This is a genomic window from Kribbella sp. NPDC020701 (assembly GCF_055562215.1).
Window position 1 is genome coordinate 1 of the sequence record NZ_JBVHFT010000006.1, and the last position, 111192, is coordinate 111192.

General features: G+C 67.8%; 113 protein-coding genes. 39 read left to right on the forward strand and 74 right to left on the reverse strand.

Annotated elements, in window-relative coordinates:
* Positions 1–187: 187 nt before the first annotated feature.
* The 3 genes from ACZ3HV_RS15530 (at position 188) to ACZ3HV_RS15540 (ending at position 3867) form a co-directional block, all read left to right on the forward strand.
* Positions 188–784: an HdeD family acid-resistance protein gene (locus tag ACZ3HV_RS15530; protein ID WP_465684779.1), complete on the forward strand. Its 597-nt coding sequence runs from the start codon at positions 188–190 to the stop codon at positions 782–784.
* 100 nt (positions 785–884) lie between these two features.
* Positions 885–1313, forward strand: a complete 429-nt coding sequence (locus tag ACZ3HV_RS15535) for a DUF1003 domain-containing protein (RefSeq protein ID WP_465684781.1) — start codon at positions 885–887, stop codon at positions 1311–1313.
* 1267 nt (positions 1314–2580) lie between these two features.
* Positions 2581–3867: a tyrosine-type recombinase/integrase gene (locus ACZ3HV_RS15540; protein WP_465684783.1), complete on the forward strand. Its 1287-nt coding sequence runs from the start codon at positions 2581–2583 to the stop codon at positions 3865–3867.
* Between the two features lie 211 nt (positions 3868–4078).
* Here the strand turns inward: ACZ3HV_RS15540 and ACZ3HV_RS15545 are convergent, their stop codons facing one another.
* From ACZ3HV_RS15545 to ACZ3HV_RS15555, 3 genes are all read right to left on the reverse strand, one after another.
* A complete protein-coding gene (locus ACZ3HV_RS15545; protein WP_465684785.1) occupies positions 4079–6991 on the reverse strand; it encodes a vitamin B12-dependent ribonucleotide reductase in 2913 nt (970 codons plus the stop codon).
* 129 nt (positions 6992–7120) lie between these two features.
* Positions 7121–7615: a transcriptional regulator NrdR gene (gene nrdR, locus ACZ3HV_RS15550; protein ID WP_465684787.1), complete on the reverse strand. Its 495-nt coding sequence runs from the start codon at positions 7613–7615 to the stop codon at positions 7121–7123.
* A gap of 258 nt (positions 7616–7873) precedes the next feature.
* Positions 7874–8680 (reverse strand): glycerophosphodiester phosphodiesterase, encoded by an 807-nt coding sequence (locus tag ACZ3HV_RS15555; RefSeq protein ID WP_465684789.1) that lies wholly within the window; start codon positions 8678–8680, stop codon positions 7874–7876.
* 92 nt (positions 8681–8772) lie between these two features.
* On the opposite strand from ACZ3HV_RS15555, the gene ACZ3HV_RS15560 reads away from it, so the two are divergent.
* Positions 8773–9723, forward strand: coding sequence for a nucleoside hydrolase (locus ACZ3HV_RS15560; RefSeq protein WP_465684791.1), 951 nt, complete (start codon positions 8773–8775; stop codon positions 9721–9723).
* On the opposite strand, the gene ACZ3HV_RS15565 is transcribed toward ACZ3HV_RS15560, so the two are convergent.
* The gene (locus ACZ3HV_RS15565; RefSeq protein ID WP_465684792.1) at positions 9716–10306 is read right to left on the reverse strand and encodes a TetR/AcrR family transcriptional regulator; all 591 of its coding nucleotides are present in this window, start codon (positions 10304–10306) and stop codon (positions 9716–9718) included. The two genes, ACZ3HV_RS15560 and ACZ3HV_RS15565, sit on opposite strands and share 8 nt — an antisense overlap.
* Positions 10307–10380: 74 nt before the next feature.
* Between ACZ3HV_RS15565 and ACZ3HV_RS15570 the strand changes: the two genes are divergently transcribed.
* Entirely contained in the window at positions 10381–10950 is a 570-nt protein-coding gene (locus ACZ3HV_RS15570) for a GNAT family N-acetyltransferase (protein ID WP_465684794.1), read from the forward strand.
* A 39-nt stretch (positions 10951–10989) separates the two neighbouring features.
* Positions 10990–11766: a bifunctional 2-polyprenyl-6-hydroxyphenol methylase/3-demethylubiquinol 3-O-methyltransferase UbiG gene (gene ubiG, locus ACZ3HV_RS15575; protein WP_465684796.1), complete on the forward strand. Its 777-nt coding sequence runs from the start codon at positions 10990–10992 to the stop codon at positions 11764–11766.
* On the opposite strand, the gene ACZ3HV_RS15580 is transcribed toward ubiG, so the two are convergent.
* Positions 11767–12276 carry a LysM peptidoglycan-binding domain-containing protein gene (locus tag ACZ3HV_RS15580; RefSeq protein WP_465684798.1) on the reverse strand — a complete coding sequence of 170 codons (510 nt, stop codon included), beginning with the start codon at positions 12274–12276 and terminating at the stop codon, positions 11767–11769. It lies immediately after the preceding gene.
* Positions 12277–12643: 367 nt separating this feature from the next.
* Here ACZ3HV_RS15580 and lexA point away from each other — a divergent pair, with 367 nt between their 5' ends.
* Complete coding sequence (lexA, locus tag ACZ3HV_RS15585) at positions 12644–13426, forward strand: transcriptional repressor LexA (RefSeq protein WP_465684800.1); 783 nt, start codon at positions 12644–12646, stop codon at positions 13424–13426.
* Between the two features lie 48 nt (positions 13427–13474).
* On the forward strand, positions 13475–13984 hold the full coding sequence (locus ACZ3HV_RS15590) for a glutathione peroxidase (protein WP_360378057.1): 510 nt from the start codon (positions 13475–13477) through the stop codon (positions 13982–13984).
* Between the two features lie 228 nt (positions 13985–14212).
* On the opposite strand, the gene ligD is transcribed toward ACZ3HV_RS15590, so the two are convergent.
* The 5 genes from ligD to macS form a co-directional block, all read right to left on the reverse strand.
* Positions 14213–15193: a non-homologous end-joining DNA ligase gene (ligD, locus tag ACZ3HV_RS15595; protein WP_360378060.1), complete on the reverse strand. Its 981-nt coding sequence runs from the start codon at positions 15191–15193 to the stop codon at positions 14213–14215.
* Positions 15190–17187: an ATP-dependent DNA helicase gene (locus ACZ3HV_RS15600; protein ID WP_465684802.1), complete on the reverse strand. Its 1998-nt coding sequence runs from the start codon at positions 17185–17187 to the stop codon at positions 15190–15192. Before ACZ3HV_RS15600 ends, ligD begins: the two co-directional genes overlap by 4 nt.
* Positions 17188–17251: 64 nt before the next feature.
* On the reverse strand, positions 17252–19552 hold the full coding sequence (secD, locus tag ACZ3HV_RS15605; protein ID WP_465684804.1) for a protein translocase subunit SecD: 2301 nt from the start codon (positions 19550–19552) through the stop codon (positions 17252–17254).
* A 318-nt stretch (positions 19553–19870) separates the two neighbouring features.
* Positions 19871–20509 (reverse strand): response regulator, encoded by a 639-nt coding sequence (locus tag ACZ3HV_RS15610; protein WP_465684806.1) that lies wholly within the window; start codon positions 20507–20509, stop codon positions 19871–19873.
* A 109-nt stretch (positions 20510–20618) separates the two neighbouring features.
* On the reverse strand, positions 20619–21743 hold the full coding sequence (gene macS, locus ACZ3HV_RS15615) for a MacS family sensor histidine kinase (protein WP_465684808.1): 1125 nt from the start codon (positions 21741–21743) through the stop codon (positions 20619–20621).
* Positions 21744–21972: 229 nt separating this feature from the next.
* Here macS and ACZ3HV_RS15620 point away from each other — a divergent pair, with 229 nt between their 5' ends.
* Complete coding sequence (locus ACZ3HV_RS15620; RefSeq protein ID WP_465684810.1) at positions 21973–24345, forward strand: immune inhibitor A domain-containing protein; 2373 nt, start codon at positions 21973–21975, stop codon at positions 24343–24345.
* A 61-nt stretch (positions 24346–24406) separates the two neighbouring features.
* On the opposite strand, the gene ACZ3HV_RS15625 is transcribed toward ACZ3HV_RS15620, so the two are convergent.
* From ACZ3HV_RS15625 to dapF, 5 genes are all read right to left on the reverse strand, one after another.
* On the reverse strand, positions 24407–24706 hold the full coding sequence (locus tag ACZ3HV_RS15625; protein ID WP_465684811.1) for a hypothetical protein: 300 nt from the start codon (positions 24704–24706) through the stop codon (positions 24407–24409).
* A 24-nt stretch (positions 24707–24730) separates the two neighbouring features.
* Positions 24731–25450, reverse strand: a complete 720-nt coding sequence (locus ACZ3HV_RS15630; protein WP_465684813.1) for a hypothetical protein — start codon at positions 25448–25450, stop codon at positions 24731–24733.
* A gap of 1 nt (position 25451) precedes the next feature.
* On the reverse strand, positions 25452–26144 hold the full coding sequence (locus ACZ3HV_RS15635) for a DUF6345 domain-containing protein (protein WP_465684815.1): 693 nt from the start codon (positions 26142–26144) through the stop codon (positions 25452–25454).
* A 78-nt stretch (positions 26145–26222) separates the two neighbouring features.
* The gene (hflX, locus tag ACZ3HV_RS15640; RefSeq protein WP_465684817.1) at positions 26223–27710 is read right to left on the reverse strand and encodes a GTPase HflX; all 1488 of its coding nucleotides are present in this window, start codon (positions 27708–27710) and stop codon (positions 26223–26225) included.
* Positions 27711–27793: 83 nt separating this feature from the next.
* Positions 27794–28636, reverse strand: coding sequence for a diaminopimelate epimerase (gene dapF / locus ACZ3HV_RS15645; RefSeq protein WP_465684819.1), 843 nt, complete (start codon positions 28634–28636; stop codon positions 27794–27796).
* Positions 28637–28660: 24 nt separating this feature from the next.
* Here dapF and ACZ3HV_RS15650 point away from each other — a divergent pair, with 24 nt between their 5' ends.
* On the forward strand, positions 28661–28921 hold the full coding sequence (locus ACZ3HV_RS15650) for a hypothetical protein (protein WP_360365229.1): 261 nt from the start codon (positions 28661–28663) through the stop codon (positions 28919–28921).
* Positions 28922–28971: 50 nt separating this feature from the next.
* Here the strand turns inward: ACZ3HV_RS15650 and ACZ3HV_RS15655 are convergent, their stop codons facing one another.
* From ACZ3HV_RS15655 to ACZ3HV_RS15670, 4 genes are read right to left on the reverse strand one after another with little or no spacing between them, the layout of a single operon-like run.
* Positions 28972–29403: an amidohydrolase family protein gene (locus ACZ3HV_RS15655; RefSeq protein WP_465684821.1), complete on the reverse strand. Its 432-nt coding sequence runs from the start codon at positions 29401–29403 to the stop codon at positions 28972–28974.
* A 19-nt stretch (positions 29404–29422) separates the two neighbouring features.
* A complete protein-coding gene (gene menC / locus ACZ3HV_RS15660; protein WP_465684823.1) occupies positions 29423–30538 on the reverse strand; it encodes an o-succinylbenzoate synthase in 1116 nt (371 codons plus the stop codon).
* Positions 30528–31172: a MurR/RpiR family transcriptional regulator gene (locus ACZ3HV_RS15665; protein WP_360365223.1), complete on the reverse strand. Its 645-nt coding sequence runs from the start codon at positions 31170–31172 to the stop codon at positions 30528–30530. The genes menC and ACZ3HV_RS15665 overlap by 11 nt, the downstream gene beginning before the upstream one ends.
* Positions 31165–31833 carry a hypothetical protein gene (locus ACZ3HV_RS15670; RefSeq protein WP_465684825.1) on the reverse strand — a complete coding sequence of 223 codons (669 nt, stop codon included), beginning with the start codon at positions 31831–31833 and terminating at the stop codon, positions 31165–31167. The genes ACZ3HV_RS15665 and ACZ3HV_RS15670 overlap by 8 nt, the downstream gene beginning before the upstream one ends.
* A gap of 68 nt (positions 31834–31901) precedes the next feature.
* Here ACZ3HV_RS15670 and ACZ3HV_RS15675 point away from each other — a divergent pair, with 68 nt between their 5' ends.
* Positions 31902–32996, forward strand: coding sequence for a M20/M25/M40 family metallo-hydrolase (locus ACZ3HV_RS15675; protein WP_465684827.1), 1095 nt, complete (start codon positions 31902–31904; stop codon positions 32994–32996).
* Here ACZ3HV_RS15675 and ggt read toward each other — a convergent pair whose 3' ends face one another.
* The 4 genes from ggt to miaA form a co-directional block, all read right to left on the reverse strand.
* Positions 32997–34820, reverse strand: a complete 1824-nt coding sequence (ggt, locus tag ACZ3HV_RS15680; protein ID WP_465684829.1) for a gamma-glutamyltransferase — start codon at positions 34818–34820, stop codon at positions 32997–32999. It lies immediately after the preceding gene.
* 92 nt (positions 34821–34912) lie between these two features.
* On the reverse strand, positions 34913–35602 hold the full coding sequence (locus ACZ3HV_RS15685) for a hypothetical protein (RefSeq protein WP_465684831.1): 690 nt from the start codon (positions 35600–35602) through the stop codon (positions 34913–34915).
* Between the two features lie 39 nt (positions 35603–35641).
* A complete protein-coding gene (locus ACZ3HV_RS15690; protein ID WP_465684833.1) occupies positions 35642–36157 on the reverse strand; it encodes a SigE family RNA polymerase sigma factor in 516 nt (171 codons plus the stop codon).
* The gene (gene miaA, locus ACZ3HV_RS15695; RefSeq protein WP_465684835.1) at positions 36144–37121 is read right to left on the reverse strand and encodes a tRNA (adenosine(37)-N6)-dimethylallyltransferase MiaA; all 978 of its coding nucleotides are present in this window, start codon (positions 37119–37121) and stop codon (positions 36144–36146) included. Before miaA ends, ACZ3HV_RS15690 begins: the two co-directional genes overlap by 14 nt.
* A gap of 121 nt (positions 37122–37242) precedes the next feature.
* On the opposite strand from miaA, the gene ACZ3HV_RS15700 reads away from it, so the two are divergent.
* Both ACZ3HV_RS15700 and ACZ3HV_RS15705 read left to right on the forward strand, forming a co-directional pair.
* Positions 37243–37605: a hypothetical protein gene (locus tag ACZ3HV_RS15700; RefSeq protein ID WP_465684837.1), complete on the forward strand. Its 363-nt coding sequence runs from the start codon at positions 37243–37245 to the stop codon at positions 37603–37605.
* Positions 37606–37726: 121 nt separating this feature from the next.
* The gene (locus tag ACZ3HV_RS15705; protein WP_465684839.1) at positions 37727–37972 is read left to right on the forward strand and encodes an antitoxin; all 246 of its coding nucleotides are present in this window, start codon (positions 37727–37729) and stop codon (positions 37970–37972) included.
* A 291-nt stretch (positions 37973–38263) separates the two neighbouring features.
* On the opposite strand, the gene ACZ3HV_RS15710 is transcribed toward ACZ3HV_RS15705, so the two are convergent.
* Positions 38264–38998, reverse strand: a complete 735-nt coding sequence (locus ACZ3HV_RS15710; protein ID WP_465684841.1) for a Type 1 glutamine amidotransferase-like domain-containing protein — start codon at positions 38996–38998, stop codon at positions 38264–38266.
* A 149-nt stretch (positions 38999–39147) separates the two neighbouring features.
* Between ACZ3HV_RS15710 and ACZ3HV_RS15715 the strand changes: the two genes are divergently transcribed.
* From ACZ3HV_RS15715 to ACZ3HV_RS15725, 3 genes are all read left to right on the forward strand, one after another.
* Positions 39148–39747, forward strand: coding sequence for a GNAT family N-acetyltransferase (locus tag ACZ3HV_RS15715; protein ID WP_465684843.1), 600 nt, complete (start codon positions 39148–39150; stop codon positions 39745–39747).
* 81 nt (positions 39748–39828) lie between these two features.
* Positions 39829–40158: a carboxymuconolactone decarboxylase family protein gene (locus tag ACZ3HV_RS15720; protein ID WP_465684845.1), complete on the forward strand. Its 330-nt coding sequence runs from the start codon at positions 39829–39831 to the stop codon at positions 40156–40158.
* The gene (locus ACZ3HV_RS15725) at positions 40148–40729 is read left to right on the forward strand and encodes a carboxymuconolactone decarboxylase family protein (RefSeq protein WP_465684847.1); all 582 of its coding nucleotides are present in this window, start codon (positions 40148–40150) and stop codon (positions 40727–40729) included. The genes ACZ3HV_RS15720 and ACZ3HV_RS15725 overlap by 11 nt, the downstream gene beginning before the upstream one ends.
* A gap of 122 nt (positions 40730–40851) precedes the next feature.
* Here ACZ3HV_RS15725 and ACZ3HV_RS15730 read toward each other — a convergent pair whose 3' ends face one another.
* The 4 genes from ACZ3HV_RS15730 to ACZ3HV_RS15745 form a co-directional block, all read right to left on the reverse strand.
* Positions 40852–42039: an IS110 family RNA-guided transposase gene (locus ACZ3HV_RS15730; protein ID WP_465684849.1), complete on the reverse strand. Its 1188-nt coding sequence runs from the start codon at positions 42037–42039 to the stop codon at positions 40852–40854.
* Positions 42040–42393: 354 nt separating this feature from the next.
* A complete protein-coding gene (locus ACZ3HV_RS15735; protein WP_465684851.1) occupies positions 42394–43071 on the reverse strand; it encodes a cytidylate kinase family protein in 678 nt (225 codons plus the stop codon).
* Between the two features lie 455 nt (positions 43072–43526).
* Positions 43527–43769: a hypothetical protein gene (locus tag ACZ3HV_RS15740; protein ID WP_465684853.1), complete on the reverse strand. Its 243-nt coding sequence runs from the start codon at positions 43767–43769 to the stop codon at positions 43527–43529.
* A gap of 50 nt (positions 43770–43819) precedes the next feature.
* A complete protein-coding gene (locus tag ACZ3HV_RS15745; RefSeq protein WP_465684855.1) occupies positions 43820–44083 on the reverse strand; it encodes a hypothetical protein in 264 nt (87 codons plus the stop codon).
* A 696-nt stretch (positions 44084–44779) separates the two neighbouring features.
* Here ACZ3HV_RS15745 and ACZ3HV_RS15750 point away from each other — a divergent pair.
* Both ACZ3HV_RS15750 and ACZ3HV_RS15755 read left to right on the forward strand, forming a co-directional pair.
* Positions 44780–45229 carry an NUDIX hydrolase gene (locus ACZ3HV_RS15750; RefSeq protein WP_360365198.1) on the forward strand — a complete coding sequence of 150 codons (450 nt, stop codon included), beginning with the start codon at positions 44780–44782 and terminating at the stop codon, positions 45227–45229.
* 92 nt (positions 45230–45321) lie between these two features.
* Positions 45322–47184, forward strand: a complete 1863-nt coding sequence (locus ACZ3HV_RS15755) for a LamG-like jellyroll fold domain-containing protein (protein WP_465684857.1) — start codon at positions 45322–45324, stop codon at positions 47182–47184.
* Positions 47185–47405: 221 nt separating this feature from the next.
* On the opposite strand, the gene ACZ3HV_RS15760 is transcribed toward ACZ3HV_RS15755, so the two are convergent.
* Complete coding sequence (locus ACZ3HV_RS15760) at positions 47406–48095, reverse strand: phosphotransferase (protein ID WP_465684859.1); 690 nt, start codon at positions 48093–48095, stop codon at positions 47406–47408.
* The gene (gene miaB, locus ACZ3HV_RS15765) at positions 48092–49564 is read right to left on the reverse strand and encodes a tRNA (N6-isopentenyl adenosine(37)-C2)-methylthiotransferase MiaB (RefSeq protein WP_465684860.1); all 1473 of its coding nucleotides are present in this window, start codon (positions 49562–49564) and stop codon (positions 48092–48094) included. The genes ACZ3HV_RS15760 and miaB overlap by 4 nt, the downstream gene beginning before the upstream one ends.
* Before the next feature lie 101 nt (positions 49565–49665).
* Between miaB and ACZ3HV_RS15770 the strand changes: the two genes are divergently transcribed.
* The gene (locus ACZ3HV_RS15770; RefSeq protein ID WP_465684862.1) at positions 49666–51210 is read left to right on the forward strand and encodes an amidohydrolase family protein; all 1545 of its coding nucleotides are present in this window, start codon (positions 49666–49668) and stop codon (positions 51208–51210) included.
* Positions 51211–51262: 52 nt separating this feature from the next.
* On the opposite strand, the gene ACZ3HV_RS15775 is transcribed toward ACZ3HV_RS15770, so the two are convergent.
* From ACZ3HV_RS15775 to ACZ3HV_RS15820, 10 genes are all read right to left on the reverse strand, one after another.
* Positions 51263–51676: an ArsR/SmtB family transcription factor gene (locus ACZ3HV_RS15775; RefSeq protein WP_465684864.1), complete on the reverse strand. Its 414-nt coding sequence runs from the start codon at positions 51674–51676 to the stop codon at positions 51263–51265.
* On the reverse strand, positions 51673–51876 hold the full coding sequence (locus tag ACZ3HV_RS15780; RefSeq protein WP_360365186.1) for an iron dependent repressor, metal binding and dimerization domain protein: 204 nt from the start codon (positions 51874–51876) through the stop codon (positions 51673–51675). The genes ACZ3HV_RS15775 and ACZ3HV_RS15780 overlap by 4 nt, the downstream gene beginning before the upstream one ends.
* A gap of 15 nt (positions 51877–51891) precedes the next feature.
* A complete protein-coding gene (groL, locus tag ACZ3HV_RS15785) occupies positions 51892–53541 on the reverse strand; it encodes a chaperonin GroEL (RefSeq protein WP_465684867.1) in 1650 nt (549 codons plus the stop codon).
* A gap of 19 nt (positions 53542–53560) precedes the next feature.
* On the reverse strand, positions 53561–54586 hold the full coding sequence (locus ACZ3HV_RS15790) for an NAD(P)-dependent alcohol dehydrogenase (protein WP_465684869.1): 1026 nt from the start codon (positions 54584–54586) through the stop codon (positions 53561–53563).
* Positions 54583–55335 carry a metal-sulfur cluster assembly factor gene (locus ACZ3HV_RS15795; protein ID WP_465684871.1) on the reverse strand — a complete coding sequence of 251 codons (753 nt, stop codon included), beginning with the start codon at positions 55333–55335 and terminating at the stop codon, positions 54583–54585. The genes ACZ3HV_RS15790 and ACZ3HV_RS15795 overlap by 4 nt, the downstream gene beginning before the upstream one ends.
* A complete protein-coding gene (locus ACZ3HV_RS15800; RefSeq protein ID WP_465684873.1) occupies positions 55332–56351 on the reverse strand; it encodes an amidohydrolase family protein in 1020 nt (339 codons plus the stop codon). The genes ACZ3HV_RS15795 and ACZ3HV_RS15800 overlap by 4 nt, the downstream gene beginning before the upstream one ends.
* Positions 56352–56357: 6 nt before the next feature.
* The gene (gene mimD / locus ACZ3HV_RS15805) at positions 56358–56699 is read right to left on the reverse strand and encodes a propane 2-monooxygenase effector subunit MimD (RefSeq protein WP_465684875.1); all 342 of its coding nucleotides are present in this window, start codon (positions 56697–56699) and stop codon (positions 56358–56360) included.
* Positions 56696–57802 carry an aromatic/alkene monooxygenase hydroxylase subunit beta gene (locus tag ACZ3HV_RS15810; RefSeq protein WP_465684877.1) on the reverse strand — a complete coding sequence of 369 codons (1107 nt, stop codon included), beginning with the start codon at positions 57800–57802 and terminating at the stop codon, positions 56696–56698. The genes mimD and ACZ3HV_RS15810 overlap by 4 nt, the downstream gene beginning before the upstream one ends.
* Before the next feature lies 1 nt (position 57803).
* Positions 57804–58844: a 2Fe-2S iron-sulfur cluster-binding protein gene (locus ACZ3HV_RS15815; protein ID WP_465684879.1), complete on the reverse strand. Its 1041-nt coding sequence runs from the start codon at positions 58842–58844 to the stop codon at positions 57804–57806.
* Positions 58845–58922: 78 nt separating this feature from the next.
* Positions 58923–60557 (reverse strand): ferritin family protein, encoded by a 1635-nt coding sequence (locus tag ACZ3HV_RS15820; protein WP_360365170.1) that lies wholly within the window; start codon positions 60555–60557, stop codon positions 58923–58925.
* 182 nt (positions 60558–60739) lie between these two features.
* Here ACZ3HV_RS15820 and ACZ3HV_RS15825 point away from each other — a divergent pair, with 182 nt between their 5' ends.
* The 5 genes from ACZ3HV_RS15825 to ACZ3HV_RS15845 all read left to right on the forward strand — a co-directional run bounded on the left by ACZ3HV_RS15825 (position 60740) and on the right by ACZ3HV_RS15845 (position 65882).
* A complete protein-coding gene (locus ACZ3HV_RS15825) occupies positions 60740–62425 on the forward strand; it encodes a sigma-54-dependent Fis family transcriptional regulator (RefSeq protein WP_465684881.1) in 1686 nt (561 codons plus the stop codon).
* A gap of 141 nt (positions 62426–62566) precedes the next feature.
* The gene (locus ACZ3HV_RS15830; RefSeq protein WP_465684883.1) at positions 62567–63328 is read left to right on the forward strand and encodes an amino acid ABC transporter ATP-binding protein; all 762 of its coding nucleotides are present in this window, start codon (positions 62567–62569) and stop codon (positions 63326–63328) included.
* 51 nt (positions 63329–63379) lie between these two features.
* On the forward strand, positions 63380–64216 hold the full coding sequence (locus ACZ3HV_RS15835) for a glutamate ABC transporter substrate-binding protein (protein ID WP_465684884.1): 837 nt from the start codon (positions 63380–63382) through the stop codon (positions 64214–64216).
* Positions 64217–64296: 80 nt separating this feature from the next.
* Positions 64297–64986: an amino acid ABC transporter permease gene (locus tag ACZ3HV_RS15840; RefSeq protein ID WP_465684886.1), complete on the forward strand. Its 690-nt coding sequence runs from the start codon at positions 64297–64299 to the stop codon at positions 64984–64986.
* On the forward strand, positions 64983–65882 hold the full coding sequence (locus ACZ3HV_RS15845; protein ID WP_465684888.1) for an amino acid ABC transporter permease: 900 nt from the start codon (positions 64983–64985) through the stop codon (positions 65880–65882). Before ACZ3HV_RS15840 ends, ACZ3HV_RS15845 begins: the two co-directional genes overlap by 4 nt.
* A 40-nt stretch (positions 65883–65922) precedes the next feature.
* Here ACZ3HV_RS15845 and ACZ3HV_RS15850 read toward each other — a convergent pair whose 3' ends face one another.
* Complete coding sequence (locus ACZ3HV_RS15850; RefSeq protein ID WP_465684889.1) at positions 65923–67212, reverse strand: aspartate aminotransferase family protein; 1290 nt, start codon at positions 67210–67212, stop codon at positions 65923–65925.
* 237 nt (positions 67213–67449) lie between these two features.
* Here ACZ3HV_RS15850 and ACZ3HV_RS15855 point away from each other — a divergent pair, with 237 nt between their 5' ends.
* Together ACZ3HV_RS15855 and ACZ3HV_RS15860 are read left to right on the forward strand one after the other, a co-directional pair.
* Positions 67450–68538, forward strand: coding sequence for an LOG family protein (locus tag ACZ3HV_RS15855; RefSeq protein WP_465685513.1), 1089 nt, complete (start codon positions 67450–67452; stop codon positions 68536–68538).
* A 33-nt stretch (positions 68539–68571) separates the two neighbouring features.
* The gene (locus ACZ3HV_RS15860) at positions 68572–69267 is read left to right on the forward strand and encodes an alpha/beta fold hydrolase (RefSeq protein ID WP_465684891.1); all 696 of its coding nucleotides are present in this window, start codon (positions 68572–68574) and stop codon (positions 69265–69267) included.
* A 70-nt stretch (positions 69268–69337) separates the two neighbouring features.
* Here the strand turns inward: ACZ3HV_RS15860 and rlmN are convergent, their stop codons facing one another.
* The 4 genes from rlmN to ACZ3HV_RS15880 form a co-directional block, all read right to left on the reverse strand.
* Complete coding sequence (gene rlmN / locus ACZ3HV_RS15865) at positions 69338–70456, reverse strand: dual-specificity RNA methyltransferase RlmN (RefSeq protein ID WP_465684893.1); 1119 nt, start codon at positions 70454–70456, stop codon at positions 69338–69340.
* Between the two features lie 65 nt (positions 70457–70521).
* Positions 70522–70824 (reverse strand): Rdx family protein, encoded by a 303-nt coding sequence (locus ACZ3HV_RS15870; RefSeq protein ID WP_360365251.1) that lies wholly within the window; start codon positions 70822–70824, stop codon positions 70522–70524.
* A 51-nt stretch (positions 70825–70875) separates the two neighbouring features.
* Positions 70876–71568: a C39 family peptidase gene (locus tag ACZ3HV_RS15875; protein WP_465684895.1), complete on the reverse strand. Its 693-nt coding sequence runs from the start codon at positions 71566–71568 to the stop codon at positions 70876–70878.
* Between the two features lie 117 nt (positions 71569–71685).
* Positions 71686–72594, reverse strand: a complete 909-nt coding sequence (locus ACZ3HV_RS15880; RefSeq protein ID WP_465684897.1) for an LLM class flavin-dependent oxidoreductase — start codon at positions 72592–72594, stop codon at positions 71686–71688.
* A 62-nt stretch (positions 72595–72656) separates the two neighbouring features.
* On the opposite strand from ACZ3HV_RS15880, the gene ACZ3HV_RS15885 reads away from it, so the two are divergent.
* Positions 72657–73061 (forward strand): MarR family winged helix-turn-helix transcriptional regulator, encoded by a 405-nt coding sequence (locus ACZ3HV_RS15885; RefSeq protein WP_360365148.1) that lies wholly within the window; start codon positions 72657–72659, stop codon positions 73059–73061.
* Between the two features lie 31 nt (positions 73062–73092).
* Positions 73093–74091 (forward strand): LLM class flavin-dependent oxidoreductase, encoded by a 999-nt coding sequence (locus ACZ3HV_RS15890; protein WP_465684899.1) that lies wholly within the window; start codon positions 73093–73095, stop codon positions 74089–74091.
* Here ACZ3HV_RS15890 and ACZ3HV_RS15895 read toward each other — a convergent pair.
* The 6 genes from ACZ3HV_RS15895 to rpsB form a co-directional block, all read right to left on the reverse strand.
* Positions 74068–74658 carry a GNAT family N-acetyltransferase gene (locus ACZ3HV_RS15895; protein ID WP_465684901.1) on the reverse strand — a complete coding sequence of 197 codons (591 nt, stop codon included), beginning with the start codon at positions 74656–74658 and terminating at the stop codon, positions 74068–74070. The two genes, ACZ3HV_RS15890 and ACZ3HV_RS15895, sit on opposite strands and share 24 nt — an antisense overlap.
* Complete coding sequence (locus ACZ3HV_RS15900; protein WP_465684903.1) at positions 74655–75497, reverse strand: phosphatidate cytidylyltransferase; 843 nt, start codon at positions 75495–75497, stop codon at positions 74655–74657. Before ACZ3HV_RS15900 ends, ACZ3HV_RS15895 begins: the two co-directional genes overlap by 4 nt.
* Positions 75497–76051 (reverse strand): ribosome recycling factor, encoded by a 555-nt coding sequence (gene frr, locus ACZ3HV_RS15905; protein ID WP_465685515.1) that lies wholly within the window; start codon positions 76049–76051, stop codon positions 75497–75499. Before frr ends, ACZ3HV_RS15900 begins: the two co-directional genes overlap by 1 nt.
* Positions 76052–76228: 177 nt before the next feature.
* Positions 76229–76990: a UMP kinase gene (pyrH, locus tag ACZ3HV_RS15910; protein ID WP_360365140.1), complete on the reverse strand. Its 762-nt coding sequence runs from the start codon at positions 76988–76990 to the stop codon at positions 76229–76231.
* A gap of 44 nt (positions 76991–77034) precedes the next feature.
* A complete protein-coding gene (tsf, locus tag ACZ3HV_RS15915) occupies positions 77035–77853 on the reverse strand; it encodes a translation elongation factor Ts (RefSeq protein WP_465684905.1) in 819 nt (272 codons plus the stop codon).
* A gap of 84 nt (positions 77854–77937) precedes the next feature.
* Positions 77938–78933, reverse strand: coding sequence for a 30S ribosomal protein S2 (rpsB, locus tag ACZ3HV_RS15920; RefSeq protein ID WP_465684907.1), 996 nt, complete (start codon positions 78931–78933; stop codon positions 77938–77940).
* Positions 78934–79217: 284 nt separating this feature from the next.
* Between rpsB and ACZ3HV_RS15925 the strand changes: the two genes are divergently transcribed.
* Positions 79218–79901, forward strand: coding sequence for a M23 family metallopeptidase (locus tag ACZ3HV_RS15925; RefSeq protein WP_465684909.1), 684 nt, complete (start codon positions 79218–79220; stop codon positions 79899–79901).
* Here the strand turns inward: ACZ3HV_RS15925 and ACZ3HV_RS15930 are convergent.
* The 3 genes from ACZ3HV_RS15930 to ACZ3HV_RS15940 form a co-directional block, all read right to left on the reverse strand.
* The gene (locus ACZ3HV_RS15930) at positions 79898–80299 is read right to left on the reverse strand and encodes a VOC family protein (protein WP_465684911.1); all 402 of its coding nucleotides are present in this window, start codon (positions 80297–80299) and stop codon (positions 79898–79900) included. The two genes, ACZ3HV_RS15925 and ACZ3HV_RS15930, sit on opposite strands and share 4 nt — an antisense overlap.
* A gap of 69 nt (positions 80300–80368) precedes the next feature.
* Positions 80369–80848, reverse strand: coding sequence for an RrF2 family transcriptional regulator (locus ACZ3HV_RS15935; RefSeq protein WP_360365130.1), 480 nt, complete (start codon positions 80846–80848; stop codon positions 80369–80371).
* A gap of 63 nt (positions 80849–80911) precedes the next feature.
* The gene (locus tag ACZ3HV_RS15940; protein ID WP_465684913.1) at positions 80912–81853 is read right to left on the reverse strand and encodes a tyrosine recombinase XerC; all 942 of its coding nucleotides are present in this window, start codon (positions 81851–81853) and stop codon (positions 80912–80914) included.
* A 136-nt stretch (positions 81854–81989) separates the two neighbouring features.
* Here ACZ3HV_RS15940 and ACZ3HV_RS15945 point away from each other — a divergent pair, with 136 nt between their 5' ends.
* The 4 genes from ACZ3HV_RS15945 (at position 81990) to dprA (ending at position 87160) form a co-directional block, all read left to right on the forward strand.
* Positions 81990–83624 (forward strand): APC family permease, encoded by a 1635-nt coding sequence (locus tag ACZ3HV_RS15945; RefSeq protein WP_465684915.1) that lies wholly within the window; start codon positions 81990–81992, stop codon positions 83622–83624.
* Between the two features lie 115 nt (positions 83625–83739).
* Entirely contained in the window at positions 83740–84096 is a 357-nt protein-coding gene (locus ACZ3HV_RS15950) for a YraN family protein (protein ID WP_360365124.1), read from the forward strand.
* Positions 84096–85673: a YifB family Mg chelatase-like AAA ATPase gene (locus tag ACZ3HV_RS15955; RefSeq protein WP_465684917.1), complete on the forward strand. Its 1578-nt coding sequence runs from the start codon at positions 84096–84098 to the stop codon at positions 85671–85673. The genes ACZ3HV_RS15950 and ACZ3HV_RS15955 overlap by 1 nt, the downstream gene beginning before the upstream one ends.
* 389 nt (positions 85674–86062) lie before the next feature.
* A complete protein-coding gene (gene dprA, locus ACZ3HV_RS15960) occupies positions 86063–87160 on the forward strand; it encodes a DNA-processing protein DprA (protein ID WP_465684919.1) in 1098 nt (365 codons plus the stop codon).
* Positions 87161–87246: 86 nt separating this feature from the next.
* On the opposite strand, the gene ACZ3HV_RS15965 is transcribed toward dprA, so the two are convergent.
* From ACZ3HV_RS15965 to ACZ3HV_RS16015, 11 genes are all read right to left on the reverse strand, one after another.
* Complete coding sequence (locus tag ACZ3HV_RS15965; RefSeq protein ID WP_012922325.1) at positions 87247–87570, reverse strand: DUF2469 domain-containing protein; 324 nt, start codon at positions 87568–87570, stop codon at positions 87247–87249.
* Between the two features lie 76 nt (positions 87571–87646).
* A complete protein-coding gene (locus tag ACZ3HV_RS15970; protein ID WP_360365118.1) occupies positions 87647–88345 on the reverse strand; it encodes a ribonuclease HII in 699 nt (232 codons plus the stop codon).
* Between the two features lie 162 nt (positions 88346–88507).
* Positions 88508–89272 carry a signal peptidase I gene (gene lepB / locus ACZ3HV_RS15975; RefSeq protein WP_360365116.1) on the reverse strand — a complete coding sequence of 255 codons (765 nt, stop codon included), beginning with the start codon at positions 89270–89272 and terminating at the stop codon, positions 88508–88510.
* Positions 89269–89898: a signal peptidase I gene (lepB, locus tag ACZ3HV_RS15980; protein ID WP_465684921.1), complete on the reverse strand. Its 630-nt coding sequence runs from the start codon at positions 89896–89898 to the stop codon at positions 89269–89271. Before lepB (ACZ3HV_RS15980) ends, lepB (ACZ3HV_RS15975) begins: the two co-directional genes overlap by 4 nt.
* A gap of 142 nt (positions 89899–90040) precedes the next feature.
* On the reverse strand, positions 90041–90400 hold the full coding sequence (gene rplS / locus ACZ3HV_RS15985; protein ID WP_465684923.1) for a 50S ribosomal protein L19: 360 nt from the start codon (positions 90398–90400) through the stop codon (positions 90041–90043).
* 156 nt (positions 90401–90556) lie between these two features.
* Positions 90557–91756 (reverse strand): tRNA (guanosine(37)-N1)-methyltransferase TrmD, encoded by a 1200-nt coding sequence (trmD, locus tag ACZ3HV_RS15990; RefSeq protein WP_465684925.1) that lies wholly within the window; start codon positions 91754–91756, stop codon positions 90557–90559.
* Positions 91746–92288, reverse strand: coding sequence for a ribosome maturation factor RimM (rimM, locus tag ACZ3HV_RS15995; RefSeq protein ID WP_465684927.1), 543 nt, complete (start codon positions 92286–92288; stop codon positions 91746–91748). Before rimM ends, trmD begins: the two co-directional genes overlap by 11 nt.
* 91 nt (positions 92289–92379) lie before the next feature.
* Positions 92380–92631: an RNA-binding protein gene (locus tag ACZ3HV_RS16000; RefSeq protein WP_328526964.1), complete on the reverse strand. Its 252-nt coding sequence runs from the start codon at positions 92629–92631 to the stop codon at positions 92380–92382.
* A 5-nt stretch (positions 92632–92636) separates the two neighbouring features.
* Positions 92637–93170: a 30S ribosomal protein S16 gene (gene rpsP, locus ACZ3HV_RS16005; RefSeq protein ID WP_465684929.1), complete on the reverse strand. Its 534-nt coding sequence runs from the start codon at positions 93168–93170 to the stop codon at positions 92637–92639.
* 185 nt (positions 93171–93355) lie between these two features.
* Entirely contained in the window at positions 93356–94699 is a 1344-nt protein-coding gene (locus tag ACZ3HV_RS16010) for a 6-phospho-beta-glucosidase (RefSeq protein WP_465684931.1), read from the reverse strand.
* The gene (locus ACZ3HV_RS16015) at positions 94696–95448 is read right to left on the reverse strand and encodes a DeoR/GlpR family DNA-binding transcription regulator (protein WP_465684933.1); all 753 of its coding nucleotides are present in this window, start codon (positions 95446–95448) and stop codon (positions 94696–94698) included. Before ACZ3HV_RS16015 ends, ACZ3HV_RS16010 begins: the two co-directional genes overlap by 4 nt.
* Positions 95449–95655: 207 nt before the next feature.
* On the opposite strand from ACZ3HV_RS16015, the gene ACZ3HV_RS16020 reads away from it, so the two are divergent.
* From ACZ3HV_RS16020 to ACZ3HV_RS16035, 4 genes are all read left to right on the forward strand, one after another.
* Positions 95656–96603, forward strand: coding sequence for a carbohydrate kinase family protein (locus ACZ3HV_RS16020; RefSeq protein WP_465684934.1), 948 nt, complete (start codon positions 95656–95658; stop codon positions 96601–96603).
* 5 nt (positions 96604–96608) lie between these two features.
* Positions 96609–97895: an ABC transporter substrate-binding protein gene (locus ACZ3HV_RS16025; RefSeq protein ID WP_465684936.1), complete on the forward strand. Its 1287-nt coding sequence runs from the start codon at positions 96609–96611 to the stop codon at positions 97893–97895.
* 115 nt (positions 97896–98010) lie between these two features.
* Entirely contained in the window at positions 98011–98958 is a 948-nt protein-coding gene (locus ACZ3HV_RS16030) for a carbohydrate ABC transporter permease (protein ID WP_465684938.1), read from the forward strand.
* The gene (locus tag ACZ3HV_RS16035; protein WP_360365094.1) at positions 98955–99782 is read left to right on the forward strand and encodes a carbohydrate ABC transporter permease; all 828 of its coding nucleotides are present in this window, start codon (positions 98955–98957) and stop codon (positions 99780–99782) included. Before ACZ3HV_RS16030 ends, ACZ3HV_RS16035 begins: the two co-directional genes overlap by 4 nt.
* Here the strand turns inward: ACZ3HV_RS16035 and ACZ3HV_RS16040 are convergent.
* Positions 99748–101955, reverse strand: a complete 2208-nt coding sequence (locus ACZ3HV_RS16040; protein WP_465684941.1) for a caspase family protein — start codon at positions 101953–101955, stop codon at positions 99748–99750. The two genes, ACZ3HV_RS16035 and ACZ3HV_RS16040, sit on opposite strands and share 35 nt — an antisense overlap.
* 1 nt (position 101956) lies before the next feature.
* Positions 101957–102340: a hypothetical protein gene (locus ACZ3HV_RS16045; protein WP_465684943.1), complete on the reverse strand. Its 384-nt coding sequence runs from the start codon at positions 102338–102340 to the stop codon at positions 101957–101959.
* A 119-nt stretch (positions 102341–102459) separates the two neighbouring features.
* Here ACZ3HV_RS16045 and ACZ3HV_RS16050 point away from each other — a divergent pair, with 119 nt between their 5' ends.
* Complete coding sequence (locus ACZ3HV_RS16050; RefSeq protein ID WP_184830799.1) at positions 102460–102654, forward strand: hypothetical protein; 195 nt, start codon at positions 102460–102462, stop codon at positions 102652–102654.
* A gap of 21 nt (positions 102655–102675) precedes the next feature.
* Entirely contained in the window at positions 102676–104025 is a 1350-nt protein-coding gene (locus ACZ3HV_RS16055; protein ID WP_465684945.1) for an SPFH domain-containing protein, read from the forward strand.
* Positions 104026–104077: 52 nt separating this feature from the next.
* Here the strand turns inward: ACZ3HV_RS16055 and ACZ3HV_RS16060 are convergent, their stop codons facing one another.
* The 7 genes from ACZ3HV_RS16060 to ACZ3HV_RS16090 form a co-directional block, all read right to left on the reverse strand.
* The gene (locus ACZ3HV_RS16060; RefSeq protein WP_465684947.1) at positions 104078–105196 is read right to left on the reverse strand and encodes a S1 family peptidase; all 1119 of its coding nucleotides are present in this window, start codon (positions 105194–105196) and stop codon (positions 104078–104080) included.
* A gap of 88 nt (positions 105197–105284) precedes the next feature.
* Positions 105285–105923 carry a LuxR C-terminal-related transcriptional regulator gene (locus ACZ3HV_RS16065; RefSeq protein WP_465684949.1) on the reverse strand — a complete coding sequence of 213 codons (639 nt, stop codon included), beginning with the start codon at positions 105921–105923 and terminating at the stop codon, positions 105285–105287.
* Positions 105914–107146: a sensor histidine kinase gene (locus ACZ3HV_RS16070; protein WP_465684951.1), complete on the reverse strand. Its 1233-nt coding sequence runs from the start codon at positions 107144–107146 to the stop codon at positions 105914–105916. Before ACZ3HV_RS16070 ends, ACZ3HV_RS16065 begins: the two co-directional genes overlap by 10 nt.
* 61 nt (positions 107147–107207) lie before the next feature.
* Positions 107208–108062 carry an N-acetylmuramoyl-L-alanine amidase gene (locus ACZ3HV_RS16075; RefSeq protein WP_465684953.1) on the reverse strand — a complete coding sequence of 285 codons (855 nt, stop codon included), beginning with the start codon at positions 108060–108062 and terminating at the stop codon, positions 107208–107210.
* Positions 108059–108505: a transglycosylase SLT domain-containing protein gene (locus tag ACZ3HV_RS16080; protein WP_465684955.1), complete on the reverse strand. Its 447-nt coding sequence runs from the start codon at positions 108503–108505 to the stop codon at positions 108059–108061. The genes ACZ3HV_RS16075 and ACZ3HV_RS16080 overlap by 4 nt, the downstream gene beginning before the upstream one ends.
* Positions 108506–108556: 51 nt before the next feature.
* Complete coding sequence (locus ACZ3HV_RS16085; protein ID WP_465684957.1) at positions 108557–109651, reverse strand: amidohydrolase family protein; 1095 nt, start codon at positions 109649–109651, stop codon at positions 108557–108559.
* A 100-nt stretch (positions 109652–109751) separates the two neighbouring features.
* The gene (locus ACZ3HV_RS16090) at positions 109752–110912 is read right to left on the reverse strand and encodes a lytic transglycosylase domain-containing protein (protein ID WP_465684959.1); all 1161 of its coding nucleotides are present in this window, start codon (positions 110910–110912) and stop codon (positions 109752–109754) included.
* Positions 110913–111192 lie beyond the last annotated feature (280 nt).

The following is a 111192-nucleotide window of genomic DNA, read 5'->3' on the forward strand; positions in this document are numbered from 1 at the left end:
CTGGCGATGCTCGGCGCCATCGACGCCCGCGCCTACGCCGACAACCTCGCCACCGCCGCAACCAACTCGTAGTCCCCATGAGAACTGGTGGCCACCAAGCCCCAGTTCTCCGCACCCGCACCCGTGCCGCGGCGGGCAGGAACGGATGACGCCCCGCCCGCGCGGCAACACCCAAAGGAGACTTGCAATGACCAGTGATCTGAACACCCCGCACCCGCTACGCCACACAATCCCGAACGCCACCCGGGACGCGTCGGCGGGCCAGTGGTGGCTCTTGGCCCTTGGGGCGCTATGGATCTGGTTCGGCATGTTCGTGCTGTCGTACAAGGTGGGCAGTCTGGCCGCGGTGGCGGCGTTCGTCGGCGTGGCTTTCCTGTTCGGCGGCATCACGCAGCTCGTGGTGGCCAGCCGTGTGCCCACGGTGCGCTGGCTGTCCATCGTGGGCGGGACCCTGGGGATAGCCGCCGGCATCGTCACCTTCGTGTGGCCAGACATCACCCTCTACGTCGTGTCGATCCTGGTGGCCTGGTACCTGATCGTCTATGGCACCATCCACATCGTCAGCGCGCTGGCCGGCCCCAAGCCGTCGTGGTGGTGGACCGGGCTGCTGCTCGGCATCTCCGAGCTGGTGCTGGGGGTGTGGGCCGCCCGCTCCTCGGAGCGCTCGCTGGCAACGCTGGTCAGCCTGGTCGGAGTATGGGCCATCTGCCGTGGGGTGAGCGAGATCTTCGCCGGCTTCAGCCTGCGCCAAGTTGGCAAGCAGGCCGACCGGCTGGTCGCATGACCGCCGCCCGACCGGCCAGCTCTGCCGACGCTCTCCACGGCGCCGCCGTCCTCAAACAGCTAGCGCCGGCACGCGCCGGGCACGTGGCAAAGGAACAGAGGTGAGAGCGCCCCAGCCGGCACCGATCAACCCGGCGCTGCTGCGACATCTCCAAGAACGCAGCAAGCGCCGGGAGAACCGGGTTGCCGACCAGATCACGCGGTTCTCCGGTTCGATGAAGTTCGTCTACATCCATGCCATCTGGTTCAGCTTGTGGATCGGCCTTGGAGTCGAGGATTATCCGTTCGGCCTTCTGACCATGATCGTGTCGCTCGAGGCCATCTTCCTGTCGACATTTGTGATGATCAGCCAGAACCGCGCCGACGAGAAACGCCAAGTGATCGCGGACCAGCAGTGGCGGACAGTCCAGGAGGAGGAGCAACAGAACGAGACGCTGCTCCGGCTGTCCAACGAGATCCTCGATCTCACCAAGCAGATTCACGCTGCGAGCGCCACGGCCACGCCGGCGAGTCGGCCCGGAGCCCAGTGAAGAGCGGCATGAGGCCCGCTGACGAGGGCCTGCAGTTCATCCGCCCGGTGACGTTCCTTCTCGGCGGGCAACGGTTCCGATGAGTCGACCTTGGTCGAGGCGATCGCGGAGGACTTCAAGCTGGACTCGCGTGGCGGTCGCGCCAGCACCAAGACCCGCCGGCCGAACCCCACGAAGACCACCCACGGCGAGGTGCTGCGGCTGGACACCTCGGCCCGAAGAACAAGCCGGGGCCTGCCGCCCACGACTTGGAGCACTCCCACCTATGGCTCACATGCGCTTCCTTTTACGCACCTCAATCAACGCATACCAATGCACAACCACGAGAAGAGGTGCGCGACTCGTACTGGCAAACCTGCAGGCCACGCTGCATTTCGCCAGTCAGCGGCAACCAATGACCAGTCTGAGCTGGAAATCAGCGGCTTCGAGGTTCGAGTTGGCACCCTGCCCCGTCTCAGACATCGAGGTTGAGGCGTGTGGTTCGGGTGCGTGTCTCCCCCTTGGACACGCGCCTTAGCTACACGGTCAGCCGGGGTCAGTCTCCACATCGACAGTCTGCTCAGTGTGGTGATACGTCAGCGACAAGTGCAGCGCGCCGTACGGCGCCGCGAGGCCACCAGCTTCGGCCAGGTCGAGCCCTGCGCCATGTCGCCCAAGTCGTTTAATGACTGCAAGAAGTTGGCTGCGGCTGACAGTCGCCCCCTCCCGTGCGGGCACCTGCTCGCCGGTCCGGCACCAGCACCCTCACCAACTCCTCACGGCGGAGCCGCGGATCCCTCGACCGACCACCGTCCCATCACCGCTCCGCCATACCCACTCAACGCCCGGCCCAACCCACACTGCGCACCACTGCGACCTGCAAGACGACCTGGGCCCGGCCCGCCACCAGACTGCTTCCGGTGGTCAGCGAGGCGCGGCGAGCATGAACTATCCGCCACTCGTCCTGGCGGTATCTGCGGGTCGACATTCGCAGGTCTGATCGGCCGGAACGGCCGAGTCAGGATGCACCCCAACAGTCCCAAGAGCGCGAGCCCAGCCCAGCCCGGGTTCTAACGCACGGCGCTTCGGCACGCTGCCGCCCTCTGCGGCAGGAGGCCGCGGACGGCGGCGATCAAGTCTGGTCTCTCAATTGCGCAGGTTCGGCGCTCTGCTTGCTGCGTCCACGGCATCGCGAGAATCCTAACGAAGTTATCCACAGGCGAGTTTTTGCTGGCGCCCTCACCCGTTGATCCCCGAAGCATCGGACGTGGCGAGAGAGGGAGTATCGATGGCATTCGTGAAGGATCAGTGGACTCGGGCCGTCAAGCTACCGGATGGCACGGTCGAAAGGGTGCGGAACGAGAAGAGGTGGGGTCGCGGCAAGCGGTGGCTGGCGGTTTGGACAGACCCGAACGACGACGAGAGATCAAAGGCATTCGCCACGAAGCCCGAGGCGACACGCTACGGCGCGCGAATGGAGACCGATCGGGAGCGAGGCGACTATCTCGATCCGAACGCGGGCAAGGTGCGTTTGGACGAGCTGGGACCGCGGTGGCTCGGCTCTCGCTCGGTCGATCCCGCGACGATGGTCACCTACGAGGGCAAGTGGCGGGTCCATGTTCAACCAGCCTTCGGTGGCCGGCAGGTGAAGAGCATCCGCCCGTCGGAGATTGCCCAGTGGGTGACCGAGCTGGGCAACACCTCCAGCCCGGCCCTCGCACACTTGGCGTTCCAGGTTCTGTCCGGGTGCCTGGAGCTCGCGGTCGCCGACGGACTCATCAAGCACAACCCTGCGAAGTCGAAGATCGTCAGACTGCCCACCATCGTCCGGCCCAACATCGTGGTCTGGACGGACGAAACTGTCGGCCGGGTGATCCAGGGGCACCCGGACCAGTTCAGGCTCATTCCCGTCATCGGGGTCGCCTGTGGCCTCCGGCAGGGCGAAATCTTCGGCCTATCGTTCGACGATTTCGATTTCGAAACAGGACTCATCAGGGTTCGGCGTCAACTGAAGGCCGTCCGCACGACTTACATTTTCGCCCTACCCAAGAACGACAGGGAACGTTTCGTGCCGATTCCTCCTTTCATCAAGGGAGAAGTTCGGAAGCATGTCGAGCGTTTCGGAACGCTGAAATGCGCCTTGCCGTGGGAGCGTGTGGACGGCCCATCCACAGTAGTGAATCTATTGTTCCAACGGCGAAGGGGCGGGTATATTCGCGCCAAGGACTATCACTCGATGATTTGGCGTCCGAGTCTGGCTGCCGCCGGCGTTATTCCTCCACCGGTCAAAGATGACCGCAGCCAACTGCGCTACAAGGGCGGCAGTAACCATGTGACCGGAATGCACACACTCCGCCACTACTACGCGAGCGTCACGCTCGCCGACGGCGTCAACATCAAGGAACTGGCCGAGTACCTCGGTCACCACGATCCGGCCTTCACACTTCGCATGTATGCGCACATGTTGCCGTCGTCGCACGCCCGTGCCAGCCAGGCCGTCCAGAAGCGGCTGATGAGGCTCGTTCCGCCGCTGGCGGAGCAGTCACGGAGCAGCGCCGATACGGAGGTTGCTTGAGTGCCAGCATCAATGCTCACGCCCGGGCTCATCCGCGGGTCGTGCCGATCCCGGGAAGTGCCATGAAACAAGGGGTTTGAGCTTACTGACACCTGACTCAGACGATCCCGCGCCGCAGGAATTAGGCCCCGGACGCGCTGCGGCCCCCGGGGGAAGTGGGAAGTTCCCGGGGGCCGTGGCGCTTTCAGCCGATGGTCAGCGGCACATCAGGTCAGCTGCAGCCGGAGGTGCTGCCGCAGCCTTCGCAGACGTAGCAGGAGCCGCTCGGGCGCATCTTGGTACCGCAGGTGAAGCAGAGCGGCGCGTCGACCGAGGTGCCGGTGATGAGTTCGAGCATCTCGGCGGTGGTGTGGGCCTCGCCCTTGATCGGCCTGGCCGCGGCCGCCTCGACCGACTTGTCGGCGATCTCGGTGACCTCGGCGACCGGCTCGATCGACTTCAGGGACTCGGCCTCGGAGATCTCGACCGGCGCCGGCTCGTACGAACCGGTGTCGAGCTGCCGGGACCGCTCCTCCGCGGAGTAGATGCCCAGCGCGGCCCGCTCGTCGAACGGCAGGTAGTCCAGGGCCAGGCGGCGGAAGATGTAGTCCATGATCGACTGCGCCATCCGGACGTCCGGGTCGTCGGTCAGACCGGCCGGCTCGAACTTCAGGTTGGTGAACTTCTGGACGTAGGTCTCCAGCGGTACGCCGTGCTGCAGCGCGATCGAGATCGCGATCGAGAAGGCGTCCATCACCCCGGCCAGGGTCGACCCCTGCTTGCCCATCTTCAGGAAGACCTCGCCCAGACCGTCGTCCGGGTAGGAGCCGGCGGTCATGTACCCCTCGGCGCCACCGACCGCGAACGACGTGGTCCGCGACGGCCGCGACTTCGGCAGGCGCTTGCGGGTCGGCCGGTACTCGATCACCTTCTCGACGATCTTCTCCGCGAGTGCGCCAGTCTCGGCCGCGGCAGAAGAAGCAGTGTCGGCCGCCTTCTTCGCCTTCGCGTCCGCGAGCGGCTGGCCGACCTTGCAGTTGTCGCGGTAGACCGCGAGCGCCTTCAGGCCGAGCTTCCAGCCCTGGAAGTAGACGTCGGCGATCTCCTCGACCGTCGCGGTCTCCGGCAGGTTCACCGTCTTCGAGATCGCGCCGGACAGGAACGGCTGCGCCGCGGCCATCATCCGCACGTGGCCCATCGGCTTGATGGCCCGCTCACCCATCGCGGTGTCGAAGATCTCGTAGTGCTCCGGCTTCAGGCCCGGCGCGTCCACCACGTGACCGTTCTCGGAGATGTACTCGACGATCGCCTCGATCGTCTCCTCGGTGTAGTTGTACTGACGCAGCGCCCGCGGGACCGTCTGGTTGACGATCTGCATCGAGCCGCCGCCGACCAGCTTCTTGAACTTGACCAGCGAGAAGTCCGGCTCGATACCGGTGGTGTCGCAGTCCATCATGAAGCCGATGGTGCCGGTCGGCGCGAGCACCGAGGCCTGCGCGTTGCGCCAGCCGTTCTTGACACCGACCTTCAGTACGCCGTCCCACGCGGCCGTCGCGTGCTTGTGCACGTCCTTGTCGATCTCGTGGATCGTCCGGATCGCGTCGTTGGCCGCGGCGTGCTTGCGCATCACCCGGGTGTGCGCGTCCTTGTTCCGCTCGAAGCCGTCGTACGGGCCGACGACGCCGGCCAGCTCGGCCGAGCGCTTGTACGACGTTCCGGTCATCAGCGAGGTGATAGCGCCCGCCAGTGCGCGACCACCGTCGGAGTCGTACGCGTGACCCGTTGCCATCAGCAACGCACCGAGGTTGGCGTAGCCGATGCCGAGCTGCCGGTACGCGCGGGTGGTGTCACCGATCGCCTCGGTCGGGAAGTCGGCGAAGCAGATCGAGATGTCCATCGCGGTGATGATCAGCTCGACGGCCTTCACGAACTTCTCGGAGTCGAACAGGTCGTCGTCACGCAGGAACTTCAGCAGGTTCAGCGACGCCAGGTTGCAGGAGGAGTTGTCCAGGTGCATGTACTCCGAGCACGGGTTGGACGCGGTGATCCGGCCCGTCTCCGGCGTGGTGTGCCAGTCGTTGATGGTGTCGTCGTACTGCAGGCCCGGGTCGGCGCAGGCCCACGCCGCCTGGGAGATCTTGTCGAACAGGCCGCGCGCGTCGACGGTCTCGATGACCGAGTTGTCCAGCCGCGCCCGCAGCCCGAACTCGCCCTTGTCCTCGACCGCGCGCATGAACTCGTCGGTGACCCGGACGGAGTTGTTGGCGTTCTGGTACTGCACCGAGGTGATGTCGCGACCGCCGAGGTCCATGTCGAAGCCCGCGTCACGCAGCACGCGGATCTTCTCCTCCTCGCGCATCTTGGTGTCGACGAACTCCTCGATGTCGGGGTGGTCGACGTCGAGCACGACCATCTTGGCCGCGCGCCGGGTGGCGCCGCCGGACTTGATCGTCCCGGCGCTCGCGTCCGCGCCGCGCATGAAGCTGACCGGGCCGGAGGCCGTCCCGCCGCTGGACTGCAGCAGCTCCTTCGACGAACGGATCCGGGACAGGTTCAGGCCGGCACCGGAGCCGCCCTTGAAGATCAGGCCCTCTTCCTTGTACCAGTTCAGGATCGAGTCCATCGAGTCGTCGACGGCGAGGATGAAGCAGGCCGACACCTGCTGCGGCGAGGACGTCCCGACGTTGAACCAGACCGGCGAGTTGAAGCTGAAGTACTGGTGCAGCAGCATCCAGGTGACCTCGTGCTCGAACACCTCGGCGTCGGCCGGGGTCGCGAAGTACCCGTGCTCCTCGCCGGCCTTGCGGTAGGTCTTCACGACCCGGTCGAGCAGCTGGCGCAGGCTCCACTCCCGGTTGTCGTGGCCGACCGCACCGCGGAAGTACTTCGTGGTGACGATGGTGGACGCGTTCACGCTCCAGAAGTCGGGGAACTCGACCCCGCGCTGCTCGAAGACGGTCTCACCCGTCTTCCAGTTCTGCTGGACGACGTCGCGCCGCTCCCAGGTCACCTCGTCGTACGGGTGCACCCCGTCGGTGCTGAAGACGCGCTCGATGGTGAGTCCCGCGGGCACGTTCTTCCGCCCACGGAACCCGGCCGCCGACCTCTTGGTCGACCCCGAGTGGCCGGTCACCGTCTCTGTCATGATTGCTCCTCGCCCTGTGTCTGTACTACCGCGGTCTGTCGGGACCGCCCCGTTGTGTGGCGCCAGGTGTTGCAGATAGTGCTGTGCCGTTGCGATCCCCGCCCCACCGCCCCGGTCATATCCCCCGATTTATGTCTGTGAGGTCGGCTTCAGCGGGCTGGGCTCGGTGCCCTCAGGCTCCTTCTCGGCCCGCAGCAGCGCGATCTCGGTCTCGAAGTCGTCGGCGGACTCGAACTGCCGGTAGACGCTCGCGAACCGCAGGTAGGCGACCTCGTCCAGCTCCCGCAGCGGACCGAGGATCGCGAGTCCGACCTCGTGCGCGGGGACCTCCGGCGAGCCGCTCGCCTTGAGCGCGTCCTCCACCTTCTGGCCCAGCCGGGCCAGTGCGTCCACGTCCACCGGCCGGCCCTTGCAGGCCTTGCCGACGCCGTTGATGACCTTCTCCCGGCTGAACGGCTCGGTCGCGCCGGAGCGCTTCACGACCGTCAACTGCATCTGCTCGACGGTGGTGAACCGCTTCTCGCAGACCGGGCACTGCCGCCGGCGGCGGATCGCTCCGCCGTCCTCGGCCACCCTGCTGTCGACCACCCGGGAGTCCACGTGCCGGCAATACGGACAGTGCACGAATCACTCCTCCCGTGAGCCGCCTGAGGGGCAGCTTGTGGATCAACCTGGGGACAACTTGTGTATGACCTGTGTGCAACTGACCACTACCTGTGGAAAATTACACCCGTGTAACCACTACATCTAGGGATCCTAGATCGCTGCTCCGACAGTTTGCAAGAACGGTCGAATCTCGCGCGCGTCTCTCAGGTTCCAACACTCGCGCGGCCCCGTGTACTCCCGCGTGGCGCCGCCGAAACGGCCCTCCGAAGGCGCAAACTACGGTGCTCGCGGCAGCCCGAGGGCGGCGTTCCAGCCCATCAGCTCGGCCGGGCGGTTGGTGATGATGCCGTCGACACCAGCCTGCTCCAGGGCGGCCCAGCTCGTCGGATTGTCGACAGTCCAGATGTTGACCGCGACGCCGGCCGCATGCAGGTCAGTGACGATACCCGGGCGGATCCGGAACGCCTGCTCCGACGGGTTGTAGGCCGTCAGTTCCAGGTCCTTCGCGATCGCGACCGGATCCGGGTCGAGCGTGGATCGCAACAGACCGAGCGGCAGTTCGGGAGCGAGTTCGCGGACCCAGCGGAGATGCTGGGGATCGAAGCTCTGCACGAAGACGCGGCTGCTCATCCCCCGGCCGTGGATCTCGTCGACAATCCGCGCGACCGACTCCAGCGGGTGCTCATTCTTGATCTCGAGCAGCAGGTTGCCGCCGCGGGCCAGCAACCCGCCGAGCTGGGACGCCAGCGTCGGTACCCGCTGACCCGCGAACGCGGGCGCGAACCACGATCCCGCATCCAGCGTCGCCACCTGCGCCGCCGTCAGCGACCGGATCGCGCCGGTCCCGTTCGTGGTCCGGTCGACGGTCTCGTCATGCAGAACCACGGGTACGCCGTCCTTCGTCGGCTGCACGTCGGTCTCGATCCACTCGACCCCGGCCCGGCGGGCGACCTCGTCGGACGCGGCCGTGTTCTCCGGCGCCGACGAGGAACCGCCTCGGTGCGCCCAGACCAGCAGTGGCGCACCTGGTTCACGGAGGAACGACTCCTGCACAGGCGGCGCAGCGATCAGGGTCACAGACATCGACCGTAGGAAAGCGACACGAACGCCCGCCGAGGCGGTGATGAACCGGCAGCCAACGCCGAATGTCACCAGGTATGCAGCAGGATGTCGGCATGAAACCGGTGATTCTTGATGTCGACACAGGGCTGGACGACGCTTGTGCTCTGCTGCTGGCCGCGCGGCACCCCGAGCTCGACCTCAAGGCCGTGACCTGTGTCGGCGGGAACGTCGGCCTGGACGACGTGGTGATCAACACGCTGACCGTGCTCGAGGCTGCGGGGCGGTCCGACGTTCCCGTCGCCCGCGGGGCCGCACTACCACTGCTCCAGCCGGTGCGGGCTGCCCCACATGTGCACGGCATCGACGGGCTCGGCGACCTCGACTGGCCGCGATCCGGTCGTACGACGGACTCCCGGCACGCGGTCGAACTGCTTCGCGACGTACTGAGGGACGCCGCGGCGACCGGTGAGCCGGCGACCCTCATCCCACTCGCACCGATGACCAACATCGCGCTGCTGCTGCGCACGTACCCCGAGGCGGCCGCGGGACTGCGCGAGATCGTGTTCATGGGCGGCGCCGCGGGGATCGGGAACGCGACCGCGTCGGCGGAGTTCAACATCTGGACCGACCCGGAGGCGGCCGCGGTGGTGCTCAGTGCCGCCGGGGAGCTCGGCGTCCCCTTGACGATGTACGGGCTGGACGTCTTCTACGACGTGGTGGTCACGCTGGACCAGGCGCGTGGGCTGGGCGGATCGCCGTCGGCGGAGCTGGCGCGGAAGCTGATCGAGAAGCGGAGCGAGCTCTACAAGTCCGACGGCGCGAGCATCGGCGACGGCGGCGCGGTCTGTGCGGTGATCGATCCGTCCGGGCTGACGACCCAGCGCTTCCCGCTGCGCGTGGAGCTGTCGGGGAGCTGGTCTCGAGGTCGCACGATCGTCGACACGCGGGACTGGTCCGGCGATCTGACCAGCGATCCGCACGGTCCATCGTCGACCGTGGTCGAAGTCGCGACCGCGGTCGACGGCGATCGCTATGCCCAGATGTGGCTCGACACGGTCAAGTAGCCAGGTCCAGGAGGCGGGCGCGTACGCCGTACAGGAAGAGGTCGATGCCGTCGCTGAAGAGATCCGCGGTGCCGGCGGTCTCCGCGACAACGGCGGCCAAGGTCCAGCGGGCGCTCACCTCGAAGATGTGGCGCGCCCGCGACTCGGGTACGCCGAGGTGGACGAGGGACTGGATCTGCGCACGCACCAACTCGGCCCGTGAGCCCTCACCTCGATCGCGGTCCGGAGTGGCCTTCGACTGGATGAGGCCGGCCAGGCCCGGGTGGTCGGCGTAGAACGCTCGCAGCTCCAGCGCACCGGATTTCGTGAGGGCGATCCACTCGTCCACGCTGCGAACCTCGTCGTACGCCGTCTTGTCCGCAGCGAATCGGTCGAAGGCGTTCCGGGCGACGAGGTCGAGCAGGTCGGCCTTGTTGTGGACGTGGTGATAGAGCGATGGAGCGCGGACGTGCAGGCGCTCAGCCACAGCGCGCATCGTGAGGCCCTCGACGCCGCCGGCGCGGATGACAGCGAGGGCAGCATCGGTGATCGCGGCGACAGTGATCCCGGCTGCCGCGTGGGAGGACGGATTGCGTCTGGCCACGAAACCTCGTTGTGGGTGATTGGGTGAGGGGTTACTGTCTAATGACATTAGACAGCCTAGCCGAGGACGGCGCCGTGCCTGGACTGCACCCGACCTATCCGCTCCGGACCGAGCGACTCGACCTGCGACCGCACCGGATGGACGACCTGGACGACCTGTTCGCGTTCCACTCGCGGCCTGAGGTGGTTCGCTACACGCCTTGGCCGGTCCGGAATCGCGAGGAGACCCGCGCGGCTCTCGAGAAGAAGCTGAGCCAGGGCGAACTGACCGAGCCGGGCCAGTGGCTGGTCCTCGCGATCGAGCTCCGCGAGACCGGGACCGTGATCGGCGAGGTGCTGCTGAAGTGGGCCAGCGAGGCCGACCGCCAGGGCGAGATCGGCTTCGCGCTGCACACCGACTACCACGGGAAGGGCCTTGCCGCCGAGGCTGCTCGGGAGATGCTGCGAGTCGGGTTCGAGGATCTTGGTCTGCATCGGATCGTCGCGATCCTGGACGACCGCAACACCGCCTCGGCCCGCCTGCTGGAGCGCCTCGGGATGCGGCGGGAGGCTCACCACCTCCACGCACTCCACTTCAAGGGCGAGTGGACCAACGACTACGTCTACGCACTCCTCGAGGACGAGTGGCGGGCAACCCAGGGCTGAGCCTGGCGAGGTTGTCTACTGGGATCGGGGGTGGTTGCGATGGGGATCGACAACCAGATCTACGACCGGTTGGGCGACGGTTGGTGGGATGAGACCAACCCACTCAACACGCTGAACGGCAGCTTCACGCCGGGCCGCTTCAAGTACTTCCGCGATGTCCTCCGCCGCCTCGAACTCGATCCCGCCGGCCTGCTAGCCGCCGACATCGGATGCGGGGGCGGATTCCTGGCTGAAGAGTTCGCCCGGCTGGGGTGCCGGGTCGTCGGCCTCGATCCCTCGGAGGTCTCGGTCAGGACCGCGCGAGAACATGCGGAGTCCTCTGGACTGAGAGTCGGGTACGCCGTGGCCATGGGCGAACGGCTGCCCTTGGCCGACGGGAGTGTCGACATCGCGTACTGCTGTGACGTACTCGAACACGTGTCAGACCTGGATCGGGTCATCGATGAAACCGCGCGCGTCCTGAAACCCGGCGGGCTCTACCTGTTCGACACCATCAATCGAACCCGCCTGTCGAAGCTGCTGGTCGTCAAACTGCTGCAGGACTGGCAGCTGACGCGAGTCGTCGACTCCGAACTGCATTCCTGGGCCTTGTTCATCACGCCGACGGAACTCGCGGAATGCCTTTGCCGGCACGGATTGCGTCTCGACGAGATCACCGGCCTCGGGCCGCGTGCGAACAAGGCTTCACTGCTGTGGAACTTCACCCGCGCTCGCCGCGGTCGGATCTCCTTCGGCGAACTCAGCAGGCTGATGGACGTCGGCCAGGTGGACAGCACCGCTGTCTCCTACCTCGGCTACGCCCTCAAGACCGCCTGATCAGCGGGCGATGGGGATCTGGAGGGTCTGACCGGGGACGATGTCGGCGGGGCTGGACAGCTTGTTCAGGTCGGCGATCTTCTCGACGACGGTGCCCGGGTCCTGAGCCGGGTTGGTGTCCTGGGCGATGGACCACAGGGTCTGACCAGGGGCGACCTGCACGGGGACCGTACGGGAGAAGTCCGGGCCGGGCTCGAGGACACCGGCGACGCGGAGACCGAGGACGACGATGGCCGAGCCGAAGACGATCACGGACAGGGCGGTCAGGAGCATACGGCCGCGGCGGGTGAGCCGGAGAGCCGGCGCTTCGGACCCGGCGATCGCCAGCCGCCGAACGCGGCCGGAGTCGGACCTGCCCAAGACGTCGCCGGAGCAGGCGCGGACCGGGAGCGGCTCGGTGGTGGTGCCGGCGATCCTGGGGCGGCGGCGCGGGGTCCCGCCCGGGGACGGCGCAGCCTCGGGCGCATGGCGGCCCACCAGTGCATTCGCCGAGAGAGCCGTTGTGCTCATCGGATCCTCCAGACCTCGGTCAGTCCACGTCCTGCGGTGTCGATCTCTGTCTACCGGCCGCCTCCGACAGTTTCCGGAGACAACCCGTTCAACCTGCTCCCGAACACTTGTTCGATCGAACGTCTGTACGAATGATTAACCGACAGGCACCCGTCGCGCAACCACTTCCAACCACGACACGCCCGGGAAATTCCCACCACCCGACCGGCTCGCCCGCGACTTATAACCCGACACACGAACAGACGTGCGAACCGACACGCCTTCGAACAGATGTTTGAAGAATCTCAGGATTCGGTCTACGGTCAAGTCAGTCGAGCAAGCTTTGGCCGGTGCACGACCGCCGGCCCGACCTGAGGAGCAACCACCGATGGCCAGGACGCCGAGCGGTTCCAGTAAGGACGAGCGCCGCGCCGCGGAGGCCGCCGCGCCGGCGGACCGGACCGTGAGCGAGCTGCCCGACGGCCCGGCCGACGCGACCGGCCTGACGCCGCGCCAGCGTCGCGTGCTGGACGTCATCCGCGATTCGGTGGACAGCCGTGGGTATCCGCCGTCGATGCGGGAGATCGGTGAGCGGGTCGGCCTGACCAGCTCCTCGTCGGTGTCCCACCAGCTCCGCGTGCTGGAGCAGAAGGGCCTGCTCCGCCGCGACCCGAACCGCCCACGGGCGATCGAGGTCCGCTACCCGGGCGAGGTCGACGCCGCGGCCCGGCGGTCGGCGCTCGGTTCGGTGCGCCAGACGACGTACGACGAGACCGGGGCCGGTGACGCGCATCCCGACGCGGTCTACGTGCCGGTGGTCGGCCAGATCGCCGCCGGTAACCCCATCCTGGCCGAGCAGGAGATCGAAGAGGTCTTCCCGTTGCCCAAGGCAATGGTCGGGGAGGGCACGCTGTTCATGCTGAAGGTCAAGGGTGAGTCGATGATCGACGCGGCGATCTGCGACGGCGACTGGGTGGTCGTCCGGCAGGAGCAGACCGCGGAGAACGGCGACATCGTGGCCGCGATGATCGACGGCGAGGCGACGGTGAAGACGTTCAAGAAGACCAAGACCGAGATCCTGCTGCTACCACACAACGACGCGTTCGAGCCGATCGACGGCAAGGACGCCGTCATTCTCGGAAAGGTCGTAACAGTTCTGCGCCGAGTCTGACATCAGAGACGGCGCGCGAAGTCGGGCGTGTCGTGTCAGCATTGAACCATGACGACTGTCTATGACTTCAGCGCGCGCCGGATCGAAGGCAATGAACAGTCTCTTGCCGATTTCCGCGACCAGGTCCTCCTGGTGGTCAATACGGCGTCGCAGTGTGCCCAGACCCCGCAGTACGCGGGATTGCAGAAGCTCTACAAGGTCTACCGCAGACAGGGCTTCTCAGTGCTTGGCTTCCCCTGCGACCAGTTCGGCCACCAGGAGCCCGGTGACGAGAACGAGATCGCGAACTACTGTTCGACGATCTACCACGTCACGTTCCCCATGTTCGCCAAGATCGAGGTGAACGGGTCGAAGACGCTTCCGCTGTACAACTGGCTGAAGCGTGAGCAAGGCGGCCTGCTCGGCGGACGGATCAAGTGGAACTTCACCAAGTTCCTCGTCGGTCGCGACGGCGGGGTGATCGCGCGCTACGCGCCGACTCACTCACCGGACAAGCTGACCGACAAGATCGAGGCTGCGCTGGCGGTGCCCGCGCCGTCCCGGGAAGCGAACGACTGAACTACTGAGCGCGGTTTCGGGGCCGCGCGCAACGGTTGTTCACGTGAAGCACCGAGGTTCCTGCCGGCGTTGGCCGAAATCCCTTGTTTTCTGAGACAGCTGGACACCAACCGTCTCAGCGCCGCAGCTTTCTCGCCGCATTCCGAACAATTCGTGGCCACCGGCATGTTTCGTGCCTTTCCCCCGTGCACGTGAACATTCCCGCGCATTGGCACAGTCGTCGTTTGATCAGCCTCGGTCGACCAGGACAGCATCGGGGTTGATGTCCAGGCGAAGGCCGCGCCAGACCGGGTGGCGGAGGCGGGCGTCGGCAGCCCAGCCGGAGTAGGTGACCTCGGCGACGAGGACGGGGTCGAGCCAGTGGGCGCGGCGGCGGTCCGAGGTGGGGATGGTGGCCGGATCGAACGCGGGCCGATCGATCTCCAGGCCTGTCAGTTCGGCAGAGAGCATGTCCAGGGTGGCGAAGTCTAGACCGGAACCGACCTTGCCGATCAGGACCAGATCCCCGCCCGGCTCGGTGTACGCGCCGCAGTAGAACGAACCGATCCTGCCCTCGCGATTGCCCTCCCCCGGATGCCAGCCGCAGAGGATGACGTCGCGGGTCTGCACCGGCTTGATCTTGATCCAGTCGCTGCTCCGCCGTCCCGGCAGGTAGCGCGACTTCCGGCGCTTCGCGACCACGCCCTCGAGTCCGGTCGACGCGGACAGGTCCAGCGCCTGCTCGCCATCGGAGTAGGCCGGCGGCGTCTCCCAGAACGGGTCGCCGATCTCCAGGGAGTCGAGCAGCCCGCGGCGATCGTCGTACGTTGCCTCCAGCAACCACTTGCCGTCGAAGCGCAGTACGTCGAACAGCCGCACCGACACCGGGACCTCGGTGATCAGGTGGCGCAGGTGCCGCGGATCCCGAACGTGCATCCGCCGCTGCAGCAACCCGAACGACGGCGCACCGTTCTCGTCCAGCGTGACGATCTCACCATCCAGGACGGCGGGCAGCCGCAGCCCCGGCGCCTCGAACAAGCCAATCAGCTCCGGGTACCCGCCGGAGACGTCCCGGCTGTTGCGCGACCACAGCCGGCAGACACCGTCATCCACCTCGGCGATGACACGGATGCCGTCCCACTTCATCTCGTACGACCAGCCCGCACCCGAGGGCATCTCCCCCAGCGCCGCCATCATCGGCAGCACGGGTGGACTGGTCGCCGGACTCATGTCGCTTGCAATCGCTTGAGGGCGCCGAGCACCTTCTCACGATCGGCGGTCGGCCACATCGGGGGCAAGGAGGCGCGCAGGAAGGCGCCGTACCGCTGGGTGACGATGCGGGGGTCCAGGATCGCGACCACTCCGCGGTCGGAGCTGCGGCGGATCAGCCGGCCGGTCCCCTGCGCCAGCAGCAGCGCCACGTGGGTCGCCGCGACGGCCATGAACCCGTTCCCACCGGCTTCGTCGACGGCCCGCTGGCGGGCAGCCATCAGCGGCTCGTCCGGACGCGGGAACGGGACGCGGTCGATGATCACCAGGTTGCAGGTCGAGCCCGGTACGTCGATGCCCTGCCAGAGCGACAGGGTCCCGAACAGGGACGTCTCGGGATCGTCGACGAACTCGCGGGCCAGCTCCCCCAGCTGCGCGTCACCCTGGCAGAGCACCTTCAGGTCGGTCGCCTCGCGGACCGCGGCGGTCGCTGCCTCGGCCGCGCGACGGGACGAGAACAGCCCGAGCGTGCGACCACCCGCGGCGGTGACCAGATCGATGATCTCGTCGAACTGCTTCTGGCCCAGACCGTCGCGATGCGGCGGCGGGAGGTGCTTGGCGACGTACAGGATCGCCTGCTTCTCGTACTCGAACGGCGAGCCCACGTCGAGACCACGCCACGGCAGCGGACCGGTCTCGGAGTCGGAATCGAGCTCCGGCATCTCGTCGTCGTCCTCGAGCTTGTCGGCCGGGCGGAGGCCGACCTGCCGGGCGATCGAGTCGAAGTCGCCGCCGAGGCTCAGCGTCGCGGAGGTGAGGATGGCGGTCCGGTCCTTGAGCACGAGCTCGCGGAGCAGGCCGGCGACGGTGAGCGGCGCGATCCGGAGCTCGCGGCCGAAGCGGTCACGGTCGATCATCCAGACGACGTCGGCATCGCTCAGCGCGGCGACGCGTTCGGAGACGTCGAAGATCTCCTTGACCGCGCCCTTGGACTGCCGCTTCGCACCGTCGGGGTCGTCGTCCTTGTCGTCGGACTTCTTGTTGAGGTCGGAGTAGAGCGAACGGGCAGCGTCGCGGACCAGCGCGGCGGCCTCCAGGACCGGTCCGTTCGACGCCTCGATCCGGCCTTCGCGGCTGGCGTCGAGGGCGGCGCGGAGCGCGTCGGAGGCGTCGATCAGGTCGTCGGCCTTGTCGTCGTCGACGAACCGGCGGGACCGCTTGGCGGCGCGCTCGACCATCTGCGGCGAGAGCTCGTCACCCGCTGCGCCGGTGACGCGGGCCGGCAACTCGTGGGCCTCGTCGACGATGACGACGTCGTGCTCGGGCAGCACTGTGCGGTTCTCGAAGGCGTCGATCGAGAGCAGCGCGTGGTTCGTGATGACGATGTCGGCCTTGCGGGCCTGGTCCTTGGCCTTCTCGGCGAAGCATTCCTCGCCGTACGGACATTTCTGGGCGCCGAGGCACTCGCGAGCGGCGATGGCGACCTGCTGCCAGGCCTGGTACTGGTGCGAGGGCGCGTGGTCGCGATCGCCCGCCTTGCCGTCGAGCAACTGCTGCTCGGCCCAGTCGCGGAGCTCGAGCACCTGCTGGCCGATCTGGCCGGGCGGTGGGACGTCGATGAGCATGCCGTCGTCATCCGGCGCGCCCTCGCGGATCCGGTGCAGGCAGGCGTAGTTGTTGCGGCCCTTCTGGATCGCGTACGCCGGTCTGCGCGGCAGGAGCTTCTCCGTCGCGTCGAGGAGCGCCGGCACGTCACGGTCGACGAGCTGGGACTGGAGCGCGAGGGTCGCGGTGGAGACGACGACGCGGCGGTCCTCGATCGCGTGCAGGAGCGCGGGGACGAGATACCCGAGCGACTTGCCGGTGCCGGTGCCGGCTTGCACCAGCAGATGGGACCCGTCATGCATCGAGGAGTCGACAGCTTGCGCCATCTCCACCTGACCGGGCCGAGTCTGCCCGTCGATCCCAGAGACAGCAGCTTCCAGCAGTTCGCGTACGTCGACACCCACCGCCACACCCTAGCCCGCACCACGGACAGATTTCTGGTCCGCCGGGCGAGGGTGTGGATAACCCAGGCGGCTAGACCACGGCCCCGCGGTCCGGCTGGGCGTCGCGGTCGACCTGCGGACGCTTCGGCCGCGGTGGCGGCGCCGGGTAGCGGCGTTCCAGCTCCAGCAGCAGCGGGGCTGCGGTGAGGTTGGAGGAGTACGTGCCGACGAGGATGCCCAGCAGGAGCGCGAGGGCGAAGTCGGCCAGCGAGTCGCCGCCGAGGAAGAGCAACGCCGACAGGATGAACAGCGTCGAGATCCCGGTGTTGATCGTGCGTGGGAGAACGTTGACGATCGCCGTGTCGATGACGGTGCCGAGGTTGTCGGTGGAGCGGGCGTTGCGGGTTTCGCGGATGCGGTCGAAGACGACAACGGAGTCGTTCACGGTGTAGCCGATGATCGTGAGGATCGCGGCCAGGAAGATCCCGTCGATCGACTTACCGGTCCACGCGAACACACCGACCACGACGGCGACGTTCTGCACCAACGCCAGTACGGCGCCGGCACCGAAGGTCCATCGGAATCGGGCCGCCAGATAGAGCAACTGTGCGAGCAGCGCGATGCCGAGCGCTATCAGACCCTTGTTTCGCAGCTCGTCACCGAGCGACGGACCGATGCTCTCGTTGCGGACCAATTCAGTGCCGCCGCCGATCCGGGAGATGGACTCACGGATCTTCTCGGCCTCGTCGTCACTAATCGTCCCGGTCCGCACGGTGATGTCGTCCGTGCCCGACGCCTGCACCACCGCGTTCGGATAGCCGGCCTCAGCCACCGCGGACCGCGCCTGGTCCGGCGTGATCCGCTGCGCCGTGCTCACCTCGAGCAACCGCCCACCGGTGAACTCGATGCCGAGATTCAGCCCGCGCACGAAGACCCCCGCGAGGGCCACGACGATCGCCACCGCGGTGATCACCAGCCACCGGCGGCTGTGCTTCATCAGCGACGGACGCTTCGCCTCCAGCCAGGTCCGGACCCGCCCGTGGCCCGCGATCCCGCTCAGCGCCGGGTGACGCAGTACGAAGCCGCGCGACACTGCGAACTCGGCCAGCACGCGGGTCACGACCAGCGCGGACAGCACGGAGGCGATCACACCGATCGACAGCGTCACACCGAAGCCGCGGACCGGGCCGGCGGCGAGGAAGAACAGCAGGCCGGCGGCGAGCAAGGTGGTGATGTTCGAGTCGGCGATCGCGGATAGCGCGTTCTGGAAGCCGCTGCGCAGCGATCGGCGCAGGCCGTCGGTCCGGCCGGAGGTGTAGTCCTCGCGGGCGCGCTCGAAGACAAGGACGTTCGCATCGACCGCCATACCGATCGCCAGCACGAAGCCGGCCAGGCCGGGCAAGGTGAGCGTGGCTCCGAGCGCGGTCAGGGCCGCGTACGACATTCCGGCGTACCCGATCAGGCCGAGGACCGCCATCAGGCCGACCAGGCGGTACACGATCACGATGAACAACGCGGTGAGCGCGAGCCCGATGATCGCGGCCAGCGCGCTGGCCTGGATCGCGTCCTGACCCAGCGACGGGCCGACCGTGCGCTGATCGATGACCTCGACCGGCACCGGCAGCGCCCCACCGGAGATCAGCGCGGCCAGGTCCTTGGCCTCCATCTCGGTGAAGCTGCCCGAGATCGTCGTGGTGCCGCCGCCGATCCCGACGTTGCAGAGCTGGTTCCCGCCGTTCGGATCGACCTGCGGGGCGCTGATGATCTCGTTGTCGAGCACGATCGCGATCAGCCGCGGCGCGGTGTTGACCGGGTTGCAGGCGGCCTTGCCGGTGATGCCGGCCCAGATCTTGCCGCCGTCGCCCTTGAAGTTCATCTCGACGAACCAGCCCTGGGCGACCTGCTGCGGGTCGAGCCGCCCCTCGGCGCCGCTGACCAGCTCGCCGGTCATCGCCGGCTTGGCCAGCTTCAGGAAGCCTTGCCCGTTCTCGCTGGGCAGGTACAGGTCGCCGGCGGCGGGTTTGGCCGGTTTGGCGGCGACCTGCTCGAGCACCTCGTGGAAGGTGAGCTGCGCGGTCTTGCCGATCACCTTGGCCGCCTCGCGCGGGTCCTGCACACCGGGCAGCTCGACGATGATCCGGTTGTCACCCTGGCGCGTCACATTCGGCTCGCTGACGCCGAGGGCGTCGATCCTCCGGTGCAGCACCTGGGTGGCCTTGTCGGTGGTCTCCTTGGTCGCCTTGACCGTCGGCGAGTCCTTCGCCTCCAGGACGATCTGCGTCCCGCCGCGCAGGTCGAGGCCGAGCTGCGGCCGGGCCGTCAGCACGACGTACGTCGACGCCGCCAGCACGAGGAACGCGAGCAGCGCACGGATGAGGGACGACCGGTTCACTACAGCCTCCGGAGATGGGCACCCGCCGTACGGGTGTCGTGACAGAGAGCATTCACGCGAGCGTGAGCGCACAGTGTACGAAGCCCATTCAAGCCACACGAAGAACAACCGCACAAGCGACCGCGTCGCACCCGATTCCCCCACCCCGCGTTCAACCGCCACCCGCTGAGTCGTGGGATCGGGCGATCGACACGCCGCAACCACCCACCCGAATCCACGACTCGAACAAGTCCACACCAACCACCCACCACGACTCGGTGACGGTCGTGCGGCGCAGACGCTTGAGGCGGTCCCCGTCCCCCTAAGTGCAGTTGTCCGCTACTCCGGCGTGTCTATGCCGTGTTCTATTGCGTAGCGGACTAGTTCGGCTCGGTTGTGGAGTTGGAGCTTGCGCAATGTGTTCTGGACGTGGTTCTCCACGGTGCGGTGGGACAGGACGAGCCGTGTGGCGATCTGGCGGGCGGTTAGGCCGCGGGCGACCAGGCGGAGGACGTCTGTCTCGCGGTCGGTCAGCTGCGGCACCTCCGGTCCAGAAGCCCCGAGTCGCCGGTACTCCCCCAGTAACAGCCCAGCCAGTCCGGCGCTGAAGATCGCATCGCCTTCGGCAGTACGCCGTACTGCGTCGTCGAACTCGTCCAGCGACGCCGACTTCACCAGATACCCCGACGCACCGTTCTTCACCGCCGCCAGTACGTCGCCCTGCTCGGCGCTGGCCGACAACACCAGTACTCGCGTGTCCGGCAGCGCCGTGGTGATCTGCCGGGTGGCGTCGACACCGGAGCCGTCGCCGAGCTGCAGGTCCATCACCACCACGTCTGGCCGGGTCGCCAGCGCGATCTTCACCGCCCCGGCGACATCCGAGGCCGTCGCACACACGTCGTACCCACGGCTGCCCAGATCGCGCGCCACACCCTCGCGCCACATCGGATGGTCGTCGACGATCATTACGCGGGTCATGGGGCCTCCCGGCCTGCACTGAGGAGCGCAGCGACCGGACCGACGAGGGAAGGCCGGGAGCCAAGGCCCCATGACCACGCCGGTGCCGAAGGCCCGGCCAAAAGCACAGTCATGCGGTCTCCACTTTCAGCTCCCACTCGGTTCCCTCGTCAGGTCCAGTCCGGACTGTGACCGTGCCGCCTAGGTCGATGATGCGGCCGCGGATCGACTGGCTCACACCCAGGTGCCCGTCGACGCGGGCCTGCTCGAGCCGGGCCGGCGTTGTACCGATCCCATCGTCGCGGATCGACACCACCACCGCGTCGCCGAGGTCCTCGACCACCACCCAGGACCGGGCGTCAGGCCCGGCGTGCTTGACAACGTTGGTCAGCGCTTCCTTGACCGCGGCAACCAGTTCGGTCGCCGTTGCGGCTGGCAACAACACCTGACCGGCCGGTACGACGACGTCTACGCGGGTCGTGGCCAGCGGCAACAACAATCCGCACAGGTCGACCCGGTCGCCCTCGGCAACGGTCGGCCGGGACGACATCAGGGTGCGCAGGGCAACCTCCTGCTCGGCGGCGAGCTCGGCGAGCTCGAGTGCTTCGCCGCCGATCGCCGTACCCCGGCGCTGCACCTGAGCCAGCACCTGCAGCACGCCGTCGTGGATGGACCGGCTGAGCCGGAGCCGTTCGGCGGTGGCACTCTCGGCCGCGATCGCCTCCCGCAGCCGGTTTCCCGCCTGCCGCAGGGTCGAGGCGGCGTACCCGACGACCAGGCCCGCGACCAGCAGGAGCTGGACGTTGCTGAGGACCGCCGACGCATTGTCGACACCGCGCAGCGAGAGCAGCGCGAGGCTGATCGTCGCGGCGCCGAGCAGGCCGCCGTCCCGGCCGCGGGAGATGGCCAGCGCGAGTACCGGCCCGGCCACCCAGACCGAGGTCAGCACGGGGGCTCCGGCACGGATGTCTGTCAGTGGCTGGGCCCACAAGGTGGCGTACATGCAGCCGACGGTGACGATCAGGTCGGCGAACGCGAGCCTGGTGTTCCGGCGGCCCCAGCGCCGGCTGTAGCCGATCGACGAGATCACCGTCCAGACGCCCATCACCGCCAACTGGAGGACCGCCCCGGTCGGGTTGACGATCCCGTCCCAGCGGGTCCAGACCCCGAAGACGGCGAACGCCCAGGTGATCACGCGGAACACGACCAGCGCACGCCACAGTGGCTGCAGCAGGTCGACGGTCTCGCGCTCCACACCAGACAGTCTGCCAACCGCGGGGGCTGCTGTGGTTGAGGCGTCGTACCCAGGCGGTTGAGTAGTTCCACCCATGACGCAGGTTTCCCCGCACCTTTGCCGGAATTTTCCGCTTCTACTTCAGCTCTGCGGATTTTCCCCGTACTCTCGCGCAAAACACGCTCGGGGGAGCAACGAACACGCCGCGTCACCACGCCCGGCGTGCATCGACCAAGCATGGAGGGGAATCGTGCGCAAGCTACCCGCCGGGCTGTTCAGCCTGGCATTGGCGGCAACGGCCGGGCTCGGGTGGGCCTCGGCGAGCGATGCCGCCACACCGCCCAAACAGGGTTCGGCGCCGATCGCCAGTGAGGCCGCGCCCGCACCGGACGAACTGTCCAGCCCGCAGGAGGACAAGCGCCGTGAGCTGCGTCAGGAAGCCCTGACGAAGGTCCTGAACGGAACGGCCAAGACCGAGAAGCGCGGTGCCAGCACCGTGGTCAACCTCGGCAGCAAGCAGGTCGGCGCCACGGGCGTGAAGAACGCCGCGGGCCGGGTCGACCAGTACGTCGAGCTGAGCCGGGAGAAGACCGACAAGATCTTCGTCGTGCTGGCCGAGTTCGGCAACGAACGGCACCCGAGCTACCCGGACAAGGACCAGAACGCCGGCATTCCCGGCCCGGCCACCTTCGAGGGCCCGCTGAACAACGCGATCCCGGCGCCGGACCGCTCGGTGGACAACTCGACCGTCTGGCAGCCGAACTACGACCAGCAGCACTTCCAGGACCTGTACTTCGGCAACGGCAACTCGGTGAAGAAGTACTACGAGAAGCAGTCGTCGGGCCGGTACAGCGTCGACGGCGAGGTCACCGACTGGGTCAAGGTCAAGTACAACGAGGCCCGCTACGGCCGGTCCAACGGGTTCCCGTGCGCCGGCAACGTCTGCAACAACACCTGGTTCCTGATCCAGGACGCGGTGAACCAGTGGGTCGCCGATCAGAAGACGGCCGGCCGGACCACCGCGCAGATCACCGCGGACCTGAAGACGTTCGACCAGTGGGACCGCTACGACTACGACGGTGACGGCAACTTCAACGAGCCGGACGGCTACATCGACCACTTCCAGATCGTGCACGCCGGCGGCGACCAGGCCGACGGCGACCCGCAGCAGGGTGAGGACGCGATCTGGTCGCACCGTTGGTACGCCAACTTCCCCGGCGGTCCGGTGAACCAGCCGAACCGCGGTGGCGCCCAGATCGGCGACACCGGCCTGTACGTCGGCGACTACACGATCCAGCCGGAGAACGGCGGCATCAGTGTCTTCGCGCACGAGTACGGCCACGACCTCGGTCTGCCGGACCATTACGACACCTCCGGCGCACCGGTCGAGAACGGCGTCAACTGGTGGACGATCATGGCGCAGAGCCGGGTCAGCAAGGCCACCGACGGCGGCCTCGGCGAGCAGGCGGCCGACTTCGGCATCTGGGACAAGCTGCAGCTCGGCTGGCTGGACTACGAGATCGTCGCGGCCGGGCAGAACCGGACCGTCGAGCTCGGCCCGCACGAGTACAACTCGAACAAGGCCCAGGGGCTGGTGGTGACACTGCCGAAGAAGCCGCTGGTGCACGACTTGGTGCCACCGGCGGCCGGCACCAAGTCATGGTGGAGTGGTGAAGGCAACAACTTCACCCACACGATGAACCGTCAGGTCACGCTGCCGGCCGGCCAGGCCGCGAGCCTCACCTTCCAGGCCAACTGGGACATCGAGGATTGTGGCCCAGAGGCCTGTGACTACGCCTACGTGGAGGTGAACGACGGCACCGGCTACAAGCCGATCGCCGGCACCATCACCAACGCCGCCGAGGGCAACGGCATCGACGGCACCAGCAGCGGCTGGCAGCCGGCCACCTTCGACCTGTCGGCGTACGCCGGCAAGACGATCGGCCTGCAGTTCCGCTACACCACCGACCCCGCGGCCGGCGGCAAGGGCTTCTTCGCCGACGAGATCACGGTGACCTCGGGTGCGACCACAGTGGTCACGTCCGGTGCCGAGACCTCGCCCGACGGCTGGACGCTGAACGGCTTCAGCGCGGCCGGCGCCAGCTTCACCACCCTCCACGACAACTACTACCTGGCGTCGAACATCAACTACGTCGACCACGACCAGTACCTGCAGACCGGCCCGTACAACTTCGGTTGGGCGAGCACGCTGCCGGACAAGGTCGAGCACTTCCCGTACCAGGACGGCCTGCTGATCTGGTACTGGGACACCTCGCAGGAGGACAACAACACCAACGAGCACCCCGGTCAGGGTCTGGTGCTGCCGATCGACAGCCACCCGGTCCCGATCAACCGCCTCGACGGTCAGATCTGGCGGCCGCGGGTCGGCGGGTACGACGCTCCGTTCGGTGCGGACAAGGCTGACTCGTTCACGCTGCACATCAACGGTCAGGCCAGCTACGTCCGTGGCCAGAACGGCGTGACCACCTTCAACGACAGCAAGCAGTACTGGTACCCGGAGCAGCCCCAGGCCGGCGTCAAGGTCCCGAACAACGGAGTGAACATCAAGGTTCTCTCCAAGAACGGCACCTCGGTCACGGTCCAGGTCTCCAAGCGCAAGTGATGCCTTGAGCAACAAGTAGGACCGATGGCCCGGGAGTTCGACTCCCGGGCCATCGGTGCGTCTAGGCGGTCAACGGTTTGGCGAAGACCTTCTCCACGATGGACTCGTAGCCGAAGCCCATCACCAGAGCGACCCAGAAACTGATCTCGGCGTCGGGCTTCGCCGCTTTGAAGACGGCGAGCACGATCAGTGCGCTCGCCAGGCAGAACGCGAACAACGCGGCGTACTTCTTCGCCCAGGGCGGCAGGCCCGGCGCGGCGGTCGCCCCGAACTGCTTCTGGACGAACCCCTTCAGCACCGGAAAGACCACCGCGATCAGCACGCCCAGGGCAATCCCGAGGAACGCGCCCACATCGCCCATCTCAACCAACTCCCCCCACTCGAGTCACACGCACCAATCCGAGTCCTGCCCGCGTCCGGCGGCCCCACCGTCGCCGTCATCGTCCCGGGATGCCGGTACGGCGATGCTGACGCGCCAATGCGGAGCCCCTTCCATCGGCGGACCGTCCAGGACGAAGACGAACGACGGCCGGCACAGGCCGGCGACCTCGTAGCCGGACGGCTCGCTGTAGCCGAAGGCCGCACGCAACCGGAAGCCGCGGGCGTCCCCGACCATGGCGGCGACGGCCGCCTCGACCTCCCGCGGACTGCGCCACCCCACCGCGCGGACGCGCTCGGCCCGCTGCCGGAGGCTGATGTCGACGAAGTCCCCGGATGGCAGGTCGAACCAGGTCATCCGGCCGCCTGGTCCCAGGGACGCAGTGCCTTCGATTCTCGTCAGCACCTGCCGGCGAACGAACTTCGGTGGCTGCTCGTCGGTCCTCAGCTCGACGTCATGGTCGAGGTCTCGATGGAAACTCGCGGTGTTGACGAAGAAGTCCAGAATCTCGTCCAGCGGAAGGCCGTCGACGGGTCCGGCGATGCGGACGGTGCCGGTGCGCGGCGAGATCTCGACGTGCCGGTCGAAGGCAAACCTGATGCGCTCGGCCGCCTCCGCCTGCTCCGGTGGTGGAGCGAACACGAGGTTCGGCGGCGGTTGCGGACTGCGCATCTGAGCGGCAGCCCAGTCGGCCGTCTCGGTCGGCATCAAGTCGTCCCAGAACATCTCACACCCTCCACGCCATGCCAGGGACCTGGCTGGTCCGCGGTCCCGGAAGTGAGCCCGCCGACGTGAAGTCGAGGATCTGCTGGGCGGCCACATCGTCGTCACCGAAGGCGATCGCGATCGGCTTGTCGGTACCGACGTAGCTGCCGGCCTGGATCGACGTGAACCAGGCATCGGTCACCGGCTTGGTGTCCAGCTCCTGCGCGAACGCCGTACCGCGGATCGACGCCTGCCGGGAGACCGAGGCGGGCGAGGCGAAGCCGAGGACGAGCCGGAGTTGCGGGCCGATCTTGCCGGTTCGCCACGCCTGATCCCAACCGGTGACGGTCGGGTCGGCCAGGTCACAGCAGTCGAAGATCACGATCGCCGGGCCCTGGTCGCCGAATCCGCCCGACAGCACCGGCCAGTCGTCCGCGTGCAGAGCGAGCTCGTAACCGGACGCGCCGCTCATCCCGTGCGTGGCGACGTACAGGATGTCGACCTGCTGTGCGTCACCGCCTTGGTCGAGATCCTGGTCGACCAGGTTCTCGTCGAAGGTGACGAACTTGACGTTCGCCCCGGCCGCGAGCATGCCCTCGAGAAAGAGCGACGGCGCCCGATAGGCGTAGCGCAGCCGCCGGTACCACAGCTTGTTGAGACCTTGCCGCTGGAAATGCGTCGACCAGGCGACACCGATGTTGATGTTGATTGTCATCCCCCCACCCCTGAGCGGAGGATGACACAGCGTGAGCGCGCCGCCAAGAGGTTGGGGGCGCGCTCACGCTCTGTGTTATTAAGCCGTTGCGACCTGGTACGGCGTGAGGTCGCCGGCCAGGGCCGGGTGGACTCGCGCGGTGAGGCGGGTGCCGTCGGCGGTGTGTTCGAGTTGGTCTACGGCCCCTTCGGAGTGGATCCGGGAGACCAGGTCGCCGCGTTCGTACGGGAGCAGCAGGTCGACCTCGATGTCCGGCTGCGGCAGGGACGCCTCGACCAGGGAGCGCAGCTTGTCGATACCCTCGCCGGTGTGGGCCGAGACCACCAGCGCCCGCGGCTCGCGGTGCAGGATCGGGGCCAGCGCCATCGGGTCGGCGATGTCGCCCTTGTTGATGACGATGATCTCCTGGACGTCCGCGGCACCGATCTCGCCGAGCACCTCACGGACCGCCTGGATCTGGGCCAGCGGGTCGGGGTGCGAACCGTCGACCACGTGCAGCAGCAGATCCGCATCCGCGACCTCTTCCAGCGTCGAGCGGAACGCCTCGACGATGTCGTGCGGCAGGTGCCGGACGAACCCGACCGTGTCGGTGAACGTGTACACGCGCCCGTCGGAGGTCGTCGTACGCCGGGTCGTCGGATCCAGCGTCGCGAACAGCGCGTTCTCGACCAGGACACCGGCTCCGGTGATCTTGTTCAGCAGCGAGGACTTGCCCGCGTTCGTGTAGCCCGCGATCGCGACCGAGGGGATCGAGTGCCGGCGGCGCTCCTGGCGCATCGTCGACCGCGTGCCCTTCATGTCCTTCAGCTCACGCCGCAGCTTCGAGATCTTGGTGTTGATCCGGCGCCGGTCGGTCTCGATCTTGGTTTCACCGGGACCACGGCCACCGATACCGCCACCGGCCGCACCGACGCGTCCACCGGCCTGGCGGGACAGGTTGCCACCCCAACCACGCAGGCGCTGCTTCATGTACTGCAGCTGGGCCAGCTCGACCTGGGCCTTGCCTTCCTTGCTCTTCGCGTGCTGCGCGAAGATGTCCAGGATCAGCGCGGTCCGGTCGACCACCTTGACCTTGAGCTTGTCCTCCAGGTTGCGCAGCTGCGCGGGGGCCAGCTCGCCGTCGGCGATCACCGTGTCGGCGCCGAGCGACGCGACCAGGTTGCGCAGGTCGGCCACCTTGCCGGAACCGATGAAGGTCGCCGGGTCCGGCTTTTTCCGCCGCTGGATCACGCCGTCCAGAACCTCGGAACCGGCGGTCTCGGCGAGCAGCTTCAGCTCGGCCAGCGAGTTCTCCGCGTCCTCGGCGCTGCCCTCGGTCCAGACGCCGACCAGCAGCACCCGCTCGAGCAGCAGCTTGCGGTACTCGACCTCGCTGATGTCGGTCAGCTCGGTCGACATGCCGACGATGCGGCGCAGTGCCTGGCGTTCCTCGAGCTCGAGGCCTTCGGTCCCGAGCTCGGAGTCGTACGAGTCGTGACCCGTCAACGAATCGCCGGAGTCATCGCCCTCGATGAGGTCAAGTTCGACGTCGGTGGTCTCGTCGTAAAAGTTCGAATGGGTCGTCATATACCTTCCATCGTGGCACGGGCCACCAGTACAAGCGACCCGATTAACTCCGTCAACGCCCCACGCGTTACCTGAATTCCCGTTCAGGCAGGTAGCCAGGCCCGGTCGAACTCGCCGCGAGCGTGAATGACGGCCGGTCCGGTCAGCTCCAGATGGTTGTCCGCGCGCCACGTCACGCTGACCTGACCACCCGGTACGCCGACCCGGTACGTGACCGGAAGCTCGTCCCGGGCCGCCCGAGCAGCCGCCACGGTGACGGCACACGTCCCGGTCCCGCAGGACCGCGTCTCCCCCGCGCCGCGCTCGTGCACCCGCATCTCGACGTCGTGCGGACCCCGCCGTACGACGAACTCGAGGTTCACGCCCTCGGGAAACGCTTCCTGGGGCGACCAGGTGGGCTGCTCACAAAGGTCTCCGGGCTCCCGCAGGTCGTCGACGAAAGCCACCGCGTGCGGGTTGCCCATGTCCACGTGCACGGCCGGCCACTGGTGCCTGTTCGCCTCGACCACGATGCCGGCCGCCGCGGGGAGCACTGGCTCACCCAGGTCCGCGGTCAGCGTGCCGTCGTCGTTCAGTACGACGTCCTTGACCCCCGCGCGGGTGCCGATCCGGACCGGCTTGTCACCGGTCAGCCCGGCCTCGGCCAGGTACCGGACGAACACCCGGATGCCGTTCCCGCACATCTCCGCGATCGAGCCGTCCGCATTGCGGTAGTCCATGAACCAGTCGCCGCCGTCGTCGACGTACGACTGCTGGTCGCCCTGGATCACCCGGAGGACGCCGTCCGCCCCGAGCCCGGCGTGCCGGTCGCAGAGGAACCGCACCAGGCCGGCGTCCAGGTCCCCGTGGATCGTTCCATCGGGGTCAGGCAGGATCACGAAGTCGTTCTCCGTGCCATGCCCCTTCAACCAGGGAAAGGTGCTCATACCGGAGATCGTACGGTGTTCCCCATGGAGCTCATCGCCTACTTCTGGGAGCAGGACGACGCCGAGGCAGTCGCCGCCCGGTTCGACGGTGACGTACGGCGCGGGCGGTTCCACGGCGAGGACGACGACGAGGACCACCCGTGGGTCGTCGTCCTGCGCGATGTGGACCCGGCCGCCGCGGACGAGTTGGTGCATGAGCACGACGGGTGGCTCGAGACGACCGAGGACACTGCCGCCGCTCCTCCCCCGTTGCCGAGTGAGCCCAAGCGCTTCAAGAAGGCGTGAGAACGCGTCCGGGCCTGCGTCCTGTCGGCACTCCGTCAGTCAAGACCGGCTCACCGGCGACCAGGACGTGGTTGATGCCGACGGACAGCCGCGGGTTCCAACGGTGCGGCGAAGCCGCCGAGATCCCGCCACGACCAGTCGTGCCGCGGGTCCAGGAACGCCGTACCCGCTCGCATCGAGTCCAGGTCGGTGATCGGAAAAGGCGACCAGCCACAGTTCCCGGCGACCAGCGTGGTGACGCCCTGAGAGAGCTGGGTCGGCGCGTCCGGAGTCGATCGAAGACTGAAATCCGCATGGGAGTGCAAGTCGATGAACCCGGGTGCCACAATGTTGCCCGTGGCATCGATTACCTCGGCACCGGAGGGCACGTCGCCGGGTGGCAGCACACCGATGATCCGCCCGCTGTCCACCAGCACGGTCGCGGCCACCGGCTCCGCACCGGTCCCGTCCACGACGAGACCACCGGCCAGGGCGATGGTCATGGACCCGCTCCTGTTCTGGTCAGAGGCTGAACGTGGCGATGGTGTTCGCCGCAATCAGCTCGGTGTCGACCGTATGCCCCAAGCCAGTTGCCTTGGGCACCTGGACGACGCCCTGGACAGCGACGACGGCGGGTTCGACGATGTCCCGGGCGTAGTACTTCTCCGAGGCGGACACATCCGATGGGAGGGTGAACCCGGGGAGGCTGGAGACGGCGACGTTGGCGAGCCGGCCGATGCCGAACTCGTGCATGCCGCCACACCAGACAGCGATCCCGGCGTGCTGCGCCCGATCGTGCGCGGCGCGGGCTGCGGTCAGACCACCCATCCGCGACACCTTGATATTCAGTACCTGTAGCGCTCCGACGGACAGCGCGGTCTCCAGGTCGTCCAGCGTCTCGATGCTCTCGTCCAGACAGATCGGGGTCGAGATCGTCCGCTGCAGCCGTGCGTGCGCGAGCAGGTCCCGCGGCGCGAACGGCTGCTCGATCATCGTCAGCCCGAACCCGTCCAGCGCCCGCAACTGCGGCAGGTGGTCCTCGGTGTAGATGCCGTTGGCATCGACATGCAGATCGAGCTCCGGGTACGCCGCCCGCACCGCGCGGACCGGTTCGACGTCCCAGCCCGGAGCGATCTTCAGCTTCACCCGCGGATAACCCGCCGCCGTCTGCCGCTCGATCTCGGCGAGCAGGTCGTCGATCGTCGGCTCGATCCCCAGCGACACACCAGCAACGACCTCGGTTCTGGTCCCGCCGAGCGCCTCGGCGAGCGGAACGCCGTGCACCGAACACCACAGCACCCAGGCAGCAACATCCACACCGGCCTTGGCGAACTGATTCCCCCGGACCTTGGACCACAACTGTGGCACCTGCTCGGGCCGTTCCCACGACTGACCGATCACCGCCGGAAGCAGGTAGTGCGAGGCGATCTGCCAGCAGGTGTCGACCGTCTCCGGTGCGTAGTACGGATCCGAGGGCGAAGCGATCTCGCCCCAGCCGACGGCACCAGAGGCGTCTTCAAGCTCGACCAGGATGTGTTCGAGGTACGTCTTGCGGTGCGAGCTGGTCTGGAACTCGTGCACCAGCGGCATTCGGACCCGATGCAGCCGCGCCGCAGCGATCTTCAGCTCAGTTGACATACAACCCCAGCTCCGTGTTCAGCCGATCGCGTTCGACGAGTCGCCGGCGCGCACCCTTGGCGCTGGCAGTGGTCACGGTCGCGAGCACGTGCAACACGGACGCGACGACTGTCGGAGAGTCGACGTACGACGCACTGCCGGTGGCGACGTAGATGCACTGGTCCGCGAGCTTGGCCAGCGGCGCGTCTTCGAAGTCCGTCACGGCCACCAGTTCGCCGCCGGCCTCGGTGAAGCGGCGCGCGATTTCGACGGTGTCGCGGCGATAGCGACGGAACGAGAACGCGACCATCAGGTCACTCGACCGGACATCCGAGAGTACGTCGACCCCGCGTACGACCGTGCCGTCGATCAGCGTGACCTGGGACAGGCCGACACCGAGGTCGAAGGCCAGCAGGGAGGCGTAGGAGTACGACTTCGCCGAGCCGATGATGAAGCGCCGGCGGGCGGCCACGATCCGGGCCGCCGCCTGGGCGATCGCGTCGTCGGCGAGGATCTGGTCGAGGGCCTCCTCGATCGAGGCGCGCTCCTGCTCGACCACGCGGCGCTGCAACTGCGCGGACGATCGCCTTTGCAGGCGGGCGTCGTACCGCTCGTGGGGACTGGAGAGCTCACGGTTGCGCGGATCGTCAGGCATCGTCCACCGACCCGAAGTAGTAGGCGGCCGTGCCGTCGGGCAGCCGGCGGCAGGACACGGCGACGAGGCCCTTGCCGAGCAGCTCCTCGAACGACCTGCGGAGCTCGCTCTTCTCAGCCGGCACCACGAGCCGGGTCAGGGCGGCATCATCCAGGTCGATGCGGCGCTCCCTCGTCAGGTCCCACTCGACGATCACCCGGTCGGCGCCGGGACCGTACATGTCGGGAGCGAACCACCGGCCGCGGGCACCGAGCACGTCGAGGTTGAAGTGCGCGTTGCGGATCTGGGCCGGGTCGTAGGTCCACCGCATCCTCGAAAGACCGTGGCTCAGGGCAACTTCCCGCTGGGCGAGCTTGAGCATCCGGCCGAGTCCGTGGCCCTGCTGCTCGGTCGCGACCACGGCCGACTGCGAGTAGTGGTAGAAGCCACGCCGGTCGGTGCCGCAGAACCCGTACGCGAAGGCGACCAGCCGGTCACTCGGGTCGAGGATGCCGACCACCGCCCCGCCGTTGCTCGCCAGCGCACCGAGCAGTCGCGGGTTCAGCCCGTACTCCGGGTCCTGGTAGCCGAAGACCGCGCGATACAGCGCCGAGGCCTCGGCGAACCGCGCCCCAGTGGTGAGCGAGACGGGCCGATAGCTGCCCTCGGGCATACGATTCATATCCTGAGTAGATCCCGCCTGTGTACAGCTAGTCAATCGTCGCCCGCATCGTGATACGTTTCCTATCCATGATGACTGATCGCCTCCGCGAGTACGTCGGACACGAGACACCGACCGGTGACGCCAAGGCGCTGAACGCGTTCGCCGACCGGCTCCTCGCGAGGTACGGCGAGCTCGGCGGCACCGCCCGCCGCGTGCCGATGCCGACCGGCGATCACGTGGTCGCGGACTTCCCCGGACGGGGTCCACGGGCCGGCGAGGCACCGCTGCTCTTCCTCGCGCACCACGACACGGTCTGGCCGCTCGGCCAACTGCAGGACGCGATGCCCTGGCGTGAACAGGACGGCATCATCCACGGGCCTGGCGTCTTCGACATGAAGGGCGGACTCGTCGTTCTGGAGACCGCGCTCGAGCAGGTCGCGGACGCCGATCACCGTCCGGTGCGGATTGTCGTGGTGGCGGACGAGGAGATCGGGTCGCCTTCGGCTCGCGATCTCGTCACCGCGGAATCGGCCGGGGTGTTCGCCGCGTTCGGCCTCGAGCCACCGCACCCGAACGGCGACCTCAAGACGTCCCGCTGGGGTAGCACCCGGGTCCGGATCGAGGTCACCGGCCGGGAGGCGCATGCCGCTCTCGACCCCGACAGCGGTGTCTCCGCGATCGACGAGCTCGTTGACCAGCTGACCTTCGTCCGCGCGGTCGTCAGCAGGTACGACGACGTGTTGTGCAACGTCGGCACGATCACGGGCGGCGGGCGGACGAACGTCGTACCGGGAGCTGCCGCGGCCGATATCGGGTTCAGGTTCGTCGATCCGCAGACCGAGAAGGCAGTCCTCGACGCGGTGACCGGGTTCGAACCGGTACGGGCGAACGCCGGGCTGCAAGTGCGGGTGATGTCGAGCCGCCCGGCCTGGGAGCCGTCGCCGGCGACCGTGCATCTGTTGGACCAGGTCGTCGCGGCTGGGCGGTCCGTCGGTCAGGAGATCGGTGGCGCGGCGGCGTCAGGTGCCGCCGACACAAACCTGACCGGCTGGCTGGGCGTCCCGACCCTGGACGGCCTCGGGCCGGTGGGTCAGGGCGCCCACGCCGTCCATGAACAGGTGATCGCGGCGAGCCTGGCCGAGCGAGCCGACCTGGTCGCCGCGATCATTACCTCACTCTGATCAGGGCCAGAGCTGTTTGACCGTTCCGGCCGCTCCGCCGCCACGTCGGACAGGCTCCGCGGCCGCCAGGATCGCGCCGCTCGGCAGGAACTCCAGCGCCTCGAGCGCCCCGATCTCGGCCGCCGACGTTCCAGGTGCACCTGGAACGGCGAAGGTGTGGCCGTACGGCGTGAGCGCCGCACCATAGGCGTCGATGAAGGACTGTTCGGCGGTGACCGCCGCGGTGTTGCGCTGCGCTGCGCGCGGTGCCGCGATCGCCTCGGGCAAGGTCATACCGCGGTCGAGCCGGTTCGTCAGCGTCTGCAGGACCGTGGTGATGATGGTCGAACCGCCCGGCGAACCGAGCGCGATGAACGGCTTGCCGCTGCGCAGCACGATCGTCGGCGACATCGAGGACCGCGGCCGCTTGCCGGCCGCCACGATGTTCGGGTCCTTGGGGTCAGGGATCGCGGAGAAGTCGGTCAGCTCGTTGTTCAGCAGGAATCCGCGTCCGGGGACCGTGATGCCACTGCCACCGGTCTGCTCGATCGTCAGCGTGTAGGAGACGACGTTGCCCCACTTGTCCGCGGCGACCAGGTGCGTGGTCGAACGGCCTTCGGTGTCCGGCCGCTGCTCGACGGCCGTACCCTTCGCGCACGGCGAGTACTTGCCGTCCGGCGAGCCCGCCGGCACCGGCTTGGTCGCGGCCTTGTCCGGGTCGATCAGGCAGGACCGCTCGGCGCCGAAGCCCCGCGACAGCAGTTCCTTCTGCGGTACGTCGACGTACGCCGGATCACCGACGTACGCACCGCGGTCCGCGAAGGCCAGTGCGGAGGCCTCGAGGTAGGTGTGCAGCGCCTGCGTGGTGCTCTGCTGCGCCAGGTGCTGCGGTTGCAGGATGTTGAGCGCCTCGCCGACGGTGGTGCCACCGGATGACGACGGCGGCATGCCGTACACGTCCAGGCCGTCGTACCGGACCTTGGTCGGTTGGCGGTCGATCGCCTGGTACTTCGCCAGGTCGCCCGTGGCCAGATACCCGGAGAAGAACGGCAGCGTGGCGTCGGCGGTCTTCGGTGGGTTCTGGGCCACGGCCGCCATCTCGCCGGCCAGCGGACCGCGGTAGAACACCGACGGGCCTTGCTTGGCGATCAGGCGGTAGGTGTCGGCGAGCTCCGGGTTCTTGAACACCGATCCGACCTGCGGCGCGTCGCCGTTCGGCAGGAACAGCTTCGCGGTCGGCACGACCTGCGCGAACCTGGCCTTGTTCTCGAGCGTCTGGAGCCGGAACGTCGGGTCGACCACGAAGCCGCGATCGGCCAGGTCGGCGGCCGGCGTCAGCGCCTTGCCCAGCGACAGCGAACCCCACTGCTTCAGCGCGCTGTCCCAGGTTGCCAGCGTTCCCGGTACGCCGATCGACACACCAGAGGTCACCAGCTGCGCGAAGGGGTACGGCTGGCCCGTCGCCTTGTTCATGAACGCGTCGGACGGCATGGTCGCGGGGGCGGTCTCGCGGCCGTCGAGCGTGAAGACCTGGTGTTTCTTGGCGTTGTAGTAGACGAAGTACCCGCCACCGCCGACACCAGCGGAGTACGGCTCGGTGACGCCGAGGGCCGCGGCCGTGGCGACGGCGGCGTCGACCGCGTTGCCGCCGCGCCGAAGCACGCCGAGCCCGACGCTCGTCGCGTCGGCGTCGACCGAGGACACCGCGCCACCGAATCCGATCGCGGTCGGTTGCTTGACGGGAGTCTGGGTCGCCGGCGTCGGCGGACTGGCCGCGGCTCCGCTCGTACTCAGACCAGTCAGAACAAGGGCACCTGCAGACAGGGCTGCGACGAGCTTCTTCACCGATTCTCCCGCGGGGCATAGGCGGACAGGGACATGCCCTTGCCTATCCCACGGTGACGTTGAGCGCCAGTTGTGGCGCGCCTGGTTACGACCTATTTGACGGTGCAGGAGTCCATGAAGCGGCGGATGACGTCGTCGGTCCAGTCCGCGGTGCCGATCGGGAGCTGGACCAGGAGCCACTGGTCGGCGAGCTTCACCTGACCGGCGAGGCGACCATCCAGGGTGCCGATGTGGAAAGTCTTGCCGGCGCCTTCGGTGACCCGGACCGACATCAGGCTCTTCGCCTCCGGAGCCGCCTGCAGCACCACCTTGGCGGCAGTCTCCGCGGTCCGCATCTCCGGCTGCGAGAGTACGACGCGATTGGCGGCGATCGGCGTCTCCGCGCTCCAGCCCTTCGGCGTGAGTGAACAGTCGATCGTGCGCCAGGCCTGCTTGTTCGCGACCAGCTCCACAACCTGCGCGCCGAACATCGACATCGTCTCGCCCTCGGCCGGGGCGGGCGAGGACGACGCGGGTGCGCCGGCGGTTGCGGCGGTCCCGGTTTCCCCCGCACTGCCGGCGATCTCGGAGTTGCCCGTCCCCCACCACTTCACCTGGTTGCCGATCGCGAGAACGGCGGCCGACACGGCGGCCACGCACAGCACACCGGTGACCCGGCGCCGGCGCTTGATCCGGCGCAACGCCCGTCGCCCACGGGCGACGTCCGCCTCGATATCCGCGTCCGGCAGCCCATCGACCGCATTGTCCGCGAATCCCTGTAGCAGCTTCTTGACCTCGTCCACTACTTCAGTGCCTCCCCGTCCCGCTGCCCCGTTGGTTCATCAACCGCTCCCCGTCGTCCGATCCGTTTCCTCGCTCATCAGTTCCTTCAGACGCTTCAGCGCCTTCGCCGTCTGGCTCTTCACCGTGCCCTCGGTGCACTCCAGGATCCGAGCGCAGCTGGCCACATCGAGGTCCTGGAAGTACCGCAGCACCAGCACGGCCCGCTGCCGCGGCGCGAGATCCAGCAACGCGCCACGGACGGCCAGCGTGTCCGCCGGGTCCGCCTCGTCGGTCAGCCGCGGTTCCAGCGTCTCCGCCGTCACCACCTCGGGGCGGCGACCGGCGCGGCGGCGCTCGTCCAGGAACGCGTTGACCAGGATGCGGTGCGCATACGGGCCGGCGCCTTCGTGCTTGATCCGGTGCCAGTGCACGTAGACGCGCGTACAGGCGGTCTGGACCAGATCCTCGGCGGTGTGGACGTCTCCCGCGGTGAGCAGCAACGCCGTCCGCATCAGTCGGGTGCGGTCCGCGAGCAGGTACTCGCGGAACTCGGCCTCACGGTCACCCCCTCGCATCGACGATCCCCGGGCCCTCTTCCACCCCGACTACGCCGCTGCTCGCCTTCCGGTTGCCTTCGGCTATCACTTCTAGAGCCTTCTCCAGCAGATCGGGGTCGTCGTACGGCAGCCAACTGATCCGTCGGTCCTTACGGAACCACGAGTCCTGCCGGCGCGCGAACCGGCGCGTGGCCTGCGCGGTCCGCTCCCGCGCCTCCACCTCGTCGATCTCACCGTTCAGCAACGCGATCACCTGTGAGTACCCGAGCGCCCGGTTGGCGGTCTTCCCCTCAATCAAACCCTTGTTCAGCAGACCTCGCACCTCGTCGACGAATCCGGCGTCGAACATCCGGTCCACCCGCCGCCCGATCCGCTCGTCCAGCTCCGGGCGCGGTACGTCGAGTCCGAGCTGGACCGCACCCGGGTAGACGTAGCGATGCTCGGGCAGGGTCGCGATGTATGGACCGCCGGTGATCTCGACGACCTCGAGCGCCCGGACGATGCGCCGGCCGTTGCTCGGCAGGATCTGCTCGGCGGCCTTCGGGTCGATCTCGGCCAGCTTCTTGTGCAGCGCCCCGGATCCCTCGCGCTCGAGCTCGGCTTCCAGCCTGGCGCGGACTTCCGCGTCGGTGCCGGGGAAGGTGAAGTCGTCGAGGATCGCGCGGATGTACAGCGCCGATCCGCCGGCCAGCACGGGTACGACGATGCGCGTGACGCAGTCGTCGATCGCCGCCCGGGCGAGTTGCTGGAACTCGGCCACGGTCGCGGTCTCGGTGACGTCGAGGATGTCGAGCAGGTGATGCGGTACGCCGTCGCGTTCCGCCGTACTGATCTTCGCCGTACCGATGTCCATGCCGCGGTACACCTGCATGGCGTCCGCGTTCACCACCTCGCCACCCAGGCGTTTGCACAAGGCAACGGACAGGTCGGACTTGCCGGCCGCGGTGGGACCGACGACCGCGACGACGAGAGGTTCGGCCATCGCTCCAGTCTGTCAGGGTCCTGATGAAGACTCGGCCAAGAGGGTCGTACTGGCCTTGTGGATGACCCGGAAAGTTCGGTAGACACACAGCAGTTCGCAACATAACTACGGGAGGAAACCAGTGACGAATCCGTTCGACGAAGAATCCGACGCAGCCAAGGACGCCGCGGACCTCGGGGGCGAGGAGCTCGAGGCCAAGAGCGGCGGTGACGTCGAGTTCAAGCGCAGCGGTGGGGATGTCGAGTCGCGCAGCGGTGGGGACGTTGAGTCCCTCAGCGGTGGGGATGTCGAGTCCCTCAGCGGTGGGGACGTTGAGTCCCTCAGCGGTGGGGATGTCGAGTTCAAGCGCAGTGGTGGCGACGTCGAGTCGCGCAGCGGTGGCGATGTGGAGTCGCGCAGCGGCGGCGACGTCGAGTCCGCCGGCGACGGGAGTCAGGACAGCGGCGGCGACGTAGAGTCGGAACCGTCGGGCGACGGAGTCTGAACCTGGGTCCAGGCCCGTCCGCATGGCACTCGCGGAGATCCCACAGTTCCGGCGTTGTAGGTGCGAAGATCGCCGCTAGCTGTCTGTAAGCATTCAACTACGCAGGAATGGGAGCCCCGGGATGGGCATCTTCGACAAGTTCAAGGGCAAGGCCGAGAACCTGAAGGAAAAGGCCGGCGACCTGGTCGACCAGCACGGCGACAAGGTTGGGGAAGGCCTGGACAAGGCCGGAGACTTCGTCGACGAGAAGACGGGCGGCAAGTACGGGGACAAGATCGACCAGGGTGTCGAGAAGGCCAAGGAGGGCCTGGACGGCCTCGACGGCCAGCGGGACGACATCCCCGACACCCGGAACAACCCCGCCTGAGCACCACCGAGGGGCCGCGAGAATCCACTTCTCGCGGCCCTTCGCCATGCCTGGATGAGTTAGTCGAAAAGGGCACGCCTCCGGCGCGGCAGGCTTTCTGGCCGGCTCCGCCGGGGCGCCCTCCCGTGCCACGGACCGGCGCACTCGGCGAAGGAACTGCCGACACGACTCATGGTGGCGACGGACGAGCTCGGGCTCGAAGTGACCGGCCAGCGCCCGACGCCGGATCGCGCGGCCGGCCCGTCGGGCCCGATATGGGCCGCGCCGGGCTTCAGGAGGTGCGCGATGAAGTCAAGGCTGGAAGAGTTTCCACTGGCCTTCTGAGACGACGTCGACGGTGCCGTCGACGACTTTGATAGCAGTGTCGTCGTCGATCGCGTACGTCGGTGCGGAGATCCGCGCCGCCCACCGCTCGGCATTGGCCAAGGACGCATCCGGGTGGTACTCGTGCTCCAGGTGTGGGATCACGGCGAAGTCGACGAGTCCCGCTCCCTGGGCCGTGACCAGGATTCTGTTGATGTCGCCCTGGGGCGTGGCGAAGACGATGTCCTCCGACTTCAGCGGTCCGTCGTTCCCGCGGGGCGGCTCGGTGTAGGTCTCGACGAAGGTGGAGGTAGCAGCCATGCTCCCCGCGCTCACCCCCACGTAGACCGCCTCGGAGCGCAGCGTCGGCAGTAGATCGGTCAAACCGGAGCGCCGCATCCAGTTGGCGAGAAAGACGGGGTCCCCGCCCCATGCCAGCAGTGCGTCGGCGTCCCGGACCGCTGGCACCCAAGCAGCCTCTTCGATGCTGGGCAGCACCGACAGCTCCAGGATCCCCAACGATTTCCAGCCCAGTTCGGCCAACCGTGACGGACTCTTACCGCTGATCGCCCGCCACGCCGCGGCGGACCCGCCGGGGAAGGGGTAGAGGGCGGTGGGGATGAACAGGGCATTGGACTCGGCGATCGGTTTGCCGAGCAGATCGACCAGCGCATCTTCGATGCTGCTGTTCTTGATCCCGCCCGACGTGAGCAGAGCTCTCATGTTCCTACCTTCCCTACTGCGAGGCACGCGCCCGAAACCTGCTCCGACGCGACCCTACTGCGGATGCGGTCCGGCGCTTTCGGTCTCCGTTGACGAAGAAGGGAGATTTCCGGACGGAGATCGTCCGGATGGCGTTCTACGCTCAGCTCATGGCCAAGATCAGTGCGACCGTCAGCGAGCTTGTGGTTCGGCCGCTCACGCCTGAGACCTGGGACGCGTTCGCGGATCTCGCGGAGCGGCACAACGGGGTGTGGGGCGGCTGTTGGTGCACGTTCTTCCACACGCTTCATGAGGACAAGACCTTCGACGCGGTCGACAACCGAACCCTCAAACAACGGCTGGTCGCGGAGGGCCGAGCCCACGCGGCACTGGTGTTCGACGGTGAGGTCGCGGTCGGTTGGTGCGAGTACGGCTCACCGAACGAACTGCCGAACATCAATCACCGCAAGGAGTACGAGCAGGGCATGGATCGCCCGCCCGACTACCGCCTGACCTGCTTCTTCATCGACAAGAGATACCGCCGCCAAGGCGTGTCCGCAGTCGCCCTCCGCGGTGCACTCGACCTCATCGCCCGATCAGGCGGCGGAACCGTCGAGGCCTACCCCCAGGACACCGCCGGCCAGAAGATCACCGCCTCCTTCCTCTACAACGGCACCCGCTCCGTCTTCGAGCAAGCCGGCTTCACCTACCTCCGCCCCAAAGGCAAGAACCACTGCGTCATGGCCACCACCATCAAGGCAGCCGGCTAACTCCTTGTCGCATTCGGCGCGCGCCAATCGTCATACAGGTGAGGGCGGTCAGCCCAGACTGCCAAGGAGGCGGAAGAGGCCGTGTCGGACGAGAAGCAAGCAGCGCACCAAGCCGTGGTGGATCGCGTCCTGAACGGAGAGGGCCGGGCATCTGCGGAACAACGAGCCCATGCCTTCAGCAACGACGGCCTCTCCCCGCCGCTGGATGCTCTGATCGCCAAGGTCGTCGACCGACCGACGCAGGTGACGGACGAGGACCTGACTGCGGCCCTGGCCTCGGGATGCACCGAGGACCAACTCTTCGAGCTGGTGATCTGCGCCGCGGTCGGCCAGTCCTCCCGGCTGTACGACGCCGGCCTGGCCGCCCTAGCCGAAGCGACCGCCGATGGGAGGCCGGACCATGCGTCTTGACATCCTCAACCACGGGTACGGCGCCGGCACCAAGCTGCTCTTCGCACTCATCCGGCTGTTCTCCCGGCACCCCGTACCGGACGCCGCCAAGCTCGTCTTCTACCGCCCCGACTTCTACGGCGCCCAGGCCAAGCAGTTCACCCACGAAGCGATGCGCGGCCCCTCCGCCTGGTCCGTCGGCGACCGTGAACTGATGGCGGCGTACGTCTCGAAGGTGAACGAATCCGCATTCTGCATCAGCGCCCACACCGCAACCGCCAGCCAGGCGTACGACGACAGCCCACGCGTCGCCGCGGTCCTGACCGACCTGGAATCAGCCCCCATCGAGGAGCCGCTCCGAGCAACCCTCCGAATGCTCGGCAAACTAACCCGAGACGGCAAGCTCGCCACCGAAGACATGCGCGAGCTGCTGGCAGCCGGAGCCTCACCCCAACAAATCAAGGACGCGCTAGCAGTCTGCGCCGCCTTCAACACCACCAACCGCCTGGCCGACACCTTCGGCTTCGCCCTACTCAGCCCCGACGACTTCAACGCAGGAGCCAACTACCTCCTCAAACGCGGCTACCACTAACCAATCTCCCGCCGAGCAGGGGATGTCTCCACGCTGACTCGAAAATTAACCCGTTCGTGGGCAGGCGGCAGCACCCGGCGCAGCGCAGCGGAGCCGGGTTGTTCGTGGCGCTTATTGCGGGTTCAGGCGGCGGGTTGCAGGGCGACCTTCTGGCCGGTGAGACGTTCGAGTTGACGCATCAGGTTTCGGGCCTGACGTTCCCGGTTGATGCGCGATTCGTAGAAGTCGGAACCGAGATCGTGGTAGCGCGCTTCGGCATCGGACAGCAGGTTCCAAACGATGGTGAGAACCGAGTGACCGACCGCGACGATCGCGCGCTTCTTCCCGCGACGTTTGACCAGCCGCCGGTATCGCTCGCCGAGGAAGGTGTCGGTGCGGGACGCGCCGGCGACGACCTCGCCCAAGGTGGCGGCCAGCCAAGGGTTGCCCTTGCCGGTTGAGCCTGCCTTGTGTTTGCCGGCGGAACTGTTGTCGATCGGCGCGAACTTCGCCCACGACACCAGGTGCCCGGCGGTTGGGAACACGGCCATGTTGGTTCCGATCTCGGCGATCAGCTCCTGCGCCGAGACCACACCGACACCGGTGATCTCATCCAGCCGCTGGGCCGCCTGGGCAAAGGGGCTCATCGCGTCCTCGATCCGCGCCGTCACCTGTTCGATCTTCGCGGTGAGGTCATCGACGCGCTCGAGCATCAGCCGGCACAAGAAGGCGTGATGATCGTCGAAGTGGCCGCGCAACGCCTCTTCCAGGACACCAATCTTGCTGCGCATGCGTCCCCGCGCCATCTGCGCCAGCACCTTGGGGTCGCGCTGACCTGCGATCATCGCCTCCAACATCGCCCGCCCCGACACCCCGAACAGGTCCTCGATCACCGACGACAGCTTGACCTGCGCGTCCTCCAGCAGCTTCTCCATCCGCTGCTTCTCCCGAGTGCGCTCACGAGTCAGCGTCCGCCGATACCGGGTCAGGTCCCGAAGCTGGCGGACCGGTTTCGGGTGAACCAGACTGGGTCGGCACATGCCACGCTCGACCACCTTGGCCAACCACACCGCATCCAGCTTGTCGGTCTTCGGGCGCCCCGGCACATTCTTGACATGCTTGGCGTTGAGCAGCCAGCAAGCAAACCCTCGGCCTCCAGCAAGTAATACACCGGCTTCCAGTAATCGGAAGTGGCCTCCATCGCCACCAACTCCACGCGCTGGCAGCGCAACCAGTCGGCCAGCTCCAGCAGCGAACGCGTCACCGTGGCGTACTCGCGCACCTGCTGCACCCGCCTGCCGGGCTTGGTCTCGTGCGGAACCCGCACGCACACCATCACACCGGCCTTACCGATGTCGATCGCGCAGACGCGCTCGACATACTCCACCGGCTCCTCAGCGGACTCCTCCATCGACAGCACCCCTGTTCAATCAGTATCCATAGGGACGGCTGCCCGCAGGAGCTGCAGGGGCAGTACAGACGCGGACTCTCGTGCTCACGGCAACAATGCAGGGCCCCTCAGCCAGCTCCCCGCGTCAGACTACGAGCCGGCCTCGAACTGGCACCAAGCGTGGATCGACGTCGGCGGGCAACCACCCCGATTTTCACGCCCAGCACGGGCGTCACACCAGTTGACATCGGCGACTACGAGGGGAAGCCCACACTTGCAGATCTCGGCTGTCTGATCAGCGTGGTTGGGCTTGCCAGGCTGGTTGGTGGGGATCGTCGTTGTGCACGATGATATCGGCGTGGTCAGTCGGGCGGACCGTGTCGAAGTAGAACTGCTGGGAGGGCATGTAGCGGCTGCGATAGCGTCGCTCGACCTCAGTGGCCGATCTGGTCGGAGACCGGTCTCGGGTACGGGCGCGATCCAGCGTCTTCTCGAACGCGGCTGACACGAAGATGCGCAGGTCCCACCGGTCGATCAGCTCCGGACGCATGAGGAACACGCCGTCGAAGAGCAGTACGGCGTCCGCGGGAGCCGTCAGGACCGGCTCGGACAGGGCGGTGTCCGTCACTTTGTCGTAGACCGCCTGCTGGAACCTTCGGTCTCCGTCCGGGCCCAGCGGATCGAGCAGTACCCGATGGAGCGCGTCGAAGTCGAAGCTGTCGTGATAACAGCCTTCGGCGGAGTCCTCGCCGCGCCGATAGCGTTGTGACCGGGGCGTCAGGAAGTCCTCGATCGTCACGCGGATCACTTCACGTCCCCGCGCGCGCAGTACGACGGCGAGCTCATCGGCCAGCGTGGTCTTCCCCACGGCCGGCACTCCGTCGAGGGCGACCCGCGTCGGGTGCCCGTTCGCGACGCCTTCGACCGCCTCCGCCAGGCGCCCAAGCAGATCGCTGCGAGTGCCGTGGTCCATTCCCTACCGCCCATCCTGCGTCGTGAACGTCACTGTGCGCTCACCCCAGGGCGGCCGCAGGCGTGTCCTACCGCGTCTACACAGTTCTCTCACACAAACGCGGCTCTCGTGCCACCGGTGTGCGCCGCCGTATGCGCCGGCAGCATTGCTTCCGCGAAGCGGTGCCCCGTACGCGCGTGTCAGGTCTTCCCGCCGAGGACGCCGATCTGCGACCCCGATCTGCGCGCCGCCGCTGGCGGGCAACGCAGTCGACTCCTTCACATCGCCCGACACCTGCGCCAACGTCGTATCCTGCCGGCTCTACCGGGACCCTGCGGGCCAGATCCCCCGGCGATCAACGAACCACGAATGGGATCGCGACTATCTCGAGGTGACCGGGAACGAATCACCGCTGAGACTCGAACAGGTCGGAGGTATTGGGTGCGGATCGAGCCGAGCTCATCCGCACCCACCACTTAGTTGTCCTCGAACAGTTCCTTGCAGACTTTCTCTACGGCGTACCTTGCGCCACCCATGACCCCACCCGTCCCTGCGGCCTTAATGAAACTACCCAGGGCCTTGCCGATGCGGCGGGATCCACGTTGCCCGGCGTCAATCTCCGAGCTCCGCTCCGCCTCCCCTATCTGCGCGCCGTCGCCGTCCTTGTCATACCCCTTTCCTGTGTCGTCCGGCTCTGCCAGACCACCTGTTGTGTTCATGGCTTCCCTCCTCGCGGGGGAAGTTGAGCCGCCTGGTTGGCGACTCGGGGCTATTGTGCGACCCGACGGGTCGCGAGCTTCTTGTTCGTCGTTAGGCCGGGAACTTCCTCCTCGACCCCGTCGACAAAGCCGGCGATCGCGGCGCGAATAAGGCTTGACCGCGACACGTCGCGGTAGCCCTCGCCACTGAGGAACGCTGCGATGCGGTCGAGAGAGGCGACAAGCTCTCGATCCACCCGGACCCGAATGGCCTCGCTTAGCCCAGCCGACGCCGGCGTCAGACCGAGCCGGTAGAGCAGCTGCTCGCTGACCACCGACTCCCCCGTATCTGAATGGCCTGCTGGCGGCCTGCCCCCTTCACCAACGGGTCCAGGGTGTGCAGGGTGTGCAGGACTTCCCCTGCTCTCGTTGCGCTGATCCATTGACATGCTCCTTTTCTCCTGTCTGGCCCGGCGCTCTATCGGGCCGATACCACAGATCGTACCACATCCTGTACCACAGACGGTGGTACAGGATGTGGTCTCGCGTCACAGCGGATTCCACGAGCACGCGTGGCACGAGCCCGCGTGCGGACCAGCTACGCGGACCTCTGGCGATCACTTCGCGCGAGTCGACGACCCGCGCGCCGGTGCAGGCGGCCAACAAGGCAGCCGCGCCGAAGCGCGTCCTTCCCGGTGTCCGCGAGTTGTCCGCGGAGTGCGTCGAGCGGGGACAGCAGTTCGCGCGCCGCGGTACGCGGCCAACAGCACGATCGCTGGGAAGCGGTGCCCTCTCCCGCGCGCCGGGTGTCCCCCGCCGAGGACGCCAACCCGTAACACCGATCTGCGCACCGCCGCGGGCGGCCAACAGAACCGCCGCGCCGAAGGCGTGTCCTTTCCTGGTGCCCCCGGGTTGTTCGCGAGGTGCGTAGGTCCGGGACAGCAGTCCGTCCGCCGCCGGAGGCGGCCGATAAGACAGTCGCCGCGAAGCGGCGTCATTTGGTGTCGGCGGGGGTGATTAGGGTGCTGGGTATGGATCGGTTTCGGGTGGTTCCGGCGGCGTACGTCGTGCTTCGGCGGGGGGATGAGGTGTTGATGTTGCTGCGGGCCAACACCGGATACATGGATGGGTACTGGGCTGTGCCGGCTGGGCATGTGGAGAAGGGCGAGTCGGTGATCGAGGCCGCAGTGCGGGAAGTGCGGGAGGAGGTTGGGGTGGAGATCGATCCCGCCGATCTGGTGCCGGTGACCGCGATGCATCGGACCGGGGGGAACGGGGATCCGATTGATGAGCGGGTGGACTTCTTCTTCACGACGACTCGGTGGTCGGGTGAGCCACGGTTGATGGAGGCGGAGAAGGCTGCCGGGTTGGATTGGTTCTCGCTCGACAAGTTGCCGGATCCGGTGGTGCCGCATGAGGCGCGAGTACTGGCGGGGATCGCCGGCGACGGGCTGCCGGCCGTGATCGCTCAGGGCTTCTGACATCTGCTTCCAGGGTTCGCCTCGTGTTCACCGATCGCTGGGCTGAACCGCTTTAGAGTTCGCTGCGGTGTCAGCGAGCTTCGGAGGCGGCGATGGGTGAGCGGTACGACGGGACGAGTCGGCGACGGCTGTTGCAGGCGGGGGCGCTTGGTGCGGGGGCGGTGATCGCACCCGGCGTGCTGGGAGCTGGGAATACCGCAGCGTCTGGGACCGACGCGGCGGCGGCAAGCCAGACCGCGGAGAGTCAGGCGACGGGGACCGAGGCGAGTGGGCGCATCGATACTGAGCACCCGCGGTTCACGGTGGCGGTTGTACCGGATACCCAGTATCAGTTCGATCAGGATCGGGGGGACTCGGCGCCGCTGACGGCGAGCTTCGAGTGGCTGATCGAGCAGCGGGCGGCGGAGAACATCGTGTTCGTCGCGCATCTTGGTGATGTGGTGGAGAACGCGCTGGCGATGGAGTTCGCCCAGGCTGACCCCGTCTTCAAGATCCTCGACCGAGCCCGGTACCCGTACAGCGTGCTGGCCGGCAACCACGACATCGACGCGTCGAAGGATGACACACGCGGGGCGTCGGCGTACCTGAACACGTTCGGTCCGCAGCGGTTCCGGCGGATGGCGACGTACGGCGGGTCGACGGCGAACGGGTACAACTGGTACCACGTGTTTTGCGCGGCCGGGCGGCAGTGGTTGCTGCTGGCAATGGACTGGCGGCCGTCGGATGCGAGCTTCGCGTGGGCGCGTGATGTCATCGCCAAGCACCCGCGGCTGCCGGTCATCCTCACCACGCACGAACTGGTGAACGCCGACCACGGCAACCCGGTGGCGTACTTCACCGATCACGGCAACCGGGTCTGGGATCAGCTGGTGAAGGACAACGACCAGATCTTCCTCACGCTCAACGGGCACTTCTGGCCGCCCGGCCGGGTGGCCCGCCAGAACGCCGCCGGCCACGACGTACACCTGCACCTGACCAACTACCAGGACCGGTACTACGGCGGCTCCGGCATGATCCGGCTCTACCATTTCGACCTGGCCCGGAACACGATCGACGTGGAGACGATCGCGCCGTGGATCATGGACCAGGACCCGGCCCGGCGCAGTGAGTTGGCCGAGGGTGAGCTGGAGTTGACCGACGACACCAACCGGTTCAGCATTCCGATCGACTTCGCTGAGCGGTTCGCCGGGTTCGCGCCGGTCGCGGTTCGCGCGACTCGGCCTGCTGCTCAACTCGTGATCCCTGGCACAGCGGCGTACTGGCGCTTTGACGGGCCGGTCGCCGACCAGGTGGTCGATCACTCGGGCAAGGGCAACCATCTGACGCGCGTGCAGCTCGGCGGGGATGCACCGGTCGCGAGTGACGAGTTCCACGCCGACCAGCCCGGGCACGCCAGCTGGTTGTTTGCTGGTGGCAAGAATCCGGCCCGCGGTGGTTATCTCCGTACGGCGGACAACGCGCCGCTCAACGCTCTCACGTTCGCCAACGGCTACACGATCGAGGCGTTCGTGAAGCTCGCCGACGACAACGCGGATCACTCGTGGGAGGGGCTGCTCAGCCGGATGGGTACGGGCGCCGACGCCGGCAAGACCGGGAGCGACCCGTCCGAGCCGGTCGTCAACCTCGCCTTCTCCGGCGGGCGGCAGCTGCAGTGGGCGGTGTACCCGCTGGACCGCAACGACACGTTCACGAACTGGGGTCATGAGCAGGTCGCCGGGAAGTGGTTCCACCTCGCCGTGGTCAACGATGGACGGCACAGCACGCTGTACGTCGACTCGTCGCCGCTCCTGCGCAATCCGGCGACTCCGTCGAACGGGCTCGCGACCGCCGGCAAGCCGTGGTTGCTGGCCGCCAACCACTACGACAACGTGATCGAGCAAGCCTTCGCGGGCCACATCGGTGAGCTCCGCATCGTTACCCGAGCCCTGAAGCCGTCGCAATTCCTCAACGCCTGACCCCGCGACCGCCAGTCGACGCGCGAACCGTGGACCGGAACTGGGGACCAGGCCCAGGAACTGGGGGCCCCGCACAGGTTATTACCTGTCCAAAGCCCCCAGTTGGCGTCCAAGGCCCCCAGTTGTGTCCGAGGTCCCGGTCGGTGCCCATGTCCGAGGCCCCCAGTTGGTGGCCGCGGTCCCCAGATGGTGTTCAAGGTCCCGGGCCGGGCGGCGGGCGGTTAGAGGTGGGAGCGGATTAGGGCTTCCTGGGCGGGGAGGAGGGCCAACTCCTCGGGGGTGAGGGTGACGTTGCGGCCTCGGACGGCCAGGGCGTCGGCGAGGCCGGGGGTGGGGTCGATGGAGTTGGCGAGGTAGGCGGCGAGGGCCTCGCGTACCAGTGGGGTGAGCTCCTCGAACGACGGGTCCAGCGCGACCTGGGCGCAGATGATCGCGGTCATCGCGATGTCGAAGGCGGCTGGACCTTCCTCGGCGTTGCGCCAGTCGATGACGACCGGACCGTTGTCGGTAGCGATCACGTTGAGCGGGTGCAGGTCGCCGTGGACAACGACGCGACCTGGGGTGCCGCTGGGGGCGGGGATCGCGTGCAGCCGGCGGTGCAGGTCGGCGTGGATCTCGCCGAGTTCGGTCCCGCTGAGGTTACCGGCGATCGCCGCGTCGGCGAGCGTCGGACCGTTCAGTCGCTGGATCACCATGTCCGGGCCGACGATCTCACGCACCGCCGGGACCGGGTAGTCGTACTTCGCGACGTGCCGCATGAAGTCGGCTTCGTCGCGGACCGGGTATCCGTCGCGGTATCGCCGCAGCACCCAGTGGTCGTCGATGGAGTAGATGTCCGCGTCCCGCCCCGCAGCAAACGGCTCGGCGCCCGGCGGGAGGAGGGAGGACCGCCGCTCCGGCTCGGCCGTCACCCGACCTGGCAGCCGCCGGCTGCCGGTTCCATAGCCTGGGCGCCGATCGTTGGCATGCCCAACATCACCCCGGGTGTCGCCACCGGGGCGTCCTGCGCGCGTTCCCAGGCGTCGCCGGCGCGCGTACGGCGTACTGCGCCGAAGACGTCCGCGACCAAGTGGTGGGGTGCGGCGTACGTGACCTCGACGGTGGCCAGGTCACCGGGTCGCGGCTTCGAGACACCGGAAGGGAGCGCGAAGTGGACGAGGCGGTTGTCGCGGGCACGGCCGCTGAGTCGATGGGTGGCGGCGTCCTTGCGGCCCTCCCCCTCGGCGACGAGCACCTCGAGTGAACGCCCGACCATCGACTTGTTCTCGTCCCAAGCCATGTCGTCCTGCAGTGCGACCAACCGCTCGTACCGCTCCTGGACGACGTCGCGCGGGACCTGGTCCTCCATCGACTCCGCCGGCGTCCCCGGGCGCTTGGAGTACTGGAAGGTGAACGCCCCCGCGAACCGCGCCTGCCGAACCACGTCGAGCGTGCCCTGGAAGTCCTCCTCGGTCTCCCCCGGGAAACCGACGATGATGTCGGTGGTGATCGCCGCATCCGGCATCGCCGCGCGAACGTCCTCGATGATCTTCAAATACCGATCACGCCGGTACGAGCGCCGCATCGCCTTCAGAACCCGGTCCGACCCGGACTGCAGCGGCATGTGCAGCGAGGGCATCACGTTCGGCGTCTCGGCCATCGCCTCGATCACGTCCGCGGTGAAGTCCCGCGGGTGCGGCGAGGTGAACCGGACCCGCTCCAGGCCGTCGATCCCGCCGCACGCCCGGAGCAGCTTCGAGAACGCGTACCGGTCGCCGAACTCGACGCCGTACGAGTTCACGTTCTGGCCGAGCAGGGTCACCTCGAGCACGCCTTCGCCGACCAGCGCCTCGACCTCGGCCAGGATCTCGCCCGGCCGGCGGTCCTTCTCGCGGCCGCGCAGCGCCGGCACGATGCAGAACGTGCAGGTGTTGTTGCAGCCCACGCTCACCGACACCCAGGCCGAGTACGGCGATTCGCGCCGGGTCGGCAGGGTCGACGGGAACACCTCGAGCGACTCGAGGATCTCGACCTGCGACTCCTGCTGCACCCGGGCCCGCTCCAGCAGCACCGGCAGCGAGCCGATGTTGTGGGTGCCGAACACGACGTCCACCCATGGTGCCTTCGCCGTGATCGACGCCTTGTCCTTCTGCGCCAGGCAACCACCGACGGCGATCTGCATGTCCGGCCTGCGAGCCTTCACCGGCGCCAGATGGCCGAGGTTGCCGTACAGCTTGTTGTCGGCGTTCTCCCGGACCGCGCAGGTGTTGAAGACGACCACATCGGCCTGGTCACCCTCGGGCGCGCGGACATAACCAGCGTCCTCCAGCAGCCCGCGCAGGCGCTCGGAGTCGTGGACGTTCATCTGGCACCCGTAGGTGCGGACCTCATAAGTACGCATGACAGCCACCAAGAGTACGTGCCCCGGTAGACAAATCCCTACCTGGGACCGGGTGCCTGTAACCCCTGACCGGCAGGCTCCCGCCGAGAATAGTGAGGGGCATGAACAGTTCTCGCCGTCAGTTCCTCGCCCGCACCGCCGCCGGAGCCGCCGTGATCGCCGGCGGTTCCTTCCCCACCGTCTCCGCCGCGGCCCTCACCAAGCCAATGCCGACCGCCCTCACCCGGCCGACCCTGACCGCCCTCACCAACGCCACCGTGATCGACGTCGTCACCGGCCATCGCAACCGCCACCAAACCATCCTGATCAGCGGCGACCGGATCGTCGGCGTCGGCCGACTGCCCGTACCGCGCGGCGCGACCGTGATCGACGCGACCGGCAAGTTCGTCATCCCGGGCCTCGCCGACATGCACGTCCACAGCCTCGGCGACGAGCGTGTCTCGCCGCCGCTCTACCTGGCCAACGGACTGACCACGGTCCGCGAGATGGCCGCCAGTAACCCGATGCTCTACGACTGGCGGGACCGGATCGACGCCGGCACCCTGCTCGGCCCGCGGATGATCGTCGCCGGCCAGATCATCGACGGCGACCCGACCCTGTGGGACCCGAACCTGCTGCACGTCCTGGTCGTCGCCGATCCCACCGCCGCACGAGCCGCCGTACGCCAGGTCAAGGAAGAGGGCGCCGACTTCATCAAGGTGTACTCGCGCCTGAACAAGGAGTCGTACGCCGCCATCATCGACGAGGCCCGCAAGACCGGACTCACCGTCCACGGCCATGGCCCGGACGAACTCACCTCCAAGGAGATCAGCAACGCGGGCCAGCGCAGCATCGAGCACATCCACTCCCTCGGCCTGTCCGTGTCCACCCGGGAGGCCGACGTACGCCGGATGGTCCGCGCGATCAAGGTGAACACCGGGGACTACAACGCGTGGTTCCGGCAACTGCACCCGATCGAGTGGATCGCCGCGAACACCTACAGCCCGGCCCGGGCCGCCGACGTGTTCGGCACTCTCCGTCGCAACAACACCCGGGTCACGCCGACGCTGACCATGCACAACGTGCTCGACCAGATCGACTACACCCGCCTCGACCCGGACCTCGCGAAGTACCTGAGCGCGGATTCGATCGGCACCTACGACTACGTGATCGAGAACCTGTACGGCGCCAACCGGACCGCCGAGGAGATCGCGCACCAGCGGCAGATGTGGGCCTGGCGGACGCGCTTCGTCGGCGAGTTGATCGCCCACGACGTACCGATCATGGCCGGCACCGACACGGGTACGCCGTACAGCGTGCCCGGCTTCGCACTGCATGACGAGCTCGAGCACCTGGTCGAAGCCGGCGCCACCCCACGCCAGGCCCTGTACGCCGCCACCGCCGAGCCCGCCGCCTTCCTCGGGCTCAACCGAGACCTTGGCACGGTGGAAGCGAGCAAGATCGCGGACCTCGTCGTACTGGACGCGGACCCGTTGACCGACATCCGCAACAGCCGGCGGATCAACACCGTCGTCACCCGCGGCCGCGTCATCTCGCCGGCGCAGCGCCGGCGGATGCTCGCCGACGTGGAGGCCGCAGTCCAGGAGCCCGCGACCGCCGCGACCATCGCCACTGGTGGCTGCTGCGGCGGCGGTCAGCCCCGCTGACAAGCCTGACTCCCGGGCCGGGGGCCCGCCCGCACCGACCCGGGAGCCGCACCTAACCGAGCCGCGCCAGGTCCCGCGTCCGCTCGGACCGGGTCCGCTCGGACCGGGTCCGCTCGGACCGGGTCCGCTCGGACCGGGTCCGCTCGGGCCGGGGAGGATCCGGCGCGAGCGAGCCGTCGGGAGCCACATGGGCGAAGATCTGCTCGACCAGGGCGATCACATGAGGGTCGTCGACGGTATAGAACAGTCGGCGCCCCTCCCGCCGAGCGTGAACCAGCCCCGCCAGCCGGAGCTTGGCAAGGTGCTGACTCGCCGTCTGCACGCTGACGCCGGTCAAGGCCGCCAGCGTGCCGACGTCGTACTCGGCGCAGCTCGCCAACGCCACCAGATGCAGCCGGACCGGAGCGAACAGCAGACCGAACGTCCGGGCGGCGGTGACGAGCTGAGGCGTGGTCGGCTCGATCATGCGTCGACGCGTGCCTTGGGCGGGATCGGCATCCCGTACGGATCCCGCGTCGGGAACCCGAGCGCCGCGTCGATCAGGTCCTCGAGTCGCTCGCTCAGACCTTGCTCGAGTACGGCGGCCTCCACGGCGACCTCGGCCAGGTCGACACCGAGCACGCGGTGCAGGAAGGTCTCCAGCAACTGCTGGCGTCTGCCGTCCATGACAGCCCTCCACACTCAGTAGATGTTGGACGGGCGGACCATGCCCTCGGCCAGATCGCCGAAGCCCGGTGCCATGATCGCGCCCGGGTTGCCGAGGATCTCTTCCACTACAGCGGTCTCGGTGGTGATCAGCAGCGCCGCGATCGAGGCCGCGCTCTCGAATGCCGCCCGGGTGACCTTCAGCGGATCGATCACGGCCTCGTCGACCATGTCGGCGTACTGGCCGGTGAGCGCGTTGAAACCGTGGCCGAGTGGCAGTTCGGCGACCCGCGCCACCACCTCGTCGCCGTCGTACCCGGCGTTGATCGCGATCCACCGCAGCGGCTCCGGCAAGGCACGTCGTACGACGTCCCGCCCGATCGCCTCGTCGCCGCTCAGCTCCAGCTTCGACAGCTCAGCCTGCGTCTGGACCAGTGCGGTCCCACCACCGGCGACCACACCCTCCTCGAGCGCGGCCCGAGTCGCGGCCAGCGAGTCCTCGACCCGCAGCATCCGTTCCTTCAGCTCGACGCTGGTCGCGCCACCGACCCGGATCACCGCGACCTTGCCGGCCAGCCGCGCCATCCGCAGCTGCAGGCTGTCCTGGTCCGCGTCGATCTTGGCCCGCTCGAGCTGCTTCTCCAGCTGGGCGATCCGCGCCTCCACCAGGGACGCGTCGCCGTGGCCGCCGACGATCGTAGTGCTGTTCTCGGTGATCGTGATCCGGTCGCAGGAACCCAGGTGTTCCCGGGTGACCTCGTGCAGGTCGAGGCCGGTGTCCTTCGCGATCACGGTGCCACCGAGGGCGGTCGCGAGATCCTCCAGCTCCGCGATCCGGCGGTGACCGAAGCCGGGCGCGTGTACGACGACCGACCGCATCGTGTTGTGCATGTTCCCGCCGACGAGCAGCTGCAACGCCGGTCCGTCGACGTCCTCCGCGAGTACGACGAGCGCACGATCGGCGCGCTTGGCCACCTCGATGGTCGGCATGATGTCCTGCACCTGGGTGATCTTCTTGTTCGTCAGCAGGATCACCGGGTTGTCGTAGACGGTCTCCATCCGCTCCCGGTCGGTGACCATGTACGCCGAGACGTACCCGTGGTCGAACTCGATGCCGTCGACAACCTCCACCGACATCCCCAGCGTGTCGGACTCCTCCGTGGTGACGACACCGTTGCGCCCGACCCAGTCGACCGCGTCCGCGATCACCGCGCCGATGGTCTCGTCGTCGCTGGCCGCCAGGGTCGCGATGTGCCGCAGCTCGTCCTGGCCGCCGACGGAGACGGCCCGGCTCCGGAGGGTCTCGATGACCAGCGGCACGGTCTGCTCGATGCCACGCCGTACGCGCATCGGGTTCGCGCCGGCGTCGACCGCGCGCAGGCCCTCGCGAACCATCGCCTGGGCGAGCACCGTCGCGGTGGTGGTGCCGTCGCCGACCACGCCGTTGGTCTTCATCGCGACTTCCTTCACCAGCTGTGCGCCCATGTTGGCGAACGGCTCGCGCAGCTGGATCTCCCGCGCGATGGTGACTCCGTCGTTGGTGATGGTCGGTGGACCGGTCAGCTTCTCCAGGACCGCGTTGCGGCCCTTCGGCCCCAGCGTCACCTTGATCGCGTCCGCGAGCGCGTTCACCCCGGACTCGAGCAACCGCCGCGCATCCGTGTTGAACCGTACTTCTTTCGCCATGGTCAGACCGCCTTCGCTGTCACGGGATGAGGATCGCCCGGCCGCGGACCTTGCCGTGGTCGAGGTCGTCGAGGGCTTGCTGGAACTGCGCCAGCGGGTACTTCGTGGTGTGCAGCGCGACCTTCCCCTGGGCCGCGAGCTCCATCAGGTCCTGCAGGTCGTTGTAGGAGCCGACCAGGTTTCCGATGAAGTTGATCTCGGTCGAGATCAGGTCGATGGTCGGTACGTCGAGGTTCTCGCCGTACCCGACGACGTAGTAGTTGCCTGCCCGCCGCAGCATCGCCACCCCGTCGGCGGTCGCGCCACCCTCGCCGACGAAGTCGACGACGGCCTCGGCGCCGGCCCCGCCGGTCAGCTCCCGGACCTGCTCCACCTGGGTGCCATCGGCAACAATTCCGTGGTCGGCACCGATCTCGACGGCCAGGTCGACCGCGGCCTTGTTGCGGTCGACGACGACCACGGTTGCGGCCGAGATCGCCTTCATCACCTGGACCCCGATGTGCCCGAGGCCGCCGGCCCCGATCATCACGCACACCGCACCCGGCCGCAGCGCGCGGGCCGCCTTGACCACCGCGTGGTACGCCGTCAGCCCGGCGTCGGCCAGCGCCGCCACATCGGCCGGCTCCAGGCTGTCGTCGATCCGCACCACGCTGCGGGCGGTCGTGTGCAGGTACTCGGCGTACCCGCCGTCGGTGTCGATCCCCGGGAAACTGCTGGACTCGCAGTGCACGTCGTCGCCCGAGCGGCAGGCACGGCACAGGCCGCAGGTGACCAGCGGGTGCAGGATCACCTTGTCGCCGACCGCGACATGCGTGACGGCGTCGCCGACGGCGTGCACCCAGCCCGCGTTCTCGTGGCCGATCGTGTACGGGAGCCGTACGCCGCTCTTCTCGGCCCACTGTCCTTCGAGAATGTGAAGGTCGGTCCGGCAGACGCCCGCGCCACCGATCCTGACGACGACGTCGAGCGGCCCGGTGATCTTCGGCTCCGGAACCTCGGTGAGCTGAAGCTTGCTGTGATAGCCGACGACCTGGACGGCTCTCATGTGGTCCTCCTCGTGTTGGTGATCCGGGTGGCCAGGCCGCCCGGCTCGTCGTCGTACCGGGTGGCCAGCAGGCCCCGGCAGAAGTGCGCGTTGCCCTCGACCGAGATCCGCACCGCCTTGGCGAACCGCAACCGCAGCGGCACTGCTTCGGGCGGCACGGGTACGCCGTCGTCGTCGACGAGCACCAGGTCGTCCGGCCGGATACCGAGCCCGATGCCGGTCCGGCGGCGCAGCAGCGCCTCCTTGTGCGGACCACCGGGAAGCTCGCCGAGGGTGAGCCGATGCAGCTCGTCGACGGTCCGGCTCGTCGTCTTGAGCAGCGCCATCACGCACCGCTCCATCGCGGCCGTGTGTGCTTTGCGCTGGAAGATGCGGCGGAGCTCGTCCAGGTTCTGCTCGGCCTCGGACCCGAAGGTGCCGACGTAGCCCGCGTCCGCGGCCAGGCCGGCGTTGATCTTGTCCGAGTCGTGGTGCTCGTCCAGCAGCACCGTCACCTTCCTTACCTGAGGCACCCGACGCAGGGCGTCGACCGCATCGGATGCCATCAGGTAGGCGAAGTTGGGCGCGCAGAACGAGGTCGGCAGCCGGAGATGGACGGTCACGCCGGCGTCGTCGATCCGGATCGACCGGACGAAGCCGAGGTCGGTGATCGGCTGGTCCAGCTCGGGGTCGACGACGGTCGCCAGCGCCGCCACGACCTCCGTCTCCAGAGCTGGTCCGGCCTGTGTCGTCTGCGCGACCGCGGTCATGACGCCACGGCTTCTTCCTTCGACCCGATGCCGGCGGGAAGCCTGAGCTCCTCGGGTACGTCGAGGCCGTACAGCGCCGCCGCGTTGAGTCCGAGGATCTTCTTCTTCTGCTCGACCGTGATCGGCGCGTATTCGGTCAACTCCGCGGGGATCTGGAAGTCGACGAACTTCTCCACCAGCCACTTCGGCGTCCAGAGCGCGTAGTCGCTGGAGAACAGGATCCGATCCTCGCCGATCCAGTAGAGCAGCTCACCGATGATCTGCGCGAAGTACCCGGGCCGGCTGTGGATGAACGGCATCGCCACCGCGAGACCGCCGTACACGTTGGGTTCCTGGGTCGCGATCCAGCAGAAGTCCTCGAGCCGGGGCAGGCCGACGTGCTCGACGATGAAGTTCAGCTCGGTGTAGTCGGTCGCCACCTTGTCGATGTCGGCGACGTCGAACGAGTCCCTGTCCAGCGGCCGGATGGTGGGGCCCTTGTGGACATGGATGTTCTTGATCCCGAGCTTCAGGCATTCCTCGAGGTAACGGCGCGACCAGGGGTCGTCCAGCTTCCAGCCGCGCGAGTCGCCGTACCACTCGGCGGTATAGAGCTTGACGCCCTGCAGGCTCATCCGGGCCGCGTCCTTGCGCAGCTGCTCGAGTCCGGCCTCCGCGTGCCTCGGGTCCCAGGCGTGGTTGTAGGTGAGCTTGCCCGGGTTCGCCTTCGTTAGCGCGAGCGCTTCCTCGGTCTGGCCGAATCCGTTGTGGTAGAAGTCGCTCAGGATGGCCGGCTGGAAGATCGCGTGGTCGACGTACCCGTCCTCGAAGAGGTCCTTCAGCAGCCGCTGGCCGCCGTAGTAGGTGTAGGTGTCGTAGTCCCAGACGACCTCTTCGGGGCTGAGGTTCTTGTGGTAGTCGTAGAAGCAGTCGATGAACTGCTTGCCGTGGATGTTCTTCTGGTTCGCCGCCCGCGCGTCCCACAGGGCGATGTGCGCGTCGACGACGAAGTACTGCTCACCGTTCTTCTCGTACATGCGCCCTCACTTCGCGGTGAGGTCGAAGCCGATGTACTCGGCGGCGTCCTCGGGGCTGGCGAACAGGATGGTCTTGTCGTCCAGGTGCACCATCCGGCCGTAGTGGGTCGAGCTGATCTCCTCGAACACCGAGCCGTCGAACTCCGACCCGAGCGCCTCGGACAGCTCGGCGTAGTCGAAGTCGAGCAGGCCGACTCCGTCCACCCGGATCATCGACGGGTACTCGGTCAGCTCGACCCCGTCCTTGGCGCCCATCACCTGGGCGACGACGCGGCCGATCGGGGTGTTCATCAGGGTGACGCCGCACTTGTTGGAGAACTCGGTCTCAGATCCGAACTGCATGCTCATTGGTCCAGCTCCTTCGGAGTGTCGAGCCCGAGGTCCTCGAGCAGGGAACGGAACTTCTGCTTGGCCGCGTCCAGGCTCACCGCGAAGGTGACGGACTTGTCGGCCGGCTGCGACCAGATCGGCTGCAGCGCGTGCGCGGCGTCGAGGCATCGCGGCACCCAGGTCGCCATCCACTCGCCGAACAGGGCCTTGTTGGTCTCGCCGAACTCGGCGTCCCGGGTCAGCAGCCGGAAGAGGTTGCGGGTGTAGCCGAGGTCGCGGTCGTAGTCGTGCTCGCCGGTGCCGACGATCGTCGGCGTGATGTAGTCGCCGTTGCGGGCGGCGATCTGCATCACCAGCTCGGTCCGGAACAGCGATCCGACCAGCTGCTCGAAGACGATGTTGGTGGCGAACAACAGCTCGCACCAGTCGCCCACGGCCGTCAGCCGCTCGACCACCTCGCGGGTCGGCTGCCACTCCGGCGCGCTCTTCCAGACCTCCTTGTGGGCGGCGCCGTCGAACGGTACGTCGGCCTCCGACAGATCCAGGTTGAACAGTGCGAGGTCCTGGGCGAACCGCATCTTGTGGGCGGCGTTGACCGCGACCGCGGTGTTGATCATGTTCGTCGGGCCGGACCGCTGGATGCTGGTGAAGACGTGCAGCGCGAGACCGTTCTCGGCGTGCATCCAGGCACCGAGGTTGCGCTCGATGAACTTCAGCCAGGCCGGGTTCCAGCCGTCGTACGCCCGGGCCCGCTTGGCGTTCTGCAGGCCGAGATCGACCTGCCGGACGACCGCGGAGTTGTTGCGGTAGATCGTCTGGTTCCACTCCTCGTTCGGGTCGAGGAAGGCGTGCCAGTTCGACGACTTCGCGGCCGTCCACTCCTTCGGGTAGCCGCCGGGACCGTCGCCGAAGCCGTAGATCCAGCCCTGGCTCAGGTGCCGGTCCGGGTCCGGCTGCACGTCGACGGTGACGTCCTCGTACATCGTCGCCCGGAGCTTGGCCGGCTTGTAGTAGTTGTAGGACCGGCTCGTCGAGCTCGGGAACTCCAGCGCGCCGGCCTCGGAGTCGGTGAACTCGATCGTCGGGAAACTGCGCTGCTTCGGTGCTGTCGATTGCGCCATCTCAGACTCCATCGGTTGTCACGGGACTGGTGAACTTGTCGTAGAAGACCTGGTCCTTCGGCACGTTGCTTGCCTCCAGCAACGACAGGGCGGCGTCGACCATCGGCGGCGGGCCGCACAGGTAGATCTCGCTGCGGTGCAGCTCGGCCTCCCGCCGCTCGACGATGTCGGTGACGTTGCCGATCTCGGGCTCGAGGCCGTCCGCGCCGTCGGCCGACTCGGACAGGCAGGCGATGAACTCGAACCCGGTCAGGTCCGCACCGAGCTCGCGGATCGCGTCGAGGTAGAACAGGTCGCCGGCCGTCCGGGCGCCGTAGTAGAACCGGACCGGCCGGGTACTCCCGGTCTCCCGCAGGTGCCGCAGGATGGACAGGATGGGCGCCATCCCGGCCCCGCCGGCGACACAGACGACCGGGAGCACGTGGCCGTCCTTGAGGGTGGACGAGCCGTACGGCCCGGTCAGCGACAGCTCGTCGCCGACCGCGAGCTCGCCGTCCAGCAGCGCGGAGAACCGGCCGCCCGGGTACTTCTTGATCAGGAACTCGATCTCGTCCGGCGTCGACTGGGTCGTCGCCATCGAGAACGATCGGTGGTCGTCGGTGCCGGGGATGGTGATGTCGGCGTACTGGCCCGGCCTGAACTCGAACGCCTGATCAGCCTTGAGCCGGAGCGAGACGATGTCCCGGGTGACCGGTTCGATCGCCACCACCCGGGCGCTGATCGTCTGGATCGCGATGCCGCCGAGCAGCTCGTCCTCGTCGTAGTTGAGCAGCTCGATCGTGCAGTCGCTGAACGCGTGGGCCCGGCACAGCAGCACATAGCCCTCGGCGACCTCGGCGTCGTTGCACGCGAAGGTGGAGTAGCGCTCCATCTGCAGGTCACCCTCGAGGATGTAGGACTTGCAGGCGGAGCACTGCCCCTCCTTGCAGCCGTGCATCAGGTGGATGCCCTGCCGGAACGCCGCGTCGAGGATCTTGTCGTCCTCGGTGACGTCCATCTCGATGTCGACCGGTTCGAACCGGATCCGGTGGGTGTCGGCCACGTCGGGCCTCCTCATGCTGGGGTGGAACGGCTGGTGGCGCCGATGCGTCGGCGGCGCCACCAGCCGGCTCGGGGTGGGTCAGGCCGCGCGGGTGCCGTTGGCCTTGTACGCCGCCACGTGGGCCTCGCGCTCGGCGTCGGACATCTCGTTCAGCAGCACGTTGGGGCTCATGAACGTGTTGCCGCGGACGTCGTCGAGGGTCCACATCTTCTTCGGGTCGTCCAGGTCCAGGTGCGGCTGGCCGATCAGCGTCTTGCCGTCGTCACGCACGTACCCGAGGTCCTGGACGATGTCGGCCAGGTCCTTGTTGTGGTGCAGGGTCTCCCACTCACGGAAGCCGGTCAGGCGTCCCATGTTGGGGGTCGGCCGGCCGTCGTACTCGCTGCGGAACGCGACCGCGTCGGTCCAGTAGCAGGTCTCCGAGCAGTAGGTACGCCACTGGTCGTCGACCTTCTCGACCACCATGTCCTCGCGGATCAGCGCCGGCACCATGCAGGTCCAGCAGCGGTGCGGGTACTGGTACCCGACCTCCTCGAACGCGATCGGCTTGTTCCTGCCCGGGTAGGCGAGCCGGTTGTAGTTCTCCCACCACTTGCCGTACTTCGAGTACCAGCCCGGGTACTTCGACTCGAACCACTCGAAGTCCTTGTCGGTCATGGCGTCGATCCGCCAGTAGTTGACCGGCCATCCGGTGGCGAAGAACCGTGCGACCTCGTGCACGTAGCCCTTGTCCACGATCCGCTTCCAGGCCTCCTCGACCAGGTCGTGCGGGATGGTGAGGCCGTACTTCTCCAGCGGCAGCAGGTAGCTGCGGTAGTAGTCGTCGTAGATCCAGCGGCGCCACATCTCCGCATAGCTCTCCCGGTCCTTGCGGCGGTCCTTCGTGCCGTACTCGATGAAGGTGCCGATGGCCGCGTCGACGACACAGTGGTTGTTCCACCACGCGTAGCGCAGATCGCGCTCGAGCAGCGGACGGTTGCGTTCGTCGGCCAGGGCCATCAGCAGGATCGAGTAGCCGTTGCTGATGTGCCGCGACTCGTCGGACTGCACCGAGTGGAACACCGTCGGCAGCAGGTAGTCGCCATTGGCCGCGGCCTCGTCCGGCATCGCCACGAACAGCGTGTTGGTGAAGGCGGTCTCGGCCACGACGGTCAGGTAGATGTTCGCGGCGGTGATCGCGTCACCGGTGATGAACCCCTCGCCGAACTGCCGGCCGATGGTGCCCGCGTAGTTGTTCGCGAACGCCTTCTCGGTCATGTCGAAACCGGCCGGGTCGATATAGTTGTTCATGTACAGGCGCTTGAGGTTCATCTGGATCGTCGAGTGCCTGACCTCGTCGATCATCTGCACCGCGAGCCCGTTGTGGATCTCCGGGTTCGGGACGGCGTCGATGGCCATCGGCATCGCCCGGGCCGCCGAGATCTCCGGGAACGGGATGATGCTGAGGAACAGCTTCTGCCATTCCAGCCAGCGCTGCTGCACCTGGCGGAACATGTTGCCGCGGATCGCGCCGTCCATGGCGCCGTACACGCGGTTGTCCTTCTCCTCCTCCATCGGGAAGTAGGAGCGCATGATCTGCTTGAGGGGATCCTTCTTCGGCGCCCTCTCGAACGTGTAGTCGGTCCCGAACCGGGTGGCCGGCGTCGCGAAGGTCGGTTCCCACGACAGCTCGGTGATCTTGGCGTGCGCCTTGGTGAGACTCTGCCTGCTCAATGTGTGCCTCCATGATCGGGAGCCGGCGTTTCCGGCGGCTCCTGCGGTACGGCGGGCTGCGTTAAACAGGGATGAAAGCCGTCAGGCGGGCAGATTCGTGTCTCAATGTGAGATGGCGGTCACACCGGAGCCCGCTACCGTGGGAGCAGTTCCGCTGGTGACGGACGCGAAGGAGTCAGCCCATGGACGCTGCACTGCCGGTCCGGGACCCTATCCGGGTCTCATGGGAGCGTTCGCACGCATCCCGGGTGGACATCGACCGCCCAGCCCCGACGTACTTCGATCGGATCGACCGGGAGACCACGCTGATGCGGGCGGCCCGGCCGGTGATCGACGCGCTGTCGTCGGAGCTCCACAACGAGCCTGTCTGCATCATCCTGACCGACGGGAAGGGTGTCGTCCTCGACCGCCGGGGCGGTGACCCTGCCTTGCTGCGGCGGCTGGATTCGGTCGACCTCGCGCCTGGATTCCAGTACGCCGAGTCCGAGGTCGGGACCAACGGGATCGGTACGGCGCTCGAGGTGGGCGGGCCGATCCTGGTCCACGGAGCTGAGCATTACAACGGGAAATTACGAATGTTCTCGTGTGCCGGGGCGACCATCACTCATCCGATCACCGGCGGGCTGCTCGGCGTACTGGACATCACCACCCAGGCCAGGAACTCGAACTCGATCCTGCTGTCGTTCGCCAAACTCGCGGCCCGGCGGATCCATGAACGGGTCGTCGAGGAGGCGAACGCGCTCGACCACGCGCTGCTGAGCGACTACTACGCCGCCTGCCGGCACAGTGGCGGACCGGTGCTCGCGCTCGGCGACGAGGTGTTCATGATGAACGCCTATGCGCAGGCACGGTTCGACGCGATCGACCAGGCGGCGCTGATCGACCGCACTCGCGATGCGCGTGGCGGCACCAAGCCAGTGGTGTTCATGACCGACCTGCCCAGCGGGACGACCGCGCGGATGGCCTACCGGCCGACGTTTGTCGGCGACACCCTGGCCGGTGGGGTCATTCAGATCAAGGAGCAACGGCCGCCGGCTCGCAGCGCGGCCCGGTTCCCGCTGGTTCCCGGGACGACCGGGACGAGTGCGGTCTGGCAGCACGTCACCCAGGAACTGCTGGATGCGTGCAGCCGGTCCGAATGGCTGATCGCCGACGGTGAACCGGGGGCGGGCAAGTTGTCCTTGCTGCGTGCGGTCCGCCGGCACGTCGCACCGAGTCGGCGGCTGGCCGTTCTCGATCCCGAGGTGACGGGCGACGACCTACTGGCCGAGGCACGTGCGGAGCTGGAGTCCGGGGCCGATCTGATCATCCGGCGAGCGCATCTGCTGACCGGCGAGGTTCTCGACGGTCTCACCGAGTTGCTGCAGAACGTCCGCGACGGCGCGATCGCCGGGGACGCCTGGGTCGCGCTGACCCGGCCCGCAGACCGGTCCGAGATCGCCGGCCGGCTGCTGGCCTTCTTCCCCCGGACCGTCGAGGTGCCGCCGCTGCGGCATCACTTGGAAGACATTCCGGCCCTGGTCCGATCACTGCTGGCAAAGTCCGGCATCAGCGGCCTGACGTTCTCCACCACGACGATGAACCAGCTGATGCGACTGCCGTGGTCGGGCAACATCACCCACCTCCGCGCAGTCCTCACCACGGTCGCCCGCCGACGCCGCTCCGGGGTCGTCGAGCTCGCCGACCTCCCACCCGAGTGCCGCGCCACCACCCGCCGCCAACTGACCCCGATCGAAGCCCTCGAACGGGACGCGATCGTCGACGCCTTGTGCATGTACGACGGCGACAAACAGGCCGCGGCGGCCGCGCTGGGGATGTCGCGGGCGACCATCTACCGCAAGATCCGCGAGTACGGAATCGTCACCTGACGGGCCGTTCACATCAGTCAGTAATACAGATGAACGGCCTGTGAGGATTCGATCACAGGCCGCGCCATATATTGCAGATCGTTACCACCGTGGAACCACTCAGCGCTGCGACCGAACCCTCGGCTCCGCTAGGTTCTGGCCATGAGCGATTCCGGTACGTTGACGAAAACCGGTTTGGTTGCGCTGACCGACGTCAACAAACATTTCGGCGAGTTGCACGTCCTGAAGGACATCAACCTGTCCATCGCCAAGGGCGAGGTCGTCGTGGTGATCGGTCCGTCCGGATCCGGCAAGTCGACGCTCTGCCGCGCGATCAACCGGCTGGAGCCGATCGACGACGGCACCATCACGCTCGACGGCCAGCCGCTCCCCAGTGAGGGCAAGGCACTGGCCAGACTGCGCGCCGACGTCGGCATGGTGTTCCAGTCCTTCAACCTGTTCGCGCACAAGACGATCCTGCAGAACGTCACCCTCGGCCCGATGAAGGTCCGTGGCCAGGGCAAGGCCGAGGCCGACGAGAACGCCCGCGCGCTGCTCGAGCGGGTCGGCGTCGCCGCGCAGGCCGACAAGTACCCGGCACAACTGTCCGGTGGCCAGCAGCAGCGGGTGGCGATCGCCCGCGCACTGGCGATGGACCCGAAGGTGATGCTGTTCGACGAGCCGACCTCGGCTCTGGACCCGGAGATGATCAAAGAGGTCCTCGACGTGATGGTCGACCTGGCCGGTCAGAGCATGACCATGGTTGTGGTCACCCACGAGATGGGCTTCGCCCGCCGTGCGGCGAACCGGGTCGTCTTCATGGCCGACGGGCAGATCGTCGAGGAAGCGGAGCCGGAGAAGTTCTTCACCGATCCGCAGACCAAGCGGGCGCAGGACTTCCTCTCGAAGATCCTCACCCACTGACCACACCGGCCGTTTCCCAGCGCAGTACCGAACACAACGGAGGAAAAGACAATGCGACAGCGAATCATCGCTGCCCTCGGGATCGCGGGCCTGGCTGCGACCGGACTGGCGGCCTGCGGCGACGACTCGAACTCCAGCTCCGGATCCAGCGGTGGCGAGAAAGTCACCATCGGCATCAAGTTCGACCAGCCCGGGATCGGCCTGAAGGAAGGCGCGAACTACACCGGGATGGACGTCGACGTCGCCAACTACGTCGCCAAGGAGCTTGGCTACGGCGACATCACCTTCAAGGAATCGCCGTCGGCACAGCGTGAGACGCTGCTGCAGAACGGCCAGGTGAAGATGATCTTCGCGAGCTACTCGATCACCGACGCCCGCAAGGAGAAGGTCTCGTTCGCCGGCCCGTACCTGGTCGCCGGTCAGGATCTGCTGGTCAAGGCCGACAACACCGACATCACCGGTCCGGAGACACTGAACGGCAAGAAGCTGTGTTCGGTGACCGGCTCCACGTCGGCGCAGAAGGTCAAGGACAAGTTCGCCAAGACCGTGCAGCTGCAGGAGTACGACACCTACTCCAAGTGTGTCGAGGCGCTCGGCGCCGGCGCGATCGACGCGGTGACCACCGACAACACCATCCTGGCCGGCTACGCCTCGCAGGAGGCGAACAAGGGCAAGTTCAAGGTGGTCGGCAAGACGTTCTCGACCGAGCGGTACGGCGTCGGCCTGAAGAAGGGCGACACCGAGACCTGCACCAAGGTCAACGACGCGCTGAAGAAGATGGTCGACTCCGGCGAGTGGCAGAAGGCCTTCGACAAGAACCTCGGCTCGTCCGGGCTGACGCTCGACCCGGCGACGAACCCGCCGAAGACCTTCGACGCCTGCGCCTGATCTGACATCGCCGGGGAGGGGCCGCGCACGCGGTCTCTCCCCGGCGTGCTGATCTCCACCTCGTTCCCAGCTGGAGAAACATGGACGTGATTTCGGAGTTCTTCGTCGAGTACGACGGCCTGCAAGCCTTCCGGACGACCATCTACCTCACGCTGCTGTCGGCGGTGTTCGCGCTGCTGATCGGCACCGGTGTGGCGGTGATGCGGGTCTCCCCGGTTCGGGTGCTGCAGGTGATCGGCACCGCGTACGTGAACATCGTCCGGAACACACCGCTGACCCTGGTCATCGTGTTCTGCAACCTCGGGCTGTTCCTGCAGCTCGGCGTCTCGCTGGCGAACAAGGACTCGAACACCTTCATCACCGACAACAACTTCCGGCTCGCTGTCCTCGGCCTGTCGGTCTACCACGCGTCCTTCGTGGCCGAGGCGATCCGCAGTGGTGTCAACACGGTCCCGCTGGGCCAGGCCGAGGCGGCCCGGGCGATCGGCCTGCCGTTCCTGAAGACACTGCGGTACGTCGTACTCCCGCAGGCGTTCCGGGGTGCGATCGCCCCGCTGGGCAACGTGCTGATCGCCCTGACCAAGAACTCGACGGTCGCCTCCGTCATCGGCGTCACCGAGGCATCCGCGGTGATGAAGGTGATGATGGAGAACCGGCCCGACGTGATCTTCGTGGTGTTCGGCATCTTCGCGGTCGGCTTCGTCATCCTGACCCTTCCGGTCGGAATGCTGTTCACCTCGATGTCCAAGCGGCTGGCGGTGAAGCGATGAGTAGCAGCAGCGTTCTGTTCGACGCACCCGGCCCGCGCGCCAAGCGCCTGTACGCCGCCGTCGGGGTGGGCAGCATTGTCGTCCTGGTCCTGGTGCTGTGGTTCGTCATCGACAAGTTCGACGAGAAGGGCCAGCTCACCGCGGCCAAGTGGAAGCCGTTCCTGACCGGCGAGATCTGGACCCAGTACCTGATCCCCGGCCTGATCGGCACGCTGACCGCCGCCGCCATCTCGGTCGTCCTGGCGTTGGTCATCGGGACGCTGCTGGGCGTCGGGCGGCTCTCTCTCGCGGTCTGGATCCGGTGGCCCTGCAACGTGATCGTCGAGTTCTTCCGCTCGGTGCCGGTGCTGCTGATGATGCTGTTCACCTACGCCCTGTACGCGCACTACGAGGTCGTCCCGCCGGAGCGGCTGGCGCTGGCCGCCGTCGTCACCGGCCTCACGCTGTATAACGGCGCGGTGGTCGCCGAGCTGGTCCGCTCCGGCGTGTACTCGCTGCCGAAGGGACAGAGCGAGGCGGCGATGGCGATCGGCCTGACACCCGCCAAGGCGATGCGGCTGGTTCTGTTGCCGCAGGCAATCACCGCGATGCTGCCGGCCATCGTCGGCCAGCTGGTGGTGATCCTGAAGGACACCGCGCTCGGCTACATCATCACCTACGAGGAACTGCTCCGGAAGGCGGAGCAGATCGGCAACTACAAGTCGAACCTGCTCCCGGCCCTGATCGTCGTCGGCGCGATCTTCGTGATCGTGAACTACCTGCTCGGCGTCCTCGCCCAGCGGGTCGAAGCGCTGACGCGCCGCCGCGGCCGCTCGGCCGGCGGCCCCATCCCGCCCGACCAGATCGACCAGACCGCCGTCGCCACCGCAGCCGCCGGAGCCATCCCCCCGATCTGACGGACGAAGAGAGCCCCTCCTTGGAGGGGCTCTTCGCTGGTCAGCGCAGGGTGTTGAAGGAGTCTCGGATGATGTCGAGGGCTTCGGCGGTTTCTTCTTCGGTGAGGGTCATCGGCGGAGCCATCCGGAGGACGTTGCCGTAGAGGCCGCCCTTGCCGACCAGGAGGCCGCGATTCTTGGTCTCCTGCTGGAGTTTGGCGGTGCTGGCCGCGTCCGGGCTCCGGTCGTCCGGCTTGACGATCTCGGCGGCCAGCATCAGGCCCTTGCCGCGGACATCGCCGAGCTCGGGGTACTCCTCGGAGATCCCGCGCAGTCCGTCAGCCAGCTGGGCGCCGCGCTTGGCCGCGTTCGCCTGCAGGTCGTGGTCGAGCAGGTAGTCGATCGTCGCCTTCGCCGCGCTGGTCGAGATCGGGTTGCCGCCGAAGGTGGACAGCGAGTTCGCCTTGATGCTGTCCATCAGGTCGGCCCGCGCGACCACTCCGCCGATCGCGAACCCGTTGCCGAGCCCCTTCGCGAACGTCATCGCATCAGGTACGACGTCGTGCGCCTGGATCCCCCAGAAGTGCTCACCGGTCCGCCCCCAGCCGGTCTGCACCTCGTCGGAGATGAGCAGGATCCCGTACTCGTCGAGCACCTCCTTGAAGGCGCCGTACAGGCCGTCGGGCGGCGACGAGAATCCGCCGACGCCCTGGATCGGCTCGGCGATCAGGCAGGCGACATCGCCGGCGGTGGTGGTCTCGATGACGTTGCGCAGGTCGTCGACGCAGGCCTTGACGTAGTCCGCGTCGGGCAGGTCGCGGAACGGGCTGCGGTACCGGTACGCGCCCTGCACATACTGCACGTTCACCGGCGACAGACTGCTCGCGGACCAACCGCGGTTGCCGGTGATGGCGACCGTACCGAAAGCGCGGCCGTGGTAGGAGTTGCGCATCGCCAGCACCTGGTTGGAGCGGCGGTTCTGGGTGGCGAGCAGCAGCGCTGTCTCGTTCGCCTCGGTGCCGGAGTTGGCGAAGAACACCTTGGCGTTCGGGATGCCCGACAGCTCGGCGATCTGCTCGGCCAGCTCGATCTGCTTGCGGATCAGGTACACGGTCGAGGTGTGTGCGATCCCGGTCCCGAGCTGCTCGCGCACCGCCTCGGAGATCTCCGCGATGTCGTAGCCGATCGCGTTGGTCAGGATGCCGGCGAAGAAGTCGAGATAGGTGTTGCCCTCACCGTCGGTGACCCGGCGGCCGGACCCCTCCACGATCTCGATCGGCTCCTCGTAGTACAACGCGAGCCAGTCCGGCATGACGGCCTTGTGACGCTCCCAGAGCTCCGCATGTGTCATGTCTAAGCATTACCTCATCGCGCCGTTCGCTCATAGTGGGCATCTATGGCGGTAGCGTCCTGCGCCGGTCAGGCCTCGAGCGATTGCGGTGTCCAGGTGCGTGCATCGCGGTGCTTGGGGAGCGTCCTCGATGCGGTCTCCATCGTGGACGCTCCCCAAGTGCCGCGAGGTGCGTGCCTGGGCGCCTCAAGCGCCGAGGAGTGGCCGGCGCAGGACGCTAGGGTGCTCTGCGTGACAATGCCGAGCATCCCGCACGTGGACATCGAGTCGCTGGAGCACTTCGACCGGATCGTGGCCGCTGGGGCCACCTCGATGGCCGGATGGCGGGTTCAGTCGGTCGATCTGACCGGGCGGACGGCGGAACTGCTGCAGCTGAGCCCAATGGGCGGTCTGTTCCTCGGCTGTTCGCTGGAGGAGAAGGCTGAGACCTGGATCCGCGACGGCGGTGGACTGCTGTTCCCCGCGATACCGTCCCTCCCGTTCGACTCCTACCGCGGCACGCTGTACGACGCCGAGGAGCTGTACGCCGGCCTCGAGCACGGGTACGACGCCACACCGGACGCCCGGATCTACGCGTGGTCCCGCCAGCACGACGAGAAGGGCGACACCGGCCGGACCCTCGCCGCAGCCCTCCACGACCACGCCATCGCCGATGCCCTCGACGAACTGCCAGGCGACAAGCCCTGGGTGGGAGTGATGGGCGGTCACGGCGTACTCCGGAGCGACGACAACTACCGAGCCGCGGTGCTCCTCGGGCGTACGCTCGCCCGCCGCAAGCGCATGGTGGTCACCGGCGGCGGCCCTGGTGCGATGGAGGCCGCCAACCTCGGTGCATCACTCTCCGAGTACGACGACGCCGCCGTCGACCGTGCACTCACCGGTCTGGCGCGCGTACCGTCGTTCCGCCCCTCCGTGGCCGCATGGGCCGCTTCAGGGCTCGACGTACGGCGTGAGTTCCCCGGCGACGGCGGTGTGTCGATTCCAACCTGGTTCTACGGCCACGAGCCGCCGAACGTGTTCGCGTCGGCCATCGCCAAGTACTTCTCCAACGCCCAGCGCGAAGGCGTCCTCCTCAGCCGCGCCCGCGGCGGCATCATCTACCTCCCAGGCGCCGCCGGCACCGTCCAAGAGGTCTTCCAAGCCGCAACCCCCAACTACTACGGCGACCCAGCCACCCAAATCCCCCTCATCCTCGTAGACATCAACTACTGGACTGCGCACGTCCCCGTCTGGCCCCTCCTCCAGTCCTTGGCTGCGGGACGATCGCTGGCCCACTCCATCCATCTGGTCGACACGATTAACGAGGCGGCCGAACTCGTCAGCTGAGGTTTGTCGGTGGGGTGGTTTACGGTGCGCGGCATGACGAATTTTGTTTTGGTGCCGGGGGCTTGGCTTGGTGGGTGGGCTTGGGATGAGGTGGCTGTGGTGCTTCGGGCCGAGGGGCACGAGGTGTATCCGGTGACGTTGAGCGGGCTGGCCGAGCGGCGGGGTGTGGACTCCGGCCAGCAGGAGCACGTGGACGACATCGTGGCGGTGATCGAGGACAACGATCTGCGGGACGTCGTACTCGCGGGGCACAGCTACTCCGGGATTCCGACTGGCCAGGCAGCGGGACGGATCGGCGACCGGCTGCGGCGCGTGGTGTACGTCGACTCCAACATCCCGCACGACGGGAAGTCCTTTATCGACGGCTGGTCCGAGGAAGGACGCGCCTGGGTCGAGGGCCAGATGGCCGAGTCAGGCGGCTACTGGCCGCCGCTCACCGCCGAGGACTACGTCGGCCAGGACCTCTCCGACGAGACCATCGCCCAGATCGTCTCCCGCAGTACGCCGCACCCCGGCCGCGCGATCTCCGAGCCGGCCGCGCTCGCACACCCGATCACCGAGCTGCCGACGACGTACATCAAGTGCCTGATGGACGGCGCCACACCGTCATCCGATGTCGCCGAGCACCTCAAGTCACCATCCTGGGAGCTGGTCGAGCTCCCCACCGGCCATTGGCCGATGTTCTCGCAACCCGCGGCGCTGGCGAAGATCCTCGGCAATGCCGGGTGAGGACCGCAGTCAGCTCTTGGTGAGCCAGCTGACAGTCACGTAGCCCTCACGCCACCGGACGCGGGGCCGATCACTTGTTGGCGGCGGCCAGCTGGCCGCAGGCGCCGTCGATCTCCTGGCCCCGGGTGTCGCGGACGGTGGTGGGGATGCCGCCGGCCTCGAGACGGCGGACGAATTCGCGCTCGTCGGCCGGGTCGGAGGCGGTCCACTTCGAGCCGGGCGTCGGGTTCAGCGGGATCAGGTTGACGTGCACCCAACCCCAGTCGCCGCGGGCCCTGAGCTTCTCCGCCAGCAGGTCGGCCCGCCAGGCGTGGTCGTTGATATCGCGGATCATCGCGTACTCGATCGACACCCGGCGCTTGGTCTGCTGCGCGTACCCCCAGGCCGCGTCGAGCACCTCGTCGACCTTCCAGCGATTGTTGATCGGCACGAGCTCGTCCCGCAGCTCGTCGTCCGGCGCGTGCAGCGACAGCGCGAGCGTGACCGGGATCCCCTCGGTCGCGAGCTGGTTCATCCGCGGCACCAGGCCGACGGTCGACACCGTCACGCCCCGCGCCGAGATCCCGAGACCCTCAGGCGACGGATCGGTGAACCGCCGGACCGCGCCGATCACGGCCTTGTAGTTGGCCATCGGCTCGCCCATGCCCATGAAGACGATGTTGTTGACCCGCCCGGGCCCGCCGGCGATCTCACCGCGCGCGAGCGCCCGCGCACCGTCGACGACCTGCTCGACGATCTCAGCGGTGGTCATGTTGCGGGTGAGCCCGGCCTGGCCGGTCGCACAGAACGGGCAGGCCATCCCGCAGCCGGCCTGCGACGACACGCACATGGTGGCGCGGCCCGGATACCGCATCAGGACGGACTCGACCAGCGAGCCGTCGAGCAGCTTCCACAGCGTCTTGCGGGTCTGCCCGTTGTCGCACTCCATGTCCCGGACCCGGGTCAGCAGCGGCGGCATCAGCTCGGCGACCAGCTTGTCCCGGGTCGCGGCCGGCAGATCGGTCATCTCGGCCGGGTCGGACACCAGCCGGGAGAAGTAGTGGTTCGACAGCTGCTTGGCCCGGAACGCGGGCTCCCCCAGCGCGGCGACCGCCGTACGCCGCTCCTCCCCGGTGAGGTCGGCCAGGTGCCGCGGCGGCTTCTTGGCACGGCGCGGCTCATCGAAGACAAGAGGAAGGGAGGTAGTCATAACGCAGTCGATTGTCCCTTGCCGCCCACCACATTCACAAATTCACATCCCCCACGTGCCCGGAATCACAAGTCGGCGCCGGGCGCCGGCTCCTTCCGGTCCGAGTGACCAAGCTTGCGGTCCGGCGCGATCCGATCCCGCACCAACTGCTTCAGCGTCGGAATCTCGCCGAACCCGCCCTCAGCCTTCCGCGACCACAACGTCTCCCCGTCGAGCCGCACCTCGAAGACCCCACCGATGCCCGGAATCAGTGCGACCTCCCCGAGCTCCTTCGGGAACGTGGTCAGCAACTCCTGCGCGGTCCATGCCGCCCGCAACAACCAGCGACACTGCGTGCAGTACTCGATCTCCAGCCGCGGCTCTCTCATCACACCGGAAACCGTACTCACCGGGGCCGCCGGTGAGTACGGCGTACCGCCTCAGGCCGAGTAGCCCTTCGGTGGGATCAGGGTTGCGAGCTGGTTGAACGTGAGCCAGTACGTCGCTGTGGGGGCGAAGCCGGCCGGGTCGGCGATCAGGACGGTCATGTCGCTGGAGTCGTACCCGATCACGGTGAAGTAGTGATAGATCGTGTAGTTCGGGTAGCCCGGCGGGTGGTTGCCGGCCGGGGCGACGATGTTGGCGACGATCGGGTAGTTGTTGTCGATGTCGAGCACGACGTCCCGCCAGAGCAGATCGCGCTGCGCCTGGGTGGGCGGGTCGTTCGGCATCTCCTTGGTCTCGTACCAGCCGGTGCCGAGGTGGTTGTTGAGCACCCGGGTCACCTGCCCGATCCAGTCGGTGCCGTTCGTGGTGGTCGGGAGCTCGTTGGCCAGTTGCTGCTGACTCGGCGGCGAGATCCGGGCCGACAGAGCGATCCGGGTCGCGGCCGGGCCACACCAGTAACCGGTCTGCTGGTACTGGAAGTCGATGTTCAGCGTCTTGAGCGTCTGCGTCGAGTGACCGAGCGTCGGCACCGACTTCGCGGCTGCCACCGCTTCGGCCGAGACAGTCGGGGCGGCGGGTGCGGCGGTCGCCGGAGTGGATGCCATCGGCAACGCTGCTGCCGCGACCAGGGCGAGACCGCAGACTGCGGCCTTCAACTGCATCGTGATGCTCAGATGACTCCTCATGTGTCAGCTCCTCAGCGTCACCGGACGACCGGGGCGGATCGTCCCATGTTTGATGCTGACACACACATCGGTAGCGGTGTAGAAAATTCACCAACCCTTTCCATCCAGCTCGAAGGGTCAGGCGGCGGCCGCCTCCACCGGCTCGATGATCTCCCGGACCAGCCAGCGCACGGCCCGCTCCGGATACGGCCGGGGCAGCGACAGCACGATGTGATCGAACCCCAGCCGCACGGCCCGCTCGACGATCGCGCGCGTCGCGGCCGGATCGTCGTACGACACGATCTGCTGCAGCGACCGGCTGATCGCTCCCGGGTCGCGGCCGATCCGCGCGCACTCCGCGTCCAGCCGCCGTACGCGGTCTTCGAGAAAAGCGAAGTCGTTGTGTGGCGGCCCGCTGATGTTCCAGATGTCGGCGTGCCCCGCGATCAGCCGCATCATCCGGTCGCCCCAACCGCCGACCAGCAGCGGCGGACCGGGGCGCTGGACCGGCTTCGGCTCGTTCCGGTTCTGCTCGAGCGTGTAGTACCGGCCGTGGAAGTCGAAGACGTCCTGCGTCCACATCCCGCGGAGAATCTCGATCGTCTCCCGCAGCCGATCCACGCCCTCGCCCGGCGGCACCAGCGTCAGCCCGTACGCCGCATACTCGGCGACCGCCGGGTTCGGTCCGGGGATGCCGCCCATGCCGGCCGGCTGATGCGTACCGCCCGCGCCCAGCCCCATGACGAGTCGGCCGCCAGAGATCACGTCCAGCGTGCTGGCGATCTTGCCGAGCACCGCCGGCGGCCGGATCCGATTGCTGGTGACAAGCAAACCGAGGCGAAGCCGAGTCGTCTGAGCAGCGAGCGCAGACAGCAGCGTCCAGCCCTCCAGGACGTCACCATCCTTGGGTCCGACGAGTGGCAGGAAGTGGTCCCACAGCCAGGCGTCGCGGATCTGCGGGACCTCGTCGGCCTCCCGCCAGACGCGCTGGATGTCGGCATACGGGACGTGCATCGGGGTGGTCTTCAGACCGAAGGTCGGTTCCATAATCGTCAGGGTAACTGATGATCAGCACTCCTGACGATCAGGTTGCCGGTAGATTTGTCCGTATGGCGTCGGACCGGCTCGGGTACCTGCTCAAACACGTCTTGGCGCGGCTGACCGAGGCGCAGACCAAGGCGCTCGCGCCGCACGGGCTGAACGGCCGCGATCTGGCCGTGCTGTCCGCGGTCGCCTCCGGGGATCCGTTGTCGCAGCTCGAGGTCGCCGCCCGGCTGCGGGTCGACCGCACCTCGATCGGTGATCTGCTCGACGGCCTGGAAGAACGCGGCTTCGTCGAACGCCGACGCAGCCCGGAAGACCGTCGCCGCAACGTCGTGGTGCTGACCGCGCTGGGCGAGTCCACCTTCGAAACAGCCGAGCGGATCCGGCAGGAGATCGAGCGCGAGTTCCTTGCTCCCCTGCCCGACGGCGAGCGCTTCCGCGCAGATCTGCGGGAGCTGTTGGGGGAATGAGGGCTCTGTTTCGGCCGTTGGACTCTGCATCATGGCTGCTCTGTCCGGCGTTCCCCTGTCCATCCTGGACCGCTCACGGACGCGAGTAGGTGAGACAGAAGCCGAGACACTGCGTGCGACCGTCGAGTTGGCACAGCAGGTCGAAGAGCTTGGCTACAAGCGTTTCTGGGTGTCTGAGCACCACAGCGTTCCCGGAGTGGTCGGCTCGGCTCCCACTGTGCTGGCGGCTGCGGTTGCTGCACGCACGCGGCGAATCCGTGTAGGGACAGGCGGTGTGATGCTGCCGAACCACCGGCCACTCGTGGTGGCCGAGCAGTTCGGAGTGCTGGAGTCGCTGTACCCGGGCCGGATCGACATGGGCCTCGGTCGATCGGTCGGCTTCACGAACGGCATCCGTCGCGCTCTGGGCGTCGAGAAGGATGCGGCCGAAGACTTCGCTGAACAGGTCCGCGAGCTCCTCGGCTACCTCGCCGGCACGCAGCAGAACCAGGTCCACGCACGTCCTGGCGAAGGTCTGCACATTCCGCGATTCATCCTCGCGGTTGGCGAAGGCGCTGCGATCGCGGCATCTCTGGGCCTGCCGGTGGTCCTCGCAGCTCGCTCCGAATCTGAGGTACACGCGACCCTCGACCAGTACCGCACGACCTTCCAACCATCGGCCTGGGCGCCGGAACCCTACGTCATCCTCGCCGTGACTGCCGCCGTCGGGGACACCACCGAAGCTGCCCGGCAGATCCTGTTGCCCGAGGCATGGGCCAGCGCGTATTCACGCACCCGCGGCGTGTTCCCGCCACTGCAGCCGGACGTGCCGACCGACCTGACCGCTCGCGAGCAAGAGTTCTTCGAGAACGGTCTCCGAGGCCAGATCTACGGCACACCTGACGAGGTAGACGCAGCACTCGGCGGTCTGGTGCGTCGTACCAGCGCTGACGAGGTGCTGATCACCACGAACACCTTCGACCGGGCCGACCTGCTGGCGTCGTACGCCGCTCTCGCGGAACTCGCGCTACCGGTTGATGCGCGCCTCTAGGCGCTTGCGAACATCGGGCCATTCGTCGGCCAGGATCGAGAACACCACGGTGTCGCGGAACGAGCCGTCCGCCAAACGCTTGTGCCGGCGCAGCACTCCCTCACGAGTCGCACCGAGCTTGGCGATGGCGGCCTGCGACCGGGTGTTCTTGGACCCGGTCTGGATCTTCACCCGGCCGAATTCGCAGTCCCCGAAGGCATGCTGGAGCAGCAGCAGCTTGGCAGCCGGATTGACTGCCGTACCCCAGACCGGCGGCGCGTAGCCGGTCCAGCCGAGGTGGATGCTCTCGTTGGGTACGTCGACATCGCCGAGACTCGACGTACCGACGACGGTGCCATCGGCAACCAACCGGACCACATAGGCGAACCGCTTCTCCGCGGCCGGGATCCACTCGGCCCGCATCGCCTCCGCGCTCCCCGGCATTCCCGCGATCCCGCCGCCGAATCCCCCGGCGTACACCTGCTCGTTGCCGATCGCGGCGTACAACTCCTCGATGTCGCCGTCCCGCAGCCGGTCCAGCCGTACGACGCCGCCCACCAGAGACCGACCGTCCGGCGCGACAGTCACGACTTCACCAGCACGTGCAGCAGCAGCCAGACCGCGGGGGCCGTGGCCAGCAAGGAGTCCAGACGATCCATCACACCGCCGTGTCCCGGCAGCAGGTTCGACATGTCCTTGATGCCGAGGTCGCGCTTGATCATCGACTCACCGAGGTCGCCCACCGTGGCGGTCAGTACGGCGACCGCACCGACGATCGCACCGGCCCACCAGTCGCCGTCGAGCAGCCAGACGACCGAGGCGACGCCGGCTCCGATACAGAAGAGAGCCGAGCCGGCGAAACCTTCCCAGGACTTCTTCGGGCTGATCGTCGGCGCCATCGGGTGCTTGCCGAACAGGACACCGGCCGCGTAACCGCCGACGTCACTGGCGACCACGACCAGGAAGAACGTGACCACCCGCTCGGGGCCGTCCGCCTCCGGCTGGACCAGCAGAATCGCGAACCCGGCCAGCAGCGGCACGTAGCCGATCAGGAACACGCCGGCGCTGGTGTCGCGGACGAAGCCCACCGATCCGCCCGGCATCCGCCAGAAGATCGTCGCCAGCACCGTGACCGCCAGCGCGACCAGGAGCGCCATCGGCCCACCGAAGTAGGCCGCCACCAGCATTGCCGCCGTACCGGCGAACACCGGGATCCGCGGGATCACCGCGCCGCCGGTGCGCAGGGCCTTGATCATCTCGTCGACGGCGATCAGGACGACCGCCAGCACCAGGACGGTGAACAGGACCTTCTGCCAGAACAGGGATCCGAGGATCAGTGCGCCGAGACCGACACCCACCGCGATCGCCGCAGGCAGGTTCCGCCCGGCGCGGCTCGGGGTCGGCGCGGGCGTGCTCTCGACCCCCATCACACCTCGAGCAGTTCGGCTTCCTTGTGCTTGAGCAGCTCGTCGATGGAGTCGACGTACTTCTTCGTCAACCCGTCGAGCCGCTTCTCAGCACTCTTGCCTTCGTCCTCGCCCGCGTCGCCGGCCTTGACCGTCTTGTGCACCTGGTCCATAGCGTGCCGGCGGATGTTGCGCACCGAGACCTTGGCTTCCTCGGCCTTGGTCTTGGCGACCTTGATGTACTCCTTGCGCCGCTCCTCGGTCAGCTGCGGCATCACCACGCGGATGACCGCGCCGTCGTTGCCCGGGTTCACGCCCAGGTCCGAGTCGCGGATCGCCTTCTCGATCGCCGTCATCGCACCCTTGTCGTACGGCGAGATCAGCACGGTGCGGGGCTCTGGCACCTGGAAACCGGCCAGCTGCTGCAGCGGCGTCGGGGTGCCGTAGTAGTCGGCCAGGATGCCCGCGAACATCTGCGGGTGCGCCCGGCCGGTGCGGATCGCGGCGAAGTCGTCCTTCGCGACCTCCACGGCCTTCGCCATCTTCTGCTCGGCTTCGCGGAGAGCTTCGTCGATCACGACATTCCTCGCTTCCTCAGGGCCGCCTCGGCGCGGCCATACTCCAACCCTACGGACGCAGGTTTACCAGATAACGGACACAACCTGTGTCCAACGATCCTAGTGGTACACCGCGACCACTCCTACGACCGGGCCTGCGTCGTGCCACGGCGTACTCGGACGCCGTACCTGGGGCTACTGGCCCGGGGAGACGACCGTACCGATCTTCTCGCCGTGGACGACCTTGGCGATGTTGCCCTCCTCGAGGCCGAAGATCACGATCGGCAGCGCATTGTCGCGGGCCAGGCTGATCGCGGTCGCGTCGGCCACCCGCAGACCGCGGGCGAGGAAGTCGTCGTAGGACAGCTGGTCGAACTTGACCGCGTCCGGGTTCTTCTTCGGGTCGGAGTCGTAGACCCCGTCCACACCCTGCTTGCCCATCAGTAGCGCCTCGGCGCCGATCTCGAGCGCGCGCTGGGCGGCGACCGTGTCGGTGGAGAAGTACGGCATGCCGGAGCCGGCGCCGAAGATCACCACGCGGCCCTTCTCCAGGTGCCGCTCGGCCTTGCGCGGAATGTACGGCTCGGCGACCTGGCCCATCGTGATCGCGGTCTGCACCCGGGTCTCGATGCCGAGCTTCTCCAGGAAGTCCTGCAGCGCCAGGCAGTTCATCACCGTGCCGAGCATGCCCATGTAGTCGGCCCGGTTGCGCTCCATCCCGCGCTGCTGCAACTCGGCACCGCGGAAGAAGTTGCCGCCACCGACCACCACGGCGACCTGGACACCGGCCCGGGCCACCTCGGCGATCTGCTTGGCGATCGAATTCACCACGTCGGGGTCGACGCCGAGCTTGCCGCCGCCGAACACCTCACCCGACAGCTTGAGCAGCACCCGGTGATAGGCCGGAGCGAACGGCGAAGAGGCCGGACTCGTCTCGGTACCCAGGGTTTCCGTCACGATTCCGGCCTCCTCGTCGATGAAGAACTGTGCTTTTCCTGCGATCAGGCGCCGACCTCGAAGCGGGCGAACCGCTTCACGGTCACGCCGGCCTCGTCGAGCACGGCCTTCACGGTCTTCTTGCTCTCCTGGACCGACGCCTGCTCGAGCAGCACGACGTCCTTGTAGAACCCGTTCACCCGGCCCTCGACGATCTTCGGCAGGGCGCCCTCGGGCTTGCCCTCCTCGCGGGCGGTCGCCTCGGCGATCCGCTTCTCGCTCTCGACCGTCTCGGCCGGGACCTCGTCGCGGGTGGTGTACAGCGGGCGCATCGCGGCGGCCTGCATGGCGGCACCACGGGCGGCCTCGACGTTGTCACCCTCGAACTCGACCAGTACGCCGACCTGGGCCGGCAGGTCCGCGGCACGCTTGTGCATGTACGCCGTCACCTGGCCGTCGAACACGGCGACCTTGGCCAGCTCGAGCTTCTCGCCGATGACCGCGGCCAGCGCCTCGATGTTCTCGGCAACGCTCTTGCCGTCGGACAGCTTCTCGCTCAGCAGGCCCTCGACGTCGCCGACCTTGCTGGCGGCGGCGTGCGCGACGATGTCGGCGGCGAGCTGCTGGAACTGCTCGTTCTTGGCGACGAAGTCGGTCTCGCAGTTCAGCTGGACCAGCGCGTTCTCCGCCGCGGCCACCAGGCCGTTGGTGGCCGAGCGCTCGGCGCCACGCTTGGCGGCCTTGGCCGCGCCCTTGATGCGCAGCTCCTCGATCGCCTTCTCGAAGTCGCCGTCGGTCGCCTCGAGCGCCTTCTTCGCGTCCATCATGCCCGCGCCGGTGGTGTCGCGGAGCTTCTTCACGTCAGCGGCGGTGTAGTTCGCCATTCCTCGTTCTCTCGTCTTCTCGATGCGGCTGGGTAGGCGGGCTCGAGTGCCGCCCGGTGTGGACCGGGCGGCAACTCAGGGCTGTCAGGCCTCGTCGGCCTTCGGGGCCTCGGCGGCCGGGGTCTCCTCGGCCTTCGCCTCGGCAGGGGCCTCGGGCGCGGCCTCGGCGGCAGCCTCGGGCTTGGCCTCGGTCACCACGGCGTCGGTCGCGACCGGCTCCGTCAGCACGTCCGTGGCCGGCGCGGCCTCGGCCGCGGCCTCCGGCTTGGCCTCAGTGGCAGCGGCCTCCGGCTTGGTGGTGCCGTTCTGGCTCTCCAGCAGCTCCCGCTCCCAAGCAGCCAGCGGCTCCTCGGCACCCAGCTCCTCGCCGGCCGCGGCAGCGCCCTGGCCACCACGCGACATCAGACCGTCGGCGACGGCGTCGGCGACCACGCGGGTCAGCAGGCCGACCGAACGGATCGCGTCGTCGTTACCCGGGATCGGGAAGTCGACCTCGTCCGGGTCGCAGTTGGTGTCCAGGATGCCGATGATCGGCAGCTTCAGCTTGCGCGCCTCGTCGACGGCGAGGTGCTCCTTCTTGGTGTCCACGATCCACACGGCGGCCGGAACCCGGGCCATGTCGCGGATACCGCCAAGGGTCTTCAGCAGCTTGTCGTGCTCGCGGCGCTTCTGCAGCAGCTCCTTCTTCGTGACGCCGGAGGCGGCCACGTCGTCGAAGTCGATGAGCTCGAGCTCCTTGAGCCGCTGGAGCCGCTTGTTGACGGTCTGGAAGTTGGTGAGCATGCCGCCCAGCCAGCGCTGGTTCACGTAGGGCATGCCGACCCGGGTCGCCTGCTCGGCGATCGCTTCCTGGGCCTGCTTCTTCGTACCGACGAACAGGATCGCCCCGCCCGAGGCGACCGTGCTGCGGACGAACTCGTAGGCGCGGTCGATGTACGACAGCGACTGCTGCAGGTCGATGATGTAGATGCCGTTGCGCTCGGTGAGGATGTAGCGCTTCATCTTCGGGTTCCAGCGCCGGGTCTGGTGCCCGAAGTGCACGCCGCTCTCGAGCAGCTGCTTCATGGTCACGACGGCCATGAGGTGTTCCTCCTACGGACCCGGGCAGCCGGGTCACTTCTCGGTTGTCTCGCCACGGACCGGGTGATCCGCCGCGCCTGATGCCCGTCGTGCGAAACCACCCGGGAGGTCCCGGGACCGATGGAGACGCGCTGTTGTGCGGGCATGCGTAGTCGTCCCACTTACAGGGGACGCCACCGGAAGTGTACGGGACCAGCCCCGCCGAACGCTAACCGGCCACCGGTTGTCCACAGCCCCAGAACTCACGCTCCGCAACCACCCGTCACCACGGCATCTTCCAGGGTATGAACCTCATCCTCCTCGCCTCCGCCGCAGCCGCCTTACCCCTGGTCCCGTCCCCTCCCGCCGCCTCACCACTCGCACAGCCGCCGGTAGCGGTCTGGCCCCTCCAACCGCGACCGGAGGTCGTCCGCGGCTTCGAGCTCCCCGCCAAACCCTGGCTCCCCGGCCACCGCGGCGTCGACCTGGCCGGCTCCCCCGGTCAACCCGTCCTCGCGGCCACCGCCGGCACGATCACGTACGCCGGTCCGCTCGCCGGACGCGGTGTGATCACGGTCGCGACCGGACCCCGCCGTACGACCTATGAGCCAGTCGTCCCGGCCGTCACTGTGGGCACCCCCGTGACAGCCGGATCCGTCATCGGCCACCTCTCCGCCGCCGGCTCTCACTGCAGCCTGGCGACGTGCCTGCACTGGGGCCTCGTTCAAGGCCGGCAGTACCTCAACCCGCTCGCCCTGATCCCCGACCGCCCAGTCCGCCTGCTCCCACTCAGCACACCCCGGACTGCAGCCCCACCTCAGCCAAGCCCGCCCGCCGTGCGCATCAGTGCGCCCCAGGACTCCTCACGAGCTGGTCCGCCGGCCAGCGCGCAATCCAGCTCACCAGCCGGCGAGCGAACAGCCGCTGCCATCGTCGGCGCCACAGCAGCCCTGATGTTGGGTGCCGGACTCCTGATCAGACGCCACTAAGCGGCCAGATTGAGCTGCCACGACACCCCGTACCGGTCATTGACCCACCCGAACTTCCGGCTGAACCCGTACTCCCCGAGCGGCATCAGCACCGCGCCCTTCTCGGACAGCGCCGTGTACAGCCGCTCGAGCTCGGCCTCGTCCGCACAGTCCACGAACAGCGACACCGACGGCGTGAAGGAGAACTCATGGTGCACAAAGCTGTCACTGCACATGATCTGCTGCCCGGCCAGCGCGAAGGTCGCGTGCATCACCGACCCCTCAGGCCCCGGCCCCTCCGCGCCGTAGCGAGTGATCGCGACAACCTCGGCGTCGTCGAAGAGCGACAGATAGAAGTTCATCGCCTCCTCGGCCCCGCCCTCGAACATCAGGAACGTGGTGATCTTCTGCCCAGTCATCGACATCCTCCTGCAGTCACGACTTATATAAGTCGTCACTGTAGCAATGGCGGCGCCCGAGCGCGAGACTCAGCTGCCGGGGACGCGCGCCTGCCAGGCGTCCTCGTCGCGGGAGCGGCGTTCGACGCCGGCCGGGAGCTTGTTCTTGGCGAGGTCGACAAGCGTGGTGTGCTCGAGGACGTCGCGCAGGCTGGCGCGGGCGGCGATCCAGACGCGCTGCAGGACCACGGCCCGCTCGTTGTACGCGACGCTCTCGGGACGGACGCCGGAGATGCTCACGATCGGTCCGTCCACGGCGCGCATCACGTCCGCGACCGAGATCTCGTTCGGGTCCACGGCCAGCCGCCAGCCACCGGACTGCCCACGCTGACTCACCAGCACGCCGGCCCGCCGGAGGTCGGCGAGGATCCCCTGCAGGAAGCCGTGCGGAATGCCCTGTGCACGGCTGAGCTCCTCGGCCGACACCACCGACGGGTCGCTCGCCACCCATCGCTGAGTGATCTCGATCAGAGCTCGCAACGCATAGTCAGACTTCGCCGAAACCCGCATGTCCCGCAGTCTGCCCCATCGCCACGCCACCGCGCCGCATCCACACTCGATCCCGGCCCGGGATCAGGCTCGAGGGTGCGCCTGTTCGTAGGCCTTGCGGAGCCGATCGGTCGAGATGTGGGTGTAGATCTGCGTCGTCGCCAGGGACGCATGGCCGAGCAGTTCCTGGACGCTCCGAAGGTCGGCGCCACCTTCCAGCAGGTGGGTGGCGGCCGTGTGCCGCAGACCGTGCGGCGACAGATCGGGCGCGTCGACGACGGCGATCCGCTCGTGGACAAGGCGCCGTACCGCTCGCTGATCGATCCGGCCGCCGCGGGCTCCGAGGAAGACCGCCGGACCGCTCCCCTGCCGGATCAGCTGCGGGCGTGCCTCGGTCAGCCAACGACCGATGGCCCCGGCCGCCGGAACGCCGTACGGAACCGCGCGTTCCTTGCGCCCCTTCCCGAACACCCGGACGACGCGACGCGAGGTGTCGATGTCGTCGATGTCGAGGGCGCAGAGTTCGCCGACGCGGATACCGGTCGCGTACAGCAGCTCCATGATCGCGAGATCGCGCAGTCCGACCGGACTGCCGTCGTCCGCAGCCACGGCGGCCGCATCCAGCACGGCTCGCGTGTCGGCCTGTCCCAGGACCCCGGGCAGACTCTTGTGCGGTCGCGGACTCGCCAGCAGTGCGCCCGGATCCGTGCTGATCCGGCCGGTCCGATGCGCCCACGCGGTGAAGACACGCGCGGCCGTCGCCCGGCGCGACATCGTGCTCCGGGACTTCCCGAGACTCTGCTGCTTGGCCAGCCAGGACCGCAGCCCGCGAATATCGAGGCCTTCCAGATCATCGTGACCAAGCCGAATCAAATGTTCGAGTAAATCCGCGACATCTCCACGGTAGGCTCTCACCGAGTGAGTGCTGAGGTCTCTTTCCGCTGTCAGATGCCGTTCGTAGTCAGCCAGTAACACAGCGAAACTCTCCGGCCAGGAGCGGTTTCCACTGACATCGTCCGGCGCCATGCCTCGACGATGCGGGAGCCGGCCCGGCATCGCAAGCCACCGCGCGGGGGTCGAGGAGAGGAGGTCTGGTCGATAGCCCGACGGTCGACTACTGTTCGGCCCGATTGCCCTAGTAGCAACGGAGGCACCCCTGACCATGGCCCCCTCAGCGAACGGACAGACCGTAGGCCGGCGCCTGCCGGTCGAGTCGGCGTTCACTCGAGTCGAGGACGCGCGGCACCGTCTGCCGCGCTTGTTCGGTCGTCGCGACCTGGTTGTACTCGGCCTGGGCGTGATGATCGGGTCCGGCATCTTCAGCATCAGCGGAGTCCAGGCGGCCAATGTCGCCGGACCGGCCGTGATCGTGTCGTTCGTGATCGCCGCGATCGTCTGTGTGCTGGCCGCGGCCTGTTACGCCGAGCTGTCGTCCACGATTCCGGTCTCCGGTAGCGCGTACACCTTCAGCTATGTGACTTTCGGCGAGATGTGGGCCTGGCTGGTCGGCTGGGCGCTCGTGCTCGAGCTCGTCACCGCGGCCGCCATCGTCGCCCGCGTGTGGTCGGCGTACTTCCTGGCCACCTTGGACGGATTCGGCGTGACGCTGCCCACCGGCGTGGCGAAGTACTTCGGCCCGCAAGCCGAGATCAATCTCGTTGCTCCGTTGCTGTTGCTGATCCTGACCGCGCTGATCGTGACCGGAACCAAGCTGTCGGCCAGGGTGCTGACGGTGGTGGTGATCGCGAAGGTCGCCGTGATCGTGCTGGTCGTGGTGGTCGGCGCCGCGCACATCAGCAAGGAGAACTACCACCCGTTCATCCCGATGGCCCGGGCCGCGCCCGCCACCGCCAGTCCGACCTTGCTCGGCTGGATCCTGGACTCGTCGTTCGGCTCGTTCGGCATGATGGGCATCTTCACCGCGGCCAGCTCGATCGTCTTCGCCTACATCGGCTTCGACCTGATCGCGACCGCGTCCGAGGACGCGCGCAGTCCGCGCAAGACGGTTCCGCAGGGCATGCTGCTCGGTGTCGGCGCCGTCACGATCCTCTACATCGCGATGGCGGTCGTCCTGGTCGGAATGCGCCCGTACGGCAAGCTGGGCGGCAGCGCACCGGTCTCCGAGGCACTGGCCGCGGTCGGCGTCGGCTGGGCTGCGAAAGTGGTCAACCTAGGCGCACTGCTGGCGTTGATGACCGTGATCATGGTGGTCCTCATCGCGCAGAGCCGCGTGCTGTTCAACATGGGCCGTGACGGCCTGCTGCCGAAGAGCCTCGGCCGAGTCAGCCGGGTGTACTCCTCCCCCGCCCGCGCGGCAGCCGCCGCCGGCTTCGCCGCTCTGCTGCTGACGCTCTACCCGAAGGTGCTCGAGCTCGAGGAGTTGCTGGTCATCGGCGCATTGTTCTGCTTCGCGTTCTGTGCGGTCGGTGTGCTCACCCTGCGCCGCTCCGAGCCGAACCTCGAGCGCGGTTTCCGGGTGCCGATGGTGCCGCTGATCCCGCTGCTGTCGCTGGCCGCGACCGTGTGGCTGATGCTCAACCTGAAGACGAGCACCTGGACGAAGTTCGGCATCTGGATGGCGATCGGACTGGCGATCTACGGCCTGTACGGGCGTTGGCACAGTCGCCTGGCGAACGAGGACAGCTGGGACTTCGACATCGGCGACACGGACCCCGGAACGGGTGGCCTGCAGGCGATCCGGCACGAGCCGGATCCCCACGCGAACGAACTGCGCGCGGTGCGCACGCCGCCACAGCAACAGCAGAAACCGACGCGCGGCAAGCACATGCGGAACTGACACCCTCACCTCAGTTGCCCACGGCATCTATCCCCGGATAGTTGTCCACAGGCAGAAAGTGAGGTCCGAAATCGCGGCCTGATCCCGGCATGTTCTGTGTCGGAGGTGGTCATCGATGCGGACCAGCAACGTAGTCGGGCGGTACGGCGAAGATCTCGCCGCGAGGTATCTCACGACGCACGGTTTCGCCGTGCTCGAGCGCAACTGGCGCTGCGAGCTGGGCGAGATCGACATCGTCGCGCGGGAAGGCGACACGCTCGTCATCTGTGAGGTGAAGACGCGCCGCGGGCTGAACTACGGCAGTCCGCTGGAGTCGATCACCTACCGGAAGCTGACGACGCTCCGGAAGCTGGCAGGCCGTTGGCTGCAGGCCCACCAGCTCAGACCCGCGGCGATCCGGATCGACATCATCGCGGTCCTCTTCGACCAGAATACGCCGCCGAGCGTGGACCACGTGCGTGGTGCGGCCTGATGGCGCTCGCACAGACGTGGTCGGTTGCTCTGGTCGGCCTGGAAGGGCATCTGGTCGAGGTCGAAGCCGACATCGCGCAGGGTCTGCCGAAGACCACGCTGATCGGCCTGCCGGACGCGTCGCTGTCCGAAGCCCGCGACCGCGTCCGCGCCGCAGTCGTGAACAGCGGCGAGCGCTTCCCTGATCGCAAGGTCACCATCGGCCTCTCGCCGGCCACCCTGCCCAAGACCGGCTCTCACTACGACGTCGCGATCGCACTCGCCCTGCTCACGGCAGCTGGTGTGATCGAGCCTGGTGTGCTCCGGCAGACGGCGATCATCGGCGAGCTCGGACTCGACGGCCGGATCCGTGAGGTCCGTGGCGCCCTGGCGATGACGCTGGCCGCCGCCCGCGCGAGTTTCGAGCGCATCGTCGTCCCCGAGCTGAACTCGGGCGAGGCTCGCCTCGTCCCCGGCATCGAGGTGTACGGCGTGCGTTCGCTGCGGCAGGTGCTCGCGCTGTTGCGCGGGATCGAGATCCCGGACGAGGCACCCCCGCGCGCCGAGCCGCGGCTGCTGTCCGAGTCGCTGACCCGGGTTCCCGAGGTCGATCTCGACGATGTCATCGGCCAGCGCGAGGGACGGCGGGCGATCGAGGCCGCGGCGGCCGGTGGACATCATCTGCTCCTGCACGGGCCGCCGGGATCCGGCAAGACGATGCTGGCGGAGCGGCTCGCTGGATTGATGCCCGACCTCAGCACCGACGACTCGCTCGAGGTGTCGGCCGTGCATTCGCTGGCCGGGCTGCTGACCGGCGACGCCGAGCTCGTCGTCCGTCCACCCTTCATCGCGCCGCACCACACGGCCTCGCTGTCGAGCCTCGTCGGTGGCGGCTCAGGAATGCCGCGGCCGGGCGCCATCAGCTGCGCGCATCGCGGGATCCTCTTCATTGACGAGGCTCCCGAGATGCATCCGCTCACGCTCGACACGCTGCGCCAACCACTCGAGTCCGGGTACATCGAGGTGCATCGTTCGGCCGCGGTGGCCAAGTTCCCGGCCCGCTTCATGCTCGTCCTCGCGGCCAATCCCTGTCCCTGCGGGTTGTCCGGGACCAACCATGGGATCTGCAACTGCACCCCTCAGGTGCTGGCGCGGTACCGGCAACGGATCAGTGGGCCGATCAAGGACCGCCTCGACATCCAGCGCCAGATCCTGCCCGCCGCGCGCAGCCTCCCCGACGACGAGAAGCCGGAGTCGACCGCAGTCGTCGCCGCCCGAGTCGAGTCGGCCCGAGATCGCCAGGCGCACCGCTACCGCGACACCGCCTGGATCCTCAACAGCGAGGTCCCCGGCCCGGTCCTGCGCCGCGACTATCCGCTCGACGCCACCAGCCACAAACTCCTCGAAGACCTCTACTCCGCCGGCCGCATCACGGCTCGCGGCTTCGACCGCGTAGTCCGCCTGGCCTGGACCCTGGCCGACCTGGGCGGCGTCGCCCAACCCACCGTCGACCTCACCCACCAAGCCTTCCAACTCCGCACCGGCGAACCCCTGACAGCCCTAGCCGACACCCGTCCCCTCAAAGGAACCCCAACATGACCTGCACCCGCACCCCCACCCCCGCTACCCTCACGCCCACCTGCACCCCCACGCCCGCCGCCGTCACGCCCACCCCACATCCCCAGCGCACAACAACCCCAAGCCCCACCCCCAATATCCCTCGACCACCTGCCAAGACCTGTGCCAGCGCACTCGAGCAGGGTGCGTGGCCGTGCGGGGAAGGTGGGGAACGCGCCGTCGTGGCTGGTGACGTTGTGGTGGAGGAGGGCGTTTGGCTGGGCGGGCGAGGTGAAGGCGGCGCCGCTGGGGATGGGGGTGGGGTGGTGGTGGAGGTGGCTGGGGCGGGTGGGCGCGGTGGCGCGGGAGCAGGAGTGGTGGGTGGGGGTGGTAATGATCGGGAGAGATTGGCTCGGGTTGGGTTGTCTCGGGTGGTCGAGCCTGGAGATCCGGCCGCGCTGAAGGCGTTCGATGGTCTGAGCGTGCTGGAGATCTGGGAGCTGCTGCAGCAGAAGGCTCCTGGGGTGGAGCGGTGGTCTACGCGGCTCGCGGAGGCCGACCCAGAGCGGGACTTGGAGCGTGCGGCTGCGGCTGGAGCACGGTTCGTGATTCCTGGGGACGACGAGTGGCCGGAGCAGGTGGAGATCCTCGCGGAGGCCGGCCAGCTGAGCCGCCGAGCGGGAGTGCCCTTCGGACTATGGGTTCGGGGCCCGGCGCATCTCCGGCGGGTGCTAAGCCGGTCCGTCGCGTTGGTCGGTGCCCGTGCGTGTTCGTCGTACGGCGAGCATGTCGCGGCGGAGCTGTCCGCGGGGCTGACGGACAACGGAGTCACCGTCGTGTCCGGCGGCGCGTACGGGATCGACGCGGCGGCCCACCGGGGCGCTCTCGCGGTCCCTGGGCCGACGGTTGCGGTGCTGGCGTGCGGGGTCGACGTCAGCTATCCGAAGCGAAACTCCGCGCTGTTCAGCCGGATCGCCGAAGACGGGCTGGTGGTGAGCGAGCTACCGCCGGGATGCTCGCCGACGAGGCTGCGGTTCCTGGCCCGCAACCGGGTGATCGCCGCGGGCACGCTCGGTACGGTCGTGGTCGAAGCCGCCGTGCGCAGCGGTGCCCTGAACAGCGCCGGTTGGGCCGAGCAGTGCGGTCGCGCGGTCCTCGCAGTGCCGGGTCCGGTCACCTCGCGGATGTCCGAAGGCAGTCACCTGCTGGTCCGCGAACGAGACGCCACGCTGGTCACCAGCGTCGCCGAGATCATCGAGGCGATCTCCCCGCTGGGTACCCGCCTCACGTCGTACCCGCAAGCTCCCAAGACCATCACCGACGACCTGGACCACGACCTCCGCCGTACCCTCGACGCCGTCCCGCTCATCCATCCCGCCCCGGCCGCCCGGATCGCCACGACCGCGGGCCTGGACCTCTCCACCACCCAGACCTGCCTCGAAACCCTCGCAGACCTAGAGCTCATACAACCCACCGACACCGGCTGGCGCCTCCCCCCAACCACCCCACCCCCGACCTCAAGCCCCTAACCCAAGCCCTCCGCCTCACGCAGGCATGCAGCAGCGGACGTACGCCCGCTTTGGTGTCCGGTGGGTGGGTCGGGTTGGGGCGGGGGTCAGCGGCCGAAGTCGGAGTCTTTGGGGACTTCCAGGTCGGACTTGGCGAGTTCTTCGATGTTGACGTCGCGGAAGGTGACGACCTTGGCGTTCTTGACGAAGCGGGCCGAACGGTAGACGTCCCAGACCCACGCGTCGGCCATCGTCACCTCGAAGTACACGTCGCCGCCCTCGGTGCGGACCTTCAGGTCGACCGCGTTGCACAGGTAGAAGCGCCGTTCGGTCTCCACGACGTACTTGAAGATCCCGACGACGTCCTTGTACTCCCGATAGAGCTGCAGCTCCATATCGGTCTCGTACTTCTCGAGGTCGTCAGCGCTCACGCCTGCACCTCGCTGGCGCTCGGCTCCGGCATGAGCGCTAAGGCGGCTCTGTGGTTTGTTCGCTCGCTGCGCTCGCTCATCGGCTCTCCACTCCGGTGGGACTGGTCACATTCTGTCCCATATCGGGTCGCAGACTGCGGCGGACATTCTCGAACCGCCGTCGATGTTGTGGGCACGGGCCGTATTCGTCCAGTGCCGCCTGGTGTTCAGGCGTGCAGTACCCCTTGTGGATCGCGAACCCGTACTGCGGGTACACCTTGTCCCAGTGCTCCATCACGCGATCCCGCGTCACTTTGGCGATCACAGATGCCGCCGCGATACAAGCCGCCACGCGGTCACCCTTCCAGATCGCCAGGCCCGGTACGTCGAGTCCGTCGACGCCGAACCCGTCCGTCAGCACGTACGACGGGCGTACGTCGAGGCGGAAAAGGGCTCGCCGGAGCGCTTCCACGTTGGCCACGTGCATCCCCAGGCGGTCGCACTCGGTGGACTCGATGGAGACCACCGACCAGGCGAGGGCGCGCTTGCGGATCTCGTCGTAGCAGCGGTCGCGGGCCTTGGCGGTGAGGAGCTTGGAGTCGGCGAGCTCGGGGATCTGGCCGCGCTTGCCTTCCGGCAGGATCACCGCGGCCGCGACCAGCGGGCCGGCGCAGGGTCCGCGCCCGGCCTCGTCCACGCCGGCGATCGGGTCCAGGCCGACGCGACGCAGGGCTCGCTCGTACCCGTAGAGCCCGGCATCTCGCCGTACTGTGCTCCCTCGCGGCAACTCGCTCATACAGCCCTCCGCATCACACATCCCACCCTAGGCAGCCTCGCCGACCAACTGCACAGCAGGTCCGCGCCAGGGACGATGACAGGCTGGGGGTGGGCTGAGGGGCTGGAGGGTGTTGCCGGGCCGCCGGTGGGCGAGAGGTTGTGAGGGGCACCGGGAGTTCGCTCACTTAGGTGGTGGGGTGAGGGAGATCGAGGGTTTGTCCGGGGCCGGGCCAGGCGCTGGAACGGCTTTGAAAGTGTCGGGTACGCCGAGTTTGCCCCAGCGACCGGCGGGCCAGACGATCATGATCGCGCGGCCGGTGATCTTGTCCATCGGGACGAAGGCGGCGTCGCCCTGGTTGCCGCCGTTGGGATCGGTGTCCTGCAAATGGACGCGGGAGTCCCCGGACGCGGAGCGATGATCACCCATCACGAACACTCGACCGGCCGGGACGGTGACCTGGAAGTCCATCTGGGACGGGGCGTCACCCGGGTACAGATAGCTGGTCTCGTCGAGCGGCTGGCCGTTGACCAGCAGCCGGCCCTTGGAGTCGCAGCACGCGACCTTGTCGCCCGGCATGCCGATCAGGCGCTTGATCAGGTGACCGTGGCTGGAGTCCGGCAGCAGGCCGACCACCTCGAAGAACCGGCCGATCGAGCCACGCTTCTGACCGCTCTCCTCCGGGCCGAGCCAGCCGCCCGGATCCTCGAAGACGACCACGTCACCGCGCTTGACGTCGGTGAGCTTCTCGACCACGACCCGGTCGCCGACCAGCAGCGTGTTCTCCATCGACTCGCTCGGGATGATGAACATCTGCCCGACGAACGCCCTCAGGATCGACGAGACGATCAGCGCCCCGACCACGATCAGCACGAACTCGCGGGCGGCCGCCCCGAAGCCCGAACGGGGGGCGGGTTTGGAGTCCGTCTTGGTCGGTGTATCGGTCACTTCTTCAGCCCCGGCTTCTTGAAGGTTTCCGGAGGACGCAGCATCGTCATCCGGTCAGACGGCCAGATTACGCAACAGGCCCGGCCAACCACGTTCTCGACCGGCACGAAGCCACCGCCGGGGCCGCCCATATGGGCGCGGGAGTCGGCGGATTCGGCGCGGTTGTCGCCCATCACCCACAGATGGCCGGGCGGCACCACGACGCTGAACGGCACCTCCGACGGCTTGGCGTCCTTCAGCAGGTACTCGCGCTCGTCCAGCGCGATCCCGTTCACGGTGATCTGGCCGGCCTTGTTGCAGCAGATCACCTTGTCGCCGCCGATACCGATGACCCGCTTGACCAGATGCCCCTCGCCGCTGCGCGGCAGGATGCCGACGAACTCACCGACCTTGCGGAACGGACCGGGCTCGGTCTGTTCCTCGTTCAGCCAGTTGCTGGGGTCCTTGAAGACGATGATGTCGCCGCGATCGACGTCGCGGTGCATGTAGCTGATCTTCTCGGCCAGGATCCGGTCGTCCTTGGTCAGCGTGTCGTACATCGACTCCGACGGGACGTAGAACGCTTCCGCGACGAACAGCCGCAGTACCACCGTGATGACGAGTGCGAGCACCGTCACGGTGGTCATCTCGACGAGCAGACTGAGCAGCGGGTTCCGCTGCTTCAGCCTGCGGTGACGTCCTTTGCTGCGACGTGCCCTCTGTGCTGGGCGAGGGCGAGCGCGAGTCGCAGTGCTCGGCGCCATAGGTGACCGTCGTCGCTAGAGACGCTCAGGAGGCCGGGACGTCCCGCTTCTCCTTGATCTTGGCTGCCTTGCCGCGCAGATCGCGCAGGTAGTAGAGCTTGGCCCGGCGCACGTCGCCGCGGGTCACGACCTCGACCTTGTCGACGATCGGGGTGTGGATCGGGAAGGTGCGCTCGACGCCGACGCCGAAGCTGACCTTGCGGACCGTGAAGGTCTCCTGCAGGCCACCACCCTGGCGCCGGATCACGACACCCTTGAACACCTGGACGCGGGACCGGTTGCCCTCGACGACCTTGACGTGCACGTTGACCGTGTCACCGGGACGGAAGGAGGGGATGTCGTCGCGCTTGCTCGCGTTGTCGAGCTCGTTCAGGATGTTGCTCATCAGGTGTCTCTTCCTCGCGCGTGCCACAGGTCACCCACGAATGTCGGTGGTGATGAAGTCATCAAAAGGCTGCCGCGTCGGTGGTCACCCCCTGTGGCAGGAGCACCGAAGGGCAGCAACGAGCAATCTTGCCACACCGCCCCAGCGGATCCGAAATCAGCGCCGCTTGCGACGCTTGGTGAGCAGCACCAGCTCGACTTTCGCCGTCTGTTGCTCCCGTCGTACCTCACGGTAACCGGCTTTGCGGTACAGCCCGAGGTTACGCTCACTCTCCGCACCGGTGTTCAGCTCGTACGTCGTGACGTCGGCCGGCGCGAGTTTCTCGGCGACCTGGAGCAGCCGTGCACCCAGTCCGCGGCCCTGCCAGTCCGGTGCGACGACGAGCCGCTCGATGCGCCCCACGGAGCCGTCCACGGTCAGCTGGACCGAGCCGATAATCCTGGTGCCCGCGACTGCTTTGAGTACGCCGCCTCGCCCGAGGCGCTCGACACTCGCGGCCGGCTCCTCCGTCAGCGGCGGGATGCTCAGGTCGTCGTAGATCCGGCCCTCCGACAGGAAGGACGCCAGCTGGAGGGTGTGGATCTCCCCCGCGTCAGCCTCCGTGGCGGGCAGTACGCGGACCTGTGACGCCGCATCGTCCTTGCCCGCGACCGCATCGCCCCACGCCGCGAGCAGATCAGGCCGGCGTTCCGCGGTACGGCGTACGGACTCGTCGTGGCGCCAGTCCGCGATCAGACCGTGGTTCCCGGAGAGCAGTACGTCGGGTACGTCGTACCCGCGCCAGCTCGGAGGCTTCGTGTACACCGGGTACTCGAGCAGGCCGTCACCGGAGTGGGACTCCTCGGCCAGGGACTCCGGATTGCCGATCACACCAGGCAGGAGGCGAGCCACTGCCTCGACCATCACGAGTACGGCGACTTCCCCGCCGTTGAGCACGTAGTCGCCGATGGATACCTCGTCGATGCGCATCCGCTCACCGGCGTACGACGCAACCCGCGCATCGATGCCCTCGTACCGGCCGCACGCGAAAGCCAGCCATGGCTCGGCCGCGAGCTCATAGGCGAGCTGCTGTGTGAAAGGACGGCCAGCTGGCGTCGGCACGATCAGTCTGGGCTGCGTCGGGCCGTCAACCGGAGCGATGGCGTCGAAGGCCTCCCCCCATGGCTCCGGCTTCATCACCATGCCCGCGCCACCGCCGTACGGGGTGTCGTCGGCGGTCCGGTGCCGGTCGTGGGTCCAGTCGCGCAGGTCGTGCACGTGGATGTCCAGGAGACCGCTCTTGGCCGCTTTGCCGACCAGGGAGACATCGAGCGCGGCCAGGTACTCCGGGAAGATCGTGACGACGTCAAGCCTCATCGGTCGGGACCACCTCGGCGCCCTCCGGGTCCAGCAGACCGGGCCGGTCGGCCACGACGACGTACCGCTTGTCCACGTTGATCTCCGGGACCAACTGCTCGACCATCGGCACGAGTACGACGTTGCCGGCCGGGCGACGGATCTCGAGGAGGTCCTGTGACGGGAGGTGCACGACGTCGACGACCTCGCCCGCCTCGACACCGTCGGAGGTCCGGACCTCGAGGCCGATCAGTTCGCGGTCGTAGTACTCCTCCGGGTCCTCGGGGCGCTCGTCCTCGTCCACCTCGGCCTGCAGGGCCAGGTTGCGCAGCTGCTCGGCCGCGGTCCGGTCCGGTACACCGGCGAACTTCACCAGCAGCCGCCCGCTGTGCCACCGGCTCGCGTCCACGGTCAGGGTCCGCCGAACCTTCGAGTCCGTCACCAGGGTCGCACCATCCGCGAACCGCCGATCCGGCTCGTCCGTCCGGACCTCGACCCCGACCTCGCCCTTGATCCCGTGCGCCCGGCCGATCCGCCCGACTGTCACCAACACCCGCACAAGCCTTTCTGCTCTACCGATCCACTGAGGATATGACTGGAGGGCCGCACCCGAATGGATGCGGCCCTCCAGGAAGTGCTGCGAGTCAGCGGCGCGGGCGCCGGTTGAGCTCGTCGACGAAGTCGATGCGCAGGGAGGACTCGGAGCTGAGGGCGCCGACGACGGTGCGGATGGCGGTGGCGGTCCGGCCGTTGCGGCCGATCACCTTGCCGATGTCGTCGGGGTGGACGTGCACCTCGAGGGTGCGGCCACGCCGCAGGTTCCGGGCCCGGACGCTGACGTCGTCGGGGTTGTCCACGATGCCTCGGACCAGGTGCTCGAGCGCCTCGGTCTCCATCATGGTCAGGCCTTGGCGTCGTCGGCCGGAGCGGCCTCGGCGGCAGCCTCGGCCGGGGCCTCAGCAGCCTCCGCCTTCGGCTCGTCGGCCTTGGGCTCCTCGGCCTTCGGCGCGTCAGCCTTCGGCGCGTCGTCCTTCTTCTCGGCCGTCTTCTTGGCCGCGGTCTTCTTGGCGGTGACGGCCTCGGTCTTCAGCGTGCCGTGCGCCTCGGCGAGGGCCTCGTTGAAGATCTCCTGCTTGTCCCGCTTGGGCTCCTTGACCCGCAGCGGCGCCGGAGCCGGCTCGCCCTTGAACTTCTGCCAGTCACCGGAGGCCTTGAAGATGGCCTCGACGGCCTCGCTCGGCTGCGCGCCGACGCCCAGCCAGTACTGCGCCCGGTCCGACTCGACGTGGATGAACGACGGCTCGGTCTTCGGGTTGTACTTGCCGATCTCCTCGATGGCGCGGCCGTCACGCTTGGTGCGGGCGTCCATCACGACGATGCGGTAGTGCGGCGCACGCTTCTTGCCGATGCGCTTCAAACGGATCTTGACTGCCACGTTTGTGGGGTCTCCCTTGGATTACATGTCTGGGTGAGCAGCACAGCGTCGTGGGGACAACGGGGTGACCGCTCGAATGGGCCGAACCAGGCAGTGGAGTTAGAGGGCTGCACGAACCTGGACGGACTCAGCCGACCATTCTGCCAGATGGTGGGGTACGCCGACCAATCCGGTGTCAAGCCGGGTCACGCGCGGAACCGGGCCAGCTCCGGCAGCTGATCGGCGTACGCGTCGAGCAGCTTCCCCGCGGCGGTCACCGAGTCGATCAAAGGATGCCAGGCGAAGGCTCGCAGCGCGGTGTCCCGGGAGCCTGAGGCCGCGGCCTCGATGGTGGATCGCTCGACGGCCTTCACAGAACAGACCAGACCGGCCTGGTGGTCGGTGAGCTGGGACACAGTGACGGGAAGCGCACCGTTGGCGTCGACCGTGCAGGGGATTTCGATCACCGCATCGTTGTCGAGGTGGTGCAGCACGCCCCGGTTGCGCACGTTCAGGATCAGCGACGCCCGCTCGTTGTGGGCGATCGCCCGCATCAGTGACAGCGCGACCTGCTCATACCCTCCGGCGGCCATGTCCCGTTCGTCGCGCTCCCCCGCGTCGGCGACCTCGCGGCTCTCCACCATGTACGTCGACTCACGCTCGGCCCGCGTCTTCTGCCACAACTCCAGCGCCTGGTCCGGATGCTCGGCCGTCTCGGCGTAGAACGCGGACTGCTGCGCCAGCAGGAACGTCCCCCGCGTCTGCCGCACACCCTGTACGGCGGCCAGCGTCTCGCGCGCGAAGTAGTAGTAATGCAGGTACTCGTTCGGGATGCATCCCAGCGACTTCAGCCAGCCGGATCCGAACAGCCGACCTTCCTCGAAGGAAGACAGCGCGTCGGAGGAGTCGAGGAGGGCGGGCAGCCGGTCGACTCCACCAGACCTCAGGCCGCGCAGCCAGCCGAGATGATTGAGGCCTGCGTAGTCGTAGAAGGCCGTCGACGGGTCCACGCCGAGCGCCAGCGCGGCACGGCGGCCGAGGCCCGAGGGTGAGTCGCAGATCCCGATCACCCGATCCCCCAGGTACGGGATCATCGCCTCGGTCACCATCCCGGCGGGGTTGGTGAAGTTGATGACCCAGGCTTCCGGGGCGACCGCCGCGATCCGCTGGGCGATCTGCGTCGCGACCGGCAGGGTCCGCAGTCCGTAGGCGATCCCGCCCGCCCCGACGGTCTCCTGTCCGAGCACGCCGAGGTCCAGCGCCACCCGTTCGTCGACGGTCCGGCCCTCGAGTCCACCGACGCGGATCGCGGAGAAGACGAAGTCCGCACCGCGAAGCGCTTCGTCCAGATCCGTGGTCTCGGTGACGACCGGTGCGTCGGCAACCGATGCGGCCTGCTGCCGCAGCACCGCGGCGATCGACGCCAGCCGCGTGCGGTCCGTGTCGAACAGCACCACCGAGGCGATCCGGCCGGGTCCGCGATCACCCAGCAACGCCTGGTAGACGAGCGGCACCCGGAACCCGCCCCCGCCGAGGATGGTCAGTCTCACGCCAGCATCACCTGCACGCCTGCTTCCGTCAGTTGGGCCCGGGTCGCCTCGTCGGCGCCGGGCTCGGTCACCACCATGAACAGTTCGGCCGGCTCGCACACCCGCGCGACGCCGTGGCCGGGGAACTTCGTCCGGTCCGCGAGCAGCACGACCCGGTCGGCGGCCTGGATCATCGCGCGCTTCACCGGCACCTCGATCATCGTGCTGTCCATCACCCGCCCGTCCGGCCGAACGCCGCTGGTCCCCAGGAACAGCCAGTCGACATGGATCTGCCGCAGGCTCTCCTCGGTCAGATACCCCACCAGCGACCGGTAACTCCGCCGGACGAACCCGCCGAGCACGATCAGCTCGATCTGCTCGTCGTTCTCCAACTCCTCCAGTACGGCGAGGTTGCTCGTGACCACCGTCAACGACCGGCCGTGCAGGTGCTGTGCGACCCGCAACGCAGTCGTGCCGATGTCGAGCAGCAGCGACTCTCCGTCGTTCACCAGCTCGGCGGCCCGCCGCGCGATCCGGTCCTTCTCCTCGGCATGTACGGCGTTCACGTCGGCGAACGGCTCGTCACCGCCGTCGACCGCGAGCGCACCGCCGTACACCCGGGTGAGGCGGCCCTCGGCGTGCAGTTGCTCGAGGTCGCGGCGGATCGTCGCCTCACTGACCCCCAGCTTGGACGCAAGCACTTTGACGCCCCCGGCCCCGTCGGCCCGGAGCGCGCGGACGATCTGATCCTGTCGCTGCTTCGGCAACACGGACAGACCGTATCACGCAAACTCTGTCACTTTCAGTCAAAGTTGTGAGCAGGTATTGCGGATCTTGCGTAGTAGATTCAAGATTCATGCACGAGTTTGATCGACCCTGCAGATCTGTGGAGTGTGTATGAGCGAGCGGAGCGAGCTCACCATCAAACACAGCGCGACTTGTCCCTCATCCGCGCCCGGAGCGAAGCGAGGACGTGGATGAGTTCGCTGGACGTCGTTGTGTCCGGCCTGGTCTTCCAGGACCTGGTGCTCAGCCTGCCCACTCCGCCGCGCCCAGGGACCGAGGTGTGGGCCACCGGCTCCCAGGAGAGTCCCGGTGGCATCGCGAACTTCGCCGTCGCTCTGGCCCGGCTCGGTCAGCGGACCGGCCTGGCCGCAGCCTTCGGCGCTGATCCCGAAGGCGACCGCGTCTGGGACAGCCTGACCGCGGAAGGCATCGATCTGACTCTCTCCCGCAAGCTCGCCGGCTGGCAGACCCCGTTGACCGTGGCTCTTGCCTACGCAGGAGACCGGGCACTGGTCACCCGGGGCACCCCTCCCCTGCTGTCAGCCGACGAGCTGATCACCGCACCGCCGGCCGCTCGAGCCGTTGCCGCCCACATCGGTCCCTGGCCGAACGAGTGGCTGGCGAAGGCGAAGGCGGCCGGCTGTGTGGTGTTTGCCGATGTCGGTTGGGACCCGTCGGAGCAGTGGGATCCCGCAGTGCTCGATCAGCTCGAGCACTGCGATGTGTTCCTGCCGAACGCCGAAGAAGCTATGAACTACACCCGGACGGACACTCCGGAGCAGGCACTCCGCCGGTTGGCGGACCAGGTGGCGCTGGTGGTCGTGTCCGACGGTGCCGCAGGTGCCCTTGCTCTCGACGCTCGTACCGGCGAACAGGTCGCCGTACCCGCGTACCAGGTCCCGGCGGCAGACACCACCGGGGCGGGTGATGTGTTCGCCGCCGGCTTCATCGCCGCCACGCTGTGGGAGCTGCCGCTCGAGCAGCGGGTGCGGTTCGCCGCCCTCACCGCGGCCTTGTCGGTCACCCGGCTCGGCGGCGCCGACGCCGCGCCCCGCTGGGCGGACCTCGCGGCCTGGCAGACCGCCCACCCCGAAGACCACCACCTCCACGCGCTGATCAGCGCTCACTCAGGAAGGTAGAACCAATGGAGCTCTCACGTCGGACACTGCTCGGGGGCTTCACGGCCGTGATCGGTGGATCCCTCGTCGGCTGTTCGTCCGGGATGGACACCGGGACGACGGCGAAGAAGAACACCACCACCGAGCTGACGATGTGGTGCTGGCCGGGCGGCCTGGGCAAGTCGGTCCTCGACGACACGATCGCCCACTTCCCCGACCCGAAGATCAAGTACTCCGAGATCGGCGGCGACTTCAAGCAGAAGCTGATCACCACGTTCAACGGCGGGACCGGGATCCCGGACATCACCGGCCTCAAGGGCGAGGACATCGCCTCGCTGCTGCCGCAGGCCGAGCGGTTCGTGGACCTGAAGACAGTCGGCGCGGACTCGATCCTCGGCGACTACCTGGACTGGAAGGTCGCGCAGGCGACGACCTTGGACGGCAAGGTGCTCGGCCTGCCGATCGACGTCGGCCCGACCGCCCTGTTCTACCGCGAGGACGTCTTCGCCGCCGGCGGACTGCCGAGCGACCCGGCCAAGGTGGCCGAGCAGCTGAAGACCTGGGACGACTTCTTCGCCGCCGGGGTCGAGCTGAAGGCGAAGAACCCGAAGGCCCCGCTGGTCTGGGACGCCACCGACCTGTACGACATGGTCGTCGGCCAGGGCACCGAGCGGTACATCTCCAAGGACAACAAGTTCATCGGCGACCAGGACCACATCCGCAAGGCCTGGGACACCTCGGTCAAGGCGATGACGCTGAAGATCGACGGCAAGACCCCGAGCGGCAGCCCGGACTGGAACGCCGGCCTCGACCAGGGCACGATCCCGGCGCACATCGGTGCCGCCTGGGTGGCGCTCGACATCAAGTCCGCGGTCAAGACCAGCGTCGGGAAGTGGCGGCTGGCCCCGACACCGAGCGGCCCGGCGAACTTCGGCGGCTCGTTCCTCGCGATCACCAAGAACGCGGCGGACCCGCAGAAGGCGTTCGAGGTGATCAAGTACATGCTCAGCGCGGACAACGAGGCCAAGGCCTTCGCCGACGCGCAGATCTTCCCCTCGGCTCCCGGTGCCTACGACAAGCCGCAGCTGAAGGCGGCCGACCCGTTCTTCGGCGGGCAGGTGCCGATCGACACCTTCGGCCCGGCCGCCAAGGCCATCCCGGTGGCGTACCAGAGTCCGTTCGACGACGCCGTTGCCGCGCCGTTCCACGACGAGCTCAAGACGGTGCAGACCGCCTCCAAGACCTCCGACGCCGCCTGGGCCTCCGCGGTGTCCAAGGCGAAGGCCATCGCCAAGCGGCAGGGGGTGCAGTGACCGAGTCATGGCCGCGCCTCCGGCGCGGCGGGTCATGGGGCTGTTACTCCCGGCCTTCCCTCGTCGCTCCAGTCGCTTCGCTCCCTCCGCTCCTCAGTCCAGGCCGGGAGGCCCCATGACCGGTACGGCGACCGTGCCGCCCTCGACCGCGCCGCTGACCGGGGCCCCTCCCGGTCAGCGGCCCGGTCGGCGGGTCTGGTCGTACTGGCGGTTCTACCTGGCGCTGTCGCCGTTCTACCTGTTGTTCGCGGTCTTCGGGCTGTACCCGATGTTGTCGACGATCGTGCTGGCGTTCCAGCGCTGGGACGGCCTCAGCGCCCGCCGGTTCACCGGCCTGGACAACTTCCGGTTCCTGGTCCAGGATCCGACGTTCTGGCAGTCGCTGGAGAACACGGTCGTCCTGTTCCTGATGTCCACGATCCCGACGCTGGCGATCGCGCTCGTCCTCGCGGTGATGCTGCAATCCGCCGTACGGTTCACCAACGTCTACCGGATCGCCTACTTCATCCCGAACGTCACCTCGCTGGTCGCGATGGCGATCTTCTTCAGCTCGGTGTTCAGCACGAACTTCGGCCTGGTCAACGCCGGCCTGCGTGCGCTCGGCATCCCCGAGCAGGACTGGCTGGGCCAGCCCTGGGGGATCAAGATCGCGATCTCGACGATGATCGTGTGGCAGTGGGTCGGGTACAACACGCTCATCTACCTGGCCGGCCTGCAGGCGATTCCGAGGGAGCAGTACGAAGCCGCCAAGGTCGACGGTGCCGGTGCGGTACGGACGTTCTTCTCGATCACGCTGCCGCAACTGCGACCGGTGGTGCTGTTCACGGTGGTCATCTCGACCATCGGCGGTCTGCAGACGTTCACCGAGCCGCAGGTGATGGTCGGTAACAGCGGCGGCACCGGCCAGAGCGGTATGACGGTGGTGCTGTTCTTCTACCGGGCCGCGTTCCTGGACAACGACTACGGGTACGCCGCCGCGATCGCACTGAGCATCTTCCTGCTCGTGCTGTTGTTCACGGCCATCAACTGGCGGATCTTCCGCGGGCGAGGAGAGGACCGATGACGCGTTACCGGTTGCGCGGTATCGCGCTGCACGCCGCCCTCGTGGTGGCCCTGCTGGTGTTCATGTTCCCGTTCGCCTGGACCATCATCATGGCGTCGAACAGTACGGCGGACATCTACCGCTTCCCGCCGAAGTTCACCTTCGGCGGGCAGTTCGACGACAACGTCCGGCACGTGCTGGCCAACGTGGCGTTCTTCCAGTCGATGGCGAACACCGCGGTCGTGGCGATCTCGACCACACTGCTGGTGCTGTTCTTCGACTCGCTGGCCGCGTTCACGTTCGCCAAGTTCCGGTTCCCCGGGCGGCGGGTGCTGTTCGTCGTACTGCTGGCGACGATGCTGCTGCCGGCGCAACTGGCCGCCGTACCGCAGTTCCAGACAATGGCGCTGCTCGGCTGGGTCGGTTCACTCAAGGCGCTGATCATCCCCGGGGCGGCGAACGCCTTCGGCATCTTCTGGATGCGGCAGTACTTCCAGAACTCCATCCACGACGAACTGGTCGAGGCGGCGACGCTGGACGGCTGCGGCTTCCTGGGCACCTACTGGCATGTCGCGTTGCCGTCGGCCCGGCCGGCGCTGGCGTTCCTCGGCATCTTCACGTTCGTCGCGTCCTGGAACGACTACATGTGGCCGCTGATCGTGCTGACCAACCCCGATCACCTCACGTTGCAGGTGGCGCTGTCCACGCTGAACCGGTCGCACGGTGTCGACTACAGCATGGTGATGACCGGAGCGCTGATGGCGATGGTGCCCCTGGTCATCGTCTTCGCGATCTTCGCCCGCCAGTTCATCAAGGGTGCGACTGAGGGCGCAGTACGGGGATGAGTACGGCGATCGCGATCAGCACGTTGCCGGCCGCGCCGGTGAGGAAGTCGGCCGGTGAATGGCCCTCGCTCCAGGCCGGAATCGCGCCGACGATGCCGATCACCGAGTAGGTCACCGTGGCCGCGGTCAACCACAGCTTGGTTCTGGCCTCGACCGCGGCCAGGGCCGACCAAGCGAGTCCGAGCGCCACGATCGCGTGCAGCGCTGCCAGCGGAGTGACGGTGAAGAACGAGATGCCGTCGCTGTGCTTGATCGACGGGCTCACCAGCATCAGGGCGACACCGCCCACGGCGATGGCCGCGGCCGGTGGCGGGACAGGCTGAAGCGGCCAGCTCCGCGGCCGCAGCGCGATCAGGAGTGCTGCGGCCAGGACGACGGCTACCGCGGTCGTGGCGAGCCACGTGCCCGTCTCGATGTAGGTGAGGCCGGCGCCGAGGATCAGCAGGCCGCCCTGGATCAGGGACACGGCGCAGCCCGCGACGACTCCGAGCGCGACCGTTCCGGCCCCCCGCGCGAGCAGGCTCGCCAGCAAGGCGACGACCGAGGACAGGATCGCCGGGTCGTACCAGGTGCGGTACAGGTACCACCCGGTGTTGTCGGCGTCTTTCCAGAGATAGCGGGAGTACTGCGCTCCCGGCCAGTTCAGGTAGATGAGAAGTCCCGAGCCGGTGACCAGTACGGCGATCAGCCACCACGGCGGCCTGGATGTGGGGGCTCCGGTGGCTGGGACCGGCGTGGGGGTGACCACCTGCGCGGCGACCGGCTTGGCTGCGGGCGGTTGCACCGGCCAGACCGCGGGCTTGGCTGCGGGCGGTTCGGGCTTTGCGGCGGGCGGCTCGGCCTGGGTCCGTACGAGCGGTTCCTGGTGGGGAGGTTCTGGCTGTGGTGGTGGGGGTGGGGACGGTTCGGGTTCGGGGGGTGGTGGTGGCGGCTCGGACTCGGTGTCCGGCATGGTCAGGTGGACCGGGATCGTCTGCTCGCCGGTCGGCCCGCTGATGACGACCGATGCCTCCTCATCGCCGGGGGCCTCAGTGCGGACCCGGACGGTCGCGCCATCCTGCTCCACCTTCAGCCAGGGGACGCTCGAGGACGCGACTGCGGTCAGGGCGATCGGCGTACCCTCCAACCGGAGCTCACCCGAACCCGTCGGACCGAGGTCGAGCGTCGCAGGAATCACCCGCGGAACACCATCCGTCAGAGCCTGCGCAGCGGCCTCCGCGACGCGGCGGCTGTCGTCGTTCACCATCGGCTGCAACGCCTGCCAGGCAGCGTAGGCCTGGCTGAGATCGGTCCCGCCCAACCGCTCGCGCAGGTAGTCGACCACGCCGAACCTTGCCGCTGGCAACGGGCTCTCCATTGCCTCGAGCAACTCAGGTGCCAGTGGGGCGGGCGTGATCCGGCGGACTCGACTGCGGGCGATCAGGAGTTCGCCCTGGGAGCCGAAGGTCCACATCTGCGGGTTCTGGTTCGGCGTGACGCGGTGGACCCGATCCGTCACGTACCCGACCAGTTCGGTGAGTCCGATCCATCCATCGCCGTCCCGGTCCGCCTCGCCGGTCGTCAGCCCGTCCACGACCGCGCTGCTGAACACCGACGGAGCCGGCGCCGCGCCGGTCGCCAACTGACCGCCCTCGAAGGCGTACTCCATCGCACTCGACGCGGTCACGATCACCCGGCCGCGCCCACCGCCGACCTCTTCCTGACCGGCGAAGGCGTCGCGGACCTGGGCCTCACCGGCCGCGCGGACGACCATGCCGCGCGGGAACGCGCCGCCGTAGCAACAATCCAGGAACAGCGCGATCCGCTGCGCTCGACTGTCCGCCATCTGCCGGTTGACGAAGTCCGCGGCGACAGCGGTCGACGCGAGCCTGGTCGGCTTCGTGTCCGCGACCGCGAGAAACAACTCACCGGCCGCGTTCTTCAAGCCATGGCAGGAGAAGTGCAGCAACAGCAGGTCCTCCGGCGCCCGGTCCGCGAAGAAGTCCTCGACCGCGAACCGGATCTCCTGCGCCGACTCGTTGTGCAGCACCTGCACCTCGAACCCGCCGACCGACGGGTCGGCCAGCACCTCGGCCAACGCGGCCGCGTCCTGTGCCGGTGCGACCAGGCGCCTCAGCCCGGGATCGTCGTACTGGTCGTTCGCCACGACGAGCGCGACGCGGGAACCGTCCATCTCACACGTCCGCTCCGGCATGGCGTCGTACGAACGCGTCGACCAACTGCTGCTGCACTTCGTCGCTGGCGCCGGACAGCTCGATGACGTCGCCCTCGATCGTGAGCTTCACCGTCCTCCCGGTGCCGGACCGGCGAAGCCAGTCGCGCACCACCGTCACGACCGATCCGAGGACCTGCAGCCCTGGCGCCAGCGAGACGCTCAGCACCCCCGCGATGGCAGCCAGACCACCCCGCGAACCGTCCGGCGCCTCGCCCTCGCGATAAGGCTCGACCGACCGGACGTCGAGCATCAGCAACTCCTGCCGCAGCAGCAGCGCCAGTACCTCGAGTTGTTCGTCGTCTGCCCCTTCATCGACGATCCCGACCTGGACGTCCTCGTCCATCGCCCCTCCCCATCCCCAGGCCGACGCTTCAACAATGCGCCCGTACCGCTCCGGCCACAAGCACGCGGACGGCTAGGCTTCGGGAACTGGAGCAGGCGGAGTTGCGTCGGAGGGTCGTCATGGTGGGCAAGCGGGGACGTGTGATCGGCCGGATCGCACCGGGGATCGTCGGCGAGGTGATGCTGCCGGTCCGGGGTGCCACCGAGGCCTTCTACGCTTACCCCGCGACCGACGAGGTGATCGAGGTGGGCACGCAGGTGGTGGTCGTCGACTTCGACCCGCCGCGCACCGTGTACGTCGCTCGCGCCATCTAACTTTGTTCCCTTGGAGGGGAAATGCTCTGGACGTACGTGATCATCGCTGCCGTGGCGGTGGTCGTCCTCTTGATCCTGTTCCGGACGGTCTGGCGGGTGGCGGAGCCGAACGAGGCACTGATCATCTCCGGCCTCGGCGCGCACTCGAGCACGGAGCAGGTGAACGAGACCCTCGGCTTCAAGATCGTCGTCGGCCGCGGCACCGCCGTCCTGCCGGGCTTCCAGACCGTACGGCGGTTGCCGCTGGACATCCGCGCCACCCCGCTGACCGTCACCTGCGTGTCCAGCCAGGGCATCCCGCTACACATCAAGGGCGTCACGGCGTACAAGGTCGGTGACGACTACGGCTCGATCGCGAACGCGGCCCGGCGGTTCCTGGAGCAGAGCGACGAGCAGGTGATGAGCACCATCCACGAGCTGTTCGCGGGTCACCTGCGGGCGATCGTCGGCTCGACCACGGTCGAGGAGATGCTGCACGACCGGGAGACGCTGACCACGAACATCCGCGGCTCGCTGGCCGGCGACATGGAGAAGCTCGGCCTGGTGGTCGACTCGCTGCAGATCCAGGAGATCGACGACGAGTCCGGCTACATCCGCAACCTCGGCCGTCCGCAGGCCGCCGCGGTCGAGGCCGCGGCCCGGATCGCGCAGGCCGAGCGGGACCGCGAGGCGACCGAACGCGAGCAGGTCGCCGCCGCGGCCAAGGCCGCCGCGGTCCGGCAGAGCTCGATCGCGCAGGCCGGCTACCAGGCCGAGGTCGATCAGGCGAACTCGAAGGCCTCCCAGTCCGGTCCGCTGGCCGAGGCGCTGGCCCGGCAGGAGGTCGTCGTCGCCGAGACGGAGACCGCGAAGCTGAACGCGTCACTGGCCGAGAAGCAGCTCGAGTCGTCGGTGCTGAAGCCGGCCGACGCCGAGGCGTACAAGCAGCGCACGCTGGCCCAGGCCGCCCGTGACGCCCAGATCGCGGCCGCCGAGGCGAACGCCCGCGAGGTCCAGCTGCGCGGTGAGGCCGAGGCGAAGGCCACCGAGTTGACCGGTAAGGCCGAGGCCGCCGCTGTCCAGGCGAAGGCGATGGCCGAGGCGGCCGGTATCAAGGCCCGGGCCGAGGCACTGGCCACGAACACCGACGCGGTCGTCGCGCAGCAGCTGGCCGAGGCCTACCCGCAGATCGTCGCCGCGGCGGCGGGCTCGTTCGAGAAGGTCGGCAACATGGTCGTGCTGAACGGTGCCCAGGGCATCGAGGACACCCTGGTGAAGACCATCACGATGGGTGGTTCCGGCTTCGCGCTCGCCAAGCAGCTGATCGACTCGCTGAGCGTCACGAAGGACAGGAAGCCGGTGCTGGAGTCGGTGCCGGACGAGACGGCCTGACCAATCGAAGCCCGGATCCCCTGATATGCCAGGGGATCCGGGCTTCGCCGATTCAGGCGGTGTGCAGTGTGAGGTTGTAGGCCTGCAGGATTTCGTTGACGGGCTGGAACCAGGTCTCACCGCCACTGGTGCAGTTGCCCCAGCCGCCGGACGTCACGCCTTGCGCCTGGTCGCCGGTGATGAACGAACCGCCCGAGTCCCCGCCCTCGGCGCAGACACTCGTCTTGGTCGCGCCATAGAACAGTTGGCCGTTGCCATAGTTCACCGTCTCGTTCTTGGCCAGGATCATGCCGCAGTGCCAGTGCGTGGTCGAGCCACTGCGGCAGACCGACGAGCCGATCGGCGCCTCCCACGAGCCGCGGACCAGCTGGTCGCTCACCTGGCCCCAGCCGAGCACCACCGGCACGGTCCACCAGCCGTTGCCGACCGAGACCCACGCATAGTCGTTGCCGGGGAACGACCAGCCCTGGAACGCGCCCAGGTCCGAGCCGTCCCAGCCGCGGACCGTGCCGCTGCGACCACAGTGGCCGGCGGTGATGAAGCCGCCGTACACGGAGAAGCCGATCGAGCAGCGGATGTTGCTGACGTAGTACGGGTCGCCGCCGACGGTGCCGGCCGCGAACGTGGTCGGCGCCTGTGCAGCGACCTCGCGAACCGAGACCGCTCCGGCGCGCGCGACCTTGGCCACGAACACGTCGACGGCCTGGGATCGCTTGCCTGCTTGGACGTTGATCACCACACTGCCGGTGCGCGGGTCGGCGGCCCAGCCACTGACCGCAGCCGGCACGGCCTTGCCGGCCAACTTGTCGACGGCGGCCTTCCGCTTGTCCAAGGCGGCAGCAGTCACCGGTACGGCGGTGACCGCGGCGCCCATGGCACGCACGGCGGTCGCGTGATCCGGCCGGGCCAGCCCGACCACCAGCTTCCGGGTGGCGTCGTCGTACCAGGCACCACCGAAGTCGGCGCCGGCAGCTTTCTGGGCCGCGGGCAACAGCTTGGCGGCCGACGTCTCGGCCTCGAGGCGCTGTTGCAGCTGCTGCTCGGTCAGTCCGAAGTCACGCTGCATCGCTGTCGCCTGCCCTGGCACTGCCAGAGGTTCCGGCGCCGCGATGGCCTGGCTGGGGACGGTCACCGCGGTCGCCGCGAGCACGGCGGCTAGTAGGACCTTCATCTGGAACTCTCCTCACCTAGGGGCGGTTCGGTGCATGAGAGCGCTCTCGCACCTGAGAGTGTCCTACTGCGTACGAGCAGTCAAGAGTTCACAAACCAAGGTGCGCGAGGACGGCGAGAACCCGGCGGTGACCGGAGTCGGTCGGCGGCAGGTCGAGCTTGAGGAAGACGTTGCCGACGTGCTTGTGGACGGCTCCTTCGGAGATCACCAGCTTCTCCGCGATCGCCGTGTTGCCGAGTCCCTCCGCCATCAGCGCGAGTACCTCGCGTTCGCGGGGCGTCAGCCGGTCCAGCGGGCTGCTCCGCTTGACCATCAACTGGCTGACCACCTCGGGGTCGAGCACAGTCCCTCCGGCGGCCACCCGGCGTACGGCCTCGAGGAACTCGTCGACCCGGGACACGCGGTCCTTCAACAGGTAACCGACGCCTTCGCTGCCGGCGGCGAGGAGTTCGGCCGCGTAGATCTCCTCGACGTACTGCGAGAACACCAGCACCGGAAGCCCGGGGCGGACCCGGCGTGCCTCGATCGCGGCGCGGAGGCCCTCGTCGGTGAAGGTCGGCGGGAGGCGCACGTCGACGATCGCGATCTCGGGATCGTGCTCGCTCATGACCTTGGCGAAACCGTCGGCGTCGCCGGCCACCGCGACGACGTCGAAGCCGGAGTTGCCGAGCAGCAGACCGAGGCCCTCGGCCAGGATCGGGTTGTCCTCGAGGATCACTACCCGCACGGAAGGATCACCTCGACGGTGGTCGGCCCGCCGATCGGGCTCTGCAGCTCCAAGTGACCGTCGATCGCCTGCACCCGGTGGAGCATGCCATGCAGCCCACTCCCCCGGCCCAGCAGGTCGGACTGCTCGTTGATCCGCGCTCCGCCGATCCCGTCGTCGGTGATGACGAGGCAGAGCTCAGGACCGCGCCGCTCCATCCGTACGTCGACATGCCCGGCGGCGGAGTGCTTGGTGATGTTGGTGAGGGACTCGGCGACGACGAAGTACGCGGCGGCCTCGACCGCGGCCGGGACGTCGCCGAGGTCGCCAAGCCGCAGGTCCACCGGCAGTGGGCAGCGAGCGCAGAGTGCGGAGACCGCGCCGGCCAGACCGCGGTCGGCGAGGATCGGCGGGTACATGGTCCGCAGTACGCCGCGCAGCTCGTTCATGGCCTGCTCTGCGCCGTCACGGGCGTCATCCAGCAGCTTGGCCGCCTTCTCCGGGTCGTCTGCCATGGTCTGCTTGGCGATACCGATCCGCATGGCCAGTGACACCAGCTGTGCCTGAGTGCCGTCGTGCAGATCGCGTTCGATCCGGCGTAGCTCTGCACCGTGCGAGTCCACCGCGCCGGCACGGCTCTTGGTGAGCTCCTCGACCCGCTGCGCGAGTCTGGAGGTCTCCAGCTGCGATTCGGTCGGTGCAAGCAGGCTGAGCGCGGCCTTGGCGTGACCGCGGGCCAGTGCCGGGCCGACCCGCCCCAGGAACCACAGACTCACCCCTACCTGCAGCGGGCCGAGTGTCAGCGCCTCGAACCAGCTGTCGACGTCGAGGCCCATCAGGCTGAAGTTGCCCGGGGCGAGCCACCAGAGCAGCATGCTGAGAATCGCACTCGGCACACCGATCACGGAGATGACCGCGACCAGCAGCTCGGGGATCATCACCAGCGGCATCAGCAGGCACCGCAGACTGCGCCTGAACGACTTGTCCCCGAACAGTGTCGCGACGTCGCCGGGCGCGCGGGGCAATGCCGGCGGCAGCGGCGGCGCTTGTGGCACACCGAGGTACCTCGCGGCGCGGTACCGCTCGCTGTTGGCCAGTTTGACCAGACCGGCCGTGACGCCCGGGATGACCCAGCCGAGTAGCAGGCTGATCGGCAGTGCGGCCAGCAACACGACCGCCTTCAGGTACCGGATCACCAGATACCCAGCGGCTGGGCCACCCCGGGACAGAATCTTCGTCAGCATGCGTCTATCGTGCGGCATCGCGAGCGCCGCAGTCGGTACAGCAGGCTCTACCTTTCAGGCTCTAGCAGTCTGGTACGCCGGGGAGCTTGGCGTTCGGGTCGTCGATGTAGATGTTGGTCATGTAGCCGCCCTGGTCGCGGAGCTTGGACCACCAGCTGTTCGTGGTGCCTTCGGCGGTGACCGGGTCGCCCTGCACCTGACAGGTGACGAAGACCTGGGTCGGGCCGGGCAGCTCCGTGACGATCGAGGCGGTCAGCTTCGGCGCCGAGCGGACCCGGACGCCGCTGCCGTAGGTGGTGAAGTTGTACTCCGGCGGGTTCGGGTCGCTGCCGTTCACCAGTTGCAGGTAGTAGATCCAGTTCCAGTTCGGACCTGGGTCGGTGTGGTCGTTGTTCGGCATCTCGCTGTGGCCCTTGATGTGAGCCCGGTCCTTCGGGATGCCCCGACGGTCGGCGATGTTGCGGGTCAGCGCAGCCGACGAGCGGTACATCGCGTCGGTGAACCACGACGGCTGGTCGACGAAGCCCTCGTGCTCGATGCCGATCGTGTACGGGTTCTCGGTCCGGACGTGCCAGGCGGTGTCCTTCTCGGCGACCATCTGGGTGACCTGGCCGTCGCTGGACCGGATCACGTAGTGCGCGCTGACCTGGGCCGACGGGTTCTTGAACCAGCTGATCGTGCCGGCGTACGAGCCCTGGGTCACGTGGATGACGATGGTGGAGATCGCCTGGGTCCGGCCGACCCGGTAGTTGCTGGTACTGGCCGCGTTCCAGATCGCGCCTGGGTAGTCGACAGCCTGGATCGAGGAATTGGTGCGGGTCCCGAGCGGGGCGACCTTGGCGTAGGCGCCGAGATCCGGGGTGACCTTCTTCGGTGCGGTGATGACGCCGGCGGCGCGGACTCCGGTGCCGATCATCCGGTAGACCTCGTCGGGTACAGCCGGGCGGTCGGGCCGTCGGCAGAGTGCGAGTACTTCGCGATCACGCCGTACCACTTGCCGAGGTTCGATCGATCGGTGAGGCCGGCCTGGTCGGCGTACGAGTCCAGGACGGCGGCCGCGCCGGTGATGTTCGACGCGTTGTCCTTGGCAAGCTTCTCGACGGGCAGGCCGGTGAGCTTGGTTGCCTCGGACATCGTCGCGTTCTGGTTGTTGCTGACCAGGTGCATGACGCCGTAGCCGTTCGCCTGGCTCGGCTGACCGTTGTGGCCGTCGAGATGCGACTCGGCGAATCCGACGCTGACGAGGACCTCACGCGGTACGTCGTACTTCGTGGCGGCGGCCTGGAACGCTGGAGTTTCCCCATGGGGTTCCTTCCCAGGTCTGGTCCGCCGAGGGGCGTCGGCGGTCCCGGGTGTCACGCTAAGGGAAAATCTTCCGTCAAAGCCAGTGTTTGAGTGAATTCTTTCCCATCACCGCTTGAAGACAACGCTGCCACGCAGTGCAATCAGCCTCGGGTGCGTCAGTACGGCGGGATTCGCCCGCGGATCCTCGTCGTACACGACCAGGTCGGCGGGATCACCCGGCTGGAGGTTGCTCGGGGCACCGAGCCACTCGCGGGCACCCCACGAGCCTGCGCTCAGTGCTTCCTCCCCGGACATGCCGATCGTGGTCATGGCCTGGATCTCCTGCGCCACCAGGCCGTGCCCGAGGACACCGCCGGCGTCGGTCCCGGCGTACACGGGTACGCCGGCCTCGTAGGCGTCCCGGAGCCGCTCGAGGCGGCGGTCGTACAGGTCGCGCATGTGGGCTGCGTAGACCGGGAACTTGGCGGCGGCCTGGTCGGCGTACTGCGGGAAGTTCTCCAGCTGGATCAGCGTCGGGACCACCGCGACACCGTGCTCGGCCATCCGGTCGAGCATGTCCGGCAGCAGACCGGTGCCGTGCTCGATGCAGTCGATGCCGGCGGCAAGCAGATCCGGGAGGGCGTGCTCGCCGAAGACGTGGGCGGTGACGCGGGCGCCGAGCTCGTGGGCGCGGGCGATCGCCGCGTTCAGTGCCTCGGCCGGCCAGCAGGAGGTGAGGTCGCCGGCGTCCCGGTCGATCCAGTCGCCGACCAGCTTGACCCAGCCGTCTCCACGGCGCGCCTCCTGCTCGACGTACGCGACCAGCTCGTCCGGCTCGATCTCCCAGCCGTAGTTGCGGATGTACCGCTTCGAGCGAGCGATGTGCCGGCCGGCCCGGATGATCTTCGGCAGGTCCGCACGGTCGTCGATCCAGCGGGTGTCCGACGCCACGCCCGCGTCCCGGACCAGCAGGGCACCGGCATCCCGGTCGGTGATCGCCTGCTGCTCCTGGGTCGCCTCGTCGACGGCGCCGTGCTGGTCGAGGCCGATGTGACAGTGCGCGTCGACCAGGCCGGGCAGGATCCAGCCGCCGGTGTGCACGGTGCTGACATCGGCAGCGGTGGGCCGGTCGACGACCAGCCCACCGCTGAGATGGATCTCCTGCTGCTCACCGGCCGGCAACACCGTGCCGACCAGCCTGAGTACGCCGGGTTCGGTCATACCGCCGACCGTATCCGGCTTCGGCCACGCAGGTCAGCCACTGCTGACGTGAGCCGTCGCTCACGTCAGCCGTTCCTCGCGTCAGCCGCTGATGCTTGCGTCAGCCGTGGGAACCGCCGCCTGGAGTGCAGGTCGACGTCGTCGGGTCGTTGTCGCCGGCGCACGGCGTACCGGACGGGGTGTTCGACGGGGTGCCGGTCGGCGTGTCCGTCGGAGTCGGCGTGGGGGTCGGCGTCGGCGTGGGAGTCGGCGTCTTGGTGGGGGTCTTGGTCGGAGTCTTCGTCGGCGTCTGCGTCGGCCGGGTCGGCTTGTGCGTCGGGGTGTCGATCGGATCCGGCTGCGTCACCTCGCCGACCGGCGTCGACGGCTGCACCGTCGGCGTCGGCGTCGCCCTGGTCGTCGGCGTGGTCTCGTCCGGGACGTCCGGGACCTCGCGCGGGTCGACCTTCCGCTCGGCGTTGCCGGTCGACTTCGGCATCGACAGGCCGCCCTTCTCGTTCGGCACCAGCACTGCGTTCTTGCTGTAGACCCGCATCCACTTCAGCACGGTGGCGACGAAGTCCTTGGAGTGCTGGTACCGCAGCAGGGAGGCAACCAGGTCGCGCGGCTGCTTCAGGTCGTCGCCCTCGGAGCACAGCACCACGGCGACCGTGGTGACGGCGTCGTACACGTTGTTCGGGTTGCGGTAGCCGTCGCCGTTGCCGTCAGCCCCGAACTCGTCCCACACCTGCGGGATGATCTGCATCGGCCCGACCGCGCGGTCCCAGATCAAGTCACCGTCGTACTTGCCCTTGTCGGAGTCGGTGATCCGGCCGTTGCCGCGGCGACCGTTCAGCACCGGGCCGAGGATCTTGCCGCGGGTGGTGCCGGCCACGTCGACCCGGCCGCCGCTGGCGTGGTCGGACTCGACCTTGCCGATCCCGGCCAGCAACGGCCAGGTGAGCCCGCAGTTCGGCCGGACAACGGCGAGGTTCGCGGTGGCGCGGCGGTAGGCGGGGAACACCCCGCGCGGGATGCCGTTGATCGCATTCGGCCGACCGGGCCGGACGACGGAGCGTCCGTCGGTCGCTCCCTGCACGGGCACGTCGGCGCGGGCGGGCTTGTCGGATCCGAGCCGGCCGTCCACCCCGGGACGCTGCGGCACGATCATCGTCAGTTCGTCGAACTCACCGCTGTTCAGTCCGGCCCCAGGCGATGGGGCGACCGGGCTGTCCGCCGCGAGGTTGCCGGAGGCACCGGCTCCGCCCGAGGCGACTGTCACGATGGCCCCGACCAGGAGCGGGGCTGTGCACAGTGAAGCGATGATGATTTTGACCCGACGGTTACCACTACGGGTTAGGCGCATAGTCCCCTCAACGAGCTATACGCCAGAAAGTTACCTCAAGACGACGCAAAGTTACCTGACCCGCCAACACGCCTGAAAACCGGCACCGGACAGGCGTTCCGTGAGCGTGAACGGGCGCCGCGGAAGGGCGCGAACCGCCAGGTAATCTGCCCAGTTACCCGACGCTGAAACCCGGTTACCCGAGTTGGTCCCGTTG

What these genes read in the sequence shown, in the direction of transcription:
- mimD (WP_465684875.1), bottom strand. Translation starts at nt 56,699, where the DNA reads ATGAGCATGCAGTTCGGATCTGAGACCGAGTTCTCCAACAAGTGCGGC.
- ACZ3HV_RS16035 (WP_360365094.1), top strand. Translation starts at nt 98,955, where the DNA reads ATGACGCGTTACCGGTTGCGCGGTATCGCGCTGCACGCCGCCCTCGTG.
- ACZ3HV_RS15610 (WP_465684806.1), bottom strand. Translation starts at nt 20,509, where the DNA reads ATGACCCGCGTAATGATCGTCGACGACCATCCGATGTGGCGCGAGGGT.
- ACZ3HV_RS15750 (WP_360365198.1), top strand. Translation starts at nt 44,780, where the DNA reads ATGGATCGGTTTCGGGTGGTTCCGGCGGCGTACGTCGTGCTTCGGCGG.
- tsf (WP_465684905.1), bottom strand. Translation starts at nt 77,853, where the DNA reads ATGGCGAACTACACCGCCGCTGACGTGAAGAAGCTCCGCGACACCACC.
- trmD (WP_465684925.1), bottom strand. Translation starts at nt 91,756, where the DNA reads ATGAGGCTTGACGTCGTCACGATCTTCCCGGAGTACCTGGCCGCGCTC.
- ACZ3HV_RS15830 (WP_465684883.1), top strand. Translation starts at nt 62,567, where the DNA reads ATGAGCGATTCCGGTACGTTGACGAAAACCGGTTTGGTTGCGCTGACC.
- ACZ3HV_RS16000 (WP_328526964.1), bottom strand. Translation starts at nt 92,631, where the DNA reads ATGGAGACCGAGGCGCTCGAGCACCTGGTCCGAGGCATCGTGGACAAC.
- rpsB (WP_465684907.1), bottom strand. Translation starts at nt 78,933, where the DNA reads ATGGCCGTCGTGACCATGAAGCAGCTGCTCGAGAGCGGCGTGCACTTC.
- ACZ3HV_RS16045 (WP_465684943.1), bottom strand. Translation starts at nt 102,340, where the DNA reads ATGGACGAGGACGTCCAGGTCGGGATCGTCGATGAAGGGGCAGACGAC.
- ligD (WP_360378060.1), bottom strand. Translation starts at nt 15,193, where the DNA reads ATGAGTCCGGCGACCAGTCCACCCGTGCTGCCGATGATGGCGGCGCTG.
- ACZ3HV_RS16050 (WP_184830799.1), top strand. Translation starts at nt 102,460, where the DNA reads ATGGTGGGCAAGCGGGGACGTGTGATCGGCCGGATCGCACCGGGGATC.
- ACZ3HV_RS15670 (WP_465684825.1), bottom strand. Translation starts at nt 31,833, where the DNA reads ATGAATCGTATGCCCGAGGGCAGCTATCGGCCCGTCTCGCTCACCACT.
- ACZ3HV_RS15735 (WP_465684851.1), bottom strand. Translation starts at nt 43,071, where the DNA reads ATGGACCACGGCACTCGCAGCGATCTGCTTGGGCGCCTGGCGGAGGCG.
- ACZ3HV_RS15845 (WP_465684888.1), top strand. Translation starts at nt 64,983, where the DNA reads ATGAGTAGCAGCAGCGTTCTGTTCGACGCACCCGGCCCGCGCGCCAAG.
- ACZ3HV_RS16070 (WP_465684951.1), bottom strand. Translation starts at nt 107,146, where the DNA reads ATGCTGACGAAGATTCTGTCCCGGGGTGGCCCAGCCGCTGGGTATCTG.
- dapF (WP_465684819.1), bottom strand. Translation starts at nt 28,636, where the DNA reads ATGAGCACCTTTCCCTGGTTGAAGGGGCATGGCACGGAGAACGACTTC.
- ACZ3HV_RS15650 (WP_360365229.1), top strand. Translation starts at nt 28,661, where the DNA reads ATGGAGCTCATCGCCTACTTCTGGGAGCAGGACGACGCCGAGGCAGTC.
- ACZ3HV_RS16030 (WP_465684938.1), top strand. Translation starts at nt 98,011, where the DNA reads ATGACCGGTACGGCGACCGTGCCGCCCTCGACCGCGCCGCTGACCGGG.
- ACZ3HV_RS15555 (WP_465684789.1), bottom strand. Translation starts at nt 8,680, where the DNA reads ATGTCTGTGACCCTGATCGCTGCGCCGCCTGTGCAGGAGTCGTTCCTC.
- ACZ3HV_RS15890 (WP_465684899.1), top strand. Translation starts at nt 73,093, where the DNA reads ATGGCTGCTCTGTCCGGCGTTCCCCTGTCCATCCTGGACCGCTCACGG.
- ACZ3HV_RS15715 (WP_465684843.1), top strand. Translation starts at nt 39,148, where the DNA reads ATGGCCAAGATCAGTGCGACCGTCAGCGAGCTTGTGGTTCGGCCGCTC.
- ACZ3HV_RS15675 (WP_465684827.1), top strand. Translation starts at nt 31,902, where the DNA reads ATGATGACTGATCGCCTCCGCGAGTACGTCGGACACGAGACACCGACC.
- groL (WP_465684867.1), bottom strand. Translation starts at nt 53,541, where the DNA reads ATGGCGAAAGAAGTACGGTTCAACACGGATGCGCGGCGGTTGCTCGAG.
- ACZ3HV_RS15625 (WP_465684811.1), bottom strand. Translation starts at nt 24,706, where the DNA reads ATGGGCGATGTGGGCGCGTTCCTCGGGATTGCCCTGGGCGTGCTGATC.
- ACZ3HV_RS15870 (WP_360365251.1), bottom strand. Translation starts at nt 70,824, where the DNA reads ATGAGAGAGCCGCGGCTGGAGATCGAGTACTGCACGCAGTGTCGCTGG.
- ACZ3HV_RS15780 (WP_360365186.1), bottom strand. Translation starts at nt 51,876, where the DNA reads ATGGACGGCAGACGCCAGCAGTTGCTGGAGACCTTCCTGCACCGCGTG.
- ACZ3HV_RS15810 (WP_465684877.1), bottom strand. Translation starts at nt 57,802, where the DNA reads ATGGCGCAATCGACAGCACCGAAGCAGCGCAGTTTCCCGACGATCGAG.
- lepB (WP_465684921.1), bottom strand. Translation starts at nt 89,898, where the DNA reads ATGACCACCGTGACGGTGCTCGCACTCGTCATCACGGTGGTACTGCGG.
- ACZ3HV_RS15580 (WP_465684798.1), bottom strand. Translation starts at nt 12,276, where the DNA reads ATGAGCACAACGGCTCTCTCGGCGAATGCACTGGTGGGCCGCCATGCG.
- ACZ3HV_RS15770 (WP_465684862.1), top strand. Translation starts at nt 49,666, where the DNA reads ATGAACAGTTCTCGCCGTCAGTTCCTCGCCCGCACCGCCGCCGGAGCC.
- ACZ3HV_RS15955 (WP_465684917.1), top strand. Translation starts at nt 84,096, where the DNA reads ATGGCGCTCGCACAGACGTGGTCGGTTGCTCTGGTCGGCCTGGAAGGG.
- ACZ3HV_RS15560 (WP_465684791.1), top strand. Translation starts at nt 8,773, where the DNA reads ATGAAACCGGTGATTCTTGATGTCGACACAGGGCTGGACGACGCTTGT.
- ACZ3HV_RS16020 (WP_465684934.1), top strand. Translation starts at nt 95,656, where the DNA reads ATGAGTTCGCTGGACGTCGTTGTGTCCGGCCTGGTCTTCCAGGACCTG.
- ACZ3HV_RS15825 (WP_465684881.1), top strand. Translation starts at nt 60,740, where the DNA reads ATGGACGCTGCACTGCCGGTCCGGGACCCTATCCGGGTCTCATGGGAG.
- miaB (WP_465684860.1), bottom strand. Translation starts at nt 49,564, where the DNA reads ATGCGTACTTATGAGGTCCGCACCTACGGGTGCCAGATGAACGTCCAC.
- ACZ3HV_RS15860 (WP_465684891.1), top strand. Translation starts at nt 68,572, where the DNA reads ATGACGAATTTTGTTTTGGTGCCGGGGGCTTGGCTTGGTGGGTGGGCT.
- ACZ3HV_RS16085 (WP_465684957.1), bottom strand. Translation starts at nt 109,651, where the DNA reads ATGACCGAACCCGGCGTACTCAGGCTGGTCGGCACGGTGTTGCCGGCC.
- ACZ3HV_RS15855 (WP_465685513.1), top strand. Translation starts at nt 67,450, where the DNA reads ATGCCGAGCATCCCGCACGTGGACATCGAGTCGCTGGAGCACTTCGAC.
- ACZ3HV_RS15800 (WP_465684873.1), bottom strand. Translation starts at nt 56,351, where the DNA reads ATGTACGAGAAGAACGGTGAGCAGTACTTCGTCGTCGACGCGCACATC.
- ACZ3HV_RS16040 (WP_465684941.1), bottom strand. Translation starts at nt 101,955, where the DNA reads ATGGACGGTTCCCGCGTCGCGCTCGTCGTGGCGAACGACCAGTACGAC.
- ACZ3HV_RS15690 (WP_465684833.1), bottom strand. Translation starts at nt 36,157, where the DNA reads ATGCGAGGGGGTGACCGTGAGGCCGAGTTCCGCGAGTACCTGCTCGCG.
- ACZ3HV_RS15930 (WP_465684911.1), bottom strand. Translation starts at nt 80,299, where the DNA reads ATGACTGGGCAGAAGATCACCACGTTCCTGATGTTCGAGGGCGGGGCC.
- ACZ3HV_RS15755 (WP_465684857.1), top strand. Translation starts at nt 45,322, where the DNA reads ATGGGTGAGCGGTACGACGGGACGAGTCGGCGACGGCTGTTGCAGGCG.
- ACZ3HV_RS15725 (WP_465684847.1), top strand. Translation starts at nt 40,148, where the DNA reads ATGCGTCTTGACATCCTCAACCACGGGTACGGCGCCGGCACCAAGCTG.
- ACZ3HV_RS15945 (WP_465684915.1), top strand. Translation starts at nt 81,990, where the DNA reads ATGGCCCCCTCAGCGAACGGACAGACCGTAGGCCGGCGCCTGCCGGTC.
- ACZ3HV_RS15850 (WP_465684889.1), bottom strand. Translation starts at nt 67,212, where the DNA reads ATGACACATGCGGAGCTCTGGGAGCGTCACAAGGCCGTCATGCCGGAC.
- ACZ3HV_RS16075 (WP_465684953.1), bottom strand. Translation starts at nt 108,062, where the DNA reads ATGATCGGCACCGGAGTCCGCGCCGCCGGCGTCATCACCGCACCGAAG.
- ACZ3HV_RS15630 (WP_465684813.1), bottom strand. Translation starts at nt 25,450, where the DNA reads ATGTTCTGGGACGACTTGATGCCGACCGAGACGGCCGACTGGGCTGCC.
- ACZ3HV_RS15940 (WP_465684913.1), bottom strand. Translation starts at nt 81,853, where the DNA reads ATGGCGCCGGACGATGTCAGTGGAAACCGCTCCTGGCCGGAGAGTTTC.
- ACZ3HV_RS15540 (WP_465684783.1), top strand. Translation starts at nt 2,581, where the DNA reads ATGGCATTCGTGAAGGATCAGTGGACTCGGGCCGTCAAGCTACCGGAT.
- ACZ3HV_RS15710 (WP_465684841.1), bottom strand. Translation starts at nt 38,998, where the DNA reads ATGAGAGCTCTGCTCACGTCGGGCGGGATCAAGAACAGCAGCATCGAA.
- ACZ3HV_RS15880 (WP_465684897.1), bottom strand. Translation starts at nt 72,594, where the DNA reads ATGGAACCGACCTTCGGTCTGAAGACCACCCCGATGCACGTCCCGTAT.
- rlmN (WP_465684893.1), bottom strand. Translation starts at nt 70,456, where the DNA reads ATGACTACCTCCCTTCCTCTTGTCTTCGATGAGCCGCGCCGTGCCAAG.
- ACZ3HV_RS15545 (WP_465684785.1), bottom strand. Translation starts at nt 6,991, where the DNA reads ATGACAGAGACGGTGACCGGCCACTCGGGGTCGACCAAGAGGTCGGCG.
- ACZ3HV_RS15950 (WP_360365124.1), top strand. Translation starts at nt 83,740, where the DNA reads ATGCGGACCAGCAACGTAGTCGGGCGGTACGGCGAAGATCTCGCCGCG.
- ACZ3HV_RS15590 (WP_360378057.1), top strand. Translation starts at nt 13,475, where the DNA reads ATGACGACTGTCTATGACTTCAGCGCGCGCCGGATCGAAGGCAATGAA.
- ubiG (WP_465684796.1), top strand. Translation starts at nt 10,990, where the DNA reads ATGGGGATCGACAACCAGATCTACGACCGGTTGGGCGACGGTTGGTGG.
- ACZ3HV_RS15935 (WP_360365130.1), bottom strand. Translation starts at nt 80,848, where the DNA reads ATGCGGGTTTCGGCGAAGTCTGACTATGCGTTGCGAGCTCTGATCGAG.
- ACZ3HV_RS15790 (WP_465684869.1), bottom strand. Translation starts at nt 54,586, where the DNA reads ATGAGAGCCGTCCAGGTCGTCGGCTATCACAGCAAGCTTCAGCTCACC.
- ACZ3HV_RS15705 (WP_465684839.1), top strand. Translation starts at nt 37,727, where the DNA reads ATGGGCATCTTCGACAAGTTCAAGGGCAAGGCCGAGAACCTGAAGGAA.
- menC (WP_465684823.1), bottom strand. Translation starts at nt 30,538, where the DNA reads ATGTCAACTGAGCTGAAGATCGCTGCGGCGCGGCTGCATCGGGTCCGA.
- ACZ3HV_RS15925 (WP_465684909.1), top strand. Translation starts at nt 79,218, where the DNA reads ATGAACCTCATCCTCCTCGCCTCCGCCGCAGCCGCCTTACCCCTGGTC.
- ACZ3HV_RS16025 (WP_465684936.1), top strand. Translation starts at nt 96,609, where the DNA reads ATGGAGCTCTCACGTCGGACACTGCTCGGGGGCTTCACGGCCGTGATC.
- ACZ3HV_RS15635 (WP_465684815.1), bottom strand. Translation starts at nt 26,144, where the DNA reads ATGACAATCAACATCAACATCGGTGTCGCCTGGTCGACGCATTTCCAG.
- ACZ3HV_RS15840 (WP_465684886.1), top strand. Translation starts at nt 64,297, where the DNA reads ATGGACGTGATTTCGGAGTTCTTCGTCGAGTACGACGGCCTGCAAGCC.
- ACZ3HV_RS15875 (WP_465684895.1), bottom strand. Translation starts at nt 71,568, where the DNA reads ATGAGGAGTCATCTGAGCATCACGATGCAGTTGAAGGCCGCAGTCTGC.
- ACZ3HV_RS15655 (WP_465684821.1), bottom strand. Translation starts at nt 29,403, where the DNA reads ATGACCATCGCCCTGGCCGGTGGTCTCGTCGTGGACGGGACCGGTGCG.
- lexA (WP_465684800.1), top strand. Translation starts at nt 12,644, where the DNA reads ATGGCCAGGACGCCGAGCGGTTCCAGTAAGGACGAGCGCCGCGCCGCG.
- miaA (WP_465684835.1), bottom strand. Translation starts at nt 37,121, where the DNA reads ATGGCCGAACCTCTCGTCGTCGCGGTCGTCGGTCCCACCGCGGCCGGC.
- ACZ3HV_RS15795 (WP_465684871.1), bottom strand. Translation starts at nt 55,335, where the DNA reads ATGACCGCGGTCGCGCAGACGACACAGGCCGGACCAGCTCTGGAGACG.
- rplS (WP_465684923.1), bottom strand. Translation starts at nt 90,400, where the DNA reads ATGAGCAACATCCTGAACGAGCTCGACAACGCGAGCAAGCGCGACGAC.
- hflX (WP_465684817.1), bottom strand. Translation starts at nt 27,710, where the DNA reads ATGACGACCCATTCGAACTTTTACGACGAGACCACCGACGTCGAACTT.
- ACZ3HV_RS15970 (WP_360365118.1), bottom strand. Translation starts at nt 88,345, where the DNA reads ATGAGCGAGTTGCCGCGAGGGAGCACAGTACGGCGAGATGCCGGGCTC.
- ACZ3HV_RS15835 (WP_465684884.1), top strand. Translation starts at nt 63,380, where the DNA reads ATGCGACAGCGAATCATCGCTGCCCTCGGGATCGCGGGCCTGGCTGCG.
- ACZ3HV_RS15740 (WP_465684853.1), bottom strand. Translation starts at nt 43,769, where the DNA reads ATGAACACAACAGGTGGTCTGGCAGAGCCGGACGACACAGGAAAGGGG.
- ACZ3HV_RS16060 (WP_465684947.1), bottom strand. Translation starts at nt 105,196, where the DNA reads ATGAAGGTCCTACTAGCCGCCGTGCTCGCGGCGACCGCGGTGACCGTC.
- ACZ3HV_RS15775 (WP_465684864.1), bottom strand. Translation starts at nt 51,676, where the DNA reads ATGATCGAGCCGACCACGCCTCAGCTCGTCACCGCCGCCCGGACGTTC.
- ACZ3HV_RS15530 (WP_465684779.1), top strand. Translation starts at nt 188, where the DNA reads ATGACCAGTGATCTGAACACCCCGCACCCGCTACGCCACACAATCCCG.
- ACZ3HV_RS16055 (WP_465684945.1), top strand. Translation starts at nt 102,676, where the DNA reads ATGCTCTGGACGTACGTGATCATCGCTGCCGTGGCGGTGGTCGTCCTC.
- ACZ3HV_RS15900 (WP_465684903.1), bottom strand. Translation starts at nt 75,497, where the DNA reads ATGGGGGTCGAGAGCACGCCCGCGCCGACCCCGAGCCGCGCCGGGCGG.
- ACZ3HV_RS15885 (WP_360365148.1), top strand. Translation starts at nt 72,657, where the DNA reads ATGGCGTCGGACCGGCTCGGGTACCTGCTCAAACACGTCTTGGCGCGG.
- ACZ3HV_RS15665 (WP_360365223.1), bottom strand. Translation starts at nt 31,172, where the DNA reads ATGCCTGACGATCCGCGCAACCGTGAGCTCTCCAGTCCCCACGAGCGG.